The organism is Hwanghaeella grinnelliae (genome assembly GCF_004005845.1).
GTDB lineage: Bacteria > Pseudomonadota > Alphaproteobacteria > UBA8366 > Aestuariispiraceae > Hwanghaeella > Hwanghaeella grinnelliae.
Genome location: NZ_SADE01000002.1, coordinates 628,565 through 743,907, shown reverse-complemented (window position 1 = coordinate 743,907; position 115,343 = coordinate 628,565). Strand labels below are relative to the sequence as shown.

The 115,343-nt window shown below is 60.3% G+C and carries 105 protein-coding genes and 2 pseudogenes (2 of these 107 running past the window's edge); 71 read left to right on the top strand and 36 right to left on the bottom strand.

The features are described from left to right. The 3 genes from EOI86_RS14120 to EOI86_RS14110 form a co-directional block, all read right to left on the bottom strand. A protein-coding gene (locus EOI86_RS14120) for a CaiB/BaiF CoA transferase family protein (RefSeq protein ID WP_127765820.1) crosses the window boundary here: on the bottom strand, positions 1-327 show its 5' end (the start). Its footprint begins 864 nt before the window's first position; 327 of the gene's 1,191 nt are visible here — the first part of the coding sequence; its start codon is at positions 325-327; the stop codon falls past the left edge of the window. A 5-nt stretch (positions 328-332) separates the two neighbouring features. Then, positions 333-1,496: an acyl-CoA dehydrogenase family protein gene (locus EOI86_RS14115; protein ID WP_127765819.1), complete on the bottom strand. Its 1,164-nt coding sequence runs from the start codon at positions 1,494-1,496 to the stop codon at positions 333-335. 120 nt (positions 1,497-1,616) lie between these two features. Then, positions 1,617-2,555 carry a transcriptional regulator GcvA gene (locus tag EOI86_RS14110; RefSeq protein WP_127765818.1) on the bottom strand — a complete coding sequence of 313 codons (939 nt, stop codon included), beginning with the start codon at positions 2,553-2,555 and terminating at the stop codon, positions 1,617-1,619. Between the two features lie 164 nt (positions 2,556-2,719). Between EOI86_RS14110 and EOI86_RS14105 the strand changes: the two genes are divergently transcribed. After that, a complete protein-coding gene (locus EOI86_RS14105) occupies positions 2,720-2,926 on the top strand; it encodes a DUF1127 domain-containing protein (protein WP_127765817.1) in 207 nt (68 codons plus the stop codon). A gap of 230 nt (positions 2,927-3,156) precedes the next feature. On the opposite strand, the gene EOI86_RS14100 is transcribed toward EOI86_RS14105, so the two are convergent. From EOI86_RS14100 to EOI86_RS14090, 3 genes are read right to left on the bottom strand one after another with little or no spacing between them, the layout of a single operon-like run. Beyond that, entirely contained in the window at positions 3,157-4,386 is a 1,230-nt protein-coding gene (locus tag EOI86_RS14100) for a class I SAM-dependent methyltransferase (RefSeq protein WP_127765816.1), read from the bottom strand. A gap of 17 nt (positions 4,387-4,403) precedes the next feature. Beyond that, complete coding sequence (locus EOI86_RS14095) at positions 4,404-5,375, bottom strand: NADPH:quinone oxidoreductase family protein (RefSeq protein WP_127765815.1); 972 nt, start codon at positions 5,373-5,375, stop codon at positions 4,404-4,406. Between the two features lie 57 nt (positions 5,376-5,432). Further along, positions 5,433-6,518 (bottom strand): asparaginase, encoded by a 1,086-nt coding sequence (locus EOI86_RS14090; RefSeq protein WP_127765814.1) that lies wholly within the window; start codon positions 6,516-6,518, stop codon positions 5,433-5,435. A 101-nt stretch (positions 6,519-6,619) separates the two neighbouring features. On the opposite strand from EOI86_RS14090, the gene EOI86_RS14085 reads away from it, so the two are divergent. Then, a complete protein-coding gene (locus EOI86_RS14085) occupies positions 6,620-7,162 on the top strand; it encodes an RNA methyltransferase (protein ID WP_127765813.1) in 543 nt (180 codons plus the stop codon). A gap of 14 nt (positions 7,163-7,176) precedes the next feature. On the opposite strand, the gene EOI86_RS14080 is transcribed toward EOI86_RS14085, so the two are convergent. Both EOI86_RS14080 and EOI86_RS14075 read right to left on the bottom strand, forming a co-directional pair. After that, positions 7,177-7,872 (bottom strand): ChrR family anti-sigma-E factor, encoded by a 696-nt coding sequence (locus tag EOI86_RS14080; RefSeq protein WP_127765812.1) that lies wholly within the window; start codon positions 7,870-7,872, stop codon positions 7,177-7,179. Next, positions 7,869-8,447 carry a sigma-70 family RNA polymerase sigma factor gene (locus EOI86_RS14075; protein ID WP_127765811.1) on the bottom strand — a complete coding sequence of 193 codons (579 nt, stop codon included), beginning with the start codon at positions 8,445-8,447 and terminating at the stop codon, positions 7,869-7,871. The genes EOI86_RS14080 and EOI86_RS14075 overlap by 4 nt, the downstream gene beginning before the upstream one ends. Before the next feature lie 232 nt (positions 8,448-8,679). On the opposite strand from EOI86_RS14075, the gene EOI86_RS14070 reads away from it, so the two are divergent. After that, entirely contained in the window at positions 8,680-9,252 is a 573-nt protein-coding gene (locus EOI86_RS14070) for an invasion associated locus B family protein (protein WP_127765810.1), read from the top strand. Positions 9,253-9,258: 6 nt separating this feature from the next. Here the strand turns inward: EOI86_RS14070 and EOI86_RS14065 are convergent, their stop codons facing one another. Further along, complete coding sequence (locus EOI86_RS14065) at positions 9,259-9,474, bottom strand: hypothetical protein (protein ID WP_127765809.1); 216 nt, start codon at positions 9,472-9,474, stop codon at positions 9,259-9,261. A gap of 204 nt (positions 9,475-9,678) precedes the next feature. On the opposite strand from EOI86_RS14065, the gene rlmN reads away from it, so the two are divergent. The 3 genes from rlmN (at position 9,679) to EOI86_RS14050 (ending at position 13,192) form a co-directional block, all read left to right on the top strand. Then, positions 9,679-10,845 (top strand): dual-specificity RNA methyltransferase RlmN, encoded by a 1,167-nt coding sequence (rlmN, locus tag EOI86_RS14060; RefSeq protein ID WP_127766427.1) that lies wholly within the window; start codon positions 9,679-9,681, stop codon positions 10,843-10,845. A gap of 87 nt (positions 10,846-10,932) precedes the next feature. Beyond that, a complete protein-coding gene (locus EOI86_RS14055) occupies positions 10,933-11,949 on the top strand; it encodes an EAL domain-containing protein (protein ID WP_127765808.1) in 1,017 nt (338 codons plus the stop codon). A gap of 205 nt (positions 11,950-12,154) precedes the next feature. Beyond that, positions 12,155-13,192, top strand: a complete 1,038-nt coding sequence (locus EOI86_RS14050) for an EAL domain-containing protein (RefSeq protein ID WP_127765807.1) — start codon at positions 12,155-12,157, stop codon at positions 13,190-13,192. Between the two features lie 122 nt (positions 13,193-13,314). On the opposite strand, the gene EOI86_RS14045 is transcribed toward EOI86_RS14050, so the two are convergent. Then, the gene (locus EOI86_RS14045) at positions 13,315-14,406 is read right to left on the bottom strand and encodes an OmpA family protein (protein WP_161973835.1); all 1,092 of its coding nucleotides are present in this window, start codon (positions 14,404-14,406) and stop codon (positions 13,315-13,317) included. Positions 14,407-14,794: 388 nt separating this feature from the next. Between EOI86_RS14045 and ahcY the strand changes: the two genes are divergently transcribed. Next, entirely contained in the window at positions 14,795-16,090 is a 1,296-nt protein-coding gene (gene ahcY, locus EOI86_RS14040) for an adenosylhomocysteinase (protein ID WP_127765805.1), read from the top strand. A 247-nt stretch (positions 16,091-16,337) separates the two neighbouring features. Beyond that, entirely contained in the window at positions 16,338-18,674 is a 2,337-nt protein-coding gene (locus EOI86_RS14035) for a sensor histidine kinase (protein ID WP_127765804.1), read from the top strand. Here EOI86_RS14035 and EOI86_RS14030 read toward each other — a convergent pair. The 3 genes from EOI86_RS14030 to EOI86_RS14020 form a co-directional block, all read right to left on the bottom strand. Next, positions 18,671-19,621: a DMT family transporter gene (locus EOI86_RS14030; protein WP_127765803.1), complete on the bottom strand. Its 951-nt coding sequence runs from the start codon at positions 19,619-19,621 to the stop codon at positions 18,671-18,673. The genes EOI86_RS14035 and EOI86_RS14030 overlap by 4 nt on opposite strands. A 45-nt stretch (positions 19,622-19,666) precedes the next feature. Continuing rightward, positions 19,667-19,999 (bottom strand): DUF3253 domain-containing protein, encoded by a 333-nt coding sequence (locus EOI86_RS14025; protein ID WP_127765802.1) that lies wholly within the window; start codon positions 19,997-19,999, stop codon positions 19,667-19,669. A gap of 79 nt (positions 20,000-20,078) precedes the next feature. Beyond that, on the bottom strand, positions 20,079-20,372 hold the full coding sequence (locus EOI86_RS14020; RefSeq protein ID WP_127765801.1) for a hypothetical protein: 294 nt from the start codon (positions 20,370-20,372) through the stop codon (positions 20,079-20,081). 157 nt (positions 20,373-20,529) lie between these two features. On the opposite strand from EOI86_RS14020, the gene EOI86_RS14015 reads away from it, so the two are divergent. Beyond that, a complete protein-coding gene (locus tag EOI86_RS14015) occupies positions 20,530-21,231 on the top strand; it encodes an NnrU family protein (RefSeq protein WP_161973834.1) in 702 nt (233 codons plus the stop codon). A gap of 35 nt (positions 21,232-21,266) precedes the next feature. On the opposite strand, the gene phoB is transcribed toward EOI86_RS14015, so the two are convergent. From phoB to EOI86_RS13975, 9 genes and pseudogenes are all read right to left on the bottom strand, one after another. After that, positions 21,267-21,959, bottom strand: coding sequence for a phosphate regulon transcriptional regulator PhoB (gene phoB, locus EOI86_RS14010; RefSeq protein ID WP_127765799.1), 693 nt, complete (start codon positions 21,957-21,959; stop codon positions 21,267-21,269). Between the two features lie 53 nt (positions 21,960-22,012). Continuing rightward, on the bottom strand, positions 22,013-22,768 hold the full coding sequence (phoU, locus tag EOI86_RS14005; protein ID WP_127765798.1) for a phosphate signaling complex protein PhoU: 756 nt from the start codon (positions 22,766-22,768) through the stop codon (positions 22,013-22,015). A 31-nt stretch (positions 22,769-22,799) separates the two neighbouring features. After that, positions 22,800-23,609 carry a phosphate ABC transporter ATP-binding protein PstB gene (pstB, locus tag EOI86_RS14000; RefSeq protein WP_127765797.1) on the bottom strand — a complete coding sequence of 270 codons (810 nt, stop codon included), beginning with the start codon at positions 23,607-23,609 and terminating at the stop codon, positions 22,800-22,802. Positions 23,610-23,683: 74 nt separating this feature from the next. Continuing rightward, positions 23,684-24,487: pseudogene (pstA, locus tag EOI86_RS24960) on the bottom strand (phosphate ABC transporter permease PstA); the annotation flags it as partial. A 543-nt stretch (positions 24,488-25,030) separates the two neighbouring features. Further along, positions 25,031-25,501 (bottom strand): annotated as a pseudogene (locus EOI86_RS24955) (DUF3333 domain-containing protein); the annotation flags it as partial. Between the two features lie 75 nt (positions 25,502-25,576). After that, positions 25,577-26,959 carry a phosphate ABC transporter permease subunit PstC gene (gene pstC / locus EOI86_RS13990; protein WP_127765795.1) on the bottom strand — a complete coding sequence of 461 codons (1,383 nt, stop codon included), beginning with the start codon at positions 26,957-26,959 and terminating at the stop codon, positions 25,577-25,579. A gap of 283 nt (positions 26,960-27,242) precedes the next feature. Next, positions 27,243-28,280, bottom strand: a complete 1,038-nt coding sequence (locus EOI86_RS13985; RefSeq protein ID WP_127765794.1) for a PstS family phosphate ABC transporter substrate-binding protein — start codon at positions 28,278-28,280, stop codon at positions 27,243-27,245. 289 nt (positions 28,281-28,569) lie between these two features. Further along, on the bottom strand, positions 28,570-29,784 hold the full coding sequence (locus EOI86_RS13980) for an ATP-binding protein (RefSeq protein ID WP_127765793.1): 1,215 nt from the start codon (positions 29,782-29,784) through the stop codon (positions 28,570-28,572). Between the two features lie 120 nt (positions 29,785-29,904). Further along, positions 29,905-32,166, bottom strand: coding sequence for an NADP-dependent malic enzyme (locus EOI86_RS13975; protein WP_127765792.1), 2,262 nt, complete (start codon positions 32,164-32,166; stop codon positions 29,905-29,907). A 177-nt stretch (positions 32,167-32,343) separates the two neighbouring features. On the opposite strand from EOI86_RS13975, the gene mutS reads away from it, so the two are divergent. From mutS to EOI86_RS13935, 8 genes are all read left to right on the top strand, one after another. Further along, complete coding sequence (mutS, locus tag EOI86_RS13970) at positions 32,344-35,052, top strand: DNA mismatch repair protein MutS (protein ID WP_420810091.1); 2,709 nt, start codon at positions 32,344-32,346, stop codon at positions 35,050-35,052. An 81-nt stretch (positions 35,053-35,133) separates the two neighbouring features. Next, positions 35,134-37,932 carry a [protein-PII] uridylyltransferase gene (locus EOI86_RS13965; RefSeq protein ID WP_240035673.1) on the top strand — a complete coding sequence of 933 codons (2,799 nt, stop codon included), beginning with the start codon at positions 35,134-35,136 and terminating at the stop codon, positions 37,930-37,932. A 132-nt stretch (positions 37,933-38,064) separates the two neighbouring features. Continuing rightward, positions 38,065-39,615: a murein biosynthesis integral membrane protein MurJ gene (murJ, locus tag EOI86_RS13960; protein WP_127765791.1), complete on the top strand. Its 1,551-nt coding sequence runs from the start codon at positions 38,065-38,067 to the stop codon at positions 39,613-39,615. Between the two features lie 193 nt (positions 39,616-39,808). Further along, positions 39,809-40,828: a tryptophan--tRNA ligase gene (trpS, locus tag EOI86_RS13955; RefSeq protein WP_127765790.1), complete on the top strand. Its 1,020-nt coding sequence runs from the start codon at positions 39,809-39,811 to the stop codon at positions 40,826-40,828. Positions 40,829-40,990: 162 nt separating this feature from the next. Then, positions 40,991-41,953 carry a DUF2333 family protein gene (locus EOI86_RS13950; RefSeq protein WP_127765789.1) on the top strand — a complete coding sequence of 321 codons (963 nt, stop codon included), beginning with the start codon at positions 40,991-40,993 and terminating at the stop codon, positions 41,951-41,953. 172 nt (positions 41,954-42,125) lie between these two features. After that, on the top strand, positions 42,126-42,647 hold the full coding sequence (locus EOI86_RS13945; protein WP_127765788.1) for a universal stress protein: 522 nt from the start codon (positions 42,126-42,128) through the stop codon (positions 42,645-42,647). Between the two features lie 171 nt (positions 42,648-42,818). Further along, a complete protein-coding gene (locus EOI86_RS13940; RefSeq protein ID WP_127765787.1) occupies positions 42,819-43,376 on the top strand; it encodes a NifU family protein in 558 nt (185 codons plus the stop codon). A gap of 362 nt (positions 43,377-43,738) precedes the next feature. Further along, the gene (locus EOI86_RS13935; protein WP_127765786.1) at positions 43,739-44,722 is read left to right on the top strand and encodes a glucosaminidase domain-containing protein; all 984 of its coding nucleotides are present in this window, start codon (positions 43,739-43,741) and stop codon (positions 44,720-44,722) included. A gap of 105 nt (positions 44,723-44,827) precedes the next feature. On the opposite strand, the gene EOI86_RS13930 is transcribed toward EOI86_RS13935, so the two are convergent. After that, on the bottom strand, positions 44,828-45,844 hold the full coding sequence (locus tag EOI86_RS13930; protein WP_161973833.1) for a polysaccharide deacetylase family protein: 1,017 nt from the start codon (positions 45,842-45,844) through the stop codon (positions 44,828-44,830). 249 nt (positions 45,845-46,093) lie between these two features. On the opposite strand from EOI86_RS13930, the gene tsaB reads away from it, so the two are divergent. The 24 genes from tsaB (at position 46,094) to gshB (ending at position 71,825) form a co-directional block, all read left to right on the top strand. After that, positions 46,094-46,903: a tRNA (adenosine(37)-N6)-threonylcarbamoyltransferase complex dimerization subunit type 1 TsaB gene (gene tsaB / locus EOI86_RS13925; RefSeq protein ID WP_127765784.1), complete on the top strand. Its 810-nt coding sequence runs from the start codon at positions 46,094-46,096 to the stop codon at positions 46,901-46,903. 10 nt (positions 46,904-46,913) lie between these two features. Beyond that, positions 46,914-47,387, top strand: a complete 474-nt coding sequence (locus tag EOI86_RS13920) for a GNAT family N-acetyltransferase (protein WP_161973832.1) — start codon at positions 46,914-46,916, stop codon at positions 47,385-47,387. A gap of 295 nt (positions 47,388-47,682) precedes the next feature. Further along, on the top strand, positions 47,683-48,108 hold the full coding sequence (locus tag EOI86_RS13915) for a Ros/MucR family transcriptional regulator (protein WP_127765782.1): 426 nt from the start codon (positions 47,683-47,685) through the stop codon (positions 48,106-48,108). A gap of 248 nt (positions 48,109-48,356) precedes the next feature. Continuing rightward, positions 48,357-48,794 carry a Fur family transcriptional regulator gene (locus EOI86_RS13910; protein WP_127765781.1) on the top strand — a complete coding sequence of 146 codons (438 nt, stop codon included), beginning with the start codon at positions 48,357-48,359 and terminating at the stop codon, positions 48,792-48,794. Positions 48,795-49,029: 235 nt separating this feature from the next. After that, positions 49,030-49,872, top strand: coding sequence for a GNAT family N-acetyltransferase (locus EOI86_RS13905; RefSeq protein ID WP_127765780.1), 843 nt, complete (start codon positions 49,030-49,032; stop codon positions 49,870-49,872). 35 nt (positions 49,873-49,907) lie between these two features. Continuing rightward, complete coding sequence (locus EOI86_RS13900) at positions 49,908-50,870, top strand: lysophospholipid acyltransferase family protein (protein WP_240035672.1); 963 nt, start codon at positions 49,908-49,910, stop codon at positions 50,868-50,870. A gap of 272 nt (positions 50,871-51,142) precedes the next feature. Further along, on the top strand, positions 51,143-52,549 hold the full coding sequence (gene miaB, locus EOI86_RS13895; RefSeq protein WP_240035705.1) for a tRNA (N6-isopentenyl adenosine(37)-C2)-methylthiotransferase MiaB: 1,407 nt from the start codon (positions 51,143-51,145) through the stop codon (positions 52,547-52,549). Between the two features lie 38 nt (positions 52,550-52,587). Next, a complete protein-coding gene (locus EOI86_RS13890) occupies positions 52,588-53,553 on the top strand; it encodes a PhoH family protein (RefSeq protein ID WP_127766419.1) in 966 nt (321 codons plus the stop codon). A 24-nt stretch (positions 53,554-53,577) separates the two neighbouring features. Beyond that, positions 53,578-54,147, top strand: coding sequence for an rRNA maturation RNase YbeY (ybeY, locus tag EOI86_RS13885; RefSeq protein WP_127765778.1), 570 nt, complete (start codon positions 53,578-53,580; stop codon positions 54,145-54,147). Beyond that, complete coding sequence (locus tag EOI86_RS13880; protein WP_127765777.1) at positions 54,147-55,061, top strand: hemolysin family protein; 915 nt, start codon at positions 54,147-54,149, stop codon at positions 55,059-55,061. The genes ybeY and EOI86_RS13880 overlap by 1 nt, the downstream gene beginning before the upstream one ends. A 5-nt stretch (positions 55,062-55,066) precedes the next feature. Next, positions 55,067-56,833, top strand: coding sequence for an apolipoprotein N-acyltransferase (gene lnt, locus EOI86_RS13875; RefSeq protein ID WP_127765776.1), 1,767 nt, complete (start codon positions 55,067-55,069; stop codon positions 56,831-56,833). Between the two features lie 195 nt (positions 56,834-57,028). Next, a complete protein-coding gene (gene metK, locus EOI86_RS13870; protein ID WP_127765775.1) occupies positions 57,029-58,213 on the top strand; it encodes a methionine adenosyltransferase in 1,185 nt (394 codons plus the stop codon). A 48-nt stretch (positions 58,214-58,261) separates the two neighbouring features. Next, on the top strand, positions 58,262-58,963 hold the full coding sequence (gene trmB, locus EOI86_RS13865; RefSeq protein WP_127765774.1) for a tRNA (guanosine(46)-N7)-methyltransferase TrmB: 702 nt from the start codon (positions 58,262-58,264) through the stop codon (positions 58,961-58,963). 241 nt (positions 58,964-59,204) lie between these two features. Further along, complete coding sequence (gene rimP / locus EOI86_RS13860; RefSeq protein ID WP_127765773.1) at positions 59,205-59,747, top strand: ribosome maturation factor RimP; 543 nt, start codon at positions 59,205-59,207, stop codon at positions 59,745-59,747. 63 nt (positions 59,748-59,810) lie between these two features. Beyond that, complete coding sequence (nusA, locus tag EOI86_RS13855; protein WP_127765772.1) at positions 59,811-61,409, top strand: transcription termination factor NusA; 1,599 nt, start codon at positions 59,811-59,813, stop codon at positions 61,407-61,409. A 48-nt stretch (positions 61,410-61,457) separates the two neighbouring features. After that, on the top strand, positions 61,458-62,165 hold the full coding sequence (locus tag EOI86_RS13850) for an RNA-binding protein (RefSeq protein ID WP_275668592.1): 708 nt from the start codon (positions 61,458-61,460) through the stop codon (positions 62,163-62,165). A gap of 2 nt (positions 62,166-62,167) precedes the next feature. Next, entirely contained in the window at positions 62,168-64,699 is a 2,532-nt protein-coding gene (gene infB / locus EOI86_RS13845; protein WP_127765770.1) for a translation initiation factor IF-2, read from the top strand. A gap of 86 nt (positions 64,700-64,785) precedes the next feature. Continuing rightward, entirely contained in the window at positions 64,786-65,292 is a 507-nt protein-coding gene (gene rbfA / locus EOI86_RS13840) for a 30S ribosome-binding factor RbfA (protein WP_127765769.1), read from the top strand. A 13-nt stretch (positions 65,293-65,305) separates the two neighbouring features. Then, positions 65,306-66,277: a tRNA pseudouridine(55) synthase TruB gene (gene truB, locus EOI86_RS13835; RefSeq protein WP_127765768.1), complete on the top strand. Its 972-nt coding sequence runs from the start codon at positions 65,306-65,308 to the stop codon at positions 66,275-66,277. A gap of 32 nt (positions 66,278-66,309) precedes the next feature. Beyond that, on the top strand, positions 66,310-66,579 hold the full coding sequence (rpsO, locus tag EOI86_RS13830; RefSeq protein WP_127765767.1) for a 30S ribosomal protein S15: 270 nt from the start codon (positions 66,310-66,312) through the stop codon (positions 66,577-66,579). A 346-nt stretch (positions 66,580-66,925) separates the two neighbouring features. Further along, positions 66,926-69,103 (top strand): polyribonucleotide nucleotidyltransferase, encoded by a 2,178-nt coding sequence (pnp, locus tag EOI86_RS13825; RefSeq protein WP_127765766.1) that lies wholly within the window; start codon positions 66,926-66,928, stop codon positions 69,101-69,103. A gap of 190 nt (positions 69,104-69,293) precedes the next feature. Further along, positions 69,294-69,908: a BON domain-containing protein gene (locus EOI86_RS13820; RefSeq protein ID WP_161973831.1), complete on the top strand. Its 615-nt coding sequence runs from the start codon at positions 69,294-69,296 to the stop codon at positions 69,906-69,908. Next, positions 69,898-70,764, top strand: a complete 867-nt coding sequence (locus EOI86_RS13815; protein WP_127765764.1) for a SirB1 family protein — start codon at positions 69,898-69,900, stop codon at positions 70,762-70,764. Before EOI86_RS13820 ends, EOI86_RS13815 begins: the two co-directional genes overlap by 11 nt. Before the next feature lie 122 nt (positions 70,765-70,886). Further along, a complete protein-coding gene (gshB, locus tag EOI86_RS13810) occupies positions 70,887-71,825 on the top strand; it encodes a glutathione synthase (RefSeq protein ID WP_127765763.1) in 939 nt (312 codons plus the stop codon). A 75-nt stretch (positions 71,826-71,900) separates the two neighbouring features. On the opposite strand, the gene EOI86_RS13805 is transcribed toward gshB, so the two are convergent. Next, entirely contained in the window at positions 71,901-72,800 is a 900-nt protein-coding gene (locus EOI86_RS13805) for an NAD(P)-dependent oxidoreductase (RefSeq protein WP_127765762.1), read from the bottom strand. 234 nt (positions 72,801-73,034) lie between these two features. Between EOI86_RS13805 and EOI86_RS13800 the strand changes: the two genes are divergently transcribed. Further along, positions 73,035-73,451 (top strand): VOC family protein, encoded by a 417-nt coding sequence (locus EOI86_RS13800; protein WP_127765761.1) that lies wholly within the window; start codon positions 73,035-73,037, stop codon positions 73,449-73,451. A gap of 24 nt (positions 73,452-73,475) precedes the next feature. Here EOI86_RS13800 and EOI86_RS13795 read toward each other — a convergent pair whose 3' ends face one another. From EOI86_RS13795 to EOI86_RS13780, 4 genes are all read right to left on the bottom strand, one after another. Beyond that, positions 73,476-74,132, bottom strand: a complete 657-nt coding sequence (locus EOI86_RS13795; protein WP_205032200.1) for a spondin domain-containing protein — start codon at positions 74,130-74,132, stop codon at positions 73,476-73,478. A 177-nt stretch (positions 74,133-74,309) separates the two neighbouring features. Further along, positions 74,310-75,152, bottom strand: a complete 843-nt coding sequence (locus EOI86_RS13790; RefSeq protein ID WP_205032199.1) for an ion transporter — start codon at positions 75,150-75,152, stop codon at positions 74,310-74,312. Positions 75,153-75,271: 119 nt separating this feature from the next. Further along, a complete protein-coding gene (locus EOI86_RS13785) occupies positions 75,272-76,756 on the bottom strand; it encodes a class I adenylate-forming enzyme family protein (protein WP_161973830.1) in 1,485 nt (494 codons plus the stop codon). A gap of 102 nt (positions 76,757-76,858) precedes the next feature. Beyond that, the gene (locus EOI86_RS13780; RefSeq protein WP_127765757.1) at positions 76,859-77,764 is read right to left on the bottom strand and encodes a polysaccharide deacetylase family protein; all 906 of its coding nucleotides are present in this window, start codon (positions 77,762-77,764) and stop codon (positions 76,859-76,861) included. 265 nt (positions 77,765-78,029) lie between these two features. Here EOI86_RS13780 and EOI86_RS13775 point away from each other — a divergent pair, with 265 nt between their 5' ends. Beyond that, positions 78,030-79,550 carry a YifB family Mg chelatase-like AAA ATPase gene (locus EOI86_RS13775; RefSeq protein WP_127765756.1) on the top strand — a complete coding sequence of 507 codons (1,521 nt, stop codon included), beginning with the start codon at positions 78,030-78,032 and terminating at the stop codon, positions 79,548-79,550. A gap of 107 nt (positions 79,551-79,657) precedes the next feature. Here EOI86_RS13775 and EOI86_RS13770 read toward each other — a convergent pair whose 3' ends face one another. After that, a complete protein-coding gene (locus tag EOI86_RS13770) occupies positions 79,658-80,959 on the bottom strand; it encodes an MFS transporter (RefSeq protein ID WP_127765755.1) in 1,302 nt (433 codons plus the stop codon). A gap of 264 nt (positions 80,960-81,223) precedes the next feature. Here EOI86_RS13770 and EOI86_RS13765 point away from each other — a divergent pair, with 264 nt between their 5' ends. The 7 genes from EOI86_RS13765 (at position 81,224) to EOI86_RS13735 (ending at position 85,428) form a co-directional block, all read left to right on the top strand. Further along, positions 81,224-81,577: a CidA/LrgA family protein gene (locus EOI86_RS13765; protein WP_127765754.1), complete on the top strand. Its 354-nt coding sequence runs from the start codon at positions 81,224-81,226 to the stop codon at positions 81,575-81,577. Further along, positions 81,574-82,293, top strand: coding sequence for an LrgB family protein (locus tag EOI86_RS13760; RefSeq protein WP_127765753.1), 720 nt, complete (start codon positions 81,574-81,576; stop codon positions 82,291-82,293). Before EOI86_RS13765 ends, EOI86_RS13760 begins: the two co-directional genes overlap by 4 nt. Positions 82,294-82,433: 140 nt before the next feature. After that, positions 82,434-82,982 carry an NADPH-dependent FMN reductase gene (locus EOI86_RS13755; RefSeq protein ID WP_127765752.1) on the top strand — a complete coding sequence of 183 codons (549 nt, stop codon included), beginning with the start codon at positions 82,434-82,436 and terminating at the stop codon, positions 82,980-82,982. After that, on the top strand, positions 82,979-83,368 hold the full coding sequence (locus tag EOI86_RS24615) for a hypothetical protein (RefSeq protein ID WP_193555787.1): 390 nt from the start codon (positions 82,979-82,981) through the stop codon (positions 83,366-83,368). The genes EOI86_RS13755 and EOI86_RS24615 overlap by 4 nt, the downstream gene beginning before the upstream one ends. Beyond that, positions 83,365-84,420 carry a Rieske 2Fe-2S domain-containing protein gene (locus EOI86_RS13745; RefSeq protein ID WP_127765751.1) on the top strand — a complete coding sequence of 352 codons (1,056 nt, stop codon included), beginning with the start codon at positions 83,365-83,367 and terminating at the stop codon, positions 84,418-84,420. The genes EOI86_RS24615 and EOI86_RS13745 overlap by 4 nt, the downstream gene beginning before the upstream one ends. After that, the gene (locus tag EOI86_RS13740) at positions 84,417-85,178 is read left to right on the top strand and encodes a hypothetical protein (protein WP_205032198.1); all 762 of its coding nucleotides are present in this window, start codon (positions 84,417-84,419) and stop codon (positions 85,176-85,178) included. The genes EOI86_RS13745 and EOI86_RS13740 overlap by 4 nt, the downstream gene beginning before the upstream one ends. A 13-nt stretch (positions 85,179-85,191) precedes the next feature. Further along, complete coding sequence (locus tag EOI86_RS13735) at positions 85,192-85,428, top strand: hypothetical protein (RefSeq protein WP_127765750.1); 237 nt, start codon at positions 85,192-85,194, stop codon at positions 85,426-85,428. A 17-nt stretch (positions 85,429-85,445) separates the two neighbouring features. Here the strand turns inward: EOI86_RS13735 and ppk2 are convergent, their stop codons facing one another. After that, entirely contained in the window at positions 85,446-86,543 is a 1,098-nt protein-coding gene (ppk2, locus tag EOI86_RS13730; protein WP_127765749.1) for a polyphosphate kinase 2, read from the bottom strand. 108 nt (positions 86,544-86,651) lie between these two features. Between ppk2 and EOI86_RS13725 the strand changes: the two genes are divergently transcribed. Further along, positions 86,652-87,557 (top strand): fatty acid desaturase family protein, encoded by a 906-nt coding sequence (locus EOI86_RS13725; protein ID WP_127765748.1) that lies wholly within the window; start codon positions 86,652-86,654, stop codon positions 87,555-87,557. 6 nt (positions 87,558-87,563) lie between these two features. Here EOI86_RS13725 and EOI86_RS13720 read toward each other — a convergent pair whose 3' ends face one another. Further along, a complete protein-coding gene (locus EOI86_RS13720) occupies positions 87,564-88,415 on the bottom strand; it encodes a sterol desaturase family protein (protein ID WP_240035671.1) in 852 nt (283 codons plus the stop codon). A 225-nt stretch (positions 88,416-88,640) separates the two neighbouring features. Between EOI86_RS13720 and EOI86_RS13715 the strand changes: the two genes are divergently transcribed. Next, positions 88,641-89,420 carry a gamma-glutamyl-gamma-aminobutyrate hydrolase family protein gene (locus tag EOI86_RS13715; protein ID WP_127765747.1) on the top strand — a complete coding sequence of 260 codons (780 nt, stop codon included), beginning with the start codon at positions 88,641-88,643 and terminating at the stop codon, positions 89,418-89,420. A 75-nt stretch (positions 89,421-89,495) separates the two neighbouring features. Next, on the top strand, positions 89,496-90,287 hold the full coding sequence (gene xth, locus EOI86_RS13710; RefSeq protein ID WP_127765746.1) for an exodeoxyribonuclease III: 792 nt from the start codon (positions 89,496-89,498) through the stop codon (positions 90,285-90,287). A 72-nt stretch (positions 90,288-90,359) separates the two neighbouring features. On the opposite strand, the gene EOI86_RS13705 is transcribed toward xth, so the two are convergent. After that, positions 90,360-90,845: a class I SAM-dependent methyltransferase gene (locus EOI86_RS13705; RefSeq protein ID WP_240035670.1), complete on the bottom strand. Its 486-nt coding sequence runs from the start codon at positions 90,843-90,845 to the stop codon at positions 90,360-90,362. Between the two features lie 331 nt (positions 90,846-91,176). Here EOI86_RS13705 and EOI86_RS13700 point away from each other — a divergent pair, with 331 nt between their 5' ends. The 11 genes from EOI86_RS13700 to EOI86_RS13650 all read left to right on the top strand — a co-directional run bounded on the left by EOI86_RS13700 (position 91,177) and on the right by EOI86_RS13650 (position 104,316). Next, positions 91,177-92,394 carry a glycosyltransferase family protein gene (locus EOI86_RS13700; RefSeq protein WP_205032197.1) on the top strand — a complete coding sequence of 406 codons (1,218 nt, stop codon included), beginning with the start codon at positions 91,177-91,179 and terminating at the stop codon, positions 92,392-92,394. A gap of 84 nt (positions 92,395-92,478) precedes the next feature. Then, positions 92,479-93,765 carry a glycosyltransferase family 4 protein gene (locus tag EOI86_RS13695; RefSeq protein WP_127765744.1) on the top strand — a complete coding sequence of 429 codons (1,287 nt, stop codon included), beginning with the start codon at positions 92,479-92,481 and terminating at the stop codon, positions 93,763-93,765. Then, positions 93,756-94,910, top strand: coding sequence for a glycosyltransferase family 4 protein (locus tag EOI86_RS13690; RefSeq protein ID WP_127765743.1), 1,155 nt, complete (start codon positions 93,756-93,758; stop codon positions 94,908-94,910). The genes EOI86_RS13695 and EOI86_RS13690 overlap by 10 nt, the downstream gene beginning before the upstream one ends. After that, the gene (locus EOI86_RS13685; protein ID WP_127765742.1) at positions 94,907-95,491 is read left to right on the top strand and encodes a histidine phosphatase family protein; all 585 of its coding nucleotides are present in this window, start codon (positions 94,907-94,909) and stop codon (positions 95,489-95,491) included. The genes EOI86_RS13690 and EOI86_RS13685 overlap by 4 nt, the downstream gene beginning before the upstream one ends. 7 nt (positions 95,492-95,498) lie before the next feature. Further along, positions 95,499-96,689 (top strand): glycosyltransferase family protein, encoded by a 1,191-nt coding sequence (locus EOI86_RS13680; protein WP_127765741.1) that lies wholly within the window; start codon positions 95,499-95,501, stop codon positions 96,687-96,689. After that, positions 96,686-97,441, top strand: coding sequence for a polysaccharide deacetylase family protein (locus EOI86_RS13675; protein ID WP_127765740.1), 756 nt, complete (start codon positions 96,686-96,688; stop codon positions 97,439-97,441). The genes EOI86_RS13680 and EOI86_RS13675 overlap by 4 nt, the downstream gene beginning before the upstream one ends. Continuing rightward, positions 97,438-97,950 carry a hypothetical protein gene (locus tag EOI86_RS13670; protein ID WP_127765739.1) on the top strand — a complete coding sequence of 171 codons (513 nt, stop codon included), beginning with the start codon at positions 97,438-97,440 and terminating at the stop codon, positions 97,948-97,950. Before EOI86_RS13675 ends, EOI86_RS13670 begins: the two co-directional genes overlap by 4 nt. 196 nt (positions 97,951-98,146) lie before the next feature. Then, the gene (locus EOI86_RS13665) at positions 98,147-100,036 is read left to right on the top strand and encodes an ABC transporter ATP-binding protein (protein WP_127765738.1); all 1,890 of its coding nucleotides are present in this window, start codon (positions 98,147-98,149) and stop codon (positions 100,034-100,036) included. Next, positions 100,033-102,051: an ABC transporter substrate-binding protein gene (locus EOI86_RS13660; protein ID WP_127765737.1), complete on the top strand. Its 2,019-nt coding sequence runs from the start codon at positions 100,033-100,035 to the stop codon at positions 102,049-102,051. The genes EOI86_RS13665 and EOI86_RS13660 overlap by 4 nt, the downstream gene beginning before the upstream one ends. Before the next feature lie 50 nt (positions 102,052-102,101). Beyond that, complete coding sequence (locus EOI86_RS13655; protein WP_127765736.1) at positions 102,102-103,100, top strand: ABC transporter permease; 999 nt, start codon at positions 102,102-102,104, stop codon at positions 103,098-103,100. A gap of 28 nt (positions 103,101-103,128) precedes the next feature. Continuing rightward, positions 103,129-104,316, top strand: coding sequence for an ABC transporter permease (locus tag EOI86_RS13650; RefSeq protein WP_127765735.1), 1,188 nt, complete (start codon positions 103,129-103,131; stop codon positions 104,314-104,316). 37 nt (positions 104,317-104,353) lie between these two features. Here EOI86_RS13650 and EOI86_RS13645 read toward each other — a convergent pair whose 3' ends face one another. The 3 genes from EOI86_RS13645 to EOI86_RS13635 all read right to left on the bottom strand — a co-directional run bounded on the left by EOI86_RS13645 (position 104,354) and on the right by EOI86_RS13635 (position 106,852). Then, on the bottom strand, positions 104,354-105,232 hold the full coding sequence (locus EOI86_RS13645; protein ID WP_127765734.1) for a class I SAM-dependent methyltransferase: 879 nt from the start codon (positions 105,230-105,232) through the stop codon (positions 104,354-104,356). Continuing rightward, positions 105,229-106,044, bottom strand: coding sequence for an MBL fold metallo-hydrolase (locus EOI86_RS13640; RefSeq protein WP_240035669.1), 816 nt, complete (start codon positions 106,042-106,044; stop codon positions 105,229-105,231). The genes EOI86_RS13645 and EOI86_RS13640 overlap by 4 nt, the downstream gene beginning before the upstream one ends. 121 nt (positions 106,045-106,165) lie before the next feature. Then, entirely contained in the window at positions 106,166-106,852 is a 687-nt protein-coding gene (locus EOI86_RS13635; RefSeq protein WP_127765732.1) for a response regulator transcription factor, read from the bottom strand. Between the two features lie 304 nt (positions 106,853-107,156). On the opposite strand from EOI86_RS13635, the gene EOI86_RS13630 reads away from it, so the two are divergent. Both EOI86_RS13630 and EOI86_RS13625 read left to right on the top strand, forming a co-directional pair. Further along, the gene (locus EOI86_RS13630; RefSeq protein ID WP_127765731.1) at positions 107,157-108,440 is read left to right on the top strand and encodes a hypothetical protein; all 1,284 of its coding nucleotides are present in this window, start codon (positions 107,157-107,159) and stop codon (positions 108,438-108,440) included. A 45-nt stretch (positions 108,441-108,485) separates the two neighbouring features. Continuing rightward, positions 108,486-108,992: a L,D-transpeptidase family protein gene (locus EOI86_RS13625; RefSeq protein ID WP_127765730.1), complete on the top strand. Its 507-nt coding sequence runs from the start codon at positions 108,486-108,488 to the stop codon at positions 108,990-108,992. Between the two features lie 16 nt (positions 108,993-109,008). Here EOI86_RS13625 and EOI86_RS13620 read toward each other — a convergent pair whose 3' ends face one another. Further along, positions 109,009-109,680, bottom strand: a complete 672-nt coding sequence (locus EOI86_RS13620; RefSeq protein ID WP_127765729.1) for a YggS family pyridoxal phosphate-dependent enzyme — start codon at positions 109,678-109,680, stop codon at positions 109,009-109,011. Positions 109,681-109,856: 176 nt separating this feature from the next. Between EOI86_RS13620 and EOI86_RS13615 the strand changes: the two genes are divergently transcribed. The 5 genes from EOI86_RS13615 to leuS form a co-directional block, all read left to right on the top strand. After that, positions 109,857-111,692, top strand: a complete 1,836-nt coding sequence (locus EOI86_RS13615) for a tetratricopeptide repeat-containing sulfotransferase family protein (protein ID WP_127765728.1) — start codon at positions 109,857-109,859, stop codon at positions 111,690-111,692. An 82-nt stretch (positions 111,693-111,774) separates the two neighbouring features. Then, the gene (locus EOI86_RS13610; RefSeq protein WP_161973829.1) at positions 111,775-112,986 is read left to right on the top strand and encodes a JmjC domain-containing protein; all 1,212 of its coding nucleotides are present in this window, start codon (positions 111,775-111,777) and stop codon (positions 112,984-112,986) included. A 235-nt stretch (positions 112,987-113,221) separates the two neighbouring features. Beyond that, positions 113,222-114,343 carry a porin gene (locus EOI86_RS13605; protein ID WP_127765726.1) on the top strand — a complete coding sequence of 374 codons (1,122 nt, stop codon included), beginning with the start codon at positions 113,222-113,224 and terminating at the stop codon, positions 114,341-114,343. A gap of 191 nt (positions 114,344-114,534) precedes the next feature. Continuing rightward, positions 114,535-115,056 carry a DUF3576 domain-containing protein gene (locus EOI86_RS13600; RefSeq protein ID WP_127765725.1) on the top strand — a complete coding sequence of 174 codons (522 nt, stop codon included), beginning with the start codon at positions 114,535-114,537 and terminating at the stop codon, positions 115,054-115,056. 72 nt (positions 115,057-115,128) lie between these two features. Beyond that, positions 115,129-115,343, top strand: partial view of a leucine--tRNA ligase gene (gene leuS / locus EOI86_RS13595; protein ID WP_127765724.1) — the start only. It continues 2,368 nt past the right edge of the window; the window shows 215 of its 2,583 coding nt (coding positions 1-215); the start codon lies at positions 115,129-115,131; the stop codon falls past the right edge of the window.

The window sequence follows — 115,343 nt, the reverse complement described above, 5'->3', positions numbered from 1 at the left end:
GAAACCCAGCGTCTTGAATTTTTGGGGCCGGACATTGTGCATCAGCACATCCGCGCCCTCGATCAATTTCCACAAAGCCTCGGCATGGGTCTTCTGTTTCAGGTCCAGAACCACGCTGCGCTTATTGCGGTTGCAGCCCAGGAACAGTGCGCCCATCCCTTCTTCTCGCGAAGCGCCGACGGCACGTGTCTGGTCCCCGCCGGGGGCTTCGACCTTGATGACATCGGCCCCGAAATCGCCCAGGATTTGTCCAGCGAACGGGCCGAAAATAACAGTTGTCAGATCCAATACCCGAATGCCGGAAAGCGGCAGATCTTCTTCCTGCATCCCCATCACCCAGCCCTTTGGGAGAACCGCCGCCCGACGAGCGCGCTGGCGATATTCACTTTCTGGATATCGATCGACCCACCGGCGATGCCCCAGCCCCAGGCATCCCGCATCTTCTGTTCGGCCGGATATTCCGTGGAATAGCCATAACCGCCCATCAACTGCATCGCCTTGCCCGTCACCTCGCGCACCATTTCATTCGCGAAGCATTTGGCAATGGAACTATCCGCGACCGATGGCAGTCCCGCTTCCGCATTCACCACAGCGCGGTAGAGCAGAAGCCGCGAAGCATCGAGCTTCATTTTCATTTCTGCGATCTGCATTTGCACCGCCTGGAAGTCGACAATGGGTTTCCCGAACTGTTCACGTTCCTGCACATAGTCCAGGACATGGTCGAAGGCCGATTGTCCGACCGCAAGGCTCATCGTCGTATTGCCGCAACGTTCCAAGTCGAAAGCTTCCATCAGTTTGCGGAAGCCGCCCGCCGGGACGATGACGTTCTGGATCGGCACTTCGACATCGTCGAAATACATGTCGCAGGTGGGCACCCCGCGGAAACCCATATGGTGTTCCCGCTTGCCGAAACTGAAGCCGGATGTGTCCTTTTCCACCAGAACCGCGCCGATGCCTTTCGCGCCCGGATCATCCGACAGGCGGCAATAGACAACATAGGCGCCTGAATGACCCGCGCCGGAACACCAGCGCTTACGGCCATTGAGAATAACCTTGTCACCGTGGAGTTGGGCTTTGGTCGTCAGGTCGGTCAAGGCCGTTCCCGCATCCGGTTCGGACATGGCGACAGCGACGATGAGGTCGCCTGAACAGACTTTGGGGATGATGCGTTGTTTCAATTCATCCGGGGCAAAATGCGCCACGGCCAGGGTGGGGCCGAAACATGCCTCGAAAATCGGAAAGGCGACGGCGATTGAGATTTTCGCCACTTCTTCCAATACCAGAACGGCGTCCAGGTGGCTCATGCCGCCCCCGCCAAGGGCCGGGTCCAGGTTCATGCCCAAAAAGCCCAACTCCGCATAGCGTTTCACGATGTCATGGGGGACAGGGTCGCCGCTCTGCTCCACCTGTTTCGCGATATCCGGCAGCTCCGCCTGGGCGAAACGGCGCGCCGTTTCCTGGAGCATCCTTTGCTCATCTGTTAGAGCGAAATCCATCGCCGCCTCCCCGTTGCTCGATCTTTGTTTGGTGGAACGATGCCGGGCGGCGGGACGGTTGTAAATTGGTTGCGTCGGCCATAGAGCATTGCCCGACCGGCATAGCCCCATTGGCGCGGCTCAATCCGCTGCAATTTCCGCTGCATGCGGACTGCGATCGGATAGTACTCCTGCTTTCTCGGCCTCGTCATAGAGCCATTCGCGGAACACACGCACCTTGGGTCGGTTGTGGTGTTCCGGCGGGCAGACGACGAAATAGGCGTATTCCATCTTCATCGTCAGGTCGAAGGGTTTCACCAGCATCCCGCTTTCCAATGCCGTGGCGGCAAGCGTCGAACGACCAAGCGCCACGCCCTGCCCCTGGATGGCCGCCTGAATGACAAGGGCCGACATATCGAAATACGGCCCTTGGCTCGGATTAATTCCGCCGACGCCGGCGGCTTCGAACCATTGTGCCCAGCCGACGGGCATGTCGTCATGCAACAGCGTGTGGTATTTCAGGTCTTCGGGTCGCTTTAACGGATGCGGCCCTTCCTCTACCAGTTTGGGACTGCAAACCGGGAAGATCTCCTCGTCGATAAACCGCTCGCAGGTCAGGCCGGGATATTGGCCCCGGCCGTATCGGATCGCCATTTCCACATCGTCACGCGCGAAGTCGACCAGCCTTTCGCTCGCCGTCAGACGGACATCGATTTCCGGATGCTGTTTTCGGAATCGATCCAAACGCGGCACCAGCCACCCAGCCGCGAAACTCGGCATGGTGCTGACATTCAAGGCGCCGGTCGCTTCGACCTGGGAAATCTTATTCACGCCCTGCATCAAAAGATCCAACGCCTGACGTACCGGGGGGATGAATGTTTGCCCTTCCTCGGTCAGCAACAAGGCGCGGTTCAGACGCTTGAAAAGCTTCACACCCAGCGCGTCTTCCAGCGTCTTGATTTGGTGGCTCACGGCGGCTTGGGTCACGAAAAGCTCGTCCGCCGCCTTCGTAAAACTCATGTGGCGCGCGGCAGCCTCGAAGGCACGGAGCGTATTCAACGGTGGTAATCGGGTAGCCATGACCTTGCCTCACGCCTTAACGGAACCTTAATCGAATTAAATATACTTATGCGAAAGATCAAGAATTATCCTTTGTCGAGAATCAAAAACGGGCCTATTTCATGCCTCACAAGACAAACGCAATCAGCCGCCCCAAGGCGGACCATACATAAAGGAGATGTGTTATGACCGATCGTGCAATCAGCTTCGCGCCGGCCGCTATTGAAATTTCTTCGCCGATTACCGCGGTCTACCGCGTCGTCGCGACCTGGATGGAGCGCCATGAACAGCGCGCGCATCTGGCGGAAATGGACAGCCGCATGCTGAACGATATGGGCCTCGACAAGGTCGACGCGCTCAACGAAGCGGCCAAACCGTTCTGGCGCGCCTAAGCCCGGCTTGGGTTAGAAATTTTTGTGAAATATTCTTTTCCGTTTTGGAAAAGACCCCTGTGAAGACCCCTGGCGGGAATTTAGATCGCCGGTGAGATTGAAGACCCCTGTTTACCCCGCCGTCCGGCGTCACCCAAAAGAAATCGGACGGCAACCTGAACCGCGGTGCAATATTCGGCGCCGCGGTTTTTCTTTTGCCGAAGGGCTGAAGGGTCAAGCAGCGATGCCGGTCAATTCACCGGAAAACGCAGCAGCATCTTGTTGAAACCGTTCAGTGCCTTGTAGACCGCGTCGAACTGCGGCTTGAAGCGGAACCAATCCGGCGCGCCGGGCAAGGATTTCCGAATCTCGTCCAAGCTATGATTTCCGTCGCAGAGCAGCAGAATATCCCGCGCCAAAGGCGGCAAGGGCATCGAGAACTCCAAACCGTCCAGACTGGCGGTAAAGGCAGCGCCGGGCGGCATGTTCTTGGCGAATTCCGGGCCAGGCGCATCACGCAGAACCGGGATCGCGCCGGGACCCTTCGGGGCGGCCACCGTTTCCGCCTCGTTTTCCCGCCGCACACAATAGACAATGTGTTTCTTCATATTACCGGCGAGCAGTTCGGCAAACCCGGCACGATCTTCCAGCCCCATCCTGTCCAGGCGTTGCAGCACAGCCTTGTCATGTAGATAGAGCGCGGGGTCGTAGCGGGATGGTTCGATGAAACTGGCCACGCGCATGCCCGCGGTTTCGATTTCCGCCACCAGGTCGGGCACGCGATAGGCACGATCCTGCGAATGCAGCAGCAAGTCATAGAGACCCGCATCGGTCGACAGGTGATCCCCGATCAGGGGGTTGCGGCGCAACCGGTTGCTGGGCGGCAGTGCGGCCAGCAGCTTATGCGCCAGGGCCACCTTGTCGGCCCCGCTCTCACCCTCCCGGGTCAGATCGCGCAGCATTGCCTGCGCGTCGTAGACCCCGGTTCGTCCCAATTCGCCATAGACCATCAAGCCCAGCCCGCCATTAGGCTTCAAGGCGCGCGCCAGGCTGGCGAAGCCTTCCTGCGGCACAGGCAAATGATGCAGCACGCCGCAGCAATCGATGTAGTCGAATTCCCCGAAATGCCCCAAGTCCAACAGGGACCCGGTATAGAAGGCGATATTGCTCAACCCGCGCGCCTTCGCCCTGGCTTCGGTTATCGCCCGGCTGGCGGTGGAGAGGTCCAGATAGACGACCTCGGCCGGTACATCCGCATCCGACAGATGCTGGGCCAGCATGATGGCCGCGTCCCCCGTGCCGCCGCCCGCGATCAACGCGCGGAAAGGCTGGGCGAAGTCTAGCCGGCCACCGAAAATATAGTGATTGATCTCAGCCAAATGGCTGGGCGAACCGGTGATCAGGCGGCGCCGCTCATCCGCCGGATCACGGGTCGGATACGGAAATTCCTCATATTGGTCGCGGACTTGATCGGCGCACATCGTTTGTTGTCCTGGTCCTATGCGGGCGTCAGAAGGACCTTGCCGGTCGCCTTCCGGTCGCGCAGCAGGGCAAAAGCTTCCTGGACCCGCGCAAAGGGCAGGACATGGGAGACATGCGGCGTCAACAACCCGTCGCTATACAGGGTGAGGCATTTTTCCAAGGAGTCGCGAATCGCCTCGGGCGCGAAACCGCCATAACCGCCCCAATAGAATCCGATAACGTCCACATTCTTCACCAGCAGAATGTTCGCCGGCGCCTGCGGGACGTCGCCACTGGCGAAACCGATAACCACGATACGCCCTTCCGGGTTGATGCAGCGAAGCGATTGTTTGAACGCGTCCCCGCCGACCGGATCGAAGACGACATCCACCCCGCCGGTCATTTCCTTAACCCGATCACGGATACTTTCGGTTTGATAGTTGATGACATAATCGGCGCCGTTTTCCTTGGCGACCGCCAACCGTTCGTCACTGCCCGCGGTCGCGATGACCGTGGCGCCCATGGCCTTGCCGACCTGTACCGCGGTCAGCCCGACGCCACCGGCCGCGCCGTGCACCATCAGCACCTCCCCCGATTGCAGTCGCCCGCGTCGGCTAAGGCCAAGATGCGCCGTGCCATAGGCGATGGGAAACGCCGCGGCATCCTCAAAACTCATGGCATGCGGAATGACAATGCAGTTCCGGTCGTTGGTCACGACCTCTTCCGCGAAAGCGCCCTGCCCCGGGCGCGCCATGACACGGTCACCAGGGAAAACCCCGTCCGCGTCCGGATGGACCTCCACCACCTCGCCCGACAGTTCCATTCCCATGGTAAACGGCGGTTCGGGCGTCGCCTGATAGGTGCCGCCCGCCATCAACAGATCCGCGAAATTCAGCCCCGCCGCGTGCACTTTTATGCGCACCTGCCGGCTTTCGAGCGGTTTGGTCTCGACATCTTCGACCTGGATTGCATCGAATCCGGTCAAGGCCGTCAGGCGAACTGCTTTCATCGCAAGGGTCCGTTCGTCGGTTTGGAAGACGGTCCGGATGTGATCATCCGGGACCTGTTAGAAAGAGAGAATATCCTGTGCCGGCCGGATTTCGCCGACGCGCAGATTGTTCCGGTTGACGACCGGTTTGGCAAGGAAGCCGGCCGCTGCATCGGCCTCGCCGGGCTCGAACACCCCGATCTTGTCAAGAACGGCGGTCAGCAACATTTCCGCCCCGCGCGACGCGCCGTCGTCACATTTCAAGGCAATGCCGATGCCCATCGACGGGACCGCTGCGCAGAACACACCTTCCGCGCCGGTCTTAAGAAACACACGACCACCCAGAAATTCTGTCATTTCCGAGCAGTAGCGGCCCGTGCCGGCGATCATGAAGGGGTCGGAAAAGACCGCTTCCATGATTCGGTCACAGGCCTTGCGCCGCGCGTCGGGCATATCCTCACCCGCGCCGAAACGGGCAAAGGCATAGGCCAGATTTTCCAAGGGGATCGCCCAGGTCGGGATCGAACAGCCGTCAATGCCCATCGGAAGGCCGGACATATCGATCCCGGCCATGAATTCCAGCACGCCCAGGATGCGCTGCTGTATCGGATGGGTGACCTTGGAATAACCTTTGGTCGGCACACCCATTTCCTTGGCAAGGGCCAGCATGCCGGCATGCTTGCCGGAGCAATTGTTGTGAAGCTGGTTGGCGACCCCGCCCGAAGCGGCCAGGGCGTGGGCGCTTTCCTCATGGGTGGGCCAATGCGTGCCGCATTCCAGATCCGCCTCGGACATCCCCACGCGTTTCAGAATGGCGGCAGCCGTTTCCGTATGCCGCGGCTCTCCGCCATGGGAGGAACAAAGCAGCGCCAATTCGGATTTGGACAGTCCGACGGCATCGGCCATGCCCGATTCGACGGCGGGGATGGCCTGCAACGCCTTGATCGCCGAACGCGGATATACCGGCTGCGCGATATCACCCCAGGCCACCTTGACCTTTCCCGCGACATCGACGATTGCCACACTGCCGCGATGTCGGCTTTCGACGACGGGGCCTCGGGTCACTTCGACGCCGATGGGGTTGGCGCTTCCGGCCCGATCGGTCGAGGTCAGAGATACCGGGTCGTTTCCTGCGCCTTCTGACGGGCGTTCGTTCTGGGACATGATCTGTCTCTCGCGGGATTGCTTGAGCAAACTTGCCCCTCGCCGCAAGGCGATGCAAGAACAGGGGACCAATTTTGCTGATAATGGGTTTGGAGAGGTGAATGCGCGGATATTTCGGTATTGGGGTCGAGAATATCTCGAAGCCCCGCAATGTCGGGGCATTGACCCGCACGGCCCATGCCTTCGGAGCCAGCTTCGTTTTCGCCGTCGCGCCGGAAATCAGCCTTCGCGCCCTTAACCAGACGGACACATCGAAGACATCCGAGCATGTTCCATTTTACACATTTGATTCCGCCGAGGACATAATGCTGCCTAGAACCTGCAGTCTCGTCGGTGTCGAACTGATGGACGATGCCATCGATTTGCCGAGTTTCCGGCACCCCGACCGGGCCGCCTATATCTTGGGACCGGAAGCCGGGTCGCTTTCGCCGGCAATCGTCGATCTGTGTGAATTCGTCGTAAAGATCCCGACCAAGTTCTGCGTCAATGTCAGTGTCGCCGGGGCGCTGATCATGTATGACCGCTTGATCAGTCGGGGCCGCAGGGCCGACCGACCGGTCCGCGCCGGCGGCCCGACAGAAGAATTCGTGCGCCCACCCTCTAACCGGCGCCGTAAGGTTCGTACGGCAAAGTCCGGTGCGTGAGGGCGGAGGTTTGTTTACATCTTCACAAAGACGTTGAGGAGCCAGCCCAGAGAGCCGGTGAATTTCAGCGGGGCATCCGTTACCGCCAGGCAAATGCAATCCTCACCCTTTTCCGCCTTGGGCTGGTGATCGACGTCGCCGTCGGCCAATTCGACATCGCCGCGTCCGAACCGACCAGCCGCGTCGCTATAGGCCCCCTTCAGGACCATCACCAACTCGTTCCCGCGATGAGTATGCTGGGGCACCGCCCGGCCTGCCTCCACTTTCAACATGAAGGCGTGGCTGCCATCTCCAATGCCGGGAACCGTGGCGACGGAGACGCCACCGCCTTGGCGTTGCCAAGCGATTCCATCCAGGTCGCACCCGTAATAACGCCGCATCGGCGCCGGCAGGTCAGCGCCGAATACGGTTTGCCGTGACCCCGCCATCGATGCCGGTTCGTCATTTGCCGGGGCTTCCGCACGGGACAGAACCGCGCTGAGTGCGCCGGCGGACATTGCCACCGGGGCAATATCGTCCAGCAATACACCGCCGACCTCGTCCATCATGGCCGCGCGGCGACGGCATTCCGGACACAGGGTCAGGTGGCTTGCCACGAACAGACTGGACGCCTCATCCAGCGATCCCGCTGCATAAGCCGTCAGCAAATCGTCGCTCAAGTGATGTTGTGGGATCGGTCCCACAGGCTCGCGCGCCGAAACGACACTCATTCTTCGAACTCCTTTAACTGCTTGCGCATCCGGCCAATGGCCAGTCGCAGGCGCGACTTGACGGTGCCGAGGGGAAGGCCCGTTTCCGCCGCAATCTCACTATGGGCCTTATCCTCGAAAAAGGCCTTTTTCAGCATCTCCGCCTGTTCGTCAGGCAGGGTCGCGACTGCCTCGCGGATCGCCGTCGAAACCTGCCCCTCCGCATAGGCCGTGTCGGGGGCTGTCGGCCCGTCGGGAACAAGGGCCGGATCGTTCTCGTCCAGATCCGGCCGGTTCATGCGCCGATAGGCATCGATCCGCTTGTTCCGCGCGATGGTAAATATCCAGGTCGAAACCGAAGCTTGCGCGGGGTCGAAACTCTCGGCCTTTCGCCACACCATGACCATCGCTTCCTGTGCCAGTTCCTCCGCGCTCTCGGGCGTCGACCCGCTGCGCATCAGATAGGCTTTCACCCGGGGACCGAAATGTCCGAACAGGGCCGCAAACGCAGCCTTGTCCTGCGCCGCCGCGATGCGGCGCATCAATTCCTTGTGGTCGTCAGGGGTCGCAGCGTCCAAAACGATGGTCCTGCACATTTCCTTGCCCGGCCGCCGAACCGGCCGCCGGTTTTTATGTCCATTTTTCTCGACCGCCAGGCCAGAATCGCATTCAGTGCTCAACACACGATTCCGGGGAGGCGGCTCCGCCACCGCGGTTGCGCCTGAGTAATCCATGCTTGAAGATACGTCGATGATTCCCATCTGGATCAGTAGACGCATCGCCAATTTGCCAGGCGCGCCCGTAAATCAATCCTAGGAAAGACATACGATGCAAGCCTTTGAGTCCAAATACTTTCCCGAATTCCGGTCCGCGACCTTCCAAAACGGACCTTTGCGCCTCGCCCTTCTATTCGGTGCATTGGCCGTAATCGGCTGCCTCGGCACCGCGCAACAGGCATCGGCGCAGGATGTGGTCCTGGGGGCGTTCAACGACTGGAAGGCGCACAGCTATCAAGAACCTGAAGGCAAGGTCTGCAACATGTGGTCCCGCCCAATCAAAAGCGAACCGTCGAATGTACGCCGCGGCGACATCTACGCCTTCATCACGCACCGCCCTGCTTTGAAAAGCTGGTCTGCCGTCAGCTTTCAACTGGGCTATCCGCTGAGCACCAGCGAAGAAGTTTCGGTTCAAATCGGCAACGAGAAGTTCCGCCTGATCCCGGAAGGCGAGGCCGCCTTCGCCGATGAATCCGATGACCCTAAAATTGCGGCGGCGATGCGCCGGGGCAACAGGATGGTCGTGCGCGGCGTATCGACCCGCGGAACCAGGACGATCGATACCTATTCCTTGTCCGGTGTCACGGCCGGGACCAAGGCGCTCAATTCAGCCTGCCCGAAATAGCGCCTCTTATCCGCCGTTGGGCCCATCCCCCGTTTCGGAAGAGAATTCCGCTTCGAGAGCTTTCTCCAGCTCGACAAGATCCTGCGGCAGGGGAAGGCCTTCGGCCTTCATCGTATCCAGCATCTGGCGGATCCGCAGATAGATTTCATGGCGGTCGCCCTGTTCGCCGTCCAATTCGGTCAGCAACAGTCCGATTTCCGCCTGCAGATCTTCGAAGGCCATGCGATATCTCCCTGAAAAACGATACGTCCCGACACATTTAGGCTGGTTCGGCCGCTGTAGCACGAGTTTACAGCACCCCCTTAAACCCTATATGCAACACTCATATTTATACCGGGACCAATTCGTAGGAAAAGAGATATGACCGGCTCGACACCTGCCGCGGCGGAATTTTCCGCAGATGCGGCGGCGGATCTGAAAGAATTCATGCCCGGCGGGGCCAAGGCGCCGGTTCAGGCCGATGCCGCCGATACCCGACCGAACCTGATTGGCATGGACCGCGAAGACATGCGCGGCTTCCTAAGCGAGATGGGCGAGCCCGCGTTCCGTGCACAGCAACTGTTTCAGTGGATCTACAACCGCGGCATCACCGAATTCGACGGTATGACAAACATGGCGAAGCCCTTGCGCGCCAAGCTTGCCGATAATTTCCGCATGCACCGACCCGAAGTGACCGCACATCAGGTTTCCAGCGACGGAACCCAAAAATGGCTGCTTCGATACGATGATGGGAACGAGGCGGAGACCGTCTATATCCCCGACGATGATAGGGGCACGCTGTGTGTTTCCAGCCAGGTCGGCTGCACGTTGACCTGCAAATTTTGCCATACCGGCACGCAACGGATGGTCCGCAACCTGACGCCCGCGGATATCGTCGCACAGGTAATGCTGGCCCGCGACACCTTGGGCGACTGGTCGACAACCTCGGACAAGCGGCGGCTGACGAACATTGTCTTCATGGGCATGGGCGAACCGCTCTACAACACCGACAATGTCATCAAGGCGATGAAGCTCATCATGGATGGGGAAGGGATTTCACTGTCCAAACGCCGGATCACACTGTCCACATCGGGTGTCGTGCCGGAAATAGAACGTGTCGGGCGGGAAGCCGACGTTCTGCTGGCTATTTCGCTTCATGCTGTCAGGGACGATTTGCGGAACGAAATTGTCCCCATCAACCGGAAATATCCGTTGAAGGAGTTGATGGAAGCGGTCCGCGCCTATCCGGGCCTTTCCAACGCGAAACGCGTTACCTGGGAATATGTCATGCTGAAAGGCGTGAACGATTCCGTCGCCGATGCGAAGGAATTGCTGCGTCTGATCAAGGGCATACCCAGCAAGATCAACCTTATCCCCTTCAATCCCTGGCCCGGCAGCCCCTATGACTGTTCCACCGATGCGCAGATCAAGAAATTCGCCGACGTCATTTGGAATGCGGGTTATTCCGCCCCGATACGGACCCCGCGCGGCCGGGATATTCTGGCGGCTTGCGGGCAGTTGAAGTCGGAAAGCCAGCGGATCGGCAAACGCGAACGAATGCAGATGGAAGCGATCCAGGCGGAGAAAGAGGCCGCGGTCGGTATTTCCCTCTGACACCGCATGTTGACGTTAACGAAATCTAGTCATTCGCGTGGTCTATTCGCGCTATAGAATAGATTCCATTATTCGGTTCGAAAAATCATGCCTTGTAGTCTATGCGGCGGTAGCGCCGAGACCCTGAATCCTCGGGTTGCGGTCTATCCGCCCGAGAATCACACCGCCGATCGTCTGCTTGAAATTCTGACCAGCCTGGAACGCCCTTTTGGACACCAAGAATACGGTGCCCTGCTTTTCCCGACGGAACTGATCCGCCGCCATAATTCGCGGCTGGTCGAGGAACTGTCGACACCGCAATTGACCGACACAATCGCCGTCGACATCACCGGCGACGCGCCGACCCCGTCGGAAGTCCGTCGGACCAGATCCTTCGGTTCCCTCTTGGACGAGATTCAAGGGGAATGGTTGGTCGATCTTCTGAATGAAAATGGTTTGTACTGTCTTGCCCAGCCGATTGTGGACCGGGACGGGTCTGTTTTCGGCCATGAAATGCTGATGCGGGGGAAAGGCGAAGGCGGGGCCGTGATCACGCCTTATCGCATGTTGCGCGCAGCATCGACGCCCGAACTTCGGGCCAAACTGGATCGGGCGGCCCGCATTGCCGCCGTACATTCCGGGTCGGGGATTTCAACCGAATCGAACGTCTTCATCAATTTTTTGCCGTCTTCGGTATACGACCCGCAATTCTGTCTGGAAACGACGTTTTCCGCCGCGCGGGCCGCCAAGATCGACCCCAGCAGGCTGGTCTTCGAGGTGGTGGAGACCGACAAAATCAGCGATTTCGACCACCTTGCGGCGATTATTGCCCGGTATCGCGAAGAAGGTTTCGCCATCGCCCTGGATGATTTCGGGACCGGTTTCAACAATATCGAAACCGTGATCCGCCTGCGGCCGGAATACATCAAGCTGGACAAGTTGCTGGTCACGGATTCCATCCACGACAAGCTGAAAACCCAATTCATACACGACTTGGCATCGGTCGCCCAAATGAACGGAATCAAAACAATCGCCGAGGGCATCGAAGATCAGGAAACCCTGGACCATGTGCTCAATCTGGGGGTCGATTTTTTTCAAGGCTACCATCTAGGGAGACCGGGCTAAGCACCGGCCGAAGACAGACCGGCAGACCGCCAATATGCGGTCCCATGCCATAAAACTGCCTGTATTTTATAATACTAATGATTGATTGTTTTTCGGCTGTTTACATTCGAAGGTCTCATTTTTTAATACTTTGCCAATAAATGTCCGGCTAGAACGTCCCCCTTGGGTAATTTTTTCCAATTTTGTGTAGAAGGGATCTCCGTTGATGCCCTGCGCCTTATGCGCCAGTCCCACGATAACACTCGCCGAGCACATCGTTGTGTATCCGGCCGAGCAGCACACCGAACTCAAACTGCTGGATCTTTCACCTGGCCTTAATGCGCCGTTTGGGCGGCAAGATTATGGCGGCCTGCTGTTTCCAACTCATTTCTTTTGTGAAAACCATAACCGGGTGGACGCGGAACTGACCCCGCCGCAGTTGGCCGATACGGTTATCGTCGATATCGCCGGAACATCCCCCTCTCCCGCCGAAGTCGCCCGTGCGCGTCCCTTGCTGACCTTGATAAATGAAATACGCGGACAATGGCTCGTGGATCTGCTGGACCACGGCGGTCTTTATTCCGTCGCGCAGCCGATCGTCGATCGTGCCGGGAACCGCTTCGCCCATGAAATGCTGATGCGCGGGATGGACGCACACGGCAACGCCGTGATGCCTGACCGTATGCTGGAGGCGGCGGCGACCACCGCATTGCGGGCCAGATTGGACCAAGCAGCCAGACTTGCGGCAGTAACCAACAGCGCCCGAATACCGGACAAAGGCTGCATCTTCATTAATTTCCTGCCGTCCTCGGTCTACGACCCGGATTTCTCCCTCGATGAGACTCTGGCGGCCATCCGCACACTGGACATCGATCCCGCGCGGATCGTTTTTGAAGTCGTCGAGACGGACGAAATCACTGATTTCGAACTTTTGGACGCAATTTTCGGCCGGTTCCGGCGCGAAGGATTCGCCATCGCTCTCGATGATTTCGGGACCGGTTTCAATAATATCGAAACGGTGATCCGGTTGCGGCCGGAATATATCAAACTGGACAAGATGTTGGTGATGGGCGCCGTCGACGACACGATGAAATCCCAATTCGTCCTGGAAACAGTCTCGATCGCACAGTTGAACGGCATCAAAACCATCGCGGAAGGCGTCGAAAACCAGCGCACGCTGGACCATATCCGCAAACTGGGATGCGACTATTTCCAAGGCTATCACCTGGGCCGCCCCAAACCCGTCGGCACCACTTCCGCGTAATCGCAGCGCCTCGCCGCGACACAGGGGACTGAAACACGGCGTGCAGTTCGGTCAATCATTGGCAGGCAAAGAAAAAGCCCGGACCAAAGGCCCGGGCTTTCCCGTATCCGATAGAACCTCGGTTACTGGAGGATGATCTCCACCCGACGGTTCTGGGGTTCGCGGACGCCATCGCCGGTCGGAACCAGCGGGTCCGTTTCACCCTTGGCTTCGGTGACGATACCGCTGCCCGAGAAGCCCATGGTGGCCAGGACGTTCTTGACGGCCGCGGCCCGGCGTTCACTGAGGCCTTGGTTATAGGTCTGGCTGCCGGACGTATCGGCATGGCCCGTCGCAACGATCCGCGCGACGCCACCCTTTTGGGCGTAGTCATAAGCCTGGCCCAGAATGCCCCGTGCTTCGGACGTGATTTCCGACTTATCCCAGTCGAAGAACACGATGAAGTTCCGCACGATCGGCTCCGGTTCCGGGGCCGGCGGCGGCGGGGGTGGCGGGGGCGGCGGCGGTGCTGCGGCAACCGGCTGCGCGGCAGGCTTTTCAACCGGGGCCGGCGGCGGCGGCGCGAAGGTATAGCGCAGACCGATCAGGAAGCTGTGCGACAGATAGTCGGAATCGACATCGGTGCCGTTGGACAGACCGAACTCGACATCCGGCACGTAGAACAGGTTATAGGTACCCGTCACGTCCAGGTTGTCGGCGACACGGTAGGCAAGACCGGCAATCAACTGCCCGGCAAGACCGGTATCAGAATCGTCCATCGTCAGGCCATTGACGGGATTGACCCCATCCGCGTCCACGTGGGCGACACCGAGACCGGCGCCGATGAAGGGTTTCAATGCCGGCTCACCGATATCGAAATCCAGGAAGACGTTCAGCATCGCGGACATGACGTCGACATCGCCGCTGGCCGAAACGCCACCGACATTATCGATATCGCCGTCGCGGTATCCGAACTCGCCGCCAACGCGGAACAAGCCTTCGTAATCATGCCCGATCGTGACCAAGCCGACGAAACCGGGATCGATTTCCGCATCAACGTCGAAACCGGTGCCGTCCAGGTCGCTGTCAGCGGGGATGTTGATCCCGCCTTGGCCTTCCACGTACCACTGCGCTGCGGCATCCGTGGCCGGCAAGGCAAGGAACGCACCGGCAGCGAACATTGCGGATGCCGCAATGCCTGACCGCAACCGGCTGGTGAAGTCTGATAATGCCATAGTTCCCATCCGAGAATTGGCCGCCTTACTGACCCTGGGACCCATCTAGGGGTTGGGTAATCCCGATCAGATCAGATCCGGCGGCGATCGCATTGAACTTGCTTCAGCCCAATGCCTCCAAACTGCTACGTGTTTATTCGCAGAATATGCAATTGTTGTCGAGGTTCGTGGCGGTAAGAGCCACTCTGTTCTCGCGATAGATTCTACCTGTTGCAACAACATCACACCCAGAGCCGCCGACGACGAACCGGTTCCGGCACCTTGTGCTTGTTGAGATATGGAGGTCTTGCTATACCCCGCGCGGCAATTAGGTCATAGCCAACAGGTCTGAGCGGCCTTCAATTGGACCGCTTCGACGGTTGGATTTGCGGATTTCAGGAGAATTTGGATGAGCGCTGAAGGCGACTTCAAGGTAAAGGACATTAATCTGGCTGATTGGGGCCGGAAGGAAATCAATATCGCGGAAACCGAAATGCCGGGCCTGATGGCCTTGCGTGAGGAATTCGGCGCGGAACAACCGCTGAAGGGCGCACGCATCGCGGGCTGCCTGCATATGACGATCCAGACCGCTGTTCTGATCGAAACCTTGACCGCCTTGGGTGCGGAAGTCCGCTGGTCTTCCTGCAACATCTTCTCGACCCAGGATCACGCCGCCTCCGCAATCGCGGCGACCGGTGTTCCCGTCTTTGCCTGGAAGGGCATGAGCGAGGAAGAGTTCTGGTGGGCCATCGATATGACGATCGAAGGGCCGGACGGCTGGGTCCCGAACATGATTTTGGATGATGGCGGCGACTTGACGGTGCGCATGCACGAAAACCGCCCGGAACTGTTGGACGATGTCCGCGGTCTGTCGGAAGAAACCACGACCGGTGTCCACCGCCTGTACGAAATGGCGAAGAAGGGCACGCTGAAGGTTCCGGCCATCAACGTGAACGACAGCGTCACCAAGTCAAAATTCGACAACAAGTACGGCTGCCGTGAAAGCCTGGTCGATGCAATCCGCCGCGCCACCGACGTGATGATGGCCGGCAAGGTCGCCACCGTTTGCGGTTTCGGCGACGTCGGCAAAGGGTCCGCGGACAGCCTACGCAATGCCGGTTGTCGCGTGCTGGTTACCGAAGCCGACCCGATCTGCGCCTTGCAGGCCGCCATGGAAGGCTATGAAGTCGTCACGATGGAAGAAGCCGCGCCCCGGTCAGACATTTTCTGCACCGCGACCGGTAATGTGGACGTCATCACGGTCGACCACATGCGCAACATGAAAGACCGGGCCATCGTCTGCAATATCGGCCATTTCGACAGCGAAATTCAGATCGGCGCGCTTAAGAATTTCAAGTGGGACAACATCAAGCCGCAAGTCGACGAAGTCGAATTTCCCGACGGTAAGAAGATCATCGTTCTGGCGGAAGGCCGCTTGGTTAACCTGGGCTGCGCCACCGGCCATCCCAGCTTCGTGATGAGTGCATCCTTCACCAACCAGGTGCTGGCGCAGATTGAGTTGTGGAACAACGCCGACAACTACGAAAACAAGGTCTACGTCCTGCCGAAACATTTGGACGAAAAGGTCGCCGCACTGCACCTGGCCAAAGTCGGCGCGATGCTGACGACTTTGTCGGAACAGCAGGCCGCATATATCGGCGTCGGCGTCGAAGGGCCCTTCAAGCCCGACACCTATCGCTATTGATGCCGCAACAGCCATGCTGAGGCGGGGGCGGAAGAATTTCGGACAATTCTTCCCCAGCACCTCACATTGCAATGCCTCGACACGGCCGGATTTATTCCGGCCGTGTTTCTTTGCAGGGACCGGTCGAAACGCCCTGCCCGCTTGTCAGCCTGTCCGGCGCAGCCTTAACATTGCATTATTGAACTCCGTGGGGGCGTACAAACGGGGGAAACGAATGCCGAAAGGCGTTGGGGAAAGCGCAGCCTGAATGTCGGGGGACTTCACCATTGCGGCCTTGGCCTGCATCGTGCTGGGAGGCATCGTCGGGTTTTCAGTCGCATGGTGGCGGCAGCGCCGATTAATCTCCATGGGCCGCTTTCTCGTCAGCGAGCCGTCCCCGGCCATTATCATAATGGACAACCATATCGAGGCGAATGCCGCGGCGGCCCGCCTGTTGCAGCGGGACCGCTTCGATACGCTGATGGATCTTTGTTCCTGCCTGTCCGCGCCGGAGTTGGAGGCGCAGGGCAAGACATTACATGCCTTGCTGGAAGCCCTGCGCCGAACCGGCGCCGGATTGAAGGAGGACGTGCAGGCTGGCCCACAAAAGTCCGAGGTCAGATTGACCGGCTTCCCATTGGGTGGCGGCGTCATGCTGCGGTTCGACGACAGAGATGCCGAGATCGCAGCCCGGAACGACGCACGCGCTGCCCACAAGGACCGAATTCGAATTGGAAAGATCCTGGACGCGCTGCCTTTGCCGGTCTGGTGGCGCAACCCGGTGACAATGAAGGTCGATGGCGGCAACAAAGTTTATGCTACGGCAATCGGGCTTGAAGGTAGCGTCGCTATTCCGGGAACCAATCGCGATTTGATGATCGGCTTGGTGGGCGAGGAAGGAACCGCCCTGGCACGTCGGGCCTTGAGCCGATCAACACCGCAGTCGGAAAGCCACCATGTGGTGATCAACGGCACCCGTCAGTTATACGATTTCGTCGAGCAACGCCTGGACGACGACGGCACCATCATCGGTTTTGGCGAAAACCAAACCAGCTTGGAAGCGATGCAAACCTCGCTGGCGGAGAATGTCGCGGCACAGGATGCGATCCTTGAGAACCTGTTGACCGCCGTTGCGATATTCGGCCCGGACCGCCGATTGAATTTCTATAACTCCGCCTATGCCCGGCTTTGGGGATTGGAAACGGAATTCCTCGACTCACAGCCAGGTTTCGAAGAAGTCGTCGGTATTCTTTACGACCGTCGGCAAATGCCGGAAACAATCGATCAGCGTGCGGAACTTCGTGCGCGGGTGGAATTGTTTACATCCGTCGTGGAAACACGCGAAGAACTGATGCATCTGCCTGACGAGCGATCGATCAGGTTGTTGATTTCCCCGCACCCGAAGGGCGGTTTGTTTTTCCAGTTCGAAGACGTGACCGACCGGCTTGCATTGGAACGGTCCTACAACACCCTGACCCAGGTTCAACAGGCCACCTTGAACAATTTGTACGAAGGGTTCGCCGTGTTCAGTCGCGACGGTCGCCTACGCCTGCATAACCGCGCCTATCAGGAAATCTGGCGTTTGAGCGATGCCGACCTGAAAGGGTCGCCGCACGTATCCCAACTTCTAGAGAAGGTTCGACCCCTTATCCCCCATGCAGCGGATTGGGAAGAATTCAAGCGTAGTACGATCTTGGCGATCACCGAGCCAAAGCCAGATGCGGGGCGTTATGAGTTCGCTGACGACCGGATCGTGGACCGGGTGGAGGTGCCCTTACCCGATGGACAATGCCTGATGTTGTACCTGGACGTCACCGACAGTTTGCGTGTCCAACGCGCGTTGGAGGAACGTAATGCGGCGTTGGAGAACGCGGATCTTCTGAAGTCGCGTTTCATATCCAACATGTCCTATGAATTGCGAACGCCCTTGAACACCATAATAGGCTTTACTGAAATATTGCAAAGTGGCTTGGCTGGTGAACTCAACACCAAACAGACCGACTATGTTTCAAATGTGTTGGAAGCATCGCAGCATCTTGCGCGGATGGTCGGCGACATCCTCGACCTTGCGACCATTCAAGCCGGCTTCATGCAATTGGACATTCAGGAAGTCGACGTTGCCACGATCGTAGCGGACCTCACGCAATCAACCCGCGGCGTGGCCGAGGAAAAGTCGATCGCCATTTCCCTGGACCAGGGACCGAAGCCGCTTTTGGCTGCTTGCGACACCGCGCGTATTCGGCAGGTTTTGTCCAACTTGCTCGGCAACGCAATCAAGTTCACGCCGGAAGGCGGGACGGTGGAGGTGCGCGTGCTTCCGCCACAAGCCGATACTCCGGAAATTCGGGTCGTCATCGAAGATACCGGCGGCGGTATTTCGGAAGAAGATCGCGAACGTGTCTTCGAAAGTTTCGTGCAAGCATCAAGCGGCACGAAACAGTCCGGCGCCGGGTTGGGTCTGGCGCTGTCGAAAAGCCTGATCGAATTGCATGGCGGGCGGATCGTGCTCGGCGGGTCATCGACCGGCGGCACCTCGGCGATTTGCTACATCCCGGTCAAACCCCGGCGCAGCCCCCTGCTCGATAACACCATCGCAAAGGCTTAAACAGGGCTCTTCATCGCTTTCCGTCCGGCCGGCACCCAGGTCACCAGGATAATTCCGAAAACGATCGGCACCAGGCCCGCCAGGTCAATCAGGCTAAGCGGCTCTCCCAGAATCAGAAAAGCGAACAACATCCCAAGGCCAGGGTTCAAAAAGTGAAAGGCGCTGGCTCGACTGGCGCCCGCGATACGGATCATCCGGAACCAGATCAACAGCGCGACCACCGATAGCATGATGGAAAGGTACGCGACCGACAGAAAAAAGGTCGTATTCAATTGAATGCTGCCCCAATCCTCCATCGCGAGGGAAAACGGAATCAGAACAAGGCCGGATGTGATGGTCTGAACGGTTACCATGACGAAGGGGTCCGAATGACTTCCACGTTTGCGATAGAGGATCGTTCCCGAGGTCAGACACAGCATGGCGATGCCCCCCAGGACAACGCCCACCATGTCATCCGCGCCCGACCCGACACGCTCGCGCAACACGATCGCAGCCCCGGCAAGGCCAAGAGCGACGCCCATCAGGGCCCGTTTCGTGATCTTTTCCCCCAACAGCGGTTGCGCCAGGAAGACCGTCGCCAAAGGCGTCAAGGCGGCGATCAGCGCGGCCAGCCCTGCCGTGATCGACTGCATTGCGATATAAAACAGACCGAGATAGGCGGAGTTGTTCAATACGCCAAGCGCGATGCCCGTTACCAAGTCCCGCCTGTCAGCCGGCCATTTCTTGCCCAAAATCAGCATGCCGGCCCAAAGCAACGCGCCCGCGAACAGAAACCGGACCGTTAATTGGGCCAGGGGCGGCGCGGCGGTCAGGCCGAATTTCGCCGCGATGAAAGCGGAGCTCCAAAGCGTACAAAAGGAAATGCCAAGGAGATAAAGCTCCTTGTTTCCGCCTTTCGTCGGCATGGCAGCGGCAACGGCACCGCCGTCATTTGCATTGGAAGACATCTGGGCGTGTATCCCGAAGGGGGGCGAAACAGGTGGGCCGCGGCGTCAGGATTCCGGCGGCCCCGGAAGGCGCATGCGCCACACACCGGACAGCCCTTTAAGGTCGTCCGGAGCAACCGGCTGCCCTTTCCGTGTAATTTCGATCCGTCCGATCCGGGCGAGATGAAAGGCCTGGTTCTTCACCGCTTGAAAATACCGGCGCCAGGCATTGGGATTGGCTTTTCCGGTTGCCGGCTGGGTCGTCGCTTTCGCTGCCTTGTCGCTCATGCTGCGGGCGACATGTTCGGCACTGACCGGTTTGTTCGGCGGCGCTTCCCCCAGATAGGCGAGGATTTCGACCGCCACCGGGTCCAGTTTGTGGTCATCGTCTGTCGACATCGTCGAAACACCTTATCCAATTCAGTTGGCCGGCATCGAGGTCCGGCTCGGTTGCGGGTCCTAGGCCAAATCTAGGTCCCTAATACTTGGCGACCGTCACATCCGCCCAGTCGCAAGTGACCGGGTCGACCGGGGCACCGTTTCGTCTTGCCGTGATCTCGCTACGGTTAACCAGAATTTGGGCCGCTTCAACAAGCCCGTATCGGCGCATATCTTCTTCGAGCGTCGGAAACGATTTCCGGCCGATCTCGACCAGAAGCAAGGGTCCCTGCATCGAAATATGCGTCAGGATCACACGCTGGAACTCCTCCGTTGTCGGGCGAGACGCCCCGCCGAAGGATAACAGGCGCCGAAAACTGGCCAAAAGCGACATCGGCGGGACTATGCCTGCGGCAGGGTCGCCTGTCCATTCAGCGTGAAAGCCGCGAGGCGGAACCGGTTAGGCTCGTTGGATGCCGTTTCGGGTCTGGCATGCGGCGTCCCGCATCCCTATGTTGATCTCAAGGCAGGAACGGGTCGGGGATGCGGATATGTCTATTTTGACGGGGACGATAGAGGCTTTGGCCTCCGCGACGGGTTCCTTCGTTCTGGGCCATTTCATACTGTCCAGCCTGCCTGTACGCAGCGCGCTGATCGGCAGTATCGGCGAAGGCCCCTTCAGGATCGTCTATTCCAGCCTGGCCGCCCTTGCCCTTTTTTGGACCATCGCTGCTTTCGGCGCCGCGCCCTATATGGATGTTTGGACCCCACCGCCCGGCATGCGCCATTTGACCTTTCTGCTGGTCCTGATCGGTGTATTTTTCGTCGTGGTCGGTGTGACGACCAAAAGTCCGACGGCCGTCGGCGGCGACAAGCTTGCGAACGATCCCCAACCCTTGGGCGGTATTCTGACCGTGACGCGGCACCCCTTCCTTATCGGCGTGATTGTCTGGGCGATCGGGCATCTGCTCGCCAATGGTGATCTTGCCTCCATCATCCTGTTCGGCGGGATGCTGATCCTGGCGGCGGGCGGCATTTTCCATATCGACATGCGCCGACGTCACACCATGGGCGCTGCTTGGGGACCTATTGCGCTGTCGACAAGCGTCATCCCCTTCCTGGCGATCCTGCAGCGCCGCACGCGTCTCGACTGGCGCGGCATCGGCCTATCCCGCGTGGTTCTAGCCCTGGCGATCTATGCCGCCCTCGCCTACGGCCACCAATGGTTCGCGGGCGTGCCGCTGGTCGGGTAATCGAATAGTCGGGCAGCCTTGGTCAGTGCCGGGCCCTAGCCCCCTTCGGGTTCCAGGGCGTAGCCGGCCGAGCGGACGGTGCGGATCAGGTCCAGCTTGCCATCGTCGTTCAGGGCCTTGCGCAAGCGACGGATATGAACGTCGACGGTGCGCGGTTCCACATAAACGTCCCGGCCCCAAACCGCGTCGAGCAACTGTTCGCGGCTGAAGACACGGCCCGGATATTCCAGGAAATGCCGCAATAGGCGAAATTCCGTCGGGCCTAGTTTGATTTCCGTGCCATCCCGGTGAACCCGGTGGGCGGCGAGATCCATGCTGATATCCGCCGCGGCGAGTTGCTCATCGGCCAGAACCGGACGCGCACGGCGCAACAGGGCATGAACGCGCGCGGTCAATTCCGCCGGTGAAAACGGCTTGGTGACATAATCGTCAGCGCCTGCATCGAGGCCTCTGACCTTGTCCGCCTCTTCGCCGCGGGCCGTCAGCATGATGATCGGCAGCGACTTGGTGACCGGCTTCCGGCGTAGCTGCCGGCAGACCTCGATCCCGGTCACCTCCGGCAGCATCCAGTCGAGAAGAATGATGTCCGGCGGGTTCTCGTCCACCGCCATCAAGGCTTCCCGGCCATCCAGGGCCACATCGACCTCGAACCCTTCCCGCTCCAGATTATAGCGCAGAAGGGTCACGACGGCTGTTTCGTCTTCGATGATTAGAATGCGTGGCTTCATCGTCAAGGTTCGTACTTTCTAACTTGTCCCAGGCCCATAGGGCCGCCGCCTTTTCAGGCGGCTCCAGGCGGTCCGTCCTCCGGTCCGCCCACGACCATGACGCTTGTATCGTCATCTTTCGGCCTGGAATCGCCCAACCGTTTACCGTCGACCCGATAGTGCAGGGTCTCGGCAATATTCGTTGCATGATCGCCTATCCGTTCCAGATTCTTGGCGATGAAAAGCAGATGGGTCCCGGCCGTGATGAACCGGGGGTCTTCCATCATGTAGGTCAACAACTCCCTGAAAATACTAGTATAAAGCGCGTCGACTTCTTGATCCGCCTCCCAGACCGCGACCGCTTTTTTTAGATCTTCGTCGGTGCAGGCATCGAAGACGTCCTTCAACATCGCTTGGACCAGTCGGCCCAGCGTGGAGACGCTGCGGGTGACGGGATTGGACGAACTGACCGGTAATTGCGCCAAGGCATGCACACGCTTGGCGATGTTCTTGGCATAGTCGCCCATCCGTTCGATGTCGGCCGACATCCGCAGCATGGCGACGATGAAACGCAGGTCGTTCGCCACCGGTTGGCGCAAGGCCAGCATGCGCACCACCAGGGCATCGATCTCGGTTTCCAGATCGTCGATTTCCTGATCCTTGTTGCGCACCGCCGCCGCCAATTCCTCGTCCCGTCGGGCGACCGCCCGCAAGGCGCCGTCCAACTGCGATTCCGCCAGACCGCTCATCTGACTGAACATCTTGCGCAGGCGCGAGAATTCGTCGTCATACGCCTTGACGATATGGTCGCTTTGATCAGCCGATGTCATGTCCGTCTCCTAAAGGGTCGTTTCGGCCGGGTCAGCCGAACCGGCCGGTAATGTAGCCCTGCGTCTTCTCGTGTTTCGGGTTCGTGAAGAGCTCTTCCGTCTCCCCATATTCGATCAGATTCCCGAGATGGAAGAACGCGGTTTTTTGGCTTACACGGGCTGCCTGCTGCATCGAGTGTGTCACGATGGCGATGGTGAAGTTTTCCCGCAATTCGTGAATCAGTTCCTCGATCTTGGCTGTCGCGATCGGGTCCAGGGCCGAGCAGGGCTCGTCCATCAGAATCACCTCCGGCTCCACCGCGATCGCCCGGGCGATACACAGGCGCTGCTGCTGACCGCCCGACAGGCCGGTGCCCGGCTGATCGAGGCGGTCCTTCACCTCTTCCCAGATGCTGGCGCGGCGCAGGCTGCTCTCGACGATCCTGTCCAGATCGGTCTTGTCCTTTGCCAAGCCATGAATCCGTGGGCCATAAGCCACATTCTCGAAGATCGATTTTGGAAACGGGTTCGGTTTCTGGAACACCATGCCGACACGGGCGCGCAGTTGGACGACATCCACCGACTTGTCGTAGATATCACCGGTATCGAGTGTGATGGACCCCGTGACACTACAGGTGTCGATGACGTCGTTCATCCGGTTCAAGCAGCGCAGGAAGGTGGACTTCCCGCAGCCCGACGGCCCGATCAGCGAGGTAACCTGTTTTTCGACCACGTCGATATCCACATCGAACAGCGCCTGTTTATCGCCATAGTAGACACAGACACCCCGGCCTCTCATTTTTGCCGGTTTCGGCTCCGGTGACGCGGCAGCCGCCTGCGTTTCGGATTCGGTTACAGCCATTGGTCCATCCTCTCAAAAAGCCAGGCTTCTCGGCCTGTTGAAAATCTCTCTGTCCCGGCGCTCAACTCAGGCGATTACCACCGGGTCTCGAATTTCTTCCGCAACAATACCGCGGAAAGGTTCATCGTGATCAGGAAGGCCAGCAGCACCATGATCGCCGCCGATGTCCGTTCCACGAAAGCGCGTTCCGGGGCGTCCGCCCACAGGAAGATCTGAACCGGCAGTACCGTTGCCGGGTCCGTTGGGCCGCCCGGGATATCGACGATGAAGGCGATCATACCGATCATCAGCAGCGGCGCGGTCTCGCCCAGCGCCTGGGCCATGCCGATAATCGTGCCGGTCAGCATACCCGGCAGCGCCAGCGGCAACACATGATGGGTCATCGCCTGCAAGCGGCTGGCCCCCATGCCCAGCGCGGCTTCGCGGATCGACGGCGGCACCGATTTCAACGCCGCGCGGCTGGCGATAATGATCGTGGGCAAGGTCATCAGCGTCAGCACCAGGCCGCCAACCAGCGGGGCCGAGCGTGGCAGGCCGAAGAAGTTCAGGAACAACGCCAACCCCAACAGACCGAAAACGATGGAAGGGACCGCCGCCAGATTGTTGATGTTGACTTCGATAATGTCCGTCAGGCGATTTTTGGGCGCGAATTCTTCAAGGTAAACCGCCGCCATCACGCCGATCGGGAAGGAAAGAGACAGCGTAACGAGCAAGGTCCAGAACGACCCCACAGCGGCACCCCAAATGCCCGCCAGTTCCGGCTCGCGGCTGTCTCCCGAACTGAACAGCGTCGTATTGAAAACCGTCGCGGTCTTACCGCGTTGTTCCAACGTCCAAAGCCAACCGATCTGACTATCGGTAAGACGGCGCGAATCTTCCGGCACGACCAGCTTGATCATTTTCCAGTCGTCGCCTTTTACGTCGCCATCATGGTCCAGGGTCACGATGGTTTTGCCGACGATCTGGGCATTGTCGACCGAGGTGATTTTGACCAGACCATTATTGATCGCAACGAGGTAACTTGGCATTGAATCGTCGGTCGGTTCCGGCCCGCCCGGATTGGCGGCGCGCTTGCGCAAGTCTTCCGCCTTCGCTTGGGCTTGATCCCGCAATTGAGTGACCGCGGCAATATCGTTCTGCAGGCCTTCCACACGTTCCTGGATTGCCGCTGCGGCATCGCCCGTCGCGCTTTGCAAGCGGGCCTGCATGGCCGCCAGGTCGCTTTCCAGCGGACCCAGTCGGCGTTCCGCACGGCTCACTTCGCGTTCCTGCGCACTCGCCAGATTACCAAGCGACCTCTTCACATCGGCCAGGACGGGGGTGAAATCATCCGCGCTGGAGAGGATTTTGATTTCCCCTTCCGTCCCGACGACCGAGCCGGTCCCGGTTACCGGCACATCTTCAATCGCCGTCATTTTGCCTTTCAGAAAAATGTCCGCGTCATCGGATAGCGTGACTTCAACCTGTCGTGTCGTCCCCACCACGCTGGGATCGGCAAGCGCTATTTCCCTGAGGTGGAACGGCACGCCCGAAGACAAGAGTTCGGTCAACGGACGACCGCGACGGCCACCCGGCACGCTCGGAAACTCCTTCCGCAAGGCATCGAATGCGACACTCCGGAAGTTGCCATTCCCGATATCGCCGGCGTCGATGTCTTCCGCCGAAAAGGTAACGTCGAGGGTCAACTTCGACTGAACGAAAGCGCCGATACCTGACGAGATGATCGTTGTGAACAATACCACCAGGGTAAGCATTGCGAAGCCGATGGCGGCGAGGCCCATGAACTTGAATCGCGCTTCCCTTTTGTAGCGCTTCTTCAAACCCCGTTGCACGGCATCGGCAATGCCATCCTTGGACACGGTTCCAGCCGTCGGTTCTGTCAATTCAGCCATTGTCTCGCTCTCTCGATCCGGATCCGTCTGTGTTGCGTTCCAAAGGGTCGGCCCAGTGGGTTGGAATTGTCTCGATCAGTCATATTGCTCGCGATATTTGCGCACGACATGCAGCGCGACGATGTTCAGGCACAAGGTAATGAAGAACAGCACAAGCCCCAGCGCGAAGGCCGCCAGCGTCTTGGGACTGTCGAATTCCTGGTCGCCGACCAGCAGTGTCACGATTTGAACCGTCACGGTCGTCACCGCGGCAAACGGGTTGCCCGTAAGGTTCGCGGCGAGGCCCGCGGCCATTACAACAATCATGGTTTCGCCAATGGCCCGGCTGACAGCCAGCAGGATGGACCCGACGATCCCCGGCAGGGCGGCCGGCAGAACGACCAGCCGGATCGTTTCCGACTTCGTCGCCCCCATGCCATACGACCCTTCGCGGAGAGAGCGGGGAACGGCCGTGATGACATCGTCCGACAGGCTGGAAACAAAGGGGATGATCATCACACCCATCACCAGGCCCGCAGCCAAGGCACTTTCCGATGCGACTTCCAAGCCCAGCGATTCGCCCAGGCTCCGGATGACGGGGGCGACGGTCAGGGCGGCGAAGAAGCCGTAAACAACTGTGGGGATGCCGGCCAGAATTTCCAGGATCGGCTTGACCACCGAACGGAACCTGGGCGTCGCGTATTCCGCCATATAGATCGCCGACATCAGCCCTACCGGCACCGCGACGCACATGGCGATGACCGTGATCAGCAGCGTACCGGCAAAGACCGGCACCGCACCGAAGGCACCGGATGATCCGACCTGATCCGCGCGCAAAGCCGTCTGCGGCGACCATTTCAGGCCGAAGAGAAATTCATGAAACGGGACTTGCAGGAAGAAGCGCCAACTTTCGAAAAGCAGCGACAGCACAATTCCCACTGTGGTGAGAATGGCGATCATAGAGGCCGCAATCAGCAGCACCATGATCATTCTTTCTACCGAATTTCGGGCCCGCAATCCCGGCATCACCCGGGCACGCGCCATGAACCCGCCGACAATACCGACAGACAAGGTCAGCACCGTCATGATGATGAAACTTGTGGTCTTGAGCGACGAATACCGGTCCGCGGCAGCCAGCGTGTCGGGGTCTGCAGTTTCACGCGCAAAGTCGCTGGTGGCCAGATTCCTGATATCGTTCATCAGTAGACCAAGCTCGTTTTCCGGCAGCGATTGCTGCGCTTCCGGCAAGCCCGAAATCACCATGCCGGTGATGATCGGGCTTTGCGCCACCAGCCAGACCACCAACAGCAAGAAGGCGGGAAGTGCGCACCACAAGGCGGTGTAGGTTCCGTAATATCCCGGTCGGGAATGCAGGTTCCGGGCGTGACCGCCGGCCTGCCCCATCGCGTAGGCATGCCCCATTTTGTACCAGACGACGGCCAGCGCGAGGACGGCCAGAACTACTGCTAAGACGGTCATTATTGCCCCACTCGCCGCGCAATCGTAAAAGGTCCGATACCGTTGGACCCTGCGCAGTGCTTCGCCAGAATTCGACCGACACTATCGTCGGTTACTATACTTGGCCGAAGACCCAAACCCATCTGTGACATTACCGGCGACAACTGTGCCGTTCAGTTACACACGTCCGATTGGATTGGGAACTTACCCCCAGAGGAAGGAAGCCGGCACGCGGCCCCCTCGGATACGCGGTGGAAGCGCCGGGCCGGTGCGTGTTGCGCCGGCCCTCACGCCACCAAGACTTTTAGAAGACGAGCGGGGTCAGACCCTTCGCCGCGCCTTTGTACTGTTCACGCTCAGCCTTCGGCATCGGAATCAGGCCCTTGTCAGCCAGATATCCTTCATCGCCCCAGGCGTTTTCGCTGGTGAATTCGGCGAGGTATTCCTCGATACCCGGAATGACGCCGATATGAGCCTTCTTGACGTAGAAGAACAGCGAGCGGGAAACCGGATACTTGCCGTCGGCAATGGCTTCGAAAGTGGGTTCGGACCCTTCGACAACCGCGCCTTTGATCTTGTCGGAATTCTGATCGAGGAAGGAGAAGCCGAAGATGCCAAAGGCGTTCGGGTTGGCTTCCAGCTTCTGGACGATCAGGTTGTCGTTCTCGCCGGCTTCGATATAGGCGCCGTCCTCACGGATCGCGTGGGCGATGTTTTTAAACGCCTTCTTGTCTTTCTTACGAAGAGCGGCCAGCGATTCAATCTTCTTCGCGCCGCCTTCCATGGCCAGCTCGGAGAACGCGTCACGGGTACCGGATGTCGGGGGCGGGCCCAGAACTTCGATCGCCGCGTTCGGCAGCGACGGATCAATGTCGCTCCATTTCTTGTTCGGGTTCGGGATCATGTTGCCATTGCCATCGGGGATCTCCTTGGCCAGCGCCAGGAAGATCTGTTCCTTCGTGATGTTCAGGTTCGCGGCGGACTTGGCATTACCGATGACGATGCCGTCATAACCAACCTTGATTTCGACGATGTCGGCGACACCGTTCTTACCGCAAAGTTCGACTTCGGACTTCTTGATGCGGCGCGACGCGTTCGTGATGTCGGGATGCTCGACACCGACGCCGCCGCAGAACAGCTTCAGGCCGCCGCCGGAACCGGTGGATTCAACGACCGGCGTCTTGAAGTCGGTGGTCTTGCCGAAGTTTTCGGCGACCGCGGTGGAGAACGGGAAAACCGTGGAGGAACCCACGATGCGGATCTGGTCGCGGGCTTGGGCGGTGCCGGCAAGGGCGACGACGCCGAGCGCCGTGATGGCGACTGTCTTAAGAAGAGGATTCATGGAGTGGACCCCAGAGTTTTGTGTGGATGTTGCGCCTGGTTATGAGCGGTCAGGTTTGGAAATGCGGCTCCAACTTCTCTTGTTCGCGTAGGCGCGCCACGAATTGTCGTCACATCACCTGCCGTTCAGCCCACGCATTTACAGCGTCAGCGCGACCTTCATATGTACTTTCTGTTACGGTTTTATTGCATTGGGGCCGGATTCGGCGCGACGCGATAAAAAAGATATTCGTCTATGAAAATCAGGTCGTTTTTTGAAATAAATGTAAAGGATAGGGGTAAATTCAGGATCATTTTCTCCAAACAGGCAAGGATACCGTAAAGGTGCTCCCATCCGACGGTTTGGATGTGATCGTCATCTTACCCCTGTGCCGGTTCACGATATGCTTCACGATCGCCAGACCGAGGCCCGTTCCGCCCATCTCACGCGACCGGGCCGCGTCCACCCGATAGAAACGTTCGGTCAAGCGCGGCAGGTGTTCGCGCGGAATGCCCTGGCCGTGGTCGCGGACGCTCATTTCAACCGCATTCCCGTTGGTCACGGCGCGGACCTCCACATTCGTATCGGGTTCGCCGTATTTGATCGCGTTGTCGATCAGGTTCTGCAGAACCTGGGTCAACTGGTCTTCGTCGCCGGCAACCGGGGGCAGGTTCGCCGGCGCGTCGATCTCCACCTGCATGCGGCGGTCACGTAGTTTGAAGGCAAGACCGTCGCTGACCTTCCGGGCAACCAGCGGCAGATCCACCTTGCCGCGCGGAACGCTATGTTCTTCCATCTCGATCCGGGACAGGGATAACAGGTCTGAGATCAGCCGATACATGCGATCAGCCTGTTCCTGCATGATGCCGAGGAACCGTTCCTGGGCCTCTGGATCGTCCCGGGCCGGGCCGCGCAGGGTTTCGATGAAGCCGATCAGGCTTGTTAACGGGGTGCGAAGTTCATGACTGACATTGGCGACGAAATCGGCGCGCAACTGCTCGGTCCGCAACACGGGCGTAATGTCCAACATCATGATCAGCGCGGCCGGTGAGCCCCGGGTTTCCGACTCCTCGAATTCCGCGGCGGCAACCTGATTGACCGGTTCAATCTGAACCAGATAGGCGCGTTCGACCGGGACGGGCAGTTCCAGCCGCATGCTTCTGCTTTTGCCCAACTCGATGGCCTGCTCAACGGTCGCGAGAAGGTCGGGCTGACGGAACCCATCCGACAGTTCGCGTCCGTTGATGTCTTTGCCGATCAGGGCGGTTCCCGCCGCATTGCCGCGCAGAACGCGCAGGTTCCCATCGACCAGATACAAGGGCGCCGGCAGGCTTTCGACCAGGGCTTCGGCGGCCGTGTGTTCCAGGGCCGCTTGCTTCAGCGACATCTGGGCAGAGTCCAACGAATCCCGGACCTCGCCCAGGCGTCGGCGTGCCTTGGCGTCGCGCTTGCGCATCGCGATCCAGGCGACAAGCGCCGTCGCGCCGATACCGATCGCCAATCCTGTCAGGAAGGTTTCGTTCACATCCGTTCCACTTCACATGGGCCAATAAAAGTCAGACCCTTATAGACAGACATATCGGGGCCTTGGTCCGACCTATCAGACATATAGGCCGAAGGTTACGGATTTTGGAAAGACGTCCCCTTACCGGATTGAATCGTACCCCGCGAGCGCGGCGATGCTGACGCAATCGTTAACGCTGGCGCCCAGGGGCACGATTTGCGCCGATTTCGTCAGGCCACGCAGCATCGGCCCCAGGATCGTGCCGCCACCGACTTCCTTCAGCATTCGGGTGCTGATATGGGCGGAATGCAACGCCGGCATGACAAGCACGTTGGCGGCCCCGGACAGGCGGCAGAACGGATACAGTTCCCGCATCTGTTCGGCGTTGAGCGCCGCGGTCGCCGACATTTCGCCATCATATTCGAAATCGACTTCGCGCTTATCCAGAAGGCTTACCGCCTCGCGAAGGCGATCATCGTTCTCGAGCATCGGATTCCCGAATGTGGAATGAGACAGGAAGGCAACGCGCGGCTCATGCCCCATCTTGCGGGCATACTCCGCCGCCTCCGCCGCGATATCGGCCAATTCCTCGGGCGTCGGCACCGTGTGGATATTCGTATCCGCGATGAAATACGTTCTGCCCCGCACGATCGCCACCATCAATCCCATGACGCGTTCGCCCGGCACCGGATCGATAATCTGGGTAATCGCCTCGTAACAGACCGAGAAACTGCGCGTCAGGCCGGTGACCATGGCGTCCGCATCGCCCATCGCGACCATGCAGGCGGCGAAGATGTTGCGGTCCTGGTTCACCATCCGTTGGCAATCTCGGAACAGAAACCCTTTCCGCTGCAGCCGGTTATAGACGAAATCCGTGTAACGCTTGTTCTCAAGCGAGACACGGGCGTTTTGGATTTCGATGCCGCCCAATGAACCAAGGCCCATTTGGGCGACCATATCCTCGATCCGGTTTTCCCGGCCGATCAGGACGGGCGTGCCGTATCCTTCGCTGCGGAAGGCAATCGCGGCGCGGATGGCGCGCTCCTCTTCCCCCTCGGCGAATATCACACGGCGTGGATTGGACCGGACCTTGTCGAAAATAAGGTTCAGCATCGATGCTGTCGGGTCGAGCCGCGATTTCAATTCCGACCGATAGGTTTCGATATCAATGATCGGCCGGGTCGCGACGCCGGAATCCATCGCCGCGCGGGCGACCTTTTCCGGCACGGAGACGATCAGGCGTGGATCGAAGGGGACGGGAATGATGTATTCCGATCCATAGCGCAGGCGCCGCCCACCGTAAGCCGCCGCCACTTCGTCAGGCACGTCTTCGCGCGCCAGTTCGGCGATGGCTTCCGCCGCGGCGATCTTCATCGCGTCATTGATGGTGGATGCGCGCACGTCGAGCGCGCCGCGGAATATATAAGGGAAACCCAGCACATTGTTGACCTGGTTCGGATAGTCCGACCGCCCTGTCGCGACGATGGCGTCCTGGCGGACCGTCTTCACCTCGTCCGGCGTGATTTCAGGGTCCGGATTGGCCATCGCGAAAATGATGGGCTTGTCGGCCATCGCACCGACCATGGCGGGCGTTACCGCCCCTTTCACCGAAAGGCCGAAGAAAACGTCGGCGCCCTCCAGGGCTTCCTGCAGCGACCGGGTGTCGGTCACCGCCGCATGGGCCGACTTCCACTGGTTCATGCCTTCTTCGCGGCCCTGATAGATGACGCCCTTGCTGTCGCACATGATGACATTGTCGGCGCCCATACCCATCGCCTTCACCAGCTCGACGCAAGCGATCGCCGCGGCGCCTGCGCCGTTCACGACCAGTTTGGTGTCACGGATGTTCCGACCGGTCAGGTGCAGGGCGTTGATCAGGCCGGCCGCAGCAATGATGGCGGTGCCATGCTGGTCGTCGTGGAAGACGGGAATGTTCATCACTTCGCGCAGGCGCTGTTCGATGATGAAGCATTCCGGCGCCTTGATGTCTTCCAGATTAATGCCGCCGAAGCTCGGTCCCAGGAAGCGGACGCAGTTCACGAATTCGTCCACGTCTTCAGTGTCCAGTTCCAGATCGATGGAATCGACATCGGCGAAGCGCTTGAACAGCACCGCCTTGCCTTCCATCACCGGTTTGGACGCAAGCGCACCGATATTGCCCAGGCCGAGGACCGCTGTTCCGTTCGTTATCACCGCGACCATGTTTCCGCGCGCCGTGTAGTCATAGGCCGCCGAGGGGTCTTCGGCGATCCGCAGGCAAGGCACTGCGACGCCCGGGGAATAGGCCAGCGACAGTTCGCGCTGCGTTGTCAGCGGCTTGGTCGGCGTGATTTCGATTTTGCCCGGCCTTCCGCTAGCGTGGAATTGCAACGCCTCCTGATCTGTAATGCGGTCGCTTGCCATTTTGGGGAACCTCTCCGAATACTTTCTGGGTTTGTTTTGCTGAATCAATAAAGCCGAGGGTGGCGTCCGGTTGCAAGATGCGCGTTGGATCGGTAGAGCCGGATATAGACATCCCATAGGCCTTCTTAGTCAGGCTTCAATTGTACACCGGAACTGAATGTGTAGTCTCCTCAGACCATGCCCGACGCCCAAGACCAACCGATAGACAAGACAAGCACGGACAAGCCATCCCAGGCCAAGCCGGCAAAAGTCACGCCGATGATGGAACAGTATCTTTCCATCAAAGGGGCCAATCCGGACTGTCTGTTGTTTTACCGGATGGGCGATTTCTACGAGCTGTTCTTTGACGACGCGGTCCAGGCCGCCGCCGCGCTGGACATCACCTTGACCAAGCGCGGGCACCATGACGGCCAGGACATCCCCATGTGCGGCGTCCCGGTGCACGCCGCTGAGACCTATCTGTCGCGGCTGATCCGCAAGGGGTTCCGTGTCGCCGTCTGTGAGCAGACCGAGGATCCGGCGGAAGCGAAAAAGCGTGGCGGAAAATCGGTCGTGGCCCGCGACGTGGTCCGTGTCGTGACGCCGGGCACCCTGACGGAAGACACATTGCTGGACGCGCGCAGCAACAATTACCTTGCCGCGCTGGCCATGGCCGGGCGTGGGATGGCACTTGCCTGGCTAGATGTTTCGACCGGGGATTTCCGTGTCCAATCGGTCGAGGAAGGCTCTGTCGCTGCCGTCCTCTCGCGCGTGCACCCGGGCGAATTGCTGGTGCCGAAACGCCTGACCGACCGGCCGGACCTGTACGACCTGTTCGCCGACTGGCGTGATGAATTGGCGGTGCAATCGGACAGTCTGTTCGATTCCGTCAACGCGGAGAAGCGGCTGAAGGAACAATACGGCGTCGCTGCGCTGGACGCTTTTGGGGATTACGAACGGGCGGAATTGAGTGCGGCTGGCGCCTTGTTGGACTATGTGCGCCTGACACAGGTCGGTAAGGTCCCCCGCCTGTCTCCGCCCCGGAAGCTGAGCGCCGGCGCGATCATGGAGATCGACCAGGCGACGCGGCGGAACCTGGAACTGACACGGACCCTGTCCGGCGACCGCGCGGGCAGTCTGCTGGAAACCATCGACCGCACCGTCACCGGCGGTGGCGCCCGGTTGCTGGCGAACCGCCTATCCGCCCCCCTGACGGACCGGCAGCAGATCGACGCGCGCTATGACGCGGTCGGATTCTTCCTGGAACAGGCCGGGGCGCGGGACGATTTGCGCCAGGTTCTGCGCGGTGCGCCGGACCTGGAACGCGCCCTGTCACGCATCACGGTCGATCGCGGCGGCCCCCGGGACCTGGCCGCCATCCGCGATGGGTTGGGCCTGACCGCCGGAATCAAGAATTTGCTGCAGAAGGCGGGGTCCCTGCCCGCCCTGCTTACCGAAGCGCATAAGGACCTGGGCGTCCACGATGTGCTGGTCGACAGGCTGAGCCGCGCCTTGGCGGACGACCCGCCGTTGATTACGCGCGACGGCGGGTTCATCCGGGCGGGTTATGCGCCGCATTTGGACGAGGTCCGCAACCTGCGCGACCACAGCCGCAAGCTGATCGCCGGTCTTGAAGGGCGCTACCGGCAGGAAACCGGGATCGAGGCCCTGAAGATCAAGCACAACAATGTGCTGGGCTATTTCATCGAGATTTCCGCGCGCCACGCATCGCGCATGGGCGATGCCTTCATCCACCGCCAGACCATGTCCAACGCCATGCGGTATTCGTCCCCCGAACTGGGCGACCTGGCACGGTCGATTTCGGAAGCGGGCGACAAGGCTCTGGCGCTGGAACAGGAACTGTTCGAGGACCTGATCGGAGAGGTCACGGCGCGGGTAACCGAAATTGCCCTGGCCGCCGCCGCATTGGCCGGCCTGGATTGGGCGTCGGCCTTGGCCGATCTGGCCGAGGAACGCCGCTATGCCCGCCCGAAAGTGACCGACGACCTCAGCTTCCGGATCACCGGCGGACGGCACCCGGTCGTCGAGGCGGCCCTGAACCGAGATGGCGAACAACCCTTCGTCGCCAATGATTGCGACCTGTCGCGCGACCGGAATCTATGGCTGCTGACCGGGCCGAACATGGCCGGTAAGAGTACATTTCTGCGCCAGAACGCCCTGATCGCCGTCTTGGCCCAATCCGGCAGTTTCGTGCCGGCGGAGCAGGCGGAAATCGGCATCGTCGACCGCCTGTTTAGCCGCGTCGGCGCGTCAGACGACCTGGCGCGCGGCCGATCCACCTTCATGGTGGAAATGGTGGAAACCGCCACCATTCTCAATCAGGCCACCGAACGCTCGCTTGTCATCCTGGACGAAATCGGCCGCGGCACGGCGACCTTCGACGGACTGTCCATCGCCTGGGCCTGCGTCGAACATCTGCACGATACCGCGAAATCACGCGCCCTGTTCGCGACCCACTATCATGAACTGACCGCCTTGGCGGAACGATTGCCCGCACTGGCGCCGCATTGCATGCGGGTGAAGGAATGGCAGGGTGAGGTCGTCTTCCTGCACGAAGTCGCGGCCGGGGCGGCGGACCGGTCCTACGGTATTCACGTCGCCCGCCTGGCGGGCCTTCCCGCTGCGGTCGTCGCACGTGCGGAAGAAGTGCTTCAAACCCTGGAACGCGGCGAACAGTCAGGCGCAGTGACACGCCTGATCGACGATTTGCCCCTGTTCCAGGCCGCCGCCCAGCCGAAACCCGCCGTGACGGGCGATGGCAGCGCCGCGCCCCCCCCAAATCCGGCGCTAGAGGTATTGGAAGGTCTCGATCCGGACGAGATGACACCGCGGGAGGCACTCGATGCGCTTTACCGGTTGAGTCGGATGATCAAAGGCGCCGACTAAGACCGGGTCTTTGCTTTCCCTTAACCTGTCCAGTTTAGAACGACTCTCGCCAAAATAGGTTGATTCCGTTAGGTTCCCCGCATGGATATCACAGGGATTGAGAAACGCCGTCAGTTGATAGATCGCCGCGCCCTCACGCAGGCGGTGGACGATTTATTTGCCGAAGGTCTGAAGGAATCCGCGCGCAAGCCAAAGCAACTCGCGCTCTACAAGGATGCGCTGGCAAAGGGCCAGACCGAGATCCAGCGCCGGTTTTTCGAGAACCATGACGGGGCAAAAGCGGTTCTGGCCCATGCCTATCTGATCGACCAGCTAATCCGGGTTATCCACGACGCTGCCGCAACCCATCTCTATCCCGCGGCCAATCCCACCTCGTCCGAGAAATTATCCATCCTCGCTGTCGGCGGTTATGGGCGCGGTGAACTCGCCCCCTATTCCGATATCGACCTGTTGTTTTTGCATGATTACAAAATGTCGGCCCGTGTCGAACAGGTGGTTGAGGAAATACTTTACACACTTTGGGATATGGGGTTGAAGGTCGGCCATGCCACCCGGTCCATCGATGACTGCATCCGCCAGGCCAAGGCCGACATCACCATCAAGACGGCGATGCTCGAGGCCCGCTATGTCTGGGGTGAAAAGGGCCTGTTCAACAACTTCCGGCGCGCTTTCAAAAAGGACGTTCAAACCGGGAACGGTTTCGCCTTTCTTGAAGCGAAACTGGCCGAACGCGACGCCCGGCACGAGCGAATGGGCGACAGCCGATATGTGCTGGAACCCAACATCAAGGACGGTAAGGGCGGGTTGCGCGATCTGCATACGCTCTATTGGGCGGCCAAGTTCCTCTATCATGTGGGGGATATTTCCGAACTGGTCGAGTTGAAGATTCTGACCAAAGCGGAAGCGAACCGTTTCGCGAAGGCGCAGCAATATCTTTGGACGCTACGCTGCCACCTGCACTACCTAACCGATCGGCCCGAGGAGCGTTTGACCTTCGATGTCCAGCCCGAGTTGGCGCGCCGCATGGGTTATACCGACCATGCCGGGACCAGCGGCGTCGAACGGTTCATGAAGCACTATTTCCTGATCGCGAAAGACGTCGGCGACCTGACCCGTATCTTCTGCGCAGCCTTCGAAGCAAAGCATCAGAAAAAGCCGTTGTTCAGTCTGTCCAAGCTGCTCAGCGCAAGCGAAATCGAGGGCTTCGCGAACGAGAGCGGGCGTCTGAACGAATTGGCGCGCGGCCATTTCCGGAAAACACCGGTCGACATGCTGCGCATCTTTAAAGTCGCGCATGAAAAACGGATGTCGATTCATCCTGACGCCTTGAAGGCAATTACCCGAAACTTGAAATATGTGAGTAAGAAGTTCCGGGAAAACCCGGAAGCCAATGCGATCTTCATGGATATTCTGACGTCGAAGGTGAATCCGGAAGGCACCCTTCGGCACATGAATGAATGTGGGTTGTTCGGAAAATTCATTCCCGATTTCGGCCGGGTCGTGGCCCAAATGCAGTACGACATGTACCACGTCTACACGACCGACGAACACACGATCCGCGCAATCGGCATCCTGAACCGTATCGAGAACGGCGAGTTGGCGGAAGACCATCCCCTGGCGACCAAACTGTTTCCGTCCCTTCATTCGCGTGAGGTTCTTTACGTCGCCGTCTTCCTGCACGATATCGCCAAGGGCCGCGGCGGCGATCATTCGGAGCTTGGCGCCGAGGTGGCCCGTTCGCTTTGCCCAAGGTTGGGATTATCGGACGAGCAGACCGAAACCGTTGCCTGGCTGGTTTTGAATCACTTGGCCATGTCGAACACGGCGTTCAAGCGCGACATCGATGACCCGAAAACCGTGATCGATTTCGTCGACCTTGTAAAATCGCCGGAACGCCTGCGCCTGCTGTTATGCCTGACCGTCGTCGACATCCGCGCCGTCGGTCCGAATGTCTGGAACAATTGGAAGTCCAGTCTGCTGCGGGACATGTATTACCGGGCCTATGATTTCATCACCGAAGGCCTGGACGGCATGGGGCGCAACAGGCGGGTCGCCGCGGCGCGCAGCGACCTGGTCAGGTTGCTCGATCATTGGCCCGAACACGAACGCGAACGCCATATCGACCGTCTGCCAGACGGCTATCTGCTGGCTTTCGACGCCGAACAATTGCTGCGTCATTCCGACGTGATCCGGGACGCGGAAATCCGCAAACAGACATTGGCCTTGGACATCCAGGTTCTCAGCGCCCGCGACGCGACCGAGATTACCATTTTCGCTTCCGATCATCCGGGCCTGTTCGCGCGCCTGTCGGGCGCTTTGGCGGTCTGCGGCGCCAGCATCGTCGATGCGCGGATCGCGACCTTCAAGGACGGCATGGCGCTGGACGTCTTCACCGTTCAGGATTCAACCGGTGGTGCGTTCAAATCCTCCTCCAAGCTGGCGCGCCTTTCCGTGATGGTCGAGCAGGTCCTCTCAGGCCGGGTAAGGCCGCTGGAAGAACTGGATCGGAAATCCTCCCAGATACCGAGCCGCATGGAAATCTTCTACGTCGCGCCGCGCGTTCTGTTGGACAATAAGGCCTCCAACACCCACACGGTGATCGAGGTCAACGGTCGCGACCGGCCGGCCCTTGTCTATCGCCTGACGACCGCGCTGTTCCGCTTGGGGATTCAGATCACCACGGCGAAAATTTCGACCTATGGCGAGCAGGTGGTGGACGTCTTCTATGTGAAGGACGTCTTCGGCATGAAAATCACGCACGAGACCAAGCTGAAGGAAATCCGCCAAGCCTTGCTGGACGTGCTGGAAATCGCCGGGCCCGGCGGCATGGTCGAGGGTCAGGACGCACCGCCAACCATATCCAAGGAGGCAGCCGAGTAACGCCTACCTGTGCCGTTGAACCGCGCCGCCTTCTGAGCGGACCCGTTAAAGCCTTCTGCTTGCCGTTCTTTCGCCTTCTTTTCGCCCTTTCCTCTTCTTAAGAGTTGGGGAATCCCGTAAGGACTTTCGGTTATGCAACTCGTCCGCTCCATCGCGACCGTCGGCGGCTGGACCATGACCAGCCGTGTCCTGGGTTTCGTCCGGGATGTCCTGATCGCCCAAATCCTGGGTGCCGGGATGGTTGCCGACGCCTTCTTCATTGCCTTTAAGTTTCCGAACCTGTTTCGCCGCCTTTTGGGCGAAGGCGCGATGAATGCGGCCTTCGTGCCGCTCTACGCTCGCCGGTTGGAGGGCGATGGCAAGGACGCAGCGGACGCTTTCGCCGCGGATGTGGCGTCGGTCCTGACGGCCTGGACGCTGGTTCTGTCCGTCATCGCCATGGCGGCCATGCCCTGGATCATGACGGTGCAGGCAGCCGGATTCCTGGACCAACCGGAAAAGTTCAACCTGACCGTGGAGCTGGCGCGGATTACCTTCCCCTATCTTCTGTTCATGGTCCTGTCGGCGATGATGTCCGGCATGTTGAACTCGGTCGGCAAGTTCGCCGCCGCCGCCGCCGCGCCGGTCATTCTGAACCTGGTGTTCATCACCACGCTGGTCCTGATCCACCGCCATGTGCTGACCTTGCCGGGACACGCCCTGGCCGTCGCAGTGGCGATCGCCGGCGCGCTGCAATTCGCGATGCTGGCCCATGCCTGCCACAAAGCGGACATCATGGTGCCCCTGCCCCTGCCGAAACTGACGCCTGGCGTGAAACGATTGCTGCTGCTGATGGCCCCCGGAATTTTGGGGGCGGGCGTGGTACAGATCAACGTCATGGTCGGCGACCTGCTGGCAACCCTGTTGCGCCAGGGGTCGGTGTCCTTCCTGTATTATGCGGACCGGGTGAACCAATTGCCGTTGGGTGTTGTTGGCGTCGCGGTCGGCGTAGCCTTGCTGCCGCTGCTGTCGCGCCAATTGCGGGCCGGCGAACACCGCGCGGCCATGTACAGTATGAACCGGGCAATCGAGGTTACCCTGCTGTTGACCTTGCCGGCGGCGACCGCGCTGATCGCCATTCCCTGGCCGATCGTCTCAACGCTTTTCGAACGCGGCGCTTTTACCACGGAAGCGGCACTGGCAACGTCGGAGGCCCTGCGCGCCTATGCGATCGGGCTACCGGCCTTCGTATTGATCAAGGCGTTGACCCCCGGCTTTTTCGCCCGCGAGGATACGCGGACGCCGGTCAAGGTGGCGATCGGCGCCGTCGCCCTGAATTTGATCCTGGCCGTCACGCTGATGCAGGCCTTCGCCCATGTGGGAATTGCGCTCGCCACCTCGATTTCCGCCTGGGCCAATGCGGGGCTCCTGGCCTTCCTGCTGCACAGAGGTGGGCATTTCGAGCCCGACTCGCGGCTGGTGCGTTCGGTTCCCCGCATCCTGCTTGCGGCGATTGTCATGGCAGCGGTGCTTTGGATGGGGGGCGATGTTCTGGCCGATTGGTTCCAAGGGGGCTTCGCCCGAAAACTACTCGCCCTGGCCGGTTTGGTTCTGGCCGGCGTCATCCTGTTCTTCGGGCTGGCCCAACTTGTTGGCGGCACCGATTTGCGGGAGGTCGCGCGCCAATTGCGCCGCCGCCGGTAAGTCCGGTCGGCCCTTGTCTTCTCCAAACGTGTGCCTTGACCGTCTTGGCCTCCGGTCGCATAAACCCGCCGGAAAGCCTGAGGCGGGCCGTTCGGACCGTCTTCATATCCTGGCCTTCGATCAACAATTGAAATGACGTGTTTCGGACCCTCCGGTTGGCGGACGGTCCGCGACCAGACGGAGCCTTTTTATCATGACCACCGCGACCAATGTGGAAAATCGGATCTTTTCCGGTATTCAGCCGACGGGCAACCTGACCCTTGGCAACTATCTGGGCGCGATCCGGAACTGGGCGGCATTGCAGGACGACTATGAATGCATCTATTGCCTGGTCGATCTGCACGCGATCACGCTTTTCCAGAATCCTGAGGAATTGCGCCGGAACACCCGCGAAGTCGCGGCCGGGCTGCTGGCCTGCGGGATCGACCCAAAGAAACATATTCTGTTCAACCAGTCGCAGAACCAGGATCACGCCGAGTTGGCCTGGATCTTCAACTGCGTCGCGCGGATGGGTTGGTTGAACCGGATGACCCAGTTCAAGGAAAAGGCGGGCAAGAACCGTGAAAACGCGTCCACGGGTCTGTTCGTGTACCCGAACCTGATGGCCGCCGACATTCTGGCCTATAAGGCGACCCATGTTCCGGTCGGCGAGGATCAGAAACAGCATCTGGAACTGGCGCGCGACATCGCCGCGAAGTTCAACAACGACTGGGAAAAGCCCGATTTCTTCCCGCTGACCGAGCCCTTGATTCTGGGCGCGGCGACGCGCGTCATGTCCCTGCGGGACGGCACCAAGAAAATGTCCAAATCCGACCCGTCGGATATGAGCCGCATCAACATGACCGACGGCCCGGACGCCATCGCCCAGAAAATCCGCAAGGCGAAAACCGACCCGGAAGCCCTGCCAAGTGAGGCGGAAGGCCTTGAAGGACGGCCGGAAGCGCAGAACCTGGTGAACATCTATGCCGCCCTGCGCGGTGTGGACGTGGAGACGGCCTTGGGCGACGTCGGCGGTAAGCAATTCTCGGAGTTTAAACCGATATTGTCGGATGTTGCTGTTTCTGTGCTGGGTCCGATCGGCGAGGAAATGCAGCGCTTGCTTCAGGATGTCGCAGAAATCGACAGGATACTATGCGAAGGGTCGGAACGCTCCCGCGCCATCACCAACCCGATCCTGCGTGAGGTTCGGGAAGTGGTCGGCTTCGTTCAATAGCCTCTTGCCGGTTGCGTTCCGGCGGTACCGCCGGTGCAGCAACGCCCAACCACGATCGTCCCGGCAAACTGTCCCGGACGAGAACGATCCCGCCGTGCAATACCGGTGTAAAAACCCGCTGGTATTGCAAGTGGCGGGGCGAGCCCACACGTAAGTCAGGTCATGATGGATAAAATAGCACTGGGCGAACGCCTGCGCGCGCTGCCCCGGCCGGAAGGCCGCGCCGCGCGATTTACGATTGGGACCGCCGCACTGATCGTGCTGGCGGCGCTGCTGTATTACCCGATCGGGATGATCATGGTGCATCGGATCGACGATGACACCTCTATCATCGCCGAAGCGCCGCAGGGCGGGTCCGAGGCGGTCGCGATGACGATCCGCATCATCGACCGGGAAACGCGCGAGAATAGCTGGACGCCCATGGCGCCTTTCTTCATGCCGTCCGCCGCATTGGACAACATGCCGAACTTCCAGACCGGTATTCGCGACGCGCTTTCCCGTTTCACCATCGAATTGACCGATCAGATCGGCAGGGTGCGCGGGTCCAGCGCCGCCGACACCGACCTCGAGGCGGCGACCGGCTTCCTGAAATACGCGCCGGACGTCTGGTACTACAATATTTCCGAATCCCTGCTGCCCCAGCGCAGTTCCGCCGAACAGTACCGCAATGCCGCCGATGCCTTGCGGAACTATAATCTGCGCCTTTCCGAAGGAAATGCCGTTTTCGAACGGCGCGCCGACAACCTGTTGGGAACGCTGGAGCGGTTTTCGTCCGATCTCGGCTCCGCCTCCGCCGCGACAGGCGACGCGCTGGAGGAATACTCGGCCTTCTCAATCTATGCGGACGACGTCTTCTACCACAACAAAGGGCGCCTCTACGGGTATTACATGCTGCTGAACGCGCTGCAGGCAGACTTCCAGAACGTCATTTCGGAAAAGGAAGTCGCCTCGCTCTGGGCGCAGATGTTGGCCTCTTTGCATGCGGCCGCGATCATGGATCCTTTGGTCGTCATCAATGGCAGCCCGGACGGTCTGCTCCTGCCGAGTCATCTGTCGGCCCAAGGCTTCTACCTGCTGCGGGCACGTACCCAGCTGAAGGAAATCATTAACGTTCTACTGAAATAGAACGGTTTTCCATCCCAACCTTTCGCTTCGGACAACCTGTCGCGTGACAGCCCGGCTTCTCTTTCCATTGCGCTGTTTCCCTGTGCTGGTAAATTGATAGCTACACAGGAAGCGTCCGGTGGTGAAAACCACGCCACGATGGGGGCTCGGGAATGGGGCAAGGAAGGGTCGCATGACCCAGACAGATAGCGGCAGCAGCCCGGCATCGGGTGACAGCAACGGGAAACCGGGTTCGGATCGGGTCTTCCTCGTCGTTGTAGACGAATCCGAGGAAATGCCGGTTGCACTGAAATTTGCCTGCAAACGCGCCCAGAAGACCGGCGGGCGCGTTGCCTTGCTGCATGTGGTCCAACCGACCGAATTCGTGCACTGGCTTGGCGTTGAAACCCTAATGCGTGAAGAAAACCGCGAACAGGGCGAAGCCTTGCTGCAAAAATACGCCGCCGAAGTGAATCGCTCGACCGGCCAGCCAGCCATCCTGCTGGTGCGGGAAGGCGACGAGGCCACGGAAGTCGCCAATTTGCTGCAGGAAGATAAGACGATTTCAATTCTCGTTCTGGCGGCAAGTGTCAGTTCGGAAGGCCCGGGTCCCGTGGTCACCCACCTGACCGGCAAGGAATTGAGTAATTTGCGAATCCCGATCACCATCGTGCCGGGCTGTCTTTCCGACGAAGAGCTGGATGCCATCACTTGACCCGGCACTGCACGGACCGATTACCCCCGATTCGCGGTAAATAAGTAAATTCGCAAGTTTATCCACAGGCTGTCACAGGTCTTGTGTCGCCCATCGGCAACAGAACAGGGGTTGATCCTTAACGATTCGTAAACCATCTTCCTGATCAAGAGATAGGTGGGATTTTAGGTAATGTTTATTCAAACGGAACAAACACCGAATCCAGCGACCTTGAAATTCATCCCGGGCAAGCTGGTGATGGAAGAGGGGACACTGGATTATTCCTCGGCCGAGGCCGCGGAAGGTGAATCCCCCTTGGCCGAACGTTTGTTCCAGGTCGACGGTGTGCGCGCCGTCTTCTTCGGCAACGACTTCATCACGATCACCAAGTCCGACACCGTCGAATGGTACGAGTTGAAGCCCGCCGTACTCGGCACAATCATGGAACATTTCACGGCGGGCCGGCCGGTCTTGTATGAGACCGCCGCCGCGCCGGAACCGATTTTCGATCAGGCAGACAATGACATTGTCCGCCAGATCAAGGAATTGCTCGACACCAGGGTGCGTCCCGCCGTTGCTCAAGATGGCGGCGACATCGTGTTCCAGGGATTTGAGCAAGGCGTGGTCTACTTGACGATGCGTGGCGCGTGCGCGGGTTGCCCCAGCAGCACGGCGACGCTTAAGATGGGTATCGAGAATATGCTCCGACACTACATTCCGGAAGTGTCGGAAGTACGGGCGGCACTCTAAAGCTCCGCCGTGCCCTGATCGGGCCATCCGCAGAAAGCGGGTCGAGACATATTCGCACGTTGCAAGGCGAGAACGCCGGCAACCAAGACCCTGGCAAAGACATTGATGAGTTATGCCATCTGGCTTTCGGGCCGGGGCATTTGCGGGACGCCGCGCCACAATTGGCCTTCACAGGCCACTGGGGCAAGCCACAGGGCGGCATCCCGGGTACCCGCGACAACTGGGGAGTGGTCGCGGTTAAAAAAATCGGATGCCCGGAGGGGCTGGTCGGATGAGGAGCCGGCTAGTGGAGCATCCCGGACCGTAATTTCGCCACAAAAAAAGGCGAACGGTCCGTTAGAGAGAGTGTAGGCGAGGGTCTAATGAAAGATATTCTCAAATCGGCCGTATCGGGCCGCGCGTCATGGTATATGATCGCTTCTGGGGCTATTTTGGCGGCCATTTTGGTCCTGAATCCCCCGGAAGGCCTTCAAACCAAGGTCGCGAAACCACAGGCAGTCGCGGTTGTCCGCGTGACACCGCCGTCATTGCCGAAAGCACCGGTCGACGTCGCTGCGCCGACGGTCGATCGGCTGATCGCCCGTTTCGACAGCATCGGCTATGATTTGTCCAAGGTTCGTGCCGGTGAATCGGGCGTACCGCGTGTCTTGCCCGACGCAATTCCGACGGATATGGCCACGATTGAACAGGTTGACCAAAGAAAGGCGACCTTCGTTCGCATGGTTCTGCCCATGGTTTTGGTCATCAATGAATCGATCCGCACCGACCGGGCCCGGGCGCTTTCCATGCATGACCGGCTGGACCGCGGCGAAGATTTGTCAGACCGTGAACACGCTTGGCTGACCGATCGTTTCAAGGAATACAAAGTCGACTTCGGTGACTTCCGTACGCTGCTGCGCCGGATGGATGTCGTTCCGCCGTCGCTGGCGCTCGCCCAGGCCGCGATCGAAAGCGGTTGGGGCACATCCCGCTTTGCGCGGAAGGGCAATGCCCTGTTCGGTCAGTGGACCACGGATCAGTTCGACGGAATCGTTCCGAAAGACCGCGAGGAAGGCAAAACCCATAAGATCCGCGCATTCCACGCGCCGATCGACAGTGTCGCCTCCTATCTGCGCAATCTGAACACGCACCGGGCCTACAAGGACCTGCGTCTGGCACGCGCCGATCTGCGCGCCAATCAGAAGCCGTTGGACAGTATGGTTCTGGCAAGCACGCTCGATTCCTATTCGGAAAAAGGCCAGGAATATGTCGGCTTGGTTCAGAGTATCATCCGGGTCAATAAATTGACCCATTTCGACCGGGCCCGGCTGGCCGATGCCCGGCCGCGCCTGTCTCCGCGTGCCTGATCGATCAACGCCAACGGTATGAATTGGAAATTGGGGGCTGCGCGCCCCCTTTTTCATGTCCGGCGCCCCCATGCCGGCCGGCCTGCATCGGGTCAGGTGGATGTGTTAGCGGGCCGGCACGTAATACTGCATACCGAACCAACGCCATCGCCCATTCGGTCCGGGAGCGGTGCAGTTGATCCGGCTTCGTCCCTCCGGGAAGGGCTCGGTGAAACGAATTTCGATCCGGCTCTCGCCCAGTTTTTCCAATTCCGTCAAACGCCCGAAGGAGGAATGGTAACAGGCGATGCCGTCCGCTTCGCTTTTCTTCGCCGGCAAGGTAAATCCGAAATTGGGCGGATTCTTCGTCAAAGTCGGGTTCGAGGGCAGAACATCCGTCAACGAAAGCGGCAGCGTGTTGATCACCTGCCTGAACCGGTCCGGCCCACCGAAAGACATGTTGATCGGGAACCGGGGCAGATAAAGCATGTCGGCTTCGGGATAGAGCGGCCCGGATTGCTGCCCAAAGGCCACCGTGTACCCCGCTTCCGAAACGACTGCCTTAACCTCATCGCTCGCTTCGCCGTAGGGATAGGCGAAAAACTTGGGTTTGGACCCGATCTCACTCGCGATCCGGAGCGTGGATTCCGTGACCTCTTCCCGGAGCTTCGCCACATCCGCATCCGCCATGTGGAGATGGCTGACCGTATGTGCCTCAATCGCGGCGCCACCTTGATGCATCTCCCTTAGGTGATCCCAGGTCATGATGCCCGGTGCCCCGGTATCGACGCCGGCCGTCGATACGAAGACCGTGAAGGGCAGCCCCGCGTCCCGGAATTTCGGCCAGGCAACGTCATAGACCGACCGGTATGCGTCATCGATGGTAATCGCTACGGCGCGGTCGGGAAGCGGCCTGCCGGCACGCAGGGCGGCGATCATTTCCGCCAGCGGCATCACCGCATAGCTGCCGGATTGAAGCTCCCTGATATGCTCGTCCAGTTGCTCCACCGTAACGCTGGTCGTGGGATACGCGTCCTCGCCGAACCTGTGATACATGATCACCACGCCGGAATTGGCGGCCTGAACGGCGGGCGCCCAAGCGGCAGGCAGCAACGCAAGAAATCCCGCAAGTATGAAAAGCATACTAGCGGTCCAATTGCGGCCTTGTCTTCGGCAGATAATGCGATGCCAAGATCGGCTTAAGTAAAAAGTATCCCTCTCCATAATAGGGAGGGAAGGGCAATTAGAGGTTTTCAGTCAAGCAAATCCTTAAATTGGCGTGTCTTTTCCGGCAGCATTTTCGGTTAATTCCGTCCGTTTTACCGTCTCGATCTTGCCTGGGATGGGACGATCGGTCACTTTCCGCTGCCTTGAAACCCGCTGGAAAAGCTGATGGGAAGATGCCCCTGTCACGACATGCCGGGCATAACGAAACAAGAAAGCGACCAAATGCGCCTGCTGGTATTGGATTGTGCCGCCAATGCATGCGCGGTGGCCGTCCTCGACAATGATCTGGAATTGGCGTCGGTTTCCGAACCGATGACACGCGGCCATGCCGAACGGATAGCGCCGATGCTGGCGGAATGCCTTGCCACGGCCGCGACGGATGCCGACTGTTTGGACGCGGTCGCCGTTACAATCGGCCCCGGCGCCTTCACCGGTATTCGCATCGGTCTTGCCGCAGCACGTGGCTTCTCGCTGGCCGCCGGCATACCGATTTTAGGGGTAAGCTGCCTCGCCGTCGCAGCCTCCCCTTTCCGCGGGCAATCGCCGGTCCTTGTCGCCTTGGAAACCAAACGGGCGGACTTTTACCTTCAGGCGTTCGACCGACATGGCGACCCGGCAACCGACCCTGCAGCACTGTCTGCCGGGGATATCGCCACCTACCTACCCGCATATTCGGCCATATCCGGTCCGGCTCTCGATGGCATTCCCGATGGTTGGCCGGTGGCGGGTGACGGCGCCGATCGATTGGTTTCGGAGGCGCTGGACGCGTCGCCGGGGCTGCATGTCGCCAACCCGCCGGAAACCAATAGCGCGGTGACCGCCGGCAGGATCGCCATGCTGCAAATTGCCCGGAAGGGCTTGCCCGACCCCACGGATACGGGGCCGCGTCCGCTTTATCTGCGGCCGCCGGACGTGAACCTCAAACCAGCCGTTTCACCGCTCACCGCCGCGCCGCCGCCGCGCAGCGATGCCTGAACCACGGACCATGACCATCAATACGCCCATAGTTCGGACCGCTTCAGCCAAAGATATAGAGGCCATGGGCAAGCTGTTCGAAGCAGCCTTTGACGAGCCTTATGGCGCCGCCGCTATCGCCGATTTGCTGAAGCCTCCCTCTGCCTGGGCCCTGATTGCGGAAACGAGTGACCCGGAGGGAATTTTGCCGGTCGGCTTCCTTATCGGCTCGACCGCCGCGGACGAGGCCGAGATTCTCTCCCTGGGCGTCTCCCCCGGGTATCGACGCAAACGGGTCGGCGTCGCCTTACTCAACTTTATGGTGCATCACGCCAAGTCCAAAGGGGCGGAAAAATTCTTTCTTGAGGTTGCCGCGGACAACGCGGCGGCAATCGCGCTGTACGGCGCGGCCGGATTCAAAAGAGTCGGATTACGGCGGAATTACTACAAAAGACGGGGGGGAATTTTTGTCGACGCGTTGATTCTACGGCGTGATTCGATCTGAGTCGGTACAGGAATACCAGTCTTTCCCGATAGACTCGTATGACTCGTCCGGCTTTTCTTGAAGACTCTCTAGAATTGTTGCTACAGTCGGTGGGCAATGTACTTGGGATGACCGATTTATTGTTGTGATAATACCTCCAAATCCGCCGAAATATGGCCCGTTACTTAAGAAAGCCAGCGGCGGAGGGATGCGGAAAAACGTGAATGGTCGATGAAAAAATACCCGGGACACGGCAATTGGGGACACAACTTTAGCCGCTTGCGTACTTTGCGGCGTTATTGAGGATTGATCGACTATGTCGGACTATGGGGAACAGAGTGCCGGTGCAGTGGATATGCTGGAGCTGACATCGCGGATTGTCGCGGCACACGTATCGAACAACACGGTCAGCGTCGGCGATCTGCCGAGTTTGATTGAACAGGTTTACACGTCATTGAATCAGGTCGGCGGTGAGGACCTGGGCGGCGAAGGTCGGCCCGCCCCGGCAATCCCGGTGAAAAAGTCCATCACGCCGGACTACATCATTTGCCTGGAAGACGGCAAAAAGCTGAAAATGCTGAAGCGGCACCTAAAGACCGCGTACGATATGTCGCCCGAGGAATACCGCGAGCGCTGGAACCTTCCCCCGGACTATCCCATGGTGGCCCCGAACTACGCCAAGCAGCGCAGCCGGCTGGCCAAGAAGATCGGATTGGGTACGCGCCCCCGTGCCGGTCTTTAAGGATCGGGCGGTCGTTGTCGACCTGAAGGACACAGCCGCACGTATATGACGCCGCCGGGCCCGGCCGCTGCCCTGAATTGATTACAGGGGATTGGCTGCCCGGTGCGTCGGTTTTTCTGCCCGTCGAAGGGTGGAACAGGTATTAGGGGCTGGACGAATAGGGCGTACCGCCCGAAAATAAGCGGAACGCAAACAAGGCTGCGCGCGAGTATGGGGGCAGCCGGGTCAGGCCGGCGACAGGGTGGTATATGAGTACTTCGGATGAGTTGAACCGCATCGAACAACTCTGTGTCGACAAGGGCCTGAAAATGACAGGCCAGCGACGCGTCATCGCGAAAGTCATCGCGGAATCCGATGATCATCCGGATGTCGAGCTTCTGCATCAGCGCTCAAGCGCTTTGGATGACCGGATCAGCATCGCGACGGTCTATCGTACTGTGCGCCTGTTTGAAGAATCCGGAATTTTAACGCGGCACGATTTTGGAGACGGGCGGTCCCGCTATGAAGAAGTCGCGGACGATCACCACGACCATTTGATCGACATCGACTCGGGCGCTGTGATCGAATTCACGAATGAGCAGATCGAAAAGCTACAGCAGACGGTAGCAAAGGAACTGGGCTACCGGCTCGTCGACCACCGGTTGGAGCTTTACGGCGTCCGACTGGATAAACCGGCCAAGAAATAGCGCCCTTGTGGCCATCTTGGCGCCTGACCACATATCAGTCATCGGCAGCCGGGAATTTGTTGCGATTCAGGCGTTGCGCTTTCGAGTACAACGCCCAATTAACCCAGCGCGGGCAAATGCCGGGGCCGCGATTGAATAGCAAGCGACACGAAACAGTCGCATCCTTGTCGCCATGCCGTAACAAGACACCCTTAAACAACGAACATGATAGATTGAGCCTGTGAAAAGTGAAGATATGAAGTCCGCTGCGTTACGCGCGCATACCGAAGGCGAGCAGACCGACTTGGCGTCCAGCCTTGCCGCGCTTACCAATGGGTCGCTGGAAATCAAAATCGGGTCGTCTGAAGCTGATATCCTTGCATCCCAGGCGCTGCGATATCGCATTTTCTACGAAGAAATGAGCGCTAAGCCGACACCGGAAATGGCCGCTGCGCTGCGTGATTTCGACGAATTCGACGCGGTTGCCGACCATCTGCAAGTCGTCGATCACGACCTCGGTTCCGGCCCGGAAAGCGTTGTCGGCACCTATCGGCTGGTGCGTCGCGAACAAGCCAAACGCCACGGGCGCTTCTATTCCATCGACGAATACGATATTTCCCCGATTACGAACCTGCCCTGCGAGGTTCTGGAGCTGGGACGTTCCTGCGTCGATGAACGCTATCGCACGCGGCGGGTCATGGACTTGTTGTGGCGCGGCATCGCCACATACGTATTCCATTATGATATCGAGATCATGTTCGGCTGCGCCAGTCTGCCCGGTACCGACATCGAAACCCTGGCACTGCCCTTGTCCTATCTGCATCACTATCACACAGCACCGCCGGAACTGTGCCCGAAGGCCTTGCCGGAACGCTATGTTGATATGAACGTCCTGCCGTTGGACGCCGTGGACCGAAAGGCAGGACTGCTTGCAGTGCCGCCGCTGATCAAAGGGTATTTGCGGTTGGGCGGATTTGTCGGGGACGGTGCCGTGATCGACCCGCAATTCAATACGACGGATGTCTGCGTCGTGGTCAAAACCGACCAGGTCACCGGTCGCTATGTTAAACACTATACGCGTCAGACCGGGGAAGGATGATTGCGTGATTTTGTAGGGCGCGTGAGCGGCTGATCATGATGGCAACGGCAAAGCAGACACCGACAAAGCGGACGCCGAACCGGCAGAACCGGGCCGCCGTCGAGTCTGAACCGGATCCGGTCCTGGACAATGTCCACGCTTGGCCGGCCAAGGCCAGCCCGGTATTGGCGATCAGCCGGATCGTGGCGCTTTTGGTTTGGATGGTCGTGTTGTTGGCCTGCAGTCCATATCGCGCCATTCGGCAAATCGGATTTCCAAAGCCCATCATTCGGCGCTGGCACAGGGATTCATCCCGTATCGCGGGTGTGACGCCGACCGTGCATGGCACCCCCGTCACCGACCGGCCGATCCTGTTCGTCTCCAACCATGTCTCCTACTTGGATATTTCCATATTGGGTTCGTTGTTGGACGCCTGTTTCGTGGCCAAGCAGGAAGTGAACGGTTGGCCGATTTTCGGATATTTGGCCCGCCTGCAGCGGACGGTCTTCGTAGAGCGCAAGGCGGTGCGCGCCGCCGATCAGCGCGAAGTGTTGCGCGAACGCCTGGTCCAGGGCGACAGCCTGATCCTTTTCCCGGAAGGGACCAGTTCAGACGGCAACCGCGCCCTTCGTTTCAAAAGTGCGCTTTTCGACGCCGCCAATATCGAGCTGGGCCACGGCCATGTGGAAGTTCAGCCGATTTCCATCGCCTATACCCGCTTCGACGGGATGCCGATGGGACGGATGCTGCGTCCCTTCTATGCCTGGTACGGTGATATGGAATTGGCGCCGCATCTGTGGCGGGCGCTCGGCATGGGTACGATTGGGGTCGACGTCATCTTCCACGAACCTGTTCGCTTAGAAGAGTTCGGGTCGCGCAAGGCGCTTGCCCAACATTGCGAAAAAGTCGTGTCGGACGGGCTATCAAGCGCGCTGAGCGGCCGGCTTGACCGGACCACGCGGGCAGGTCGCTTGCGTTACGACGGCTTCGACCTGCCGATCCATTCTGAGACCGCGTAAACGAGCTCTTCCAACGGCCGGCGGCGGAGTCCGCTTGAAACCGCGGTTTTCTTGGTGCTATTCCCTGCGCTCCCCCGGATACGGGGATGTATTTTGCGGTTCGAAGCAGTGGCACGGCAAGGTGCGGATGGTAATTCGCCCCGCGGAAGCCCATTATTATAAACATTGAGATTGCCCCATTTCCTGGGCAGTCGTGGAGTTCGGCAGCCCCGAGACGGGCCAGGACGGTTTGAGTGACGAAGAAGCTTTATATCAAGACTTATGGCTGCCAAATGAATGTGTACGATTCCGAGCGCATGGCCGATGTGCTGGCGCCGCTCGGATATGGCTTGTCCGACAGTCCGGACGACGCCGACATGGTCATTCTCAACACCTGTCATATCCGCGAGAAGGCGGCGGAAAAGGTCTATTCGGACCTTGGCCGGCTTAAACCGCATCAACAGAAGAAAGCCGAGGACGGCAGCCGCATGATCATCGCGGTCGCCGGGTGCGTTGCCCAGGCCGAAGGGGACGAGATCATGGCCCGCGCCCCGCAGGTCGACATGGTTTTCGGCCCGCAGACCTATCATCGGCTTCCGGAAATGGTTTCGAAAGCGAAACGGGCTGTCGGGGAAAAGATCCTGGATACGGATTTTCCGGCCGAGGACAAATTCGACCACCTGCCGGAAGAGCGGGTCCGCAAAGGCGAGGTCACTTCTTTCCTCACCATTCAGGAAGGCTGCGATAAATTCTGCACGTTCTGCGTTGTCCCCTACACGCGGGGGTCGGAATTTTCGCGCCCGGCGACCACCGTGCTGCAGGAAGCCCGTCGCTTGGTCGCCGACGGGGTTCGCGAAATCACGCTGTTGGGACAAAACGTCAACGCCTATCACGGCGAAGGCGCGGAAGGGCGCGAATGGGGCCTTGCCCGGTTGTGCCGGGAACTCGCCGAAATCGACGGCCTGGAGCGGATCCGCTACACGACCAGCCATCCCCGAGACGTCGATGACGCCTTGATCGCCGCCCATGGCGATTTGCCAAAGCTGATGCCCTATCTGCATCTGCCTGTCCAAAGCGGGTCGGATCGTATTCTGGAGGCGATGAATCGCAAGCATACGGCGGACGATTATCGTCGAATCGTTGACCGTTTGCGGACAGCCCGGCCGGATTTGGCCCTGACCAGTGATTTTATTGTCGGATATCCTGGCGAATCAGATCAGGATTTTGCGGATACTCTTAAACTTGTAACCGATATTGGCTATGCAGGGGCGTTCTTTTTCAAGTATTCTGAACGTCCGGGAACACCCGCTGCATCTTTGAGAGAGCAAGTAGACGACGCAGTGAAGTCGGAACGATTGAGCGCCCTTCAACAGTTGTTGGAAAGCCAGCAAGAGGCTTTCAACGCATCGGTTGTCGGCAAGACCATGCCGATCCTGCTGGAAAAACCCGGCAAACATGAAAACCAGCTGGTTGGCCGTTCGCCCTATCTGCAGCCCGTTCATCTGGACATTCCCGAGAACCGCCATGCGTCGATGATCGGCACTGTCATCGATTGCAAGATCAGCAGCTTGTCCGGACACAGCCTTTTTGCCGTGCCAATAGATGATGCCGAATCCGGCACCGACAGTGCCACCCGGCACAACACCGCTAGACCCAACCCTAGTGAACCCAGTTCTGGCCAGGAAAGGATATCCGCTTGAACCAGATTTCGTCGCTTCCCAAAGGTTCCCGCCCAGCAATGGTGCCCACTTTGATCCAGTTCGACGACAATCGCCTGCTTCCCCTTCTGTTCGGGGAACATGACAAACACCTGGTACGGATAGAAAAATCCTTGGGGGTCCAACTTATCAATCGCGGCAACCAAGTCACCATCGAGGGGCCGCAAGACGCGATCGACCTTGCCAGGGTCGCGCTTAACCGCCTGTACCAACGCCTTAAGGAAGGCGAAGAACTGGAGCCCGGCGATGTCGACGCCGCGGTTCGCATGGCCGGAAGCCCCACCGATCTGTTTGGGGAGAGCGAGCCGGTCCTGCGCACCAAGAGGCGGCAGATCAAGGCCCGGTCGCCCCTGCAGGCGAACTATATGGAAGCCATGCTTCAGGACGAGCTTGTCTTCGGCATCGGCCCGGCCGGCACGGGTAAGACCTATCTGGCGGTTTGCGCCGCTGTATCCATGCTGGTGAACGGGCAGATCGACCGCATCGTTTTGTCGCGCCCGGCGGTTGAGGCTGGGGAGCGTCTTGGATTCCTGCCCGGCGATATGAAGGAAAAGGTCGACCCCTATATGCGCCCAATCTACGACGCGCTTTACGAAAACCTTCCCGCCGACCAGGTCACCCGCAAGCTGGAAAGCGGTGAGATCGAAGTCGCGCCGCTGGCCTTCATGCGCGGGCGGACGCTGAAAAACGCCTTCATCCTGTTGGACGAAGCACAGAACACGACGCCCGTGCAGATGAAGATGTTCCTGACCCGCCTGGGTGAAAACAGCCGCATGGTAATCACCGGCGATCTAAGCCAGATCGATCTACCCCGGGGTCAAAGCTCGGGTCTGGCCGATGCCCTGGATACGCTGGAAGGCGTTAAGGGGATCTCGGCAATTCGGTTCAGCGACCAGGACGTTGTTCGTCATCCCCTCGTTTCCCGCATCGTCAAAGCCTATGATGCGCGGGACAAGGCGGTGCCTGCTTCCGAAACGAGCTCGTGATACGGTGAAGCACGGAATAGAAGCGTGACCATCAAGCTTGATATCGATTTCACCCGCACCGGCGCCTGGACAGCCGAAGACGAACCCATTGTGCGCGCCGCGGCAGAGGCCGCGATCGCAGGGGCCGATCTTGCGGACGAAGACGAGGAACCTCCGTCTAGCAACGCCCAAGCCGGGTTTGCGTTGAGCGTGTTAATGACTGACGACGACGCGATCCGGGGCCTTAATCGCGATTGGCGGGGCAAAGACAGCCCCACCAATGTGCTGTCCTTCCCATCCGACATGCCGGTAATTCCGGGTGAACCGGACTTCCTGGGCGATATAGCACTCGCCCGCGAGACCCTGGAACGGGAAGCAAGTCTGGACGGCAAGCCCTTGGATGACCATCTACGGCATCTTGTGGTGCATGGGGTCTTGCACCTTCTCGGCTATGATCACATCGAAAAGGCGGAAGCCGAAGAAATGGAAACAACGGAAACACGGATTCTGGCGCGGCTGGGCGTACCCGACCCCTATGCTGGAACCGATGCCCTGGAAGAAAAAACGGCGGAAGACATGGTGACGGCAAACGGCGCCGCAAGGATATCTCGCTGATGGCTGAAGACATCCATTCATCCGAGAGCGGGGAACACGGAAAACGCAGCGGGCTTTTCAATTTGTTGCGCAGCCTGCTGGGCCGAAACGGCGACTCCCATCTGCGCGATGCGTTCGAAGAACTGATCGAGGAAAGCGAGGAACGGGAAACCCCGATCGCCTCCGACGAACGGGCGCTGATCGTGAATATCCTGAAATTCGGCGAGATGACGGCCTATGACGTCATGGTGCCGCGGGCGGATATCATCGGTTTTGAGGTTAGTACACCGCTGGAGGACCTGGTCCAGCTGATGGTGACCCATCCGCATTCCCGCTATCCGGTCTACCGTGAGGCGATGGACGATATTCTGGGCATGGTCCACATCAAGGACGTGCTCGGCCAATTCGCGAAGACCAAGGAAGGCGGAGAAAGTACAGCTTTTTCCCTACGCGACGTTATGCGTCAGACGCTTATCGTTGCGCCGTCGATGCGGGTCCTGGATCTGTTATTGCAGATGCGTATGCAGCGCCGCCACATGGCCCTTGTCGTCGACGAATTCGGCGGCATCGACGGCTTGGTGACCATTGAGGATCTGGTCGAGGAAATCGTCGGTGAAATCGAGGACGAGCACGATATCGTCGCCGGCCCCCAGATCGAAAATGCCGAGGACGGCACGGTCCTGGCCGATGCACGCACACCGATCGAAACGCTGGAACAGAAATTCGGGCCAATCCTGGACGACGAGGAACGGGACGAAGATATCGACACGCTCGGTGGTCTGGTCTTCACCCTTGCGGGACGCGTCCCGACCCGCGGGGAATTGATCCAACACGACGCCAGCGGTGTTGAGTTTGAGGTGCTGGACGCCGACCCCCGCCGGATAAAACGGCTGAAACTGCGGAATTTGCCCGAGATGGCAGAGGCCCAGGGCTGATCCCGGTGTCCTCCAAAACTCAGCTGGCGGTGCCTGCCCACACGCAGGGCAACACCCTGCCCCAGTCCCTAATGGCCCAGTCCCTAACGGCCCAGTCCCTAACGGCCCAGTCTCAAACGGCCCAGTCCCAAACAGCGCCATCCAAATCAGCCCCATCGGCGGAATTTTCGACCGAGGGGCCCGGTGCGGTCTGGCAGCGGCTGGACGATCTGTGCCGTTCCGCGGGCGCCTTGCGCGGGTGGCGGCGTTACGGCGGGGCTGTGCTGCTGGGTATTGTTTCCAGCCTGGCCTTGCCGCCGGCTTTTGCCTTTCCCGTTCTGTGGGTGACCCTGCCGCTGCTGGTCTGGATGCTCGACGGCGCCAAGCGCAAAAGGCAAAGCTTCCTGATCGGCTGGTGTTTCGGGTTCGGCCTGTATGCGGCCAGCCTCTACTGGATCAGCAACGCGCTGTTGGTTTTTTCCGACCGGCTTTGGTGGATGGTGCCCTTCGCCGCGCTGGGACTGCCCGCCGGCCTTGCGATCTTCGCGGGTTTCGCGGGTTTGCTGACCCGGTTTGCCGCCCCCGGTCCTGCCCGCGCCTTTGCCTTCGCCGCGTCGTGGGTTCTGTTCGAATGGCTCCGCGGCCATATCCTTACAGGGTTCCCTTGGAATCTGCTCGGTCATGCTTGGGCGGGGACCGATGCGATGAGCCAGGCGGCAGCCTGGATCGGTGTCTATGGACTTTCCGCCTTGGTTATGGCCAGCGCGGTGCTGCCGGCCCTGGCCGCCGGCGCCGATGCGCGGAAACCATCCGCAAGTCGGCGGCAGGCGGCAATCGCCCTTGCCGTCGCCCTGCCCGCCGCCGTGGCAGCCACGGGGTCGTTCCGTTTGATCAACGCGCCCGGGATCGGCATCGCCGATGTTCCCGGCATCGGTTTGCGGCTGGTTCAGGCGAACATTCCGCAGCGGGAAAAATGGCAGCGCGATTTACGTGGCCCGAACTTCTTCCGCCATCTGGAGCTTAGTGAAAAGGACCGGCCCGATTGGGTGACTCATCTGATCTGGCCGGAAACCGCCGCCGCGTTCTTCCTGGAAGAGGACGGGCCCGCGCGCGCCGCCGCCGCGAAAATCATTCCCGCCGGCGGCCATCTGATAACCGGCGCGCCACGGCGTGTGACCGACCCCTTCTCGCTTCACAACTCTGTTGTCGCATTGGACGAACGCGGCGCTGTCGCGGCAACCTATGACAAGGCCCATCTGGTGCCCTTCGGCGAATACATGCCGTTCCGCTCGGTCATCGGGATCGACAAGATCACAGCGGGATCGATTGACTATTCGCCGGGTCCCGGCCCGCGCACGCTTGCCCTGCCGGGCCTGCCGCCTTTCAGCCCCTTGGTTTGCTATGAGGCGATTTTTCCGGGCGCTGTCGTATCCGGCACCGATCAACGCCCCGCCTGGTTGCTGAACCTGACCAATGACGCCTGGTACGGAAAAACGGCGGGACCGCACCAACACCTGACGATGGCCCGGATGCGGGCCGTGGAAGAAGGCATGCCCCTGGTGCGGGCCACCAATACGGGAATCACAGCCGCCTTCGACGCCTATGGGCGGGAAATCGGCCGCATTCCGCTGGAACAGCCGGGCGTCCTGGATATCCGCCTTCCGCGCGCCTTACCGCCAACCTTGTATTCACGGTTAGGGGACGGGGTTTTCCTGTGCCTTTTGGTTTGGCTGGCCGGCATGGCCGCCTGGATGCACCGTAATGCCGGCAAGGGCGCGACGCCCTTGAATTAGCGCCGGGGAATACACTGAGTTGGAAAGCGTCTTGCGGCACAGTTCTGAGCAGACCATGACACCGCGACCTTGACGCGCCAAGTTCATCCTGCAATATCGCCGGGCTCCGGTTAGTCTGCAGACTGCCGGTCGCACATGACACGCTCGAACAATACCCGACCCAGAATTGCCCGAAAAAATAGGAAAAGCTTTGCCATGGCCAATGACTATCTCTTCACAAGCGAATCGGTCTCAGAAGGACATCCTGACAAGGTCTGCGACCGGATCTCAGACGAAGTGGTCGATCTTTTCCTGAATGCCGATCCGGGCGCCCGCGTCGCGTGCGAAACGCTGACGACGACGAACCGCATCGTGCTGGCCGGTGAAGTTCGCGGCCCGTCGCATCTGATGGACGGCGACGGTGTCGATAAAGACATGATCGAAAAGCTGGCCCGTGCCGCCGTTAAGGATATCGGCTACGAGCAGGACGGCTTCCATCACGAGACGGCCGAAGTTGAAATTTATCTGCACGCCCAGTCGAAGGACATCGCGCAAGGCGTCGATGCCGCCGGCAACAAGGACGAAGGCGCCGGCGACCAGGGCTTGATGTTCGGCTTCGCCTGCCGCGAAACCGACGTGTTGATGCCGGCCCCGATCCATTTCAGCCACCGAATTCTGAAAGAGCTTGCCGATACCCGCCATGCCGACGCCAAAAGCGGCCTGGGTCCGGATTCGAAAAGCCAGGTTACGCTGGTCTATGAAAACGGTGTGCCGGTTCGCGCGGCCTCCGTCGTCGTATCGACCCAGCATGACGAGCACATGGAGCAGGAGGACATCCGCGAAGTTGTTCGCGCCCATGTTGAAAAGGTTCTGCCGGCCGGATGGATGCCGCCGGAAGACGAATTCTACGTCAACCCAACGGGACGGTTCGTGATCGGCGGTCCCGACGGCGACGCCGGCCTGACCGGCCGCAAGATCATCGTCGACACCTATGGCGGCGCGGCGCCGCATGGCGGTGGCGCGTTCTCCGGGAAAGACCCGACGAAGGTTGACCGGTCGGCCGCCTATGCCGCCCGCTATGTCGCCAAGAACGTGGTCGCGGCCGGCCTGGCTGATCGCTGCATCATTCAGGTTGCCTATGCGATCGGCGTGTCCAAGCCCCTGTCCCTGTATGTAAACACCGAAGGGACCGGCAAAGTCGGCGAAGACAAGCTGGTGAAGGCCATCAGCGAAGTGATGGATCTGAGCCCACGCGGCATCCGCGAAAAACTCGACCTGGCCCGCGGCATCTATGCACCCAGTGCGGCCTATGGCCATTTCGGCCGCACGCCGACCGATGAAGGGCATTTCAGCTGGGAACGCACCGACCTTGCCGAAGACCTGAAAGCCGCCCTCACCTAAGGGATTGCTTCAGGCTGCGTCGAAGCCCCTTTTTGCCGAAACAGCGCCATGACTGAATCGAAGAACGAGCCGGACGGCGCCCCGAAATTCTACGGGCGCCGTAAGGGCCGGCCCTTGCGTCCAGGCCGTCAGGCCTTGGTCGAAACCCTGCTGCCGGAAATCACCGTCCCGACGGATCGGCCGAACCTGGACCCGCGGTCGTTGTTCGATACGCCGGTCGAGAAGGTCTGGCTGGAAGTGGGCTTCGGCGGCGGCGAACATTTGGCCGCCTTGGCGGAACGTCATCCCGAAATCGGGTTTCTCGGATGCGAGCCTTTCATCAACGGCGTGGCGAAACTGCTCTCTGCCGTCGAGGACGGTGGGTTGAAGAATGTCCGTGTCCTGGCGGATGACGCCCGGCTGTTGATGGCTTCCTTGCAGCCGGCGTCGCTGGACCGGGTTTTCGTTCTGTTTCCGGACCCCTGGCCGAAACGACGCCATTGGGCCCGGCGGTTTGTCGGCCCCGAAAACCTGCCGGCCATGGCGCGGATTCTCCGTCCCGGCGGGGAATTACGGATCGCAACCGACCATCCCGGATATCTGGATTGGATTTTATCGCACCTGATCCGCTCACCCGACTTCGACTGGCAAGCCGAGAGGTCCGCGGATTGGCTCATCCCGCCGGACGATTGGCAGCCGACGCGATACGAACTGAAGTCCCTGGCGGGCCGCCCGCACTACCTGCGCTTTCTGCGCCGATCCGATTCCTGAGCATAATCGGGATTGATCTGATGAAGGCCGCGCTACGGCTTGTTTTTTCCGTCCGCTTCAAGTATCACACCGGCCATACCGATCATATATCGGGTCGTATGTCGGATGTTCTTCCGATACAGCGACGCTGATTGTTGGGAGGTGGGCCCCCCGGCCCGCCTTTTTTAGTGTTTGGGGGCAAGTGTTTCGGAGAACGGCGGAACAACTGGCCTTCACCCCGAACGGGATCTTGGGAACCTGTATGGACGTTGTGCAGAAAATCGAAACGCTGATTGGACCGGCGCTGACGGATATGGGCTATGAGCTCGTCCGCATTCGCGTGACGGGTTCTCAGCGCAAGACGCTGCAAATCATGGCAGACCGCTTGGACGGTGCCGCGATGAGCGTCGACGATTGTGCCGATATCAGCCACGCGACTTCCGCGATCCTTGATGTGGAAGATCCGATCACCGATGCCTATGTATTGGAAGTCAGCTCGCCGGGTATCGATCGGCCGCTGACCAAAATTCACCATTTCGAACGCTATGCCGGTTTCGAGGCCAAGGTCGAAATGTATCACATGATTGATGGCAGGAAACGGTTCAGCGGCAAGCTGCTGGGCGTGGATGGCGACAAGGTCCGGCTTGAGCATGACGGCTCGCCGGTGGACCTGCCGTTCGCGGAAATTCGCAATGCCAAACTTATCCTGACCGACGAATTGATTGCGGCCGCGCAATCCGGGTCGGATGCGGACGAAAACGCCGTCGAAGGCGGCATGATGGAAGTAAAAGAGGTTTCGGGCTAAGGTCCGGCGCCGATCGATCTATAGAAGTCACAAAGAAGTCTAAAAGAGAGTCCAGAGGTCGTTATGGAAGCAGTCGCCATTACCAGGACGGATATGTTGAACGTCGCCGACGCGGTTGCGCGCGAGAAGGGGATCGACCGTGAGTTGGTCCTTGAGGCGATGGAGCAGGCGATCCAGAAAGCCGGCCGGTCCAAATACGGACACGAGCACGATATCCGCGCCGCCATCGACCGGAAGTCGGGTGAGATCATCCTTGCCCGGTATTTGGAAGTTGTCGACGAAGTCGAAAACGAAGTCACTCAGCTGACCCTGGACCAAGCCCGCGCGAAGAAGCCGGACGCCCAAGTCGGGGAATTCCTGGTCGACCCACTGCCGCCGATCGATTTCGGACGCATCGCCGCACAGACCGCCAAGCAGGTCATCGTGCAGCGTGTCCGCGAAGCCGAGCGCGAGCGTCAGTTCGAGGAATACAAGGACCGCATCGGCGAAATCGTGAACGGTATCGTCAAGCGCGTCGAATTCGGCAATGTCACGATCGACCTGGGCCGGGCCGAAGCCGTCATGCGCCGGGACGAATGCATTCCGCGCGAACACCTGAAGCGCGGCGACCGTGTCCGCGCCTTCATTTACGACGTCCGCCGCGAACAGCGCGGACCGCAGATTTTTCTATCGCGGACCCATCCGACCTTCATGGCGAAACTGTTCGGCCAGGAAGTTCCGGAAATCTACGACGGTGTCATCGAAATCAAACGCGTCGCCCGCGATCCGGGCAGCCGCGCGAAGATCGCCGTCCTGTCCCACGACAATTCGATCGATCCGGTCGGCGCCTGTGTCGGCATGCGCGGTTCCCGCGTCCAGGCCGTCGTTGCGGAATTGCAAGGTGAAAAGATCGACATCATTCCGTGGAACGAAGACGAAGCGACCTTCATCGTGAACGCCTTGGCCCCGGCGGAAGTCGCCAAGGTCGTGATGGACGAAGACGCGTCGAAGATCGAAGTCGTCGTTCCCGACGACCAGTTGAGCCTGGCCATCGGCCGGCGCGGTCAGAACGTGCGCCTCGCATCGATGCTCACCGAGTTCGATATCGACATCATGACCGAGGAGCAGGAATCCGAGAAGCGTCAGGCCGAGTTCAACGAACGCAGCGAACGCTTTATGGCGGCGCTCGACGTGGATGACGTGATCGCCCGCCTGCTGGTTACCGAAGGCTTCACCGAAATCGACGAAGTCGCCTATGTGCCGGTCGACGAATTGGCCGCTATCGAAGGCTTCGACGAAGACGTGGCCGAGGAACTGCGCCGCCGCGCCCGGACTTTCCTGGAAGAGGAATCGACACGGTTGAAGCAGGAATTGGTGGATCTCGGCATCACCGACGATCTGTCTTCCGTGGAAGGCTTGAACAACGCCATGCTGGTCGCGCTCGGACGGGAAGGCATCAAGTCGCTTGAAGACTTTGCCGGTTGCGTCGCCGACGAACTGACCAGCCGCGAAGACGGCATCCTGCGGGAGTTCAAGTTGAGCGACGAAACAGCGACCGACATGATCATGCAGGCCCGCGTGGCCGTCGGCTGGATCACGCAAGAAGATCTGGACGCCATGAATGCCGGCGAGGTTGAAGGTGCTGAAGAGGAAGGCGGGGTGGAAGCCCCGGCCGGCGCCTGATGCTGGGCTCGGCGAAATTTGTGTTTTTGAGGTGGACTACAGGACAACGTGCTGACTGGCGACCAACATATAGAGTTAGAACACGCGACGATTGGACCCGGCAGTCATGATTCCGGTCATGACACCGAAGCCGACGCGCAATGTTCAACTGACGGCCCGATGCGGAAATGCATCGCGACGGGAGAGGTGCGTCCAAAAGACGAGCTGATCCGCTTCGTGATCGCGCCGGATGGTACGGTCACGCCCGATATCGCCGGTAAACTGCCGGGCCGCGGCCTTTGGGTCGCCGCCGGCCGCGATGCACTGGACCAGGCATGCAAGCGGAAAGCTTTCAGCCGTGCGGCGCGTCGACAGGTTGACATTCCCCGTGATTTGACCGACCGGGTAGAGAGCCTGCTGGCGCGCAGATGCATCGATCTGCTATCGCTTGCCAGGCGCGCGGGGGAAGCGGTCACCGGCTTTGAAAAAGCGGGTGCCGCATTGAAAAGCGGCAAAGCCGCCATTTACGTATCCGCCAAAGACGCCGGTTTGGACGGTGTCGGGAAACTGGACCGCCAGCGTGGCGGTGCGGTTCATGTTGATTGCTTGGCCCGGGAAGAACTCGGCCGCGCATTCGGACGCGACGATGCGGTACATTGTGTATTGATGCGGGGGGGCTTGTCCGGCGCCTTTCTGCATGAAGCGAAAAGGTTGTCCGGTTTTCGGACAGCCGGGACGCCGGTCGAGATCGACCCGACCGGAGGCGAAGGGAAGTAGGTATGAGTGAGAATAAGGAAAGCGGCAAATTGACTCTGGGTAAACCGGGGCGCCTGGAGCTGCAGAAAACCGTCGATAGCGGACAGGTACGGCAAAGCTTCAGCCATGGCCGGACCAAAACCGTCAAGGTCGAGAAGAAGCGTAAGCGGACCTTCGAGCGGAACGAGTCCGGTCGCATGGAACGCGTCGGCGCAGACGGAACCCTGAAGGGTGGCGGGATCGACCCGCATGCACTGGATGGCTTGTCGCCCGCGGAACGCGATCGTCGCCTGAAAGCCCTTGAAGGGGCCGCGAAGGTTGAAGAAGAGCGTCAGGCCGCCCTGCGTGAGCAGGAGCGCCGTGCGCAAGAACAGCGCGAAGCCCGCGAGGAAGAAGAGCGTCGCAAGGCCGAGGAAGAGCAACGCCGGATTGCCGAAGAGGCCGCCCGCGTTGCCGAAGAGGAAGCAGCCCGCCAGGCGTCTGCCGCGAAGTCCAACCGCAATGTGACCCCTGCCGAGGCACCGGCCGAGATTCTCGACCCGGAAGCCGCCGAAGCCGCTGCCAAGCGCGCGAAGGAAAAGGAAGCGGCGCCGAAGCAGGACGATCGCGAAAAGCAGCGCCAGACGCCGGCCCGCCCGCGCGGCGAACCCCGCCGTCGGCAGGGCAAGCTTACCATTACCCAAGCGCTGGAAGCGGACGAGGAAGAAGAACGCGGCCGTTCGCTGGCGGCTCTGCGCCGCGCCCGTGAACGGGAAAAGCAGCAGAACAAGGAAATGCTGGCCCGGTCCGAGAAGGTCCTTCGCGAAGTGGTCGTGCCCGAAGCGATCACCGTGGGCGATCTGGCGAACCGTATGGCGGAACGCGGCGGCGACGTCGTGAAGACGCTGATGAAGCTGGGCGTCATGGCGACCGTGAACCAGACGATCGACGCGGACACGGCGGAACTCGTCATCAGCGAGTTCGGCCACCGGATGAAACGCGTTTCGGAATCCGACGTCGAGGACGCCCTGATCCAGCATCAGGACGATCCGGAAGAACTGCAAAAGCCGCGTCCGCCGGTCGTTACCGTGATGGGCCATGTCGACCACGGGAAGACATCCCTGCTCGACGCCTTGCGCACGACCGACGTTGTCTCCGGCGAAGCCGGCGGCATCACGCAGCATATCGGTGCTTATCAGGTCGAACTGTCCGGCGGTGATCACATCACCTTCCTGGACACGCCCGGCCACGAAGCCTTCACCGCCATGCGCCAACGCGGCGCGAACGTGACCGATATCGTCATCCTGGTCGTCGCGGCCGATGACGGCATCCGGCCGCAGACGGTGGAAGCGATCAACCATGCGAAGGTTGCGAAGGCCCCGATCATCGTCGCCATCAACAAATGCGACAAGCCGGGCGCGGATCCTAACAGGGTCCGGACTCAGCTGTTGGACCATGAGCTGGTTGCCGAAGAAATGGGCGGTGACATCATCACCGTCGAAGTTTCCGCACTGAAGGGCACCAACCTCGACAAGCTCGAGGAAATGATCCTGCTGCAGGCGGAACTGCTTGAATTGAAGGCCAACCCCGATCGCCGCGCCGAAGGGGCGGTTGTCGAAGCCAAGTTGGAAAAAGGCCGCGGCTCCGTCGCGACCGTCCTGATCCAGCACGGTACGCTGAAGGTTGGCGACACGTTCGTGGCCGGCGCCGAATGGGGCCGTGTCCGCGCGCTGATCGACGATAAGGGCCGGAACATTAAGGAAGCCGGTCCTTCCACACCGGTCGAAGTCCTGGGTATTCAGGGGACGCCGTCCGCCGGTGATGACTTCGCCGTGCTGGAAGACGAAGCCAAATGCCGTGAAATCGCCGAATACCGTCAGCGCAAGCATCGGGAAGCCTCCACATCCGTCGCCGCGCGCGGCACGCTGGAGCAGATGTTCAGCCAGATTAAGGCCGGCGAGATCAAGGAACTGCCGATCGTCATCAAGGCGGACGTGCAGGGCTCGCTGGAAGCGATCATGGCGTCCCTGGACAAGCTGGGCACCGACGAAGTCAAAGTCCGCGTGTTGCATGGGGCCGTCGGCGGGATCACCGAATCCGACGTTATCCTGGCCAACTCCACGGGCGGGATCATCGTGGGCTTCAACGTCCGCGCCAATCCGCAGGCCCGTGAACTGTCCCGGTCCAACGGTGTCGATATCCGGTACTACTCGGTGATCTACGATGTGATCGACGACGCGAAACAGATCATGGGTGGTCTGTTGGCGCCGGAACGCCGGGAAAACTTCCTGGGCTACGCGGAAATCCGCGAAGTGTTCAACATCACCAAGGTCGGCAAGATCGGCGGCTGCATGGTCACGGAAGGCATGGTCAAGCGCGGCGCCAAGGTGCGTCTGCTGCGCGACGATGTCGTCATCCATGAAGGCGGCTTGAAACAGCTGAAGCGGTTCAAGGACGATGTCCGCGAAGTGCAGCACGGCTATGAATGCGGTATGGCGTTCGAGAATTACGACGACATCAAGGTCGGCGACTTCATCGAGTGCTACGAGGTCGAGGAAATCGCCCGCGAACTCTAAGCGCATTCGACAACGGCAATCGGGGGCCGCCCGGGAAAACAGCCTGGGCCGCCCCCGAAACCGCCGAAAAGAAACGGAAAATCATCATGAATCGCGGTAAAGGCCCGTCCCAGCGGCAATTGCGCGTCGGCGAGGAACTTCGCCACGCCCTGTCGCAGGTATTGCAGCGTGGCGGGTTTCGCGACCCGGACCTGACGGGCGTCATCCTGACCGTCACCGAGGTCCGCCCAAGTCCGGACCTGCGGAATGCGACCGTCTTCGTCAGCCCGCTCGGTGGCGGTGATACGAAGGCGATCCTGGCCGGTTTGCATCGCGCGTCCCGCTTTCTGCGGGGCGAGGTCGCCAAGCGCGTCCACCTGAAATACATGCCGGAATTCTCGTTCAAGGCCGATACGTCTTTCGATGAATTCGCCAAGATCAATGCCGCGCTAAAGGACCCCACCGTCGCCCATGATATTCATGCGGACGATCACGACGGGAACGAGGCGGACCAGGCTGATCGGGCGGACCAGGCTGATCGGGCGGACCAGGCTGATCGGGCGGACCAGGCTGATCGGGCGGACGACGAAGACGTCGGCACCCAGGACAGATAAGTTTTCACCGATAATGGCGCGAAAACGCAAAGGCGACCCGGTAAACGGCTGGATCATTGTCGATAAACCGACGGGCATTGGCTCCACGCCGGTAGTCAATCAGGTGCGTCGGGCCTTCAACGCGCAGAAAGCAGGCCATGGCGGCACGCTGGACCCATTTGCCAGCGGCGTTTTGCCCGTGGCCCTTGGCGAAGCGACCAAGACCATGGCCCATATCGTCGACGGGCTGAAAACCTATGAATTCACCGTCGCCTGGGGCGTCGAGACCGATACCTTGGATATCGACGGCGAGGTCACGGCCACATCGCCCGTCCGGCCCGATCGCGCCGCCATCGAAGCCGCATTGCCGGCTTTCATCGGCGTTATCGAACAGATCCCGCCCGCCTATTCCGCCATCAAGGTGGATGGCAAGCGGGCCTATGACCTTGCCCGTGCCGGCGAGGCGCCGGAACTGACATCCCGCGAAGTCGAGGTGGTCGATCTGTCGCTGATCGACATGCCGGACGACGACCACGCGCGCTTCACCATGACCTGCGGAAAAGGCACCTATGTCCGGGCCATTGGCCGCGATTTGGCTGCAGCGCTCGGCACCCTTGCGCATATCTCTCTATTGCGGCGAACGCGTGTTGGGCCGTTCAGGGCCGAAAATGCGGTTCCACTCGCCGAAATTACTCTGGAATCGCCAAAAGAAGCTTCGTTTTCACTTGAAGCTTCAGGGGAAAACGCGCATAAGGCCGCGCGTCAGCGGCATTTATTGCCGTTGCAGGCAGCGCTGGACGGCATCCCGGCGATTGCCTTGAACGAAGCGGAAGCGATGCGCCTGCGAAATGGTCAGGCGGTATCCCTTCTTCGCAAACTGGACCTCGAAAGAGTCAGCGGTATTGGTCCGGGCGACATAGCCCTGGCGACGTCCGCGGAAAAAGCTCTTGCCCTGGTCCGTTTCGAGAAGGGCGCGTTGCACCCGGTTCGCGTTTTTAATTTATGAAATCCACGATGCCGCGAAAGGAAGTTTGAAGTATGTCCATTACGACAGAACGCAAAGCGGAAGTAATCAAGAAGTTCGCCGGCAACGAAAAGGACAGCGGTTCCGCCGCGGTTCAGGTCGCCATTCTGACCGAACGGATTACGAACCTGACCGAACACCTGAAGACCCATGCGAAAGATTTCCATTCCCGCCGCGGGCTGTTGGTGATGGTCGGTAAACGCCGCCGCCTTTTGGACTATGTCCGCAAGCATAGTGAAGAGAAGTACAAGACCCTGATCGGGGAACTCGGAATTCGGCGCTAATACGCCGATAGCAAGGGGCGCACGGTTCAACCGGCGCCCCTTTTCGCATGGCCCTCGCCGCACGATTTTTATGACCTCCGTGCCGGGAAATAGGGCCGAACAGGAGGAACAGTCTCTCCCATGGCTTTTGTCGAACCTCGTACCGCCGCGGTGTAAGGCCCCGGCGGACGTGTTGCGTTCGACGCCATTCGTGGCCGCCGGCGAAGGTCGCCGGCATATGGATTTCGGGCGCTGTCAGATTACAAAGCCCGGGTACGGATGGGGAAGCAGATGAGGGGACGTTCCTGCCGCAATCGCAATGAGGCGATGCGGCTAAACGTAGGTATGTGAAGGAAGAAACGAACAGATGTTCACCATCCACAAAAAAGAAATCGAATGGGGCGGGCGCACGCTTACCCTGGAATCCGGGCGGATCGCCCGCCAGGCCGACGGCGCCGTGCTTGCCAGCTATGGCGGCACGAAGGTTCTCTGCACGGCCGTGTTCGCTAAGGCCCCACGTGTCGGCATCGACTTTTTCCCGCTGACCGTCAACTACCAGGAAAAGACTTTCGCCGCCGGTAAAATCCCGGGCGGCTTCTTCAAGCGTGAAGGACGCCCCAGCGAAAAGGAAACGCTGACGTCGCGCCTGATCGACCGTCCGATCCGCCCGCTTTTCGTCGGCGGCTTCCGCAACGAAACCCAGGTTGTCTGCACCGTCCTGGCGCATGACATGGAAAACAATCCGGACATCGTCGCCATGATCGGCGCCAGCGCCGCGTTGACGATTTCCGGCGCGCCCTTCATGGGCCCGATCGGCGCCGCGCGTATCGGTTACATCGACGGCGAAACCGTTCTGAACCCGACCCAGGACCAGATGGAAGACAGCCAGTTGGATCTGGTCGTCGCCGGCACCCAGGAAGGCGTGCTGATGGTCGAATCCGAAGTTCAGGAACTGAGTGAAGAGCAGATGCTGGACGCGGTCATGACCGCCCATCGCAGCTTCCAGCCGGTCATCGATGCGATCATCGGCCTTGCCGAAGAATGCGCGAAAGAACCCTACGATCTGCCGGAAGCCGATCCGGAAGCCGAAAAGGTCGCGGCCCGTTTGGCGGAAATCGCCGAAGAAGGCCTGCGTGCGGCCTATACGATCACCACCAAGGTCGATCGTGTTGCCGCGATTTCCCAGGTCAAGGCCGACGCATTGGCCAAGATCGAGGAAGAAGAGCTTTCGGTCGATCTCGCCGGCAAGGCCTTCAAGGGTCTGGAATCCAAGGTCGTTCGCGGCAACATCCTGAAAACCGGCAAACGTATCGACGGCAGGTCGACCACCGATGTCCGTCAGATCGATTGCCAGGTCGGCGTTCTCGACCGTTCGCACGGCAGCGCGCTGTTCACCCGCGGCGAAACCCAGGCGCTGGTCGTCACCACGCTGGGCACCGGCCAGGACGAACAGATCATCGACGCCCTGGAAGGCGAATACCGCGAAAACTTCATGCTGCACTATAACTTCCCGCCCTATTCGGTCGGTGAAGCGGGCCGCATGGGATCGCCGGGCCGCCGCGAAATCGGCCACGGCAAGCTCGCTTGGCGCGCCATCCACCCGATGCTGCCGGAACGGGAAGATTTCCCCTACACGGTTCGCGTCGTTTCCGAGATCACCGAGTCCAACGGGTCTTCCTCCATGGCCACCGTCTGCGGCACCTCCATGGCGCTGATGGATGCGGGTGTACCGCTGAAGGCGCCCTGCGCCGGTATCGCCATGGGCTTGATCAAGGACGCGGAAGGCGTCGCGGTTCTGTCCGACATCCTGGGTGATGAAGATCATCTGGGTGACATGGACTTCAAGGTCGCCGGTACGGAAAACGGCATCACCTCGCTGCAGATGGACATCAAGATTACCTCGATCACCGAGGACATCATGAAGACCGCTCTGGCGCAGGCGAAAGACGGCCGCATCCACATCCTGAACGAGATGTCCAAGGCCATCACGTCCGGTCGTGAATCCGTCGCCTCCACCGCGCCGCGCATCACCACCATCACGATCCCCCGCGAAAAGATCCGCGAAGTCATCGGGACCGGCGGCAAGGTGATCCGCGAGATCACCGAAACCACCGGTGCGAAGATCGACATCGAGGACGACGGCACGATCAAGGTCGCGGCGGTCGACGAAAGTGCCGGTCAGGCCGCGTTGGATTGGATCCACTCCATCGTTGCCGAGCCGGAGCCGGGCGTCATCTACAAGGGTAAGGTCGTGAAGGTCGTCGATTTCGGCGCATTCGTGAACTTCCTGGGTGCCCGTGACGGTCTGGTGCATATTTCGGAACTGGCCGACGGGCGTACCGCCCAGGTCACCGACGTCTGCAACGAAGGCGACGAAGTTTACGTCAAATGCCTGGGCATCGACGAACGCGGCAAGGTTCGCCTTTCCATGCGCGTCGTTAACCAGGAAACCGGCGAGGAACTGGAAGACACGCGCCCGCCGAAGGAAGACGGTGACGACGAAGGCGGCGAACGCCGTCCGCGCCGTCCGCGCCGCCGGGACTAATCGCCTGAGCGGTTCCGTCGAAGGACGGGCACGCCGAAAGGCGTTTGCCAAATAATGTGGAAAGGGCGGCCTTGTGGCCGCCCTTTTTGCTTGTTGCGGAGAATACCGGTTCGCGTGAAACCCTTGAAACCTTCGGGGACTCAGGCTCCTAATGGCGCATTGTTCGACATTCATTTTCCGGACCCACGCAATGCGACACTCATCTTCCTGTCTGGTTCTCGCCGCTGTCCTGGCGCTGCCCCTGTCATTGGCCGGCTGCACACCGGTGGGCGTCGCTGTCGGCGCCGGCGCAACCGTCGGCTCCGTCGCGCTTGAGGAACGGGGCTTCGAGCAGGGTGTGAAAGACCGCGTGACAGAAGCCGCGATTTCCAAAAGCCTGTTTGATTACAACCTGGACGCTTTCGCCGATGTCGGCGTAGAGGTGGTCGAGGGCCGTGTGCTGTTGACCGGCCGTGTCGACAAGCCGGAACACCGGGTGGAGGCCGTGCGCTTCGCCTGGCAGGAAGAAGAGGTCGTCGAGGTCATCAACGAAATCCGCGTCGGCACCTCCGACGACGCCTTGGCCGACAGGGGCAAGGATGCCTGGATCGCCACCCAGTTGCGCACCAAAATAACGCTCGATTCCCAGGTGAAGGCCGTGAACTATTCCGCCGAAGTGGTTGACGGCACCATCTATCTGTTCGGCATCGCGCAGAATGAGAGCGAATTGAAGCGCGTGGTCGCCCATGCCCGCACGATTGAAAACGTCCGGCGCATCGTCCCAGACTATGTCCGCATGAAAGACGATCCTTCCCGTGCCGGGTGACGCGCCGAGCAACCGGAAGCCGAGTGACCCGAAGGCCGTCCTTCGCCATCTTCGACCCGATGCGGACGGCCGCCTGCCGATCGCGCAGGCAGCGCTCGCCGCTGCGTTGCTGGACCCGGTAACCGTCAAGGCGGCCGACCATCCGGATGAAGCGTTGAGCCATTTGGATGCCCTGGCCGCCGATGCCGCTGCCCTGCTGGAGGAAGACGAGGACGATGTCGAGGCCGTTGCCGCGGCCCTTAATCACGCGATCCTCGACAAGTCCGGCTATGCTGGCGATTCCGAGTCCTATGAGGATATTCAGAACGCCAATCTGTTCCGGGTGATCGAACGGCGCCGCGGCCTGCCGGTGACGCTGGGGATCATCTATATGCATGTCGGACGGGCGCTGGGCTATCGGGTCGACGGCCTCGCCTTTCCCGGCCATTTCCTGATCCGTCTGGATACGCCGGGCGGGCGCGCGATCCTGGATCCGTTTTTCGGCGGCATTCAGCGGGACGCGGCGGCACTGCGCGACCTTTTGAAAACCGTTCGGGGCCAGGATGCCGAGCTGGACCCCGCCGACTATGAACCGGTGCCGGACATGGATGTGCTGAACCGGGTGCAGAACAATATCAAGCTGCGCCTGGTGCAGGCGGACAAGAAGCAGGAAGCCGCCACCGTTTGCGAAACCATGTTGATGTATAATCCGCGCGATGCGGTGCTTTGGCGGGAAGCGGGTTTGCTGCATGCGGATGCCAGCAACATGCGCGCGGCCTTGGCGGCATTGACCAATTACGTCGATATCGTTCCTGAAAGCTCGGAACGCCGGCAGATCGTGGCCCTGATGCGGGAATTGCGCCTGAAACTGAACTGACCTCGACCCCGGCATGATGCGAATTGGCATGGGTCTTTTGCCTTAGGCCCACTGGACCCGTGAGGCACGGGGCGCTACATCACCCGGTAACCAAACGTATTTCCTGGTGGGAGCGCCCGTTCATGTCCCTTTCCGTCGCCATCCAAATGGATCCGATCGACGCCATCGACATCGATGGCGACAGCACCTTCGCCCTGGCGCTTGAAGCCACGAAGCGCGGGCATACGCTGTACCACTATCTGCCGCGCGATTTGAGCCTGAAGCAGAACCAGGTCATCGCCCATACACGCCCGCTGGAGGTGCGCCGCAAGAAGGGCGACCATTTCACGCTGGGCGAACAGGCGGCGATGAACCTGGCCGATATGGACGTCGTCCTGATGCGCCAGGACCCGCCTTTCGACATGTCCTACATCACCGCGACCCATATCCTGGAGCATATCCACCCCAAGACCCTGGTGGTGAACGACCCCTTCTATGTGCGCAACGCGCCCGAGAAACTTCTGGTCACCCACTTTCCGGACCTGATGCCGCCGACGCTGATCACCAGCAACAAGGACGACATTCTGGCATTCCGGGCCGAGCATAAGGACATCATCGTCAAACCGCTTTACGGCAACGGCGGCGCCGGCGTCTTTCACTTGAAGCCGGGGGACGAGAACCTTCACAGTCTGCTGGAGCTGTTCACCCAGCTTTTCCGCGAACCGGTCATCGCGCAACGCTATATGCCGGAGGTCCGCAAGGGCGACAAACGCATCATCCTGGTGGACGGGAAAGCGGCGGGGGCGGTCAACCGTGTGCCGGCGGAGGGCGAGTCCCGGTCGAACATGCATGTCGGCGGGCGGCCGGAAAAGATCGGCATGACCAAGCGGGAATTGGAAATCTGCGAGGCCATCGGCCCGACCCTGAAGGAACAGGGGTTGATCTTCGTCGGCATCGACGTGATCGGCGACTACCTGACCGAAATCAACGTCACCAGCCCCACCGGCCTGCAGGAAATCGGCCGGTTCGACGGCGTTAGCCTGGAAGCCGAAATCTGGGACGCCATCGAAAACCGGCTCTAGAACAAGAATTCAAGACTGGAAAAAGAACGGCCGGGCGTTTGCCCGGCCGCTTTCGTTTGGCAACATGGCCTGGGCTTAAAGCCGTGCCTTCTCGACACCCGCCAATTCGCAGCAGTAATCCGCAAGGCCTGAGAAATCCTTGCCGCCCCAGCCGGATGCGCGGGCGCTGGAAAGCGCTTCGCGGGCCGCTGCCGCGACCGGCATCGGGACCTTCGCCTTGTTTGCGGACTCGACGATCAAGGTCAGGTCCTTATGCGCCAGATCGATTTGGAAGCCGGGTTCGATATCGCCCTGGAAGACCTTGGTCGCGTAATTCATTTTCAGCTGGCCGTTGGTCGCGCTGGTGCCGTGGATGACATCCAGCGTGGTGGCCAGGTCCAGGCCGAAGGCCTTGGTCAACGCCATCGCTTCCGCGTTCATCCAGCAGGACGTAATGGCCAGGAAGTTGTTGATCAGCTTCGCGCGGGTGCCAGACCCCGGCCCGCCGCAATGCAGGATGGTCGTGCCCATGGCTTCCAGCATCGGCTTCACGCGGTCGAAGATTTCTTTTTCCGCGCCGACCATGAACAGGCTTTCGCCCGCATCCGCGTGGCTGGCCAGACGCCCGATCGGCGCATCGACGAAATGAACGCCCTTTTCCTTGCAGGCCGCCGCGACCTTATCCGTCACTTCCGGCAGGATGGTTGAGAGGTCCATCATGATCGAGCCAGGTTCCAGATTGTCGAGGATGCCGCCCGCACCGAGCACGACGGCGTCCACTTCCGCCGGCCCGGGCAGGACGGTGATGCAGCAGCCGGCGCCCTTGGCCGCTTCCGGTGCGGAACCGACCTGTTCGCAGGTGTTGAATTCGGTGAAAGGCTGCTGCTGTTCGGGCCGTGTATCGAACACGTTCAGGGCGAAACCCTTGCGCGCCATGTTCAGCGCCATCGGCTGACCCATCCGGCCCAAGCCCACAAATCCGATCCGGTCCGACATGTTCATTCACTCCCTTGGAAAAGGCCGGCCCGTTCATCGTCCGGCGAATTGATCTTGCGGGAGAGTAGCGCGCCCGCCACCGGGCAGGCCAGCGTGAACCGTGGGATAAGCAAGGCCGATCCGTGTGGGGTCTTTTGCCGCCCCTTCACAGATTGCAAAAGGCATCAAGAATCCGCTTGCATCGGAAATCCTTAAATGGAACATAACAAGAACAATTGAGAGAGAGGCATCCCCATGAAACCCCGTATCAGCATGGTCTCGCTTGGCGTCAAGGACGTCGCCGCTTCCGCCGCCTTCTATCGTGAAGGGCTCGGCTTGCCGCAGATCGAGTCGCCCCCGCAAGTGGCCTTCTTCAAGCTGGAAGGCGCCTGGCTGGGCCTGTGCGAGCGCGCGGCGCTGGCGAAGGATGCCGGTGTCTCCGCCCAAGGCCAGGGCTATACGGCGATCAATCTGTGCCACAACGTCGTCTCGGAACGGGACGTCCGCCGTTTGATGGAGGAGGCCGTGAATGCCGGCGCGAAGGAGGTTAAAAAACCCCAACCTGCCCATTGGGGCGGCTACCACGGCTATTTCGCCGATCCCGACGGTCATTTATGGGAGGTTTGCTACAACCCCTTCATGTGGGTCGGCCCGCCGGACACACGGACCTGATTCCAAGCACAGGTTTGGCGGCGGTCACCTTACCCGTACGAACACGACCGTGCCGATCGGCAGCAGCCCTGCCGGGTGGAGGAAATAGGGCGTGGCGGCAAGGCGCACGCTCTCCTTCACCGGAAGGGGGTCGTCCGGCGACGTGAAGGTCTGGCCCCCATCCACGCCGGCATCCCAGACCCAAAGCGGCAGGGTCAACGACTCCAGCCATGGTCCATCTGGATTGAGCACGATGCCCGATGCGCCGGTAATCCAGTCGGGGCTGGGCGCCACCATCGTGGCGAAAGAAAACCGGTTATGCGCAGAGGTCAGGGTCGCGGTCATTTGCACCACCCCCGCGCCGGCTTTCAAGGCGTCGGCTTCAACGACCGAGCCGATCCGTTTGCGCCGGGTCATTTCGCCCAATTCCGCCTTCAGGATCGAGACGCGGCCATTCGTGGCAACAAGGCCCAAACCGGTCGATGCGGTCTGCCCGTCGGCAAACAGGGTAAAGCGTTCATTATGGGTCATGCCGATGAAACGGGAAAAATGCGGGTCTTCCGGGAAACCGACGGGAAACGCCGCTTCCGTCCAATTCAAGGTCACGGTCACATGGTAATCGGCACTATCCTGCGCCGTTGCAACTGCCATCGGCGCAATTGAAAAAAAGGCGAGTGCGGCGAACCGGATGAGTTTTTCCATCGTCATTGGGCACCTTCAGGTGGTTATTCGGGGCCGCAATTCGGAATCACCGGGTATCGGCCAACCCACGGTCATACGCCTGTCCGAGGTATCGCCAGTATAGGCGGAAAATCGATCCCTCACATTCACAAGCGCGTTCGGGGCTATGCGGAATTCGGTCGACGCGGGGTGAGACGCTTAGGACTGCCGGTCCCGTTGGGCCAGCAAGCGCTTGATATCCGCGATTTCCGTCATCAAGCCGTCGAGCCGTTTTTCCAGCGCAACGGAATCCGCATGCATCGCCCGTGTCTGCGCATCCATCTGGGCGTCGAGTTGGGCGTCCAATTCCTTCTGCTCGGCCAGATGTTGGGACTGCATAGCGTCGACGATGATGCCGATGAACAGGTTCAGGACCGTGAAACTGGTGACCAGGATGAAGGGGATGAAGAAAATCCAGGCATGCGGAAACTGTTCCAGGACCGGCCGCGCGATGCCCATCGACCAGCTTTCCAGGGTCATCACCTGGAACAACGTATACATGGACGCCCCGATGGTGCCGAACCATTCCGGGAAGGCAGCACCGAAGATCTTGGTGGAAATGACCGACCCCACATAGAAGATCAGCAGGATCAAAAGCCCCACCGACCCGATCCCCGGGATGGCGAGCAGCAGCGCCTGAACCACCCGGCGCATGGACGGCACGACCGACAGCAGCCGGAACGCCCGCAGCACACGGAGGGACCGAAGAACGGCGAGCGGTCCCGAGGCCGGGATAAGGGCGATCCCGACAATGACGAAGTCGAATATGTTCCACCCGTCCAGGAAGAACCGTGCCCGCCGGTAAATCAGCTTGCCCAGGATCTCGAAAACGAAGACGGCCAACACCGCCTTGTCGAAAAGGTGCAGCCAGTCGCCGGCCACGGCCATGACGCCCGGCATCGTTTCGAGGCCGAGCGTAACGGCGTTCGTAATGATCAGGACCATGACGAAGCCCTGGAACCGACGGCCTTCGACAAATTTTCCCAGTTTTTCTTGGAGCATGAACATGGCGGCCGGCGGCAATTGGTGGGGCTATGGATCGGACGGGTCGGCGCTGCAGGAAGTAGTTGCCGTATCCCCGCTTTGCAAGTCGGTCCCGGCCGTACGCCATTATTTCCCGGCTAGTCGGACGCGTTGCCGGTCAATGCCTGCTGCAACTGCCAGCCCAGTTTGGCGCGCTGCACGGTACCATCCGTCCCGCGGGGTATTTTCCGCGCTTCGATGACGGTGATGCGGTCGACACCCGGCGGCAATAGGGATTGCGCTTCCTGCCGGATCCGGGCCGTGTCCTCCGGACTCTCCGTCAGGACCAGCAGGGTCAGCGCCACGTCCGGTCCGCCGCCGGCCAACAGGCAGATGTCCTTCGCCGGCAAGGCGTCTATCAACGCCTTCTCCAATACATTCAACGAGTATTTTGTGCCGTCGATCTCCAGAAAGTCTTCGATGCGGCCCGCCAAGGTCAAACGGTGACGGTCATAGAGCACGCCGATATCACCGGGATAAAACCAGCCGTCGCGGAACATACGGGCTGTGGTTTCAGGATCGCCCAAATAGCCGTCGACGACACCGGCGCTCTTCACCCTGATTTGCCCTTGGGAGCCGAAACAGGCATTGCCGTCGGCGCCCACCGCCTCGACCTCGACGCCGGGGAAGGCGGCGCCCACCCCATCGTCATCCATGCTGCAGATGCCGCCGGCCTCGTTGGTTCCATAGCTTTCGGAAATTTCATCGACCAGAATTTGCCGCGCTCGGGCCCGGACCTGCTTGGCCGCGGGCGCGCCAATCGTGAAGACCTGGCGCAATCGCGGTTTCAGATGCTCCTCCCCCTGCGCGGCGAGAAGCTGTTCCAGTTGATTGGGCATGAAGGTCGCATGGGTGATTCCATAACGCCCTATGTCCTGGGCAAGCTCGTTCGGATTCCCGCAGACGCAGGTGCCGCCCATGCGGATACAGCTTGTGGCGTGAACATGGAAAGCCTGGATGCCGAAACCGGCCGTCAAAAGATAACGCGCGTTCCGGTCCATTGTCGTCCTGAAGCGGAACTGGCGCAGCCAGAAATCATGCACCCTGCCGGTATGGACCATCAGTTGAAGCATGCCCATGGTCCCATAGCTTTTCACAATCCGCGCCGGTGCATCCGCGCCGAGCCGGACGGAAGGGGATATGTCCACAACTGCCCGCTGCGCGACGGCCGAGAGCCATTCCTGGTCAGTGACATGAACCTTGGGGGCTTGTTCCGTATATCCAGGTTCATTCGCTGCTTCGAAAGCTTCGCTGTTCAAGGCCGAGGAACAAATGACCCGGTCCATCAACCTGAAATGCCGCCCCAGGGCATCGACTTCCGATTGATTGAAAGACAGGGTCCCGGCGCCCAGAACCTCGCAGGCCAACAACATCACCCAATGGCGATAAAACCCCGTGATTTCGATGGCGACCATGTCGCCCGGCCCGATGCCGAAATCCGCCAAGGCCCCCGCCATCTTCCCGATATCCCGGTAGAAGTCGCGATAGGATACCCCGCGCCCCCCTTCGATGATGGCCGGATGCCCCGGCGCCGTTGCGGCGTGATAGCCGATATAGCTAACGGTCGACGGATAATCGGTCACCTTGCTCCCCTTAACAACGCCGGACGATAGCGCCGGTTTTCGGTGCCCTATGGATGGGATCAGCTTAGCCCCTAACCCGCGGGGTCAACAACGCATCCATCGTCAAGTCCTTGGGTCCGGGTGGCGCTGCTGCCAATGGCGGGCGATGTCGTCCCGCCGCGCGATCCAGACATGGTCCTGTTTCATCATGTGGTCCAGGATACGGTGTAGGGCGCCAATGCGGCCAGGCCGCCCCAACAACCGCGCGTGCAGACCCACCGTAATCATCTTCGGCCGGTCGCCGCCTTCGGCATACAGCTGGTCAAATGTGTCGCGCAGATAGATGAAGAATTCCTCACCCAGCACATAGCCGCCGCCGTCACGGCCGAACCGGCTGTCATTGGTGTCCAGCGCGTAAGGCACCAGCAGCAAGCCCGGATGATCGGGCGACCAATAGGGCAAGTCGTCATTATTGACGTCGGAACTGTATAGAAATCCGGCTTCCCGGACGAGCGCGCGGGTGTTCATCGACGGCATCCCGGCATAATAGCCAAGCGGCGCCGCGCCGGTCAGGTCCCGGACCTGGGTGATCGACTTCGCGATCATCGCGGCTTCCTCCGCACGGGATAGTTTCGCATAGTCGATCCACCGCCAACCGTGCGGGTGCAGGTCGAACCCCGCGTCCATCATCGCCGAGAGGGCCCTTGGGTTCACCTCACCCGCGCGACCGACCAGGTTTACCGTCGCGTTCAAACCCCGATCCGTGAAGGCACGCAGCAGCCGCCAATAGCCAACCCGCGATCCATATTCGTATGAGCTTTCGATATTGAGGTCGCGGCCACCATCGACCGGCGGGACCGCCACATCGGAAATCCTGGTTTCGGAATGCGCGTCGCCTTCGAGAACCGAGAGCTCCCCCCCTTCCTCATAGTTGATACAGAAATTGACCGCGATGCGCGCCCCTTCCGGCCAATCCGCAAAGGGCGCCGCGTCGGCATAGCCGAGAAAGTCGCGCGTTGGTCCGTTCATGACCACGCCGCGCGGTTGAGGACAGCGCCTTGGCCGGGAACGATGGCGCTGCGGCAGGCGGCATGGGAATCTGGCGATGGAAATTCGGTCACGATGGCTCCCTTCGAATGCCGGGCAGTAGCGTCGTTTTCAGAAGACTATCCCCAAGGCCGTCCCGTGGAAACAACGCACCGTAGGGGACCACATCCGCAATAGGCGGTATTTCCCGCGTGCCTTATAAGGCGAACCGGGTATAGTTTTCGCAACCATAGGACGGAGTGGTGGTTTGGTTGCGCATGTGACGACGGTCGCCTTTCAGGGGGTTGAGACGCGGCCCGTCGATGTTCAGGTTCAGTTGTCGAACGGATTGCCGTCCTTCGCGATTGTCGGCCTGCCGGACAAGGCGGTGGCCGAAAGCAAGGAACGGGTGCGGTCTGCCCTGACGGCCATCGGCCTTGCCTTGCCGCCCAAACGCATCACCATCAACCTGTCACCCGCCGATTTGCAGAAGGAAGGCAGCCACTACGACCTGCCCATCGCATTGGGCCTGATGCTGGCGCTGGAGGTTATTCCCAGCGACGCCCTGGACGGTTTCGTCGTCTTGGGCGAATTGGGGTTGGATTCCCGTCTTGCCCCGGTCAGCGGCGTGCTGCCCGCCGCGATGGCGGCGATGGAACAGGACAAGGGCCTAGTCTGTCCCGCGCCCTGTGGGTCGGAAGCGGTTTGGGCAGGCGACCTGGAAGTCTTGGCGCCCGCCGATCTGTTGACCCTGGTGAACCATTTCAAGGGCCGGGTCGCCCTCGCGCGGCCGGAAGGAATTGTCGCCGCCGATGAATTGGCCGGTCCCGACCTGAAGGATATCAAAGGTCAGGAAGCGGCCAAACGGGCGCTGGAGATCGCGGCGGCCGGCGGCCATAACCTTTTGATGGTCGGCCCGCCGGGCGCGGGCAAAAGCATGTTGGCCGAACGGCTTCCCGGCATCCTTCCCCCGCTTCAGCCGAAGGAAGCGTTGGAACTCTCCCTCGTCCAAAGCGTCGCGGGCATATTGATGGAACAGGGCCTCGCCACGCGCCGGCCGTTTCGCAACCCGCACCATACGGTCAGCACCCCCGCGCTTGTCGGCGGCGGCCAGCGCGCCCGGCCGGGGGAGATCAGCCTGGCCCACAATGGTGTGCTGTTTCTGGACGAATTGCCTGAGTTCAATCGTCAAAGTTTGGAATCCTTGCGGCAACCGTTGGAGACGGCGAAGTCCGTCGTTGCCCGCGCCAATGCGCATGTGACCTATCCGGCACGCATCCAACTGGTGGCCGCGATGAACCCCTGCCGCTGCGGCCATCTGGACGACCCGGACATGGCCTGCAGCCGCGCGCCGCGCTGTGCCTTGGACTACCAAGCCAAGATCTCAGGACCGCTTTTCGACCGGATCGATATTCATGTGGATGTGCCGGCCGTGAACCCGATGGACCTTTCCCTGCCGCCGCCGGCGGAAGGATCGGCGGAGGTCGCCGCCCGCATCCGCGCCGCCCGTGACATCCAGACCGCGCGTTACGCCGATGTGAAAGCATCCAAACCAATCCGCACCAACGCCGATGTCGACGGCACCTTGTTGGAAGAGGTCGCCGCGCCGGACGATCCCGGCCGGGCCCTGCTGGCCGACGCCACGACAAAACTGAAACTCACCGCACGGGGCTACCATCGCGTCCTGCGCGTCGCCCGCACCATCGCCGATATGGAAGGCGCACCCCAAGTCCGCCGCCAGCACATCGCCGAAGCCCTCGCCTACCGGCGCGTCAGGCCGAGTGGCTAGGTTTCGTCCACAGCCTTCAAATTCCGTCGAAGCGTTTTCGATCTTGTGGCCACTGTCACGCGGAATAATCGTGACAGGGTGACCCGCTCGAACTGAACACCCGAAAATCAAGGTTTGTCGCCGGCGTCCTCCTCGGCGTCCTTCTCTGCTTCTGCTTCAGCCTCGCGCTCGGCCTCGGCGTTTTCGGCGGCCCAGGCGCCGGCGGCCTCAACCGCGACCGGCGACGCCGTGGGCAGGACGCTGAGGTAACTTTCGGTCTCTTCCACCGAGACCGCCGCGCGTTGCGACATGCGATAGAGGGCATAGAGCGCGATGACGCCGAACATCGCGCCGAGCACCAGCCAGAATGCGAAGGGTCCAAGGCTTTCCATTGCCCCACCCGTGGCAAGCGGCCCCAAAATGGCGCCCAAGCCGAAAATGAAAATCAGCCCACCGGAGGCAGCCGGCATATCCTCAACCGACAGGTAGTCATTGGTATAGGCCAGGAACAGAGCGTAAAGCGGTGTCGTCACCCCGCCGGCCAGGAAGGCCGCGGCCATCATGAACTCAAGCCGTCCGTCAGCAAGCCAGCCCAAAGTGCAGGAAACAGCACCAAGCAGAGCCGCGCCGAAGATCAGTTTCCGACGATCCACACGGTCCGAAAGCCAACCGATCGGGTATTGCAGCAACAGCGCGCCGCCGAAAAGCATCGCAATGAACAAGGCGATCTGCGATGCCGTCAGTCCAATTTGAGATCCGTAAACAGCGCCCATGCCCGATTGCGCCGCGTACACGCCGCCAAGGACGAATATCCCGATGGTCCCGAGCGGCGAGAGCGAGAAAAGCTTCCGCAGGGACATGGGGCGGACAACGTCGGTGGCCGGCGCGCGGCTGGCGGAAAGCAGGATCGGGGCAAAGGATACCGACACAAGGATCGACGCGCCGATGAAAAGAACGGACGTCCCGGCATCGCCCAGCGTCAGCAGACCTTGCGCCCCGATAATGCCCAGCGTCTGGGCGATCATGTAGGCCGACAGAACCTTCCCGCGCGACTCATTGGTGGCGGCATCGTTCAGCCAGCTTTCCGCCGCGACATAAATGCCCGACATGCAAAAGCCCACCAGCAGGCGCAGGATTGTCCAGGCCCAGGGTTCGGTCACCAGCGGAAAAGCGATCAACCCCGCCGACATGAAACTGCCCAATGCCGCGAAAACGCGCACATGCCCGACGCGCTGGATCAGTTTCGGCGTATACCGTGCGCCCGACAGGAAACCCATGAAATAGCCGGAAGTGACGATGGCCAATTCCGATGCCGAGAATCCCTCGATCCCGCCGCGCAGACCGATCAGGGTGAAGTGCATGCCGTTGCCCAACATGATCAACACGATTCCGGTAAGAAGCGCCCAGATGCTGCCCAGCACTTGAATCATTACCCGTCCTTTCAAGACATGAAGGGTCCTCGCGGTGCCCGTCGAGTCGCACGGACCATGCCGTCTCAGCCCTCGTCTGAGCGCCACGTGCGCGTCCGTTTACGACACGTCGCAATATTCAACCCAAGGCTTGTCCATATGGCAGGCCGACCAACCCGCCGCAAAACATCCCCTTTCCATTGCGTCCGGGTTCTCTTCCGCCATACTGAACTCTAACAGCAAAATCCATCCGGCGGCCACGCGCCGAACTGGTGAGGAAACCTCATGCCCTTAGGCTTCATAACCCTACTCCTCGTCTGTCAGCTTGCCGGCGAAGTAATAAGGCTGGCGCTGGACCTGCCCGTGCCGGGGCCTGTGATCGGGATGGCATTGTTGTTCGGCGGGTTGGTCATCAAAGGATCGGTTCCGGACGGGTTGGCTTCGGCATCTTCCGGCTTGCTGCAACACTTGGCGTTGTTGTTCGTGCCGGCGGGCGTCGGGGTTATTACCCATATCGGGTTATTGCAAGCGGAATGGCGACCCGTCGCCGCGGCGTTGGTCGGTAGCACCTTGGCCGCGATTGTCGTCACCGCCCTGGTCCTGCACTGGTTGATGCCGAAAAGCGACGGCACCAAATGACCGACACCGCGCGTGACATTTGGGTCTATCTGTCGGCCAGTCCGCTGGCCGGGCTGACCTTCACCCTTGTCGCCTATCAAGTGGGCCTGTGGATACACGGGAAATGCAAACGCCACCCACTGGTGAACCCGGTGCTGATCGCGGTCGCGCTGCTGTCGACCTTGTTGATCCTGACCGATACGGAATACGGCACCTATTTCGAGGGCGCGCAGTTTGTTCATTTCTTGCTGGGCCCCGCCACGGTGGCGCTTGCCGTGCCGCTCTATCGACAATTCGCCCATGTGCGCCGGTCCGCGGCCGCGCTGGCGGTGGCCCTGGTGGTGGGGTCGCTGACCGCGGCGGGATCGGCGGTGGGCATCGCCTGGCTGCTGGACGGGTCGACGGCGCTGCTTGTCTCGCTGGCCCCGAAATCGGCGACCGCGCCCATCGCCATGGCAATTGCGGAGGATATGGGCGGGCTGCCGACGCTGACCGCCGTGCTGGTCATGTTGACCGGCATCATCGGGGCGGCGTTCGGGACCGGCGTGCTGAACTTGATCCGCGTCCACGATCCGCGCGTGCAGGGTTTCGCGCTCGGCCTCGCCTCCCACGGGATCGGCACGGCGCGCGCGGTGCAATTGGGGGAAACCGCGGCTGCTTTCTCAGGCCTTGCCATGGGGCTGAACGGTTTGGCGACCGCCGTGCTGCTGCCGCTGATCGCCACCTTTTTGTTATAGGGCCTTTCCAGGGTCACGTGGACTTCACGCCCCTGGGACCGGACGTTACTGGCGCAAAATGCGGTATGGGTATATGAAGCCGGACGCGGTTTCCAACTGGGTCGCGATTTAATGAGCTTTGATTGGAAGGTCGTCATCAAATGAAAATCCTAGGGATTTCCGGGTCGCTGCGCCGTGCTTCGTTCAATACCGCGCTGATCCGACTGGCCTTCCAAAAACTGTCCGGGCCCGACTTCAATGCCGCGTGCACCTTGGCCGATATTCGCCTGCCGTTGTTCGATGAGGATCTTGAGGCAGAAGGCACCCCGCCCGGCGTTACCGTGCTGGTGGACCAGATCCGCGCGGCCGACGGCGTGCTGATCTCAACCCCCGAATACAACAAGAACCTGCCGGGCGGCTTGAAGAACGCTCTCGATTGGATCAGCCGGGACGAAAACCAACCCCTGAATGAAAAGCCCGTCGTCATCATGTCGGCGGCGGCCGGGCGCGCCGGCGGCGAGCGGTCGCAGTATTCACTGCGCCATTGCCTGACCCCTTTCAATCCACGGATCATGCAATTGCCCGAACTGATGGTCGCCCAAGCGAGCAAGGCTTTCGACGAGGCAGGCAATCTTGTGGATGAACGGACCGACAAGGCGCTCAACCGCCATGTCGCTGCGCTGGTTGCCTTGGTCAAAGAGGCAAAATGAACGCGGCCGAAACCGCCCAGTTCCTTATTGCCGCGGCACAGCTTTGGCTCGGCGCGGGCGCTGTTATCGCAATCGCTTTTCTGCTTTTCGGATTGGACCGTGTAGAGCCGAACGCCAGGGGCGGCTATGTTTTCCGCGTGCTCATCGCACCGGGTCTTGTCCTGCTTTGGCCCATCGTCCTTTGGCGTTGGCGATTGGCCGCGTCGGGTCGCGAGGCCTGGCGCAACCGCCACACCCCGCAGCGCAAGGCGATCGGCCGGCTGGGTTTCGGTCTGGCCGCCTGCATCGCGGCGATCCTTCTGACCGCCCTTATGGTTCGACCGGATGGATCGACCCCGCCGCCCCCTGAAAAACTGAGCCTTGCCGATATACGGGGCTGGTCATGAGCGTCCGCTACATCCCCGTCCAGTGGAACCGAAACAAATGGTTCTATGACGGTGTCTTGCTGGCGGCCGCCATCCTGTATATCGCGCTTTTCCTCTATGTCGCGCCGCCGCTTGCCGACCATGCGAGGCCGGTCGACGCACCGATTTGGCGGGCGCGCGCCTTCGGGACCTGCGCCTATCTGATGCTGACGGTCATCCTGCTGATCGGCCCCCTCGCCCGATTGGATTCGCGGTTCCTACCGCTCTTGTACAACCGGCGGCATTTTGGAGTTCTGACCTTTTTCATCGCAATCGGTCATGCATTGTTCGTTCTGGATTGGTACTTTGCCTTCAGCCGCACGCCGATGCTGGAAGCCCTGCTGAGTTCCAACACCGCCTTCGGCCATGTGGTCGGATTTCCGTTCGAGGCTTTGGGCATCCTCGCGCTTCTGGTCATGGCGGTCATGGCCTTCACCAGTCATGACTTCTGGCTCAGTTTTCTGGGACCCAAACTGTGGAAGCGGCTGCACCTGCTGGTCTATGCGGGCTACCTGGCGGCGACCGGGCATCTGGCCTTCGGCGCCTGGTTGGATCAGGCAACGGTTGGGCTGACCCTGCTTCTTTTCGGCGGCGCGGGGGCGGTGGCGGTGCTGCACGTCCTGGCGGCTGTGAAGGAAAGGCGGATGACATCGACAGCCTCACCCGATGACGACTGGGTCCCCGTCTGCCCGCCGATGGAAATCCCCGACAAACGCGGACGGATCGTCGTGCTGTCACCGGACGAACGCGTCGCGGTCTTCCGCAACGGCGATACCCTGGCCGCGGTCGCCAATGCCTGCGCCCACCAGAACGGACCGCTCGGCGAAGGCAAGATTGTCGGCGGCTGCATCACCTGCCCCTGGCACGGTTTCGGCTACCGGATGGAGGATGGGCGCTCCCCGCCGCCCTTTACCGAAATGATCCCGACCTATCGGCTACGCCTGACGGACGGCATGCTGTTCATTCATGGGAAAGCGAATCCGCCCGGCACCTATCAGGAACCCGTTCGGTTGATGGAAGGGGGAATGACATGACATCGGCACAACCCTTCTTCGTCGGCTGGGCGGCAAAGATCCCGAAACCCCTGCGGGCTTTCTTGGCTGCGGTTTGCGTGATTATGACTGTCGGTTTCGCTGGCGCTGCCGTGCTGGTCGGTGCGACGCAGGCAGATCCCGACGGCGGTCGTTTCCGTTTCGATATCGGCCCCCAGAATCTTGAAGGCACGGTGATCGGCGGGGCCTATCCGGCGCTATGGGTCACCAAGGGGACAGAGGCGATTCCGGCCGGAAAGGTCATTCTGCTGAACGGCAACGGCAAGACCGGCGTGCAAGATCGTGTGCAACCCCTGGCGGGCAAAGCGGTCGCGGTGCGCGGCATTCTGATGGAGCGCGGCTCGCTCCGCATGCTGCAATTGGGCAACGGCAAACAGGGCCTGGCCGCGATTGAGGGCGACGCCGCGGCAATCCCGCAAGCCGAACCGTTAGGCCGTTGGCGCCTGTCCGGCGAAATCTGCGACGGGCGATGCGCGGCCGGTGCGATGCGACCGGGCACCGGCCTTGCCCACAAGGCCTGCGCAAATCTGTGTATCGCGGGCGGACAGCCGCCGGTCTTCGTCTCCGCCGCGCCGGTGGAAGGGGAGAGCTTCTTTCTGATGACCGGACCGGCTGGAGAAGCCTTGTCGCCGGAAATCCTGCGGCACACTGCGGAACCGGTCACCCTGGACGGTGCGCTGACCCGCATCGGCAATTTGACGGTGTTGGCGGTCGACGCCACCGGCCTTCGCAGGCGGTGAAGGAAAAGGCCAGATGACGACATTCCGCCACATTCTGGGCCTGTCCGTCGCCGTTCTGCTGGGCGCGGCGCTTTGGGCGGCCTGGACCTATTTCCCCGATTTCACCGGGTGGAAACCAATCCGCCCCTATCGCGGCTATCTGGTCGAATGGCGGTTGCCGATCTTCGCCGTCGGTGGATTCCTGATCCTGACACTTGCGGAATGGCTCTACGGATTGGCTTTCCACCGCCAAGATCACGACGAACCCTGACCGTCCGGCCGCACGGGTTAATCGCCTTGCAGGCTTGCCCCCAGGATGTGCTCACTTTTACCGATCACATGATGGGTGGAGCCGACGATCAACGGGTCCGGTCCATGAACCACATGCTCGTTCTTTCCGGGATAGGACAATGTGGAGAGGAAATGCTGCATGCAGTTCAAGCGCGCGCGTTTCTTGTCGGATGACTTTACGATGGTCCACGGCGCGTCCGCCGTATCCGTATAGAAGAACATCGCTTCCTTCGCCTCGGTATAGTCTTCCCACTTTTCCAGCGAGGCGATGTCGATCGGCGATAGCTTCCACTGTTTCAACGGGTCTTTCTTGCGCTGGGCGAAGCGGCGTTTCTGTTCGTCCTGGGTGACCGAGAACCAGTATTTGTAAAGCCGGATGCCCGACCGCGTCCACATCCGCTCAAGCTCAGGCACCTGTCGCATGAATTCCAGATAGTCGTTGCCGTTGCAGAAGCCCATGACGCGCTCGACCCCTGCCCGGTTGTACCAGGACCGGTCGAACATCACGATTTCACCCGCCGTCGGCAAATGCTCGACATAGCGCTGGAAATACCACTGGCCCTGTTCCTGGTTGGTGGGTTTTTCCAATGCGACGACACGCGCACCGCGGGGGTTCAAGTGTTCCATAAAGCGTTTGATGGTGCCGCCCTTGCCGGCCGCGTCGCGCCCTTCGAACAGGATGACAATTTTCTGTCCCGTCTCTTTCACCCAGCGCTGGACCTTCAGCAATTCGACCTGAAGGTCGGCCTTGTGCTGTTCATAGACCTGCCGCTTGATCTTTGTGTGATACGGATATTCGCCATTCTCGAAGAGGCGGCGAATGGTTTCGGGATCGTGCCGCATCTCAGCCAGGTGGTGCAGTTGCTCACCGCCATCATGCTGCGGTGCCCCGGCTCGATCCGTTTTGCCGGGTTCAACGCCCACGGGCTTGGCCTTACCCGTTTTGGCAACACGGGTTTTTGCGGTTTTCGGCTTCGCTGATTTCGCCTTTGCCTGGGTCGGCGTTTTCGCTGCCGGTTTCACCGCAGCCTGTTCAGCCTGCGCATCCAACACCGCGCCAACATCCGACGGTGCTTGCTTTGTATCTGTGCTCATCGCTTTTCCCCACACTAATATGCAAAGCAAAACAAAAAGTTAGAACGACGTCATTGATCCTGATCAACTAAAACGGTTTAAAGAATTCAGGCCCGCCAAAGGAACCTTATGGATCACCGCGCCTTTATCCGCTCGTTGCCGCCGCAACAACGCGCCGACCTGACCCGGAAGTCGGATCGGGAAGGATTGCTGCATTTGGCGGGACATTGGGGATTGATCCTGTTGCTCGGCGGGTTGATCGCCGCACGGGTTCCCTGTTGGCCCGCGCTGATGCTGCCCCAGGGTATTCTGCTGGTCTTCCTCTTCACCCTGCTGCACGAGACATCGCACCGCACCGTGTTCGCGACGGCGTGGCTGAACAAGGCGGTCGCCTGGATTTGCGGATTCCTGATCATCCTGCCGCCCGACTGGTTCCGGCATTTCCACTTCGAACACCATCGCTACACCCAGGATCCAGAGAAAGACCCCGAACTTCAATCGCCCAAACCGCAGACCCTTGGCCAATATTTGGTCCATATCACCGGACTGCCCGTGTGGTTCAGCCATTTGAAAACCTTGGCGCGCAATGCTTGTGGTCGAGCGTGCGACGGGGATGCCGGGCATTTCATTCCGACACCGGAACGGAAAAAGATTGCTTGGGAGGCGCGGGTCATGGTGATGCTTTATGGCCTGCTCGCCGCGGCATCGCTGGCCACCGGATCGACCGTCTTGATTTTCGTTTGGCTGGTGCCGCTTCTGCTCGGCCAGCCGTTTCTAAGGCTTTATCTGCTTGCCGAGCATGGCGGCTGCCCCTATTCGCCGAACATGCTGGAAAACAGCCGGACGACACGGACGACCTGGTTTGTCCGCAAACTGGCCTGGAACATGCCCTATCATGCGGAACACCATTCCTTCCCCGGCGTGCCGTTTCACCGTCTTCCGCAGCTTCACGCCTTGATCAAAGAGCATCTGAAAGTGACGGAAGACGGCTATTTCCGTTTCCATCGGGAATTCACCAAGGGGCTCGTCCGATAGGGCGGCCTATCGCGGCCTTTGGATCGGCGCCAGCAGCAGACCGACGAGCGACTTATCGACCGTCTCGCCTTCAAGCCCGATCGGCATCTCGGCCCAGCGGGCGGTTTTCGAACGGGACCCGAACACCCTGTCCCAGAAACTGAACAGCGTGCCGTAGTTCGAATCCGTGTCCTTGCGGACCGCATGGTGATGCACCCAATGAATGCCCGGCGTGATGATGACCATGCTGAGCGCGCGCTCCACACCCGCCGGCAGGCGCGCATTCGAATGATGGAATATGGAACAGAGCAGCACCACCGCTTCGAACACCAGAACAGAGGTCAGAGGAATATCCAACAGCCCCACATAAAGCCCGCGCGTCACGGCGGAGAGAACGACCTCACCGAAATGAAACCGCACCGCGCTCGTCGTATCCAGATGCCGGTCGAAATGATGAACCTGATGAAAACGCCACAGGAAGGGAAGAACGTGGTTGGCCCGGTGCCAAACGTAGATGAAGAGGTCGAGCAACAGGATATCAAGCGCCAAACCGGCCCAGCCGCCATAGGCCTGCCCAACCCAATCGGGACGCCAATCGGGGCCATAAGCCGCCATGACGGTACTGATCGGAATAACGATCGCCGGGGACAAAAGCGTGTTGATGGCGAAGAGCGCACCGTTCCTGAACCAACGGTTAAACCGCCCCATTCGCTTGTCATCCTCGGACGTTGCCGCCGCGCCGACCGATGAGGATTGGGATGGCGATTGAACCCATTCCCGAGCCGCCGGGCGGAACCGTTCCAGTGCGAACCAGACCAGGAACCATGCCCCGACGACAGCGCCCTTGAGCAGCACGATGGTTTCAATCGTTGCGTCCACGTGATCGTAAAACCCTGTTTCCTGAGCCGTCGATTTACTATCGGATCGAACTGCTCAATTTTTCGTTCGGCGACAATACACCGCAATTTCCGGGGTGCCCTCTTCGGCGGCTTCCGCTACAAATTCCGGAAGCCGGATCGCACCCTGCCCTCGTTGGCCTAAGCCATCGGCACGGGTTTTGCCAGACGCGCCGGCGACAAGACATATCAGATATAGGTGAACGCCATGCAAAGCGCACTGATCGGTGTTTCAGGCTGCGCCATCGAAGACGAAGGCAACCGCTTCTACGTGAAGGTCGGCGACAAATATGTGAACGCCATCGCCAATGCCGCGCAGGCGACGCCGATGATCGTTCCGCCGCTGGGCGATGTGTTGGACCTGGACATGTTGCTGGACCGGCTGGACGGATTGTTCCTGACTGGCAGTCCGTCGAATGTGGAGCCGCATCACTACGAAGGCCCGTCTTTCCGCGAAGGCGTAAAGCGCGACCCGCGCCGCGACAGCACCACCCTGCCGCTGATCAAAAAGGCGATTGAACGCGGCATGCCGCTTTTCGCCGTTTGCCGGGGTCACCAGGAACTGAATGTCGCACTGGGCGGCACCTTGCATCAGCATGTTCAGGAACTGCCGGGCAAGCGCGATCACCGGGTGAACAACGATCTGGATTATTCCGGGCAATACGACGTCGCCCATTCGATTTCGATCCGTGCGGACGGGCCGCTGGCGGATTTGGCCGGCGGCGCGACCGAGGCGGACGTGAATTCCCTGCATTCCCAGGCCATCGACCGCCTGGCCCCCGATCTTGTTGTCGAAGCGGAGAGCCCCGACGGCATTATCGAGGCCGTCTCGATGCCGTCCGCCAAGGGCTTCCTGCTCAGCGTTCAATGGCATCCGGAACACCCCGTCGCCCTGACCTGGCCGTTGAGCAAGGCAATGTTCGGCGCCTTTGGGGACGCCGCCCGGGCCTATGCCGCGAAACGCGTGTCGCGGGGTGCGGCGGCCTGAACGACCTCGTTCCGTCAACGGGGTCTCCCCTTCACTTTCTGAACCGGCTTTTTCTTACCTGGAAGGATTTCCGCAATGCGTCTGGCTACCTGGAATATCAACTCCGTCCGACTTCGCATGCCCATTGTCGCGCAGTTCACGGAGAGCCATAAGCCGGATGTGCTGTGCCTGCAGGAAACCAAGGTCGAGGATTCGAAATTCCCGCTGGAGGACATCAAAGCGCTGGGCTACGAGCATGTCATCTTTCGCGGCATGAAAGGGTATAACGGCGTCGCCATCCTGTCCCGCCTGCCGCTTACCGACACGGGCAGCCGCGATTGGGCGGGCAAGGAGGATTGCCGGCATGTGGCGGTCGATGTCGACGGTAAGTTCGAGCTGCACAATTTCTACATTCCCGCCGGCGGCGACGAACCGAACCCGGAGGTGAACGAGAAGTTCGATCACAAACTGCGTTTCCTCGATGAAATGCGCGATTGGTTCAAGTCCGACCGAAAGGCGACCAAGCCGATGGTGCTGGTCGGCGATCTGAATATCGCGCCCTTGGAAAACGACGTCTGGTCGCACAAACAACTTCTTAAGGTCGTCAGCCACACGCCGATTGAGGTCGAGAAACTGACGGCTTTTCAAAACGGCTTGAAATGGGTGGACGCGGTTCGCGCCCAAATTCCGGAACCGGAAAAGCTGTATAGCTGGTGGAGCTACCGGTCCCGCGACTGGCAGGCCGCGAATAAGGGCCGCCGCCTGGACCATGTCTGGGTAACGGCGCCATTGGCCGGCGCGGTCACCGGCGTTGATATCGTCAAGGACGCGCGCGGTTGGGAAAAGCCGTCCGACCACGTGCCCGTCATTGTCGATTTCAACCTCTGACCGTCCACCACCTTTGGGCCGAGTGCGGCACAGGCCGCGGAATCAGGAAAAGGCCGGACGTTTCGGATTATTCTATCGGCCGCGATACGTCTGGAAGAAATATCGCCCCTTTTGCACGCCTGCGGGCAGAGAAATGTCTTCCGCATCGGCCAGGGATATCTTTTGGTCACTGACGACAACCGCCCCTGGTTTCAGGACCCGGGGCAACACATCGGCCATCATCTCCGCCATCCTGGCATCCCATTCCGCATTGCCCGTGCCGATATCGCTATGCACCAAAATGGCGGGCTGCGGCAGGTCTTCCGCCGCCCTCGCCAGGGTATCGGGAAGATCGCCGAGGAAAAGGTGATCCTCGTCCGGCGTGCTGTCGGGGTGGGATGCCACCTGCCGGTCGAAGACGAAAATCTCGCGATCCGGCATAATTTCACGCAGGTGATCGAAAGTCCGACCGTTGCCGAGGCCGACCTCCAAAACCACGCCATCCTGCCCATCAATCAACTGGGCGGCATAGTCCAAGCAGGCGCGCTGGGCAGTCACGCGGCGGATGAATGAATCCAATCGGGACAATGCTTTTCCTTGTTCGTGCGGTCAGAGGCGATTTCCCTACCCCTTTATGTGTGCGGGCGCCCCGCAAAACCAACCGCTACGGTCACACTTTATCGCGAACCGGCAAAAAATGACGCGATTTCCGGGTTTGGATGCCTATCAGCGGTCTTCACGGCGATTTGGACATGCCGGGCTGAGTCGGAAATCCATTGTGACGGTAGGACTTTTCCATGTAATAGTTCGAATCGGGGAGTTCAATTGTCCCGGGATTCGTTCGCGGGGGGGCGCAAACCGGCAATTGGCGGACGAAAAGAAACCGCTGCCGCGAGGAAGGTGCACGAGGATGAGCCGGGGCCACCATAAACGCGTGCTGATGTACAGCCACGACACCTTCGGGCTTGGTCACCTGAGGCGCGTGCGGGCGATTGCGCATGCCTTGGTTGAAGAATCCAAGGATGTATCCGTCCTGATCCTGACCGGGTCTTCCATCATCGGCAGTTTCGATTTCCGCACCCGTGTGGACTTCGTTCGTGTGCCCGGCGTCATCAAACTGCGCAATGGCGAGTACACGCCGTTGAAGCTGCATATGAATATCGCGGACACATTGGCGATCCGGGAATCGATCATCCGCCATACCGCCGAAACCTTCGATCCGGACCTTTTCATCGTCGACAAGGAACCGTTGGGGCTGCATGGCGAAGTGGAATCCACGCTGCAAGACCTGAACGAAAAGGGCATTCCCTGCGTTCTGGGTCTGCGCGATGTAATGGATGAGCCGGCCCTGCTGGAACCGGAATGGAAGCGCAAGCGCGCCATCCCGGCCCTGTCGCAATATTACGACGAGCTTTGGGTCTATGGCCTGCCGCAATTCTGCGACCCGCTTGAAGGCTTGGAAATCCCGCAATCGGTCCGTCGCAAGATGGTCTATACCGGCTACCTGCAGCGCAGCGAACCGGCCGATCTTCCAACTTCCGCCTTCGCGACCTCGAAAATCAACAAGCCCTATATCATGGTAACGCCCGGCGGTGGCGGCGATGGAGAGGAACTGGTCGACTGGGTCCTTCAGGCATACGAAACCGATCGCAAGCTGCCTTATCCGGCGCTGGTGGTGCTTGGTCCGTTCATGTCGACCGAAAGCCAGGCCGCGTTCAAAGGCCGCGCGGAAAAATTGGACGATGTGGAAATCATCACCTTCGACGCCCATTTGGAACAATTGATCGTCGACGCGGTCGGCATGGTCGCGATGGGTGGATACAACACCTTCTGTGAAATCCTGTCCTTCGACAAACCGGCGGTCATCGTGCCGCGCCGTTATCCTCGGCGCGAGCAATATATCCGCGCCAAACGGGCGCAGGAATTGGGCCTGCTGAATATGCTGGACCCGGAAGAGACCAAACTGCCAAAGGACATGGCGACGGCGTTGCGTCATCTGCCGCAGCAAAACCCCCCTTCGGAAGTGATCATCCCCGGTTTGTTGGACGGGTTGGAAAGCGTGAATATCCTGGCCGCGCGTCTGGCCGCGCGCCCCCGGAACAAGGTTCGCGTCGCCAGTTCCAAATAACCGCGCGGCCTTTCGAGATATGCCGGATCGACGGCTGGTCAGAAAACATGCAATAGGGATGCGGCCGAGGGTCGATGAGGTTCCATGACGACGGCGTTCGTCCTTAAAGGTTATCCACGGCTATCGGAAACGTTCATCGCACAGGAAATTCTGGCGTTGGAACGTCGCGGCCTGGACATTCATATCGTATCCCTACGCCACCCGACTGATCGCCATACCCATCCGGTGCACGCGGAAATATCGGCGCCCGTCCTCTATCTGCCGGAATATCTATACCAGGAACCCAAGCGGGTGCTCTGCGCCTGGTGGAAGATCCGCAAGCGGAAAGGCTATGCGGAAGCCCGGAAGGTTTGGCTCAAGGATCTGATGCGGGACCGAACGCCAAACCGAATCCGCCGCTTCGGACAGGCCCTGGTCCTTGCCGCGGAATTGGAAGGCCGGATAGACCGCCTGCATTTTCATTTCCTGCACACACCGGCCTCGGTCACCCGATATGCGGCGATGATGCTGGGTCTGCCCTGGAGCGGGTCTGCCCATGCCAAGGATATCTGGACCATTTCCGATTGGGAAAAGCGGGAAAAACTGGCGGCAATGGATTGGCTTTCGACCTGCACCGGGGTCGGTGCGGACCATCTACGTGATTTGGCCGAACCTAATCCTGAAAAGGTGTGTTTAGACTATCATGGCTTGGATTTGGCCCGTTTTCCCCATACGGAAACGGACAGACCCCGACGCGACGGTTCGGACCCATCCGACCCCGTGCGGTTGATTTCAGTGGGCCGGGCCGTTGCCAAGAAAGGGTATCCCGACCTTCTCACCGCCTTGTCGAAAATACCACAAAACCTGCAATGGCGATTGACCCATATCGGCGGCGGCGCAGAACGCGAGGCGCTGAAACGTCAGGCCGAAGAAATTGGTATTGCCGATCGTGTGGAATGGCTGGGTGCGCAGCCGCAACAGACGGTGCTGAACCGCTTGCGTCAGTCCGACCTGTTCGTGCTGGCAAGCAAGATCGCAGATGACGGTGACCGCGACGGCCTGCCTAATGTTCTGATGGAAGCCCAAAGCCAGGGCCTCGCCGTATTATCGACGGCGGTATCCGCTGTGCCGGAATTGATCCTGGATGGCGAAACCGGCGCACTGGTGCAGCCGGGCGATGTTCCCGCGCTGACCGCCGCCTTGGCGCAGCTGATCGCGGATCCGGACCTGCGCGACCAATATGGCGCGGCGGGTGAAGCCCGTGTGCGCACGGCATTCGACGCGGCTGTCTGCATCACCGGCATGGCCCAGCGGTTCGGCTTGCCGGAAGACCCGAAAGGTTCGGGCAAGCGAAACCCGTCCGAAAGCGATAAAGCGGCCGCATGTGGATAGAATTCTATGCGCCGATGAAGGCCCCCACTCATCCCGTGCCGTCAGGCGACCGGCGCATGGCGCGACTGTTGATGCAGGTCCTGGCGCAAGGCGGGCACAAGGTGACATTGGCGTCGAGCACACGGTGCTGGGAAGGCAAGGGCGATGCGGCGGCGCAAGCCGCCATCTGGGAGCGCGCCGCTTTGGAACGGTCCGATCTTGCATCCTGGTACGAACGCCATGGCGCGCCGGACCTGTGGTTCACCTATCACCTTTACCACAAGGCGCCTGACCTGATCGGCCCGGATCTGTGCGACATGTTCGCCATACCGTATTGCGTCGCGGAGCCAAGCTTCGCCCCGAAACAGGAAGAAGGTCCCTGGGCGACGGGACACGCGGCGGTTCGGAAAGCTTTGGCGCGTGCCGATGCCGCGTTTTTTCTTAATCCCACAGATCGGGATTGCGTAATCCCTTTGCTTTCAACCCGGTGCCAAGCCGTCGACCTTCCCCCCTTTGTCGACACCGCGCCCTATTCCGCCGCTGCCGCCGCCCGGGAAGAGACGCGTGCCAGGATCGCCAAGGCCCATGGCTTGGACATGGACAGGCCCTGGTTGCTTGCGGCCGCCATGATGCGGCAGGACGTGAAGAAGGAATCCTACCGGCTTTTGGCCGACGCTCTAGGCCGGGTGGATACCCCGGACTGGTCCCTGGTCGTCGTCGGGGATGGTCCCGCCCGGGAAGAGGTGGAGGCAATGTTCACTGGTATTCCAAAATCGGATTTCGGGCAGACGGCTTTTCTGGGCTCTCTCTCCGCCGAGGACCTCGCGCGGGTTCAAGCGGCGTGCGATCTTGCCGTCTGGCCCAGCCTGAACGAAGCTTTCGGTCTTGGCGTGCTGGAAGCGCAGGCGGCCGGCCTGCCCGTCGTGTCCGGTGGTAATCCGGGCGTCGCCAATATGATCATCGACGGCAGGACCGGACTTCTGACCGAAATGGGCGACGCCAAAGCATTTGCCGAGGCGGTGGCCTACTACCTTCGAAATCCGGAGGCACGCCGTATGATGGGATTGGCGGCTGCCGCGAATGTGAGTTGCCGGCATGACATGAACCATGCGCAGCGGGTTCTTTTCAGTATAATAAATACAATAATGGAGGAGTATCGCCGATGACGCAGCTCGCCATAATTCGGCACGGCCCAACCGACTGGAACGCGGAAGGGCGGTTCCAGGGCCGCGCCGACAGGTTCCTGAGCGAGGAAGGACGGCTGGACGTTGCCAGTTGGCGTCTTCCCGATGACGTCAAGACATGGCGGGTGCTTGCCAGCCCCCTGTCCCGCGCGCGGAAAACGGCCATGTTGCTGACCGGGCGGGAGCCGGATATCGACCCGCGTTTGATCGAAATGGATTTCGGCGAATGGGAAGGCGAACAACTGGCGGAACTGCGCGAACGCCTTGGCGAAGAAATGCGCGTGAACGAAGCACGCGGGTTGGACTTCACGCCACCCGGCGGGGAAAGCCCGCGCATGGTGATGGACCGGCTACGCCCGCTTCTGGCCGAGCTTGCGGAACAGAATGAGCCTTGTCTTGTCATTGCCCATAAGGCCGTCATTCGGGCGCTTTATGCGATGGCAACTGGATGGGACATGACGGCGGACGCGCCGGAAAAGCTGAAGAATGCCTGTTTGCATCGCTTCGATCTGTCGGCGGACGGCTCCGTCAGTGTGATATCCTTGAACGAAGCGCTGACCTGACCGGCGAATGACCGCTAAACCCGGAATGACTCCGCATCTCTTCATCCATGTGCAGCACCTGCTCGGCATCGGACATATGGAGCGCGCCTTTGCCATTGCATCGGCCTGTCGGGACCTGGGTTTCGCGGTGACCGTGGCGACGGGCCGCCGGTCCTGCGCCGATGAACACCCGTATCAATGGGTCCCCTTGCCCGATCTTCGCTCGGCCGATGCCGGGTTTTCCGTGCTGCTCGACGAAGCGGGTGCGCCCGCCACGGACTCCCTATGGGCCGAACGCCGGGACATCCTGCTCGACGGGTTCCAGAGGGCCGAACCGGACCTGCTGCTGGTCGAGGGGTTCCCCTTCGCCCGCCGCCGGTTCCGGTTCGAACTGCTGCCGCTGATATCCCTGGCCCGGCAGGCCGGCGTTCCAATCGTCTGTTCCATACGCGATATCCTGCAGCCGAAGAACGACCCGAAACGGATCGAAGAATGCCTGACTTGGGCGAATACCTGTTTCGATCTGATCCTGGTGCATGGCGATCCTTCGATTGCGCGGCTTGAGGATTCCTTTCTGGCAGCGGGCCGTCTTACCACCCCCATCGCCTATACCGGCTATGTCGCGAAGCCCGACGGCCCGGATGACGGTGCCGCCGGACAGGACGAGGTGATCGTTTCCGCCGGCGGCGGGGCGGTCGGCGCATCCTTGTTCGATGCCGCCCTGGCGGCGTCCCGGCTGCCCGGTGCGGAACGATGGCATTGGCGGCTGCTGGTCGGCCGCAATATGGACATTGATGCCGCCGGCTTGGCGGCACCCGCCCATGTCACGATAGAGCCCGCCCGGGCCGACTTCCGGGCGATGTTGTCCCGCGCCGCCGTCTCCGTCAGTCAGGCGGGATACAACACCGCCGTCGATCTTTTCGCCACCGGCGCGCCCGCGGTGCTGTGCCCTTTCGCGGATGGCGGCCAGAAGGAACAGGCAATGCGGGCCGACCGCATGGCTTCCGTTATCGGCGCGACCGTCCTTTCGGAAGGGAGTGTGACGGCGGATTCCTTGTTCGACGCCGTCCGGACACAAGCGAACCGGTCGCGGCGGTCACCCGCGATTGACCTGGCTGGCGCGGACCGGACGGCAAGGATATTAAGCCTATGCCATGAAGGCGATACCGCCGCCGCAATTCAAACCGGATTGCGCGGCGCGGAAAGGACGAACACGTGAATACGCAGCCCTGGCAGGATTTGCGGGACGAGTTGGACTTATGGGCCGAGGCCGGCCGTACCGCGACCTTGTGGTGGCGCGACGACGATACCGTGAAGCCGGGCCCCCTTCTGGAGCGTTTGGCGCAAACGGCTTCGGGCGCGCCGGTGTCGCTTGCCGTGATCGCGGCCCTGGCCGACCCGTCGTTGACCGCGTTCCTGGACAAGCACCCAGGCTTTTCCGTCATCCAACACGGCTATGCGCATCGCAGCCATGCCGGGCCCGGTGAGAAGAAAAGCGAGTTTCCGGAAAGCCGCGACGCCAAAGAGATGCTCGCCGACCTCACTACGGGGCGGGAGAGACTGACGGCCATTTTCGGCACCCGGTTCCGACCCGCCCTGGCCCCCCCCTGGAACCGTATCGCGGACAGTCTGCCTGCCCAGTTGGAAGATATCGGTCTGTCGGGCCTGTCGACCTATCGCCGGTCGGACCGACCGGCCGGACCACGCTGTTGGATCGATACCCATTGCGACATCATCGCCTGGCGGGGGAGCCGGGGTTTCGTTGGCGACGGGGAAGCCTTGGCCCTGATCACAGACCATCTGCATGCCCGGCGCATCGGTGCCGCCTTGGAGGAGCCCACAGGCATCATGACCCATCATATCGTTCATGACGACGCCTGTTGGACGTTCCTGCATGCGCTGGCGGCATTGGTTGCCGCACATCCGGCGGTGCGCTGGGTCGACCCCTTTTCGGACCTTGCACCCAAATGACGGACCAGACCCTTCATACCGCCTATGAGCGCCGGCCTCTTCTGGCCGATTTCGCCCGCAGTGCCGCGGGCCTTCTGTTCACCCTCGGCCCCGCGCTTTTCTTGAACCCGATCCCCGCGTTGTTCTGGATATTTCTGGCGGCCGGCATGCTGTTCTTGGCCTTTGGTGTGAAAACAGCCCAAAAATGGGTCACGAAAGTCTCCATGACGGCCGATACCCTGACCGTTTCCACACCGTTCAGTGCCAGCCTTGCATGGAAAGACCTTCAAACGGTGAAGCTGCGCTTCTACGCGACCAGACGGAAAAGCCGGAAAGGTTGGATGCAGTTGACCTTGAAGGATGGGCGGACCCGCATCGTTCTGGATTCCGCATTGCAGGACTTCGATACAGTCGCGAAATACGCCGCGCGCTGGATTCTGGAAAACGGCATAGAGTTGGACATCCCAAGCCGGGAGAATTTCCTTGCACTGGGCATTCGACTGGATCGAAATACCGATACGGAAGGTTGAGAAGTAGCCGGAAGAGGAACAGGTCGTCTTTTCCGGTCTGAAAGTTGGTGTTTTTGGTCGTTTCAGTTGACGGCTCTTAACCAGTTGTGAACATTTTCTTCCGTAATATTTAACCGGCGCAAAGTAACCGGACCGTATAAGAATGCCCGGAGTGCCGTGAACAGGTGATCGTCAGCAGGGGGAGCCGTCCGGGTCCATGTCCGAAAACTTAATCGAAGTTCGCGACCTGAAAGTCAGTTTCGATTTGCCGGAAGGGCAGATCCAGGCCGTAAAGGGCGTTTCTTTCCGGGTTCAAGCCGGAAAGACGGTTTCGCTGGTCGGTGAATCCGGTTCCGGCAAATCCGTCGTCAGCCAATCGATCATGGGCATCCTGCCGAAATCCGCGCATATCACCGGCGGACAGATCCTGTTCCGCGACCCGAACAAGCCGGGCACCGTGTTGGATATCGCGGCGATGGATCGCGATGGTCCGGATATGCGGTCCCTGCGCGGCGGGCGGATTTCAATCATCTTCCAGGAACCGATGACCTCGCTGTCGCCGCTGCACACGGTCGGCAACCAGATTTGCGAAGCGCTGGAACTGCACCGCAATGTCGGCGGCGCGGAAGCGATCGCCATGGCGGAGGAAATGCTGGCCCGCGTCGGATTTCCCGATCCCCTCCGCGCCATCCGAACCTATCCTTTCGAATTGTCCGGCGGCCTGCGTCAGCGCGCGATGATCGCAATGGCCTTGGTCTGCAATCCGGCACTGCTGATAGCGGATGAACCGACCACCGCCCTCGACGTGACGATCCAGGCGCAAATCCTGAAACTGTGCCGGGACCTGCAAGACGACCTGGGCATGGCGATCCTGATGATTACCCACGACTTGGGCGTCGTCGCCAACATGGCCGAGGAAGTCGTCGTCATGTATCACGGCGAGGTCATGGAACACGGCTCGCTGACGGATATTTTCCGCAACGCCCAGCACCCCTACCTGAAATCGCTTTTGAAGGCGGTGCCCCGTTTCAACATGGAGCCGGGCGAACGCCTGATCCCGATCCGGGAGATCAAGCCGCGCATCGGCGGGCACCTGACCCTTCAGAAGGAAGGCGAACAGGGCAAGCTGGGTGAGCCGATCCTATCGGTGGACGGGATCAACAAGACCTATACGATCAAAAAAGGCAGCCTGTTCGGCAAACAGGAACGCAACCAAATCAAAGCCGTCGACAATGTCAGCTTCGAGCTGCGTCGGGGCGAGTGCCTGGGCCTGGTCGGGGAGTCCGGTTGCGGCAAGACCACGCTTAGCAAAATCTTGATGCGCGCGCTGACGCCGGATACCGGATCAATCCGGTTCCACGACCATGACCGCGACATCGACATTCCGGCCCTGGAAGGTAAGGACCTTCTGGAGTTTCGCAGGAAGATGCAGTTCATCTTCCAGGACCCCTTCTCGTCCCTCAACCCGCGAATGACCGTGCTGGATCTGATTTCCGAACCGTTGGAAATCCACGATGTCGGGACCCATCGCGAGCGCCAGGAACTGGTTCAGGAATTGATGGAGCTGGTCGGCCTGGATACGCGGCATCTGAAGCGCTACCCGCACAGTTTTTCCGGCGGGCAGCGGCAACGCCTAGGCATCGCCCGTGCCTTGGCCCTGCGACCTGAAATCCTGATTTGCGACGAGCCGGTTTCCGCGCTGGACGTTTCGATCCAGGCCCAGATCCTGAACCTGTTGAAGGACCTGAAAGATACCTTGGGCCTGACCTATATCTTTATTTCGCACAACCTGGCCGTCGTCGACTATATCGCCGACCGGATCATGGTGATGTGCCGCGGCCGATTGGTTGAAATGGCGCCGCGCGACCTGCTGTTCCGGAATCCGGTCCATCCCTATACGCGCGGCCTGCTGACCGCGGTACCGGACCCGAACCTGGACCATCCCCTGGATTTCGGTCACCTGATGTCCGAAAAAGCGTCCGAGCCGACCGTCTGGCCCTTCCCGTTCGCGGAAGTCGACGGTGTCTCACCGGTGCTCCGAGACTTGGGTGACGGGCACTATGTTCGTGCCCTGCCCGATGCCAACCTGTCGGAGTTGGCGGCATGAAAACCTTGCGCACCGCTACCTGTGCCGAAAGAGCCCGCGCCGAAACGGCCCGCTCTGAAACAGCCCGGTGGCAATCGACCGCCTTGGCCGCCGCGGCGGGCCTGACCCTTTTGACGGGCGCATTGATCTGGGGTTTGACCGCGGGAAGTGCGCGGGCCTTGGATATCGTCGACTCGCCCTTCCTGGAAGAGGCTGTCGGCAACGGCACCCTGCCCCCGGTTTCGCTTCGGGCGCCGCAGGAGCCGCTGGTTGTCCGGATGGACAGGCCGGGTCAAAAGATCGGCCTGCATGGCGGCGATATCCGCACCTTGATGACGCGCGCCAAAGACATGCGGCAGATGACCGTTTACGGCTATGCGCGGCTGGTCAAATACGATCAAGATTTCGAACTCGTCGCCGATATCCTGAAATCCGTCGACGTGGAGGACGGCCGTTCCTTCACGCTGACGCTTCGGCGCGGCCACCGCTGGTCGGACGGCGCGCCTTTCACGACGGAAGACTTCCGCTATTGGTGGGAGGATATGGCCCATAACGAAGAGCTGTATCCCGTCGGTCCGCCCGCCTTCATGAAGGTGCGCGATTCCTACCCGGACGTGGAAATACTGGACGAGGTAACGATCCGTTACACGTGGCCCGATCCCAACCCGGACTTCCTGCCCGGCCTTGCGGGCGCATCGCCGAATTATATTTACGCCCCGGCGCATTACTTGAAGCAGTTCCACATCAAATACGCCGATAAGGACAAGCTGCAGGCAATGGTGGAAGAAGAAGGCCAGCGCAGCTGGGCTTCTCTCCACACACGGCTTGGGCGGCTCTACCGCAACGAAAACCCCGATCTTCCAGTGCTCCAACCCTGGTATGTGGACACACCCTCGCCCAGCGACCGCTATGTCTTCCTGCGGAACCCTTATTTCCACAAAATCGACGAGAACGGCCTGCAACTGCCATATATCGACCGGGTCATCATCAACCTGACCGAAAAGAAGCTTGTGGGGGGTAAGGCCGCGACCGGCGATTTGGACCTGCAAGGCCGGTATTTGCGGTTCGATGACTTCACCCTGTTGAAGCAGAATGAAAAGTCCCACGGCTACAAGACGCTGTTGTGGCGCATCGCCAAGGGCGCGCATCTGGCCCTGTTCCCGAATATGAACCACAAGGATCCGGTCTGGCGGGACTTGTTTCGTGAGGTGGATTTCCGCCGCGCCCTGTCCCTTGCGGTCAACCGGTACGAGATCAATCGTGTCGTCTATTTCGGCCTTGCGCTGGAAGGGCAGAACACGCTGCTGCCGGGCAGCCCGCTGTATAAGCCGGAATATCGGGAAGCTTGGACCGAGTTCAACATCAAGAGAGCGAACGCGATGTTGGACCGCCTGGGCCTGAAGCGCCGGCGAATGGACGGCATGCGCATGCTGCCCAACGGGGAACCGCTTGAGATCATCGTCGAGACGGGCGGCACCTCTACCGAGGAAACCGATGTTCTGCAGTTGATCACCGATGGCTGGCGCGAAATCGGCGTGAAGATGTTCATCAAACCGTTGAGCCTGGACAACATGCGCCGCCGCGTCTTCGCCGGCGAAACCCAGGTCTCGATTTCATCGGGATGGGAAAACGGTTTGGCAACGGCTGCGATGTCGCCAACTGAATTGGCGCCGATCAGTCAGGTGCAGCTGCAATGGCCAATGTGGGGTCAGTACCACGAAACCAACGGCAATGCGGGTGAGCCTGTCGATATGCCGGCACCCCAGGAATTGCTTGATCTGTTGGAGAAGTGGTACCGCGCCAAGACCATCGTCGAGCAGCGGGAAATTTGGGCCCGAATGTTGGAGATCCAGTCCGAAAACGTCTTTTCCATCGGCCTGGTGGCCGGCGTGCTGCAGCCCATCGTCGTTCGCAACGGGTTGAACAACGTGCCGGAGGAAGGTCTGTGGAACTGGGATCCTGGCGCGCATTTCGGCATCTATGGCATGGATACGTTCTGGTGGGACCGGGACGCCTTGAAACTGACCCAGCAATAACGGCAAAGGTCGCGCGCCGGCTTGTCGGCTGCGGGGGAGGAAGAAAGTAAATGTTGGGATATTTGGCCCACAGGTTGTTGATGATGATCCCCACATTGTTGGTGATCAGCGTCTTCGTCTTCATCATCATCCAATTGCCGCCCGGCGACTATCTGACCACGCTGGTCACGGAACTTCAGGCCCAGGGTGAGGAAATCAGCCAGGAAAAACTGGAGTTTTACCGCCAGGAATATGGCTTCGGCGAACCGGTCGTCCTGCAATACCTGCACTGGCTGTGGGGCCTGCTGCAAGGCAATCTGGGCTATTCCTTCGAACACGAACAGCCGGTGGCGGATGTTGTCGGCGACCGCGCCTTGCTGACGATCGTCGTGTCCATGGGGACGATCATTTTCGTCTATGTGGTTTCTTTCCCGATCGGCGTCTATTCCGCGGTCCGCCAATACAGCGCGGGCGATTACGCGCTGACCTTCGTCGGCTTCATCGGTTTGGCGACGCCGAACTTCCTGCTGGCCCTGGTGCTGATGTATTTGGCGAACGAGTATTTCGGTACATCCATCGGCGGCTTGATGGACGACCACTTCAAGGACCAGCCCATGTCCTGGGCGAAAATGGTCAGCATTCTGGAGCATCTGTGGGTGCCGGTGATCGTTATCGGAACCTCCGGCACGGCGGGGATGATCCGCCGGCTGCGCGCGAACCTGCTGGACGAGTTGCACAAGCAATATGTGGTCACAGCGCGGGCCAAGGGCGTTCCCCCGGGCAAGGCGCTGATCAAATATCCGCTGCGCATGGCGTTGAACCCGTTCATCGCCGATATCGGCAATATCCTGCCGGAGATCATTTCCGGATCCGCCATCGTATCGATCGTCTTGAGCCTGGAAACCACCGGCCCGATGCTGCTGCGGGCGCTGCAAAGCCAGGACATGTATCTGGCTGGCAGCTTCCTGATGTTTCTGGCGCTTCTCACCGTCCTCGGCACCCTGATCTCGGATCTGGCGCTGGCGGCACTCGATCCACGCATCCGCCTCGGCGCGGACCTGGCGAAATAGCCCGGGCTTAGGGAAGGAGACCTTCACGATGTCCGATGCTACCCAGGGCACATCCGATCTGAAGCACTATGTGAACGATCGCCCGTTCGACCCCTATTCCGCGGTTACGCTGTCGCCGGAGCAGGAGAAATACTACCTCGCCTCCCAATGGGTGTTGATGTGGATGAAGTTCAAGCGCCACAAGTTGGCCTTGATCAGCGGCATCTACCTGGTGCTGGTCTACCTGTCGGTCGTCATTTCCGAAGTCCTGGCGCCGTACAGCTTTTCCCACCGCCATACGGATTTCCTCTATGCCCCGCCGCAGGATGTTCGGTTCTTCCACAATGGCGAATTCATGGGACCCTTCGTCTATGAATACGATGTCAGCCTGAATTTGGAGGAGTTACGCTGGGTCTATACGGAAAACACGGCTAGGCCCAAACAACTGCGCTTTTTCTGCACCAGCGACGACTATGCCGGGTCGACGTATGAATTCTGGGGGATCTGGGAATCCAATTTCCACATCGTCTGCCCCGCCAAGGACAGCCAGTTCTTCTTCCTGGGCACCGACCGGCTGGGCCGGGATATTCAATCGCGCATCATTCAAGGCGCGCGGATTTCACTGACCGTCGGCATGATCGGCATCATCATCAGTTTCACACTGGGCTTGGTGATCGGCGGCATGGCCGGGTATTACGGCGGCTGGATCGATTCCGTCGTGCAGCGGGTGATCGAGGTCATCCGGTCCTTCCCCGCACTGCCGCTTTGGATGGCCTTGTCGGCGGCGATGCCGGTGACCTGGTCGCCCATTCTGGTCTTCATGGGTATCACGGTGATCCTGGGACTGCTCGATTGGCCGGGCCTTGCCCGCGCCGTGCGGTCGAAATTGCTGGCCCTGCGTGAGGAGGACTTCGCGGTTGCCGCCCAGTTGATGGGCGCGAAACCGTCGCGGATCATCGGCAAGCATTTGATGCCGAGCTTCATGAGCCACCTGATCGCATCGGCCACGCTGGCCATTCCCAGCATGATCCTGGGCGAAACGGCGCTGAGTTTCCTGGGCCTCGGTCTGCGCCCGCCAATCACCAGCTGGGGCGTGCTTCTGAACGAAGCGCAGAACTTCAGCGCGGTCGCGCTGTATCCCTGGCTGCTCTATCCGGCGATCCCGGTGATCATGGTGGTGCTGGCCTTCCAGTTCCTGGGCGACGGCCTGCGCGACGCGGCGGACCCGTACAAATAGGCGTCCGGCCAAAACGAGAAACGAGTAGGCCCCGGTTCTACGCCGGGGCCTTTTTTTCTATCCACAGGCTGCTTTCATGCGCGCCGCTGGGCACCGGCAGCGCCTTGGCCGGATGGTCCGGCATGCCGGGCAACAGCCGCCGCCGTGCATAGGCGCTGGACCACAGCAGCGTCCATCCCCCCGACCCGATCAGAGCGGCCACGCCCTGCTGCTCATTATAGCCGCGCCATTCCCAGGCCGCCGGATAGGGCCAGGGCAGGAAGATGTCGTGGATATGCAGCAGCACGCCGGCCGGCAGACCCGGCACCACCTCGGACAAAAACATATCCACATCCGTGCCCGGCATCAGGATATGGCTTGAATCGATCGAGAGGATATCACCGGGCCGAAGCGTGGCGAAGATCGCCGGGTCCGCATCCTGAACCACCGAAAGAATGAGGTTTATGCCCTGAAGCCGCGAAAGGTCCGCCCTGGGCGCCGGGTCGATGGCGGTGATTTGGGTGTTCAATCCTCCATCGCGGACGGCGCGGGCCAGAAAACGCGTCGAATGGCCGGACCCGATTTCCAAGATCCGGGACGGTTTGCGCGTCCGAACCATCGCATAGGCCGCCGCCGCGTCGAGCCCCGGAAACCAGTCCTGACGCCAGCGCGGTTCCGGCGGCCCGTCTTCCCCGATGGCGTCGAGGTCGCCGCAAAGCCCGGCCATTGCATCGAGCAATTCCCGAAAATCCGGTTCGGCGCCCAGAAACGTCTTTTCCAACCGTGAATAGGCAGGACGGGCTTCATCCGCCGGTTCGATTGTCCCGGCATAGCGATAGGGTATGAAAAAGCCCTGTTTCCGGATGCCCAGCACTGTTTCCAGGCCAAGCTTCAGGCGGCGCAGGGCAATGCGTGAAAACACGGGCACAACACTCACAGAGTCAGGGTCATCCCTTCGCGCGCGACGATCGTGCCCGGACGGGCCTTTTCCACATCGGCTGCGATTTCGTCCATCATGTCGTCCGTATGGCTGGGGTCGTGATGGAAAATCACCAGGGTTTCCACATTCGCCGCGTCGGCGAGCCTGATCCCTTCCTGCCAGGTGGAATGGCCGAAGCCGACGAATTTCTCGTATTCCTCATCCGTATAGGTCGCATCATAGATCATGATCCCGGCGCCCTGGATCAGGTCAAGGACCCGGTCGTCCATCCGGTCGGGATAATGTTCCGTATCCGTAATGTACGCGATCGCCTTACCGTCATATTCGATGCGGTAACCACAAGCCCCGTTCGGATGGTTCAGCGGCGCGGTGCGCAGGGATACGCCGTCCAACGGGTGCAGTACTTCACCGGCCTCGAAATCGTTGAACGAGACATTCGCGCCGAAAATCTCCGGCGGCACCGGAAACAGCGGCGCGCGCATCATGTCCGACAAGACGCCGTGCAGGGACATCCCGACCGGCTTCAAATGCCCGGCATAGACCGGCACGGTCAGGCCCGGAATATGGAACAGCGCGAAAAACGGCATTCCGATGATGTGGTCGAGATGCGTATGGGTCAGGAAAACCTGGGTATCGACGGGCCCTTCATTGGCCAGAACGTGACGGCCAAGCATGGGAAGACCGGATCCGGCGTCGAAAATCAGTCTTTCGTCACCGCACAATACCTCCAGGCAAGAAGTGTTGCCGCCATATTTGACTGTATGCGGTCCGGCGCAGGCAATGCTGCCGCGCGTACCCCAAAACGTCACTGAGAAACGGCTACCTCCGGCCACGGGCATCCCATTCGGTTGTAAGAGTCACCCCGTCCTGGCGAAACGCCGCCGCACCGAACGTTCATCCGCGCGCGAAGGTGCTCCACAAGGGGCGGGCCTAAGGGACGAGCCGGTAGCCTCCCGGCTCGGTCACCAAGAGTTCCGCATTGGACGGATCCCTCTCGATTTTCTGCCGCAGCCGATAGACATGGGTTTCCAACGTATGCGTCGTAACGCCCGCGTTGTAGCCCCAGACCTCCCCCAACAGTGTATCGCGGGCTATGACTTTGTCACCCGCGCGATACAAATATTTTAGGATTGCCGTCTCTTTTTCCGTCAGACGGACCTTGCTGTTCTTTTCTTCGTCCAGAAGCAGCTTCGCCGACGGCTTAAATGTATAGGGGCCGATGGTGAAGACGGCGTCTTCGGATTGTTCGTGCTGGCGCAACTGCGCACGCAACCGAGCCAAAAGCACATTTAGCCGGAAAGGCTTGGTGACGTAATCGTTCGCGCCGGCATCCAATCCCAGGATGGCGTCGGAATCGGTGTCATGCGCGGTGAGCATCACGATCGGACATTTGACGCCGCCGCGGCGGAACAGCCGACAGGCTTCCCGCCCATCCATGTCCGGCAAGCCGACATCCAGAAGGATGGCGTCGTAATGTTCGCCCTTCGTGGCTTCCAAACCTTCTTTCGCGGTCCCCGCGCAGACAGTCTGGAATTCTTCATGCAGCTGCAGCTGTTCGGACAAGGAGTCGCGCAGTTCGACGTCGTCGTCCACCAGCAGGATCTTTTTGCCGACCATGGATGGTTTTTCACCCCCGAGATTGCTGCGGCCTGTCGGGATGGCCGCGAATGTTGAATAAGTATTATCGTAAGTCCCCGCAAACCCGCAATCACCTGAGGCATATCCGACTGATTTTCAACGCCGATGCCAACACTGTGAAGTGATTGTGACCGCAAAGGGATTCCGCTTTCAAGGCTCCAACGACCGCCTTTTGCGCACCGGTACCATGGGATAGCGGCTGTTCGGCGCCCTCACCGGAAGACCGTATTGACGGAGTCTGGCATCAATCCTGCTTTCCATCCTCGGTGAGAGGAGAATTGTTATGACACCACAAGACCGTATTGATACGGGCTTTGCGCCGTGGTCGTTGATGACACCGGACCCCGCCAAGGCCCGCGCGACCAGGCCACAGGTCCAAACGGCCGCCAGGGTCCACGAAGACAAGCGCGCGCCGGAAATGGCGCCGGATGACGGCTATTTGTTCGGCGATGACGGGCTGTCCTTCGGCGACGTACTGGATATCGTGAACCCGTTGCAACATTTGCCCGTGGTCGGCGCCCTTTATCGTTCGATCACCGGGGACGAGGCATCGCCCGGCGCGAAGATGGCCGGCGGCGCAATCTATGGCGGTCCGCTCGGCTTTGCGTCCGCGATGATCAACAATGCCATCGAGGAGACGACCGGCGACGACGTGATGGGCCATATGCTGGCCATGGTCGGGCTTGGCGAGGATGGTGGCGAAGGCGGCGATGGCATTGCGGCGGGTGACGCGCTTGCCGATTCCGGCGCAGCGGGCCCCGCCGGCGCCAACGCGGGCACAACCGGCCCGACCCTGCCGCCCGGAACCATCCCGGTCGGCTCGGAAGCGGAGCTAGCGGCGATGGCGATGGCCGCGGGCATGTCAAACCCCGGCACGTCAAACGGGGGCGGTGCACGGCAGCTCGACCAGGCCCAGGCCGCCTTTCTGGAGCGGCTCGCCGCCAAGGCATCCGGGGGTTCCAATGCGGCGGGAGCAATCCAGGCCGAAACCGATGCCGAGCCGCTGGACGCACTTCTGGCCGGGCAGCAAACGGCGGCCGTGGAGAAAGGCTCGGGCCGCAAGGATTACCGCGGGGTCGCACGCCTCAGCCCCGAAATGGCGCAACACCTGGCGATGTTGGCGCAGGCCGGCTCACCAAGTCAGGCCTTGGCGCAGCAGGCCGCCGCGCAGCAAACACAGGGCACCCGCCCTGCCGGCTCGCAAGCCCGGGCATCGGAACAACAGGATATGCGGGCAGCCAGTGCGAAATACAGCGCAGCCCTGCCGCTTTCCATCGATGGCGCCGCACCGGCCGCCAATCCTTTTGCCGCCCTTCAAGCCAAAGCGGACGAGCCAGATCCTTTCGAAACCGCAATGAATCGCCTGGGGCTCAATCCGCCGACCGTGAAGACACGGGGTGGCGAGGATACACAGAGCAAGGTGATGGAAGCCGCGTTCGGGCCGGGACAGTCCCAGACAGCGAACCTGGCGGAAGCGGCCGGCATCACGGCTCCCCCGGGCGCCGCCGTGCCCTCCGCGATGATGGACGCCTTGAACCGGTATCAGGCGATGAAACAGCAAGGGTGACCGAGCAGTTGATACAGCGATTGGTGCCGCGGCCGATCAGGGGAAATGTCGGTGGTGATTGAGGTTAAAGGCGAATTTTTGGAATTGCCGGACGGAACACGGTTCCGATGCGCCATCGGACGCGGGGGCTATGCCGTGGACAAGCGGGAGGGCGATGGCGCGACCCCGATTGGCACCTGGCCGTTCAGGATGGTCTATTTCCGGCCGGATCGCGGCCCGGCTCCGGAAACAGGTCTAAAGACCGTGCCGCTAACCAAAACCGACGGCTGGTGCGACGCCCCCGACGACCCGGCCTATAACCGGCCTGTCAAACTGCCCTACCCAGCCAGCCATGAATTGATGTGGCGTGACGACAAGCTCTACGACATCGTGGTGGTACTGGGCCATAATGACGACCCGCCCATGCCCGGCCTGGGCAGCGCCATTTTCATGCATGTCGCACGGGACGGATACCGGCCGACAGAAGGCTGCGTCGCGCTGAAACGCGAAGATCTGGAACAGGTCCTGGCCGGGGTGAAAGAAGGCGATGCGGTCGCCTTCCTGGGGTCCTGACGCCTGGTTGCGCGGTTCAGGGATAGTCCCGTTTGCCGAAAATCGCCGATCCGACGCGCACATGCGTCGCGCCCAGCATGACGGCTGTTTGATAATCGGCGCTCATCCCCATGCTGAGGCCTTCCAGGCCATTGCGTTCGGCCATCTTCGACAATAGCGCGAAATGCGGCGAGGGCTGCTCGTCCACCGGCGGAATGCACATCAGCCCGATGATCGGCAGGCCGAACTCGTCCCGGCATTGGGCCACGAAAGCATCCACATCCGCGGGCGCGATGCCGGCCTTCTGGTCTTCTTCACCGGTATTCACCTGAATGAAGCAGTCCGGGCGATGGCCCGTCTTATCCATGTGATCGGCCAGCGTTCTGGCCAGTTTCGGGCGATCGACGGTTTGAATGACGTCGAACAACGGCAGGGCGTGCTTCACCTTATTGGTTTGCAACGGTCCGATCAGGTGGAGTTCCACATCCGAAAACTCTTCCCGCAACTGGGGCCATTTTCCTTCCGCTTCCTGAACCCGGTTCTCACCGAAGACGCGCTGGCCCGCCTGCAGGACGGGACGGATGTCATGCGCATCGAAGGTCTTGCTGACGGCGATCAATGTAACCGCAGTCGGATCGCGGTTCACCGAATTGGCCGCGGTTTCGATTTCACCGCGGACAGTGGCGAGATTCTCCGTGACGCCTCCCATAACTCCTCCAAACTGAACAGACCGAAAAAACAGAAAACCGGCGCGGTCGGCCGGGAATGCTTGAAAAGGCCGGGCAATCCACCCTAACACTGGAAGCCTGTCCGACCGGGGCACAGAAGACATTATCCGAGCGCGCCGCGCCGTAAAAGCGGTCGCGTACCGAAGGAGCGAACATCATGCAGACGTCATCCCGCCCCGGAACAGGTCCTGGCGGATTGGCATCCATGCTGCAGAACGCTTTCGCCCTGAACCAGGCAGGCCGGTTGGATGACGCCAAACGCGCCGCCAACGCCATCCTGAAAATTCAACCGCGCGAGGCCAATGCCCTGTATTTACTGGGCATTGTCGCCCATCAACAGGGTGACGCCAAGAAAGCGGCGCAATGGTTCGAGAAAAGTCACAAGGCCGACCGAAATAATCCAGCCGCGATATCGGGCCTGGGCATCGTCCGGCTGGAGCAGCGCCGGTACCGCGAAGCCGCCCGGTTGTTCGAGCAGGTTCTGAAGGCGATGCCGAACGACCCCTCGACACACAACAACATGGGTCTTGCCTGCGAGCGCTGCGGCGAGATGGACAAGGCGCTGGACCACTACCGCAGGGCAATCGCCATAGCGCCCGGATACGAAGTCGCACGATTGTCCCTGGCCCAGGCCTTGTTTCGCCTTGAACGGAAGGACCAGGCCGAGCAGGTGCTGCGCGAAGGGTTGGTTCACACACAAGGCAACGCCGCTTTCCATTCGGAATTGGCGCAAGTGTGCCGGGCCGACGGCCGGTTGGAGGAAGCTGCGGAGTTGCTCGACAAAGCAGCGGCGCTCGACCCGCGCGACCCGCAAATCCTGATCGACAAATCCACGGTTCTCGCTGAATTGGGCCAGAGCGCGGAAGCGGAAACCTGCCTGGGCGCGGCACGAGACCTCGACCCGGACAATCTTATAGCGCTTCTGGAGCTAGCGGAGATCGCATCCTCCAGAACAGGCCGGGATGCAGAAACCCAAAAGGCGCGCGGCAAATCCTTGATGGAAGACGCCGTGGCCGCTGCCGAGCGTCGGGGTTTGTCCACGATCGAAAGTCCGCAACTGCTGCACCGGCTGGGCCGCGCCTATGATCGGTTGAAGCGTTTCGACGACGCCTTCACATGCTGGTCCCGCGCCCATGCCGCCTGGAAACAGGAACTTGAAAACCTGAACATGGCGTATTCGGAAAAACGCGTTGAAGCCGCCGTCGACCGAACGATCGCCTGGTTCGACTCCCATCGCGAGGCGGCCCGGCCAGCGGGAATTGCGACGCGCAAACCGATCTTCGTCGTCGGGATGATGCGTTCCGGCACCTCGCTGCTGGAGCAGATCCTGGCGACCCATTCGGCAATCGAGGGTGCGGGAGAACTGACGACGATAACCGAATTTGCCGCGCGGCTTGGGCAAGGACGTGCCCATTGGACCGACGCACCGGCATTGAAGGACCCGGCCGCCTTGGCGGAAATGGCGGATGAGTATCTTCGCGTCATAGATGCGAAATATCCGGACGCACCCTTCGTCGTCGACAAGATGCCGGCGAATTATCAATACCTTGGTTTGATCCGGATCATTTTCCCGGCCGCGACAATCATTCACATTCGACGCAACCCGGTCGACACCTGCTTGTCCATCTTCATGCAGAAATTTGCCAACGGTTACACTTTCGCCCATGACCTTGGTCAAATTGGCCACAACTATCGGGCTTATCGGCGGATGATGCGGCTTTGGCAGGACTGGGACGCGGGTTTGCTGACCGTCGATTACGAGGCATTGACGAGTGATATGCAGACGCAAATTCGACCGATCATCGACAAATTGGGTTTGTCCTGGGAAGACGGCCTAGAGAAGTTCTACGAAACACAGCGTGCTGTCGGCACGGCGAGCCGCCTTCAGGTGCGCCAACCCCTGTATGCGACGGCTGTCGACCGGTGGCGACGGTATGAGGCGCACCTGCCGGCCCTGATCGAGGCTTTGGGAGACGAAGCCGGGATCGACTAAACCGAAATGGTCGTCAATTTCCGCGAATACTTATTATAGAGTAACGGCTAAACGACGAAGTAAAGACAAGGCAGCGGTAACGGTGAATACAGATAAACCCGACACTCATTTTTCCTTGGAGAGTATCCTGGCGCCACTGTCGGTGTCTGAATTCTTCAGGGATTACTACGGCAAGAAGTTCATCCATATACAGGGTGAGCCGGGTAAATTCCCGGATGTGATGGATTTCGACTCCTTCGCGCGCCTCCTGAACATGACCTCTATCTGGTCCGCTCATTCCCTGGAAGTCGTGCTCGATCGGGCGCGGGTCGACCCGCGTGCCTATAGCGTTTCAGCGCCGAACCGCGACGGACAAGACGTCCTCAAACCCGACCCCGACAAGGTCATGGACTTTCTGCGCCAAGGGGCGTCCCTGGTCGCCAACGACGTCGATGCGCTGACCGCCGGCGCCGCCGGCATCGCAAATGCCCTTGAACAAGGCTTGAATGTGAAAACCCAGGGCAACCTGTATTATTCCTGGAAACAGCGCCAAGCCTTCGCAAGCCATTTCGACACCCATGACGTCTTCGCGGTCCACCTGGTGGGGGAAAAGAACTGGCGGATTTATGAGAACCGCGTTCCCAGTCCGATCCGCCACGACGCCTTTTCGGTAAGCGCGGAGTTTCAGGAAAAGAACCGGGGGCCGGTCGCCGCCGAAATTACCATGAGGCCGGGGGATCTTTTATACCTCCCGCGCGGCCAGTATCACGACGCCCTCGCCTCCAGTGAGGGGACGATCCATATCGCTTTCAGTGCCACCGGCGTGATCGGCTTGGACTTCCTTGCCGCAATGTCGGACATGGTCGTTGGGTCGGAGAAATACCGGTTGAACTTCCCACGGCTGGAAGACGGCCAAGATGCGCTGAAAAAGCATATCGAGATGCTAAGCGCCGAATTCGCGAAGATCGCAACGAGCCAGGACTTCCTGGACCGGTTCACTCAGTTCCAGCGCGATTTTCACTATAAAAGAGGTGGCATCCAGATCCCGGCAGTCGGCAAAGACCCGTTATACGAACGCCTTGTCCACGACGCGCAGGTCGCCCGTTTCCAAAACGGCTTCGGCCTGTACCGCGGCAACAATGTGACCCCGATCCCGCCTGGATTTGAGAAGCCGGTTGCCTGGATGCTGTCGCGCCGAACCTTCACCTTGGGGGAAATGGCAGAAGCATTCCCCGGCGAAACGCCCCATTCCTTAAACGAATTGCTGGTCCAGGTACGGCGCATGGGCCTTGTGGATCATGCGAAAAAGGCCTGATCCATCCTGGGCGTGGCGATCTTGTTGCATTCTTGTCACATCAACTTCCAATTCACTCTAATCATGGCGTTTTACAATTGCGGCGAACAGGCGGTCGATGTTTTATCCACTCCAGACACCTGGGCGCGTCCTATAACGCAAGCCTTTGCAGATTAGGGCCAGGGTCGTAAACGAGGGAAATCCCCAACTGCCTTGATCCAGAGGCTGCCTGGGGCTTCAATTTTTGGAGGATCAAATGAAAAAGACGCTTCTCGCCACGTCGGCGCTGATCGGTGCGTCCGTTCTGGCTGCTGGTGCGGCCAATGCGGGTGAAGCTCCGGTCGTCAGCTTCTCCGGCGCTCTGGCTTACGAATACATTTTCACCGACAACGAAAACCGCGCTGCTGAAGGTCATGACGGTCACGTCATCACCGCCAACGAACAGCAGTCGGAACTCGTCTGGGACGCCCGCGGTACCGCGGACAACGGCCTGGAATATGGTGCCAACATCCAGTGGCGTTGGGCACGTGCCGACCACAACTTCGATGAAGCCTATCTTGACTTCCGTGGTTCCTGGGGTCGCATGTTCCTCGGTGCCGAAGACGGCGTCGACGGCCTGATCGTCCCGGACGTCAACGGCATCCAGGTCGGTACCTGGGGTACGGACGGTAACGGTGCAGCCCGCGCTGAAACCACGATGGACGTCATCGGTGTCAGCACGGCTTCCGGTTACTACCACGATCCGGCTCACTATGCTGGTGACTCGAACAAGATCGGTTACTTGACGCCGTCCTTCGGTGGCTTCCAGGCTGGTGTCAGCTTCGCCCCGGACACGGGTGATGAATTCCAGGCGAACTTCGCCAAGGGTTCCGCTCACAACGTGACCGAATTGGCTGCTGCCTATAACGGTGAATTCAGCGGCGTCGGCTTCGGCATCGGTGGTTCCTATGGTTTCGGTGATGCGAACGGTTCCGGTACGGGTACCGCCAGCGGTGTTGCTATCGAAGACATCGAAGCATGGCGCATTGGTGCCAGCGTCTCTGTCGCTGGTTTCTCCTTCGCGGCTGATTACCTGGACAACGGTGACTCCAGCTGTAACGCCACGAGCGCCACTTGCGATGCCGGTGACGGTTGGTCCGTCGGTGCAGCGTACAGCTTCGGCCCGGCTGCGGTTTCCGCTGCTTGGCAGACGTTTGATCAGACGCTCAACAACGGCGCTGACGTTGAACTGGACGTCTTCCACGCTGGTCTGAACTACCAGGTCGCGGAAGGTCTGTCGGCCCGCATCAACGGCTATCACCTCAGCGGTGAAAGCACTGCGGTTGCCAACGACCCGGATTCGACGGTTGTTATCGTCGGTACCCGCGTGACGTTCTAATACCGTCGACTTTCGACGTTAGGCAGGGGCCGTCCTTTTGGGCGGCCCCTGTTTTTTTGGCGCTGCAACCCTGCGCGTCTTTCGCCTTTCTCTCGCCCCGCATTCTTGCTAGGGAAAGGATGCATACGCTTGGCATTTCGCCGCGTTCGTGCTCACCGTGTGAGAACCCTCCACGCAGAAAATGAAGGAAGATGACGGTGCGTCGCCTTGTTCTTTTATTCCTAGCTTTGGCATTTCTGGCCGGTTGCGGACTTGCGACCGGGCCCTCCAACGAGATTCCCGATCAACAGGAGCGCGACCGCAAGGCGGAAGGCAGCATTTTCGGGGAAGATGGACTCACCTTCGGTGGGGACAAGGGCAGCGACAGTGGCGGCGCAGGCCTGGGGGTTAATGGCTTCCTGTGGCGCGCCTCCCTCGACACGATCTCGTTCTTTCCACTTAGCCAGGCCGACCCCTTTGGCGGCGTGATCATCACGGATTGGTATACGCCGCCGGAAACCCCGAACACCCGGTTCAAGTTGAACGTCTTTATTCTGGGCCGCCAGCTGCGCGCGGATGGCTTGCGCGTTAGCGTGTTCAAGCAGGAGCATATCCAGGGCAGCCCTGTTTGGTCGGACGTTCCCGTTTCCAATGAAACGGTTCGGTCGCTTGAGAACGCCATTCTGGCGAAAGCCCGTGAATTGCGCGTTGCGGCAATCTCTCAGCCGGAATAAATCAACAACCGGATTTGGAACATCGGCCTGGGCGGTTTTTCCCGGTCGAACTTTGAATATGGGAATCTTCTGATGAGCGAGGGAACCGGCCGTTACAATTTCCTGGAGGTCGAGGAAAAGTGGCGAAAGGTATGGGAAACCGACAAGTCTTTTGAGCCGAGTGCCGACCGGTCCTTGCCGAAATATTATGTGCTGGAGATGTTTCCCTATCCGTCCGGCCGGATTCATATGGGCCATGTTCGGAACTATACATTGGGCGATGTCGTGGCGCGCTACCGGCGTGCGCG

Bases quoted from the DNA above. Each gene is read 5' to 3' on its own strand.
- EOI86_RS14115 (WP_127765819.1), bottom strand. From the start codon at position 1,496: ATGGATTTCGCTCTAACAGATGAGCAAAGGATGCTCCAGGAAACGGCG.
- EOI86_RS14110 (WP_127765818.1), bottom strand. From the start codon at position 2,555: ATGGCTACCCGATTACCACCGTTGAATACGCTCCGTGCCTTCGAGGCT.
- EOI86_RS14105 (WP_127765817.1), top strand. From the start codon at position 2,720: ATGACCGATCGTGCAATCAGCTTCGCGCCGGCCGCTATTGAAATTTCT.
- EOI86_RS14100 (WP_127765816.1), bottom strand. From the start codon at position 4,386: ATGTGCGCCGATCAAGTCCGCGACCAATATGAGGAATTTCCGTATCCG.
- EOI86_RS14095 (WP_127765815.1), bottom strand. From the start codon at position 5,375: ATGAAAGCAGTTCGCCTGACGGCCTTGACCGGATTCGATGCAATCCAG.
- EOI86_RS14090 (WP_127765814.1), bottom strand. From the start codon at position 6,518: ATGTCCCAGAACGAACGCCCGTCAGAAGGCGCAGGAAACGACCCGGTA.
- EOI86_RS14085 (WP_127765813.1), top strand. From the start codon at position 6,620: ATGCGCGGATATTTCGGTATTGGGGTCGAGAATATCTCGAAGCCCCGC.
- EOI86_RS14080 (WP_127765812.1), bottom strand. From the start codon at position 7,872: ATGAGTGTCGTTTCGGCGCGCGAGCCTGTGGGACCGATCCCACAACAT.
- EOI86_RS14075 (WP_127765811.1), bottom strand. From the start codon at position 8,447: ATGTGCAGGACCATCGTTTTGGACGCTGCGACCCCTGACGACCACAAG.
- EOI86_RS14070 (WP_127765810.1), top strand. From the start codon at position 8,680: ATGCAAGCCTTTGAGTCCAAATACTTTCCCGAATTCCGGTCCGCGACC.
- EOI86_RS14065 (WP_127765809.1), bottom strand. From the start codon at position 9,474: ATGGCCTTCGAAGATCTGCAGGCGGAAATCGGACTGTTGCTGACCGAA.
- rlmN (WP_127766427.1), top strand. From the start codon at position 9,679: ATGCCCGGCGGGGCCAAGGCGCCGGTTCAGGCCGATGCCGCCGATACC.
- EOI86_RS14055 (WP_127765808.1), top strand. From the start codon at position 10,933: ATGCCTTGTAGTCTATGCGGCGGTAGCGCCGAGACCCTGAATCCTCGG.
- EOI86_RS14050 (WP_127765807.1), top strand. From the start codon at position 12,155: ATGCCCTGCGCCTTATGCGCCAGTCCCACGATAACACTCGCCGAGCAC.
- EOI86_RS14045 (WP_161973835.1), bottom strand. From the start codon at position 14,406: ATGGCATTATCAGACTTCACCAGCCGGTTGCGGTCAGGCATTGCGGCA.
- ahcY (WP_127765805.1), top strand. From the start codon at position 14,795: ATGAGCGCTGAAGGCGACTTCAAGGTAAAGGACATTAATCTGGCTGAT.
- EOI86_RS14035 (WP_127765804.1), top strand. From the start codon at position 16,338: ATGTCGGGGGACTTCACCATTGCGGCCTTGGCCTGCATCGTGCTGGGA.
- EOI86_RS14030 (WP_127765803.1), bottom strand. From the start codon at position 19,621: ATGTCTTCCAATGCAAATGACGGCGGTGCCGTTGCCGCTGCCATGCCG.
- EOI86_RS14025 (WP_127765802.1), bottom strand. From the start codon at position 19,999: ATGTCGACAGACGATGACCACAAACTGGACCCGGTGGCGGTCGAAATC.
- EOI86_RS14020 (WP_127765801.1), bottom strand. From the start codon at position 20,372: ATGTCGCTTTTGGCCAGTTTTCGGCGCCTGTTATCCTTCGGCGGGGCG.
- EOI86_RS14015 (WP_161973834.1), top strand. From the start codon at position 20,530: ATGTCTATTTTGACGGGGACGATAGAGGCTTTGGCCTCCGCGACGGGT.
- phoB (WP_127765799.1), bottom strand. From the start codon at position 21,959: ATGAAGCCACGCATTCTAATCATCGAAGACGAAACAGCCGTCGTGACC.
- phoU (WP_127765798.1), bottom strand. From the start codon at position 22,768: ATGACATCGGCTGATCAAAGCGACCATATCGTCAAGGCGTATGACGAC.
- pstB (WP_127765797.1), bottom strand. From the start codon at position 23,609: ATGGCTGTAACCGAATCCGAAACGCAGGCGGCTGCCGCGTCACCGGAG.
- pstC (WP_127765795.1), bottom strand. From the start codon at position 26,959: ATGACCGTCTTAGCAGTAGTTCTGGCCGTCCTCGCGCTGGCCGTCGTC.
- EOI86_RS13985 (WP_127765794.1), bottom strand. From the start codon at position 28,280: ATGAATCCTCTTCTTAAGACAGTCGCCATCACGGCGCTCGGCGTCGTC.
- EOI86_RS13975 (WP_127765792.1), bottom strand. From the start codon at position 32,166: ATGGCAAGCGACCGCATTACAGATCAGGAGGCGTTGCAATTCCACGCT.
- mutS (WP_420810091.1), top strand. From the start codon at position 32,344: ATGCCCGACGCCCAAGACCAACCGATAGACAAGACAAGCACGGACAAG.
- EOI86_RS13965 (WP_240035673.1), top strand. From the start codon at position 35,134: ATGGATATCACAGGGATTGAGAAACGCCGTCAGTTGATAGATCGCCGC.
- murJ (WP_127765791.1), top strand. From the start codon at position 38,065: ATGCAACTCGTCCGCTCCATCGCGACCGTCGGCGGCTGGACCATGACC.
- trpS (WP_127765790.1), top strand. From the start codon at position 39,809: ATGACCACCGCGACCAATGTGGAAAATCGGATCTTTTCCGGTATTCAG.
- EOI86_RS13950 (WP_127765789.1), top strand. From the start codon at position 40,991: ATGATGGATAAAATAGCACTGGGCGAACGCCTGCGCGCGCTGCCCCGG.
- EOI86_RS13945 (WP_127765788.1), top strand. From the start codon at position 42,126: ATGACCCAGACAGATAGCGGCAGCAGCCCGGCATCGGGTGACAGCAAC.
- EOI86_RS13940 (WP_127765787.1), top strand. From the start codon at position 42,819: ATGTTTATTCAAACGGAACAAACACCGAATCCAGCGACCTTGAAATTC.
- EOI86_RS13935 (WP_127765786.1), top strand. From the start codon at position 43,739: ATGAAAGATATTCTCAAATCGGCCGTATCGGGCCGCGCGTCATGGTAT.
- EOI86_RS13930 (WP_161973833.1), bottom strand. From the start codon at position 45,844: ATGCTTTTCATACTTGCGGGATTTCTTGCGTTGCTGCCTGCCGCTTGG.
- tsaB (WP_127765784.1), top strand. From the start codon at position 46,094: ATGGGAAGATGCCCCTGTCACGACATGCCGGGCATAACGAAACAAGAA.
- EOI86_RS13920 (WP_161973832.1), top strand. From the start codon at position 46,914: ATGACCATCAATACGCCCATAGTTCGGACCGCTTCAGCCAAAGATATA.
- EOI86_RS13915 (WP_127765782.1), top strand. From the start codon at position 47,683: ATGTCGGACTATGGGGAACAGAGTGCCGGTGCAGTGGATATGCTGGAG.
- EOI86_RS13910 (WP_127765781.1), top strand. From the start codon at position 48,357: ATGAGTACTTCGGATGAGTTGAACCGCATCGAACAACTCTGTGTCGAC.
- EOI86_RS13905 (WP_127765780.1), top strand. From the start codon at position 49,030: ATGAAGTCCGCTGCGTTACGCGCGCATACCGAAGGCGAGCAGACCGAC.
- EOI86_RS13900 (WP_240035672.1), top strand. From the start codon at position 49,908: ATGATGGCAACGGCAAAGCAGACACCGACAAAGCGGACGCCGAACCGG.
- miaB (WP_240035705.1), top strand. From the start codon at position 51,143: ATGAATGTGTACGATTCCGAGCGCATGGCCGATGTGCTGGCGCCGCTC.
- EOI86_RS13890 (WP_127766419.1), top strand. From the start codon at position 52,588: ATGGTGCCCACTTTGATCCAGTTCGACGACAATCGCCTGCTTCCCCTT.
- EOI86_RS13880 (WP_127765777.1), top strand. From the start codon at position 54,147: ATGGCTGAAGACATCCATTCATCCGAGAGCGGGGAACACGGAAAACGC.
- metK (WP_127765775.1), top strand. From the start codon at position 57,029: ATGGCCAATGACTATCTCTTCACAAGCGAATCGGTCTCAGAAGGACAT.
- trmB (WP_127765774.1), top strand. From the start codon at position 58,262: ATGACTGAATCGAAGAACGAGCCGGACGGCGCCCCGAAATTCTACGGG.
- rimP (WP_127765773.1), top strand. From the start codon at position 59,205: ATGGACGTTGTGCAGAAAATCGAAACGCTGATTGGACCGGCGCTGACG.
- nusA (WP_127765772.1), top strand. From the start codon at position 59,811: ATGGAAGCAGTCGCCATTACCAGGACGGATATGTTGAACGTCGCCGAC.
- infB (WP_127765770.1), top strand. From the start codon at position 62,168: ATGAGTGAGAATAAGGAAAGCGGCAAATTGACTCTGGGTAAACCGGGG.
- rbfA (WP_127765769.1), top strand. From the start codon at position 64,786: ATGAATCGCGGTAAAGGCCCGTCCCAGCGGCAATTGCGCGTCGGCGAG.
- truB (WP_127765768.1), top strand. From the start codon at position 65,306: ATGGCGCGAAAACGCAAAGGCGACCCGGTAAACGGCTGGATCATTGTC.
- rpsO (WP_127765767.1), top strand. From the start codon at position 66,310: ATGTCCATTACGACAGAACGCAAAGCGGAAGTAATCAAGAAGTTCGCC.
- pnp (WP_127765766.1), top strand. From the start codon at position 66,926: ATGTTCACCATCCACAAAAAAGAAATCGAATGGGGCGGGCGCACGCTT.
- EOI86_RS13820 (WP_161973831.1), top strand. From the start codon at position 69,294: ATGCGACACTCATCTTCCTGTCTGGTTCTCGCCGCTGTCCTGGCGCTG.
- gshB (WP_127765763.1), top strand. From the start codon at position 70,887: ATGTCCCTTTCCGTCGCCATCCAAATGGATCCGATCGACGCCATCGAC.
- EOI86_RS13805 (WP_127765762.1), bottom strand. From the start codon at position 72,800: ATGTCGGACCGGATCGGATTTGTGGGCTTGGGCCGGATGGGTCAGCCG.
- EOI86_RS13800 (WP_127765761.1), top strand. From the start codon at position 73,035: ATGAAACCCCGTATCAGCATGGTCTCGCTTGGCGTCAAGGACGTCGCC.
- EOI86_RS13795 (WP_205032200.1), bottom strand. From the start codon at position 74,132: ATGGAAAAACTCATCCGGTTCGCCGCACTCGCCTTTTTTTCAATTGCG.
- EOI86_RS13790 (WP_205032199.1), bottom strand. From the start codon at position 75,152: ATGCTCCAAGAAAAACTGGGAAAATTTGTCGAAGGCCGTCGGTTCCAG.
- EOI86_RS13780 (WP_127765757.1), bottom strand. From the start codon at position 77,764: ATGAACGGACCAACGCGCGACTTTCTCGGCTATGCCGACGCGGCGCCC.
- EOI86_RS13770 (WP_127765755.1), bottom strand. From the start codon at position 80,959: ATGATTCAAGTGCTGGGCAGCATCTGGGCGCTTCTTACCGGAATCGTG.
- EOI86_RS13765 (WP_127765754.1), top strand. From the start codon at position 81,224: ATGCCCTTAGGCTTCATAACCCTACTCCTCGTCTGTCAGCTTGCCGGC.
- EOI86_RS13760 (WP_127765753.1), top strand. From the start codon at position 81,574: ATGACCGACACCGCGCGTGACATTTGGGTCTATCTGTCGGCCAGTCCG.
- EOI86_RS13755 (WP_127765752.1), top strand. From the start codon at position 82,434: ATGAAAATCCTAGGGATTTCCGGGTCGCTGCGCCGTGCTTCGTTCAAT.
- EOI86_RS24615 (WP_193555787.1), top strand. From the start codon at position 82,979: ATGAACGCGGCCGAAACCGCCCAGTTCCTTATTGCCGCGGCACAGCTT.
- EOI86_RS13745 (WP_127765751.1), top strand. From the start codon at position 83,365: ATGAGCGTCCGCTACATCCCCGTCCAGTGGAACCGAAACAAATGGTTC.
- EOI86_RS13740 (WP_205032198.1), top strand. From the start codon at position 84,417: ATGACATCGGCACAACCCTTCTTCGTCGGCTGGGCGGCAAAGATCCCG.
- EOI86_RS13735 (WP_127765750.1), top strand. From the start codon at position 85,192: ATGACGACATTCCGCCACATTCTGGGCCTGTCCGTCGCCGTTCTGCTG.
- ppk2 (WP_127765749.1), bottom strand. From the start codon at position 86,543: ATGAGCACAGATACAAAGCAAGCACCGTCGGATGTTGGCGCGGTGTTG.
- EOI86_RS13725 (WP_127765748.1), top strand. From the start codon at position 86,652: ATGGATCACCGCGCCTTTATCCGCTCGTTGCCGCCGCAACAACGCGCC.
- EOI86_RS13715 (WP_127765747.1), top strand. From the start codon at position 88,641: ATGCAAAGCGCACTGATCGGTGTTTCAGGCTGCGCCATCGAAGACGAA.
- xth (WP_127765746.1), top strand. From the start codon at position 89,496: ATGCGTCTGGCTACCTGGAATATCAACTCCGTCCGACTTCGCATGCCC.
- EOI86_RS13700 (WP_205032197.1), top strand. From the start codon at position 91,177: ATGAGCCGGGGCCACCATAAACGCGTGCTGATGTACAGCCACGACACC.
- EOI86_RS13695 (WP_127765744.1), top strand. From the start codon at position 92,479: ATGACGACGGCGTTCGTCCTTAAAGGTTATCCACGGCTATCGGAAACG.
- EOI86_RS13690 (WP_127765743.1), top strand. From the start codon at position 93,756: ATGTGGATAGAATTCTATGCGCCGATGAAGGCCCCCACTCATCCCGTG.
- EOI86_RS13685 (WP_127765742.1), top strand. From the start codon at position 94,907: ATGACGCAGCTCGCCATAATTCGGCACGGCCCAACCGACTGGAACGCG.
- EOI86_RS13680 (WP_127765741.1), top strand. From the start codon at position 95,499: ATGACCGCTAAACCCGGAATGACTCCGCATCTCTTCATCCATGTGCAG.
- EOI86_RS13670 (WP_127765739.1), top strand. From the start codon at position 97,438: ATGACGGACCAGACCCTTCATACCGCCTATGAGCGCCGGCCTCTTCTG.
- EOI86_RS13665 (WP_127765738.1), top strand. From the start codon at position 98,147: ATGTCCGAAAACTTAATCGAAGTTCGCGACCTGAAAGTCAGTTTCGAT.
- EOI86_RS13660 (WP_127765737.1), top strand. From the start codon at position 100,033: ATGAAAACCTTGCGCACCGCTACCTGTGCCGAAAGAGCCCGCGCCGAA.
- EOI86_RS13655 (WP_127765736.1), top strand. From the start codon at position 102,102: ATGTTGGGATATTTGGCCCACAGGTTGTTGATGATGATCCCCACATTG.
- EOI86_RS13650 (WP_127765735.1), top strand. From the start codon at position 103,129: ATGTCCGATGCTACCCAGGGCACATCCGATCTGAAGCACTATGTGAAC.
- EOI86_RS13635 (WP_127765732.1), bottom strand. From the start codon at position 106,852: ATGGTCGGCAAAAAGATCCTGCTGGTGGACGACGACGTCGAACTGCGC.
- EOI86_RS13630 (WP_127765731.1), top strand. From the start codon at position 107,157: ATGACACCACAAGACCGTATTGATACGGGCTTTGCGCCGTGGTCGTTG.
- EOI86_RS13625 (WP_127765730.1), top strand. From the start codon at position 108,486: ATGTCGGTGGTGATTGAGGTTAAAGGCGAATTTTTGGAATTGCCGGAC.
- EOI86_RS13620 (WP_127765729.1), bottom strand. From the start codon at position 109,680: ATGGGAGGCGTCACGGAGAATCTCGCCACTGTCCGCGGTGAAATCGAA.
- EOI86_RS13615 (WP_127765728.1), top strand. From the start codon at position 109,857: ATGCAGACGTCATCCCGCCCCGGAACAGGTCCTGGCGGATTGGCATCC.
- EOI86_RS13605 (WP_127765726.1), top strand. From the start codon at position 113,222: ATGAAAAAGACGCTTCTCGCCACGTCGGCGCTGATCGGTGCGTCCGTT.
- EOI86_RS13600 (WP_127765725.1), top strand. From the start codon at position 114,535: ATGACGGTGCGTCGCCTTGTTCTTTTATTCCTAGCTTTGGCATTTCTG.